This window comes from Streptomyces sp. NPDC086835 (assembly GCF_044745705.1).
In the GTDB taxonomy this organism is placed as follows: Bacteria; Actinomycetota; Actinomycetes; order Streptomycetales; family Streptomycetaceae; genus Streptomyces.
Map to the genome: position 1 here is coordinate 57,672 of NZ_JBIVAU010000001.1, position 113,136 is coordinate 170,807.

The 113,136-nt window shown below is 70.2% G+C and carries 104 protein-coding genes, 2 tRNA genes, 1 pseudogene and 1 riboswitch (2 of these 108 running past the window's edge); of the genes and pseudogenes, 64 read left to right on the forward strand and 43 right to left on the reverse strand.

From position 1 onward, the window contains the following. The 3 genes from ACIPJI_RS00235 to ACIPJI_RS00245 form a co-directional block, all read left to right on the forward strand. A protein-coding gene (locus ACIPJI_RS00235) for an acyltransferase (RefSeq protein WP_402243683.1) crosses the window boundary here: on the forward strand, positions 1-924 show its 3' portion. Its footprint begins 207 nt before the window's first position; 924 of the gene's 1,131 nt are visible here — the last part of the coding sequence; the start codon falls outside the window, past its left edge; it ends in the stop codon at positions 922-924. A gap of 105 nt (positions 925-1,029) precedes the next feature. Beyond that, the gene (locus tag ACIPJI_RS00240) at positions 1,030-2,394 is read left to right on the forward strand and encodes a nitrate/nitrite transporter (protein WP_356622027.1); all 1,365 of its coding nucleotides are present in this window, start codon (positions 1,030-1,032) and stop codon (positions 2,392-2,394) included. A 129-nt stretch (positions 2,395-2,523) separates the two neighbouring features. Beyond that, the gene (locus tag ACIPJI_RS00245) at positions 2,524-3,669 is read left to right on the forward strand and encodes a uroporphyrinogen-III synthase (RefSeq protein WP_307706685.1); all 1,146 of its coding nucleotides are present in this window, start codon (positions 2,524-2,526) and stop codon (positions 3,667-3,669) included. Here the strand turns inward: ACIPJI_RS00245 and ACIPJI_RS00250 are convergent. After that, the gene (locus ACIPJI_RS00250; protein ID WP_402243684.1) at positions 3,618-4,175 is read right to left on the reverse strand and encodes a DUF1772 domain-containing protein; all 558 of its coding nucleotides are present in this window, start codon (positions 4,173-4,175) and stop codon (positions 3,618-3,620) included. The two genes, ACIPJI_RS00245 and ACIPJI_RS00250, sit on opposite strands and share 52 nt — an antisense overlap. A gap of 157 nt (positions 4,176-4,332) precedes the next feature. Between ACIPJI_RS00250 and ACIPJI_RS00255 the strand changes: the two genes are divergently transcribed. The 6 genes from ACIPJI_RS00255 to ACIPJI_RS00280 all read left to right on the forward strand — a co-directional run bounded on the left by ACIPJI_RS00255 (position 4,333) and on the right by ACIPJI_RS00280 (position 11,583). Next, positions 4,333-4,944, forward strand: coding sequence for a CGNR zinc finger domain-containing protein (locus ACIPJI_RS00255; protein WP_402243686.1), 612 nt, complete (start codon positions 4,333-4,335; stop codon positions 4,942-4,944). A gap of 100 nt (positions 4,945-5,044) precedes the next feature. Further along, complete coding sequence (locus ACIPJI_RS00260) at positions 5,045-5,632, forward strand: sigma-70 family RNA polymerase sigma factor (RefSeq protein ID WP_005316925.1); 588 nt, start codon at positions 5,045-5,047, stop codon at positions 5,630-5,632. Further along, entirely contained in the window at positions 5,629-6,459 is an 831-nt protein-coding gene (locus tag ACIPJI_RS00265) for an anti-sigma factor (protein ID WP_307706682.1), read from the forward strand. The genes ACIPJI_RS00260 and ACIPJI_RS00265 overlap by 4 nt, the downstream gene beginning before the upstream one ends. A 233-nt stretch (positions 6,460-6,692) precedes the next feature. Next, complete coding sequence (locus ACIPJI_RS00270; protein WP_402243688.1) at positions 6,693-9,059, forward strand: HelD family protein; 2,367 nt, start codon at positions 6,693-6,695, stop codon at positions 9,057-9,059. A gap of 465 nt (positions 9,060-9,524) precedes the next feature. After that, a complete protein-coding gene (locus ACIPJI_RS00275) occupies positions 9,525-10,958 on the forward strand; it encodes an NAD-dependent malic enzyme (RefSeq protein WP_307706680.1) in 1,434 nt (477 codons plus the stop codon). A gap of 343 nt (positions 10,959-11,301) precedes the next feature. Continuing rightward, a complete protein-coding gene (locus ACIPJI_RS00280; protein ID WP_004571953.1) occupies positions 11,302-11,583 on the forward strand; it encodes an HU family DNA-binding protein in 282 nt (93 codons plus the stop codon). 783 nt (positions 11,584-12,366) lie between these two features. Here ACIPJI_RS00280 and murA read toward each other — a convergent pair. After that, complete coding sequence (murA, locus tag ACIPJI_RS00285; protein WP_053557247.1) at positions 12,367-13,707, reverse strand: UDP-N-acetylglucosamine 1-carboxyvinyltransferase; 1,341 nt, start codon at positions 13,705-13,707, stop codon at positions 12,367-12,369. 293 nt (positions 13,708-14,000) lie between these two features. Here murA and ACIPJI_RS00290 point away from each other — a divergent pair, with 293 nt between their 5' ends. From ACIPJI_RS00290 to mycP, 12 genes are all read left to right on the forward strand, one after another. After that, positions 14,001-14,561: a YqgE/AlgH family protein gene (locus ACIPJI_RS00290; protein ID WP_037774528.1), complete on the forward strand. Its 561-nt coding sequence runs from the start codon at positions 14,001-14,003 to the stop codon at positions 14,559-14,561. A 69-nt stretch (positions 14,562-14,630) separates the two neighbouring features. Next, entirely contained in the window at positions 14,631-14,930 is a 300-nt protein-coding gene (locus ACIPJI_RS00295; protein ID WP_189467381.1) for a DUF3039 domain-containing protein, read from the forward strand. Between the two features lie 229 nt (positions 14,931-15,159). Further along, a complete protein-coding gene (locus ACIPJI_RS00300) occupies positions 15,160-16,464 on the forward strand; it encodes an extracellular solute-binding protein (protein ID WP_356622022.1) in 1,305 nt (434 codons plus the stop codon). A gap of 5 nt (positions 16,465-16,469) precedes the next feature. Then, a complete protein-coding gene (locus ACIPJI_RS00305) occupies positions 16,470-17,441 on the forward strand; it encodes a carbohydrate ABC transporter permease (protein ID WP_402243691.1) in 972 nt (323 codons plus the stop codon). After that, positions 17,438-18,289: a carbohydrate ABC transporter permease gene (locus tag ACIPJI_RS00310; protein ID WP_356622020.1), complete on the forward strand. Its 852-nt coding sequence runs from the start codon at positions 17,438-17,440 to the stop codon at positions 18,287-18,289. The genes ACIPJI_RS00305 and ACIPJI_RS00310 overlap by 4 nt, the downstream gene beginning before the upstream one ends. 4 nt (positions 18,290-18,293) lie before the next feature. Beyond that, a complete protein-coding gene (locus tag ACIPJI_RS00315; protein ID WP_402243693.1) occupies positions 18,294-19,934 on the forward strand; it encodes a beta-N-acetylhexosaminidase in 1,641 nt (546 codons plus the stop codon). Positions 19,935-20,227: 293 nt separating this feature from the next. Then, positions 20,228-21,124, forward strand: coding sequence for an FAD binding domain-containing protein (locus ACIPJI_RS00320; protein WP_356622018.1), 897 nt, complete (start codon positions 20,228-20,230; stop codon positions 21,122-21,124). After that, positions 21,121-23,088 carry a 2Fe-2S iron-sulfur cluster-binding protein gene (locus ACIPJI_RS00325; protein WP_402243694.1) on the forward strand — a complete coding sequence of 656 codons (1,968 nt, stop codon included), beginning with the start codon at positions 21,121-21,123 and terminating at the stop codon, positions 23,086-23,088. The genes ACIPJI_RS00320 and ACIPJI_RS00325 overlap by 4 nt, the downstream gene beginning before the upstream one ends. Continuing rightward, positions 23,085-25,400 (forward strand): xanthine dehydrogenase family protein molybdopterin-binding subunit, encoded by a 2,316-nt coding sequence (locus ACIPJI_RS00330; RefSeq protein WP_373465288.1) that lies wholly within the window; start codon positions 23,085-23,087, stop codon positions 25,398-25,400. Before ACIPJI_RS00325 ends, ACIPJI_RS00330 begins: the two co-directional genes overlap by 4 nt. Before the next feature lie 142 nt (positions 25,401-25,542). After that, on the forward strand, positions 25,543-26,073 hold the full coding sequence (locus ACIPJI_RS00335; RefSeq protein ID WP_356622016.1) for a hypothetical protein: 531 nt from the start codon (positions 25,543-25,545) through the stop codon (positions 26,071-26,073). 58 nt (positions 26,074-26,131) lie between these two features. Next, positions 26,132-27,586: a hypothetical protein gene (locus ACIPJI_RS00340; RefSeq protein ID WP_356622015.1), complete on the forward strand. Its 1,455-nt coding sequence runs from the start codon at positions 26,132-26,134 to the stop codon at positions 27,584-27,586. A 27-nt stretch (positions 27,587-27,613) separates the two neighbouring features. Further along, the gene (gene mycP, locus ACIPJI_RS00345) at positions 27,614-28,849 is read left to right on the forward strand and encodes a type VII secretion-associated serine protease mycosin (protein WP_356622014.1); all 1,236 of its coding nucleotides are present in this window, start codon (positions 27,614-27,616) and stop codon (positions 28,847-28,849) included. 100 nt (positions 28,850-28,949) lie between these two features. Here mycP and ACIPJI_RS00350 read toward each other — a convergent pair whose 3' ends face one another. Both ACIPJI_RS00350 and ACIPJI_RS00355 read right to left on the reverse strand, forming a co-directional pair. Beyond that, the gene (locus ACIPJI_RS00350; RefSeq protein ID WP_402243696.1) at positions 28,950-29,441 is read right to left on the reverse strand and encodes a PQQ-binding-like beta-propeller repeat protein; all 492 of its coding nucleotides are present in this window, start codon (positions 29,439-29,441) and stop codon (positions 28,950-28,952) included. Then, the gene (locus ACIPJI_RS00355) at positions 29,438-29,800 is read right to left on the reverse strand and encodes a hypothetical protein (protein ID WP_402243697.1); all 363 of its coding nucleotides are present in this window, start codon (positions 29,798-29,800) and stop codon (positions 29,438-29,440) included. Before ACIPJI_RS00355 ends, ACIPJI_RS00350 begins: the two co-directional genes overlap by 4 nt. 584 nt (positions 29,801-30,384) lie before the next feature. On the opposite strand from ACIPJI_RS00355, the gene ACIPJI_RS00360 reads away from it, so the two are divergent. From ACIPJI_RS00360 to ACIPJI_RS00370, 3 genes are read left to right on the forward strand one after another with little or no spacing between them, the layout of a single operon-like run. After that, a complete protein-coding gene (locus ACIPJI_RS00360; protein WP_402243698.1) occupies positions 30,385-30,810 on the forward strand; it encodes a hypothetical protein in 426 nt (141 codons plus the stop codon). An 11-nt stretch (positions 30,811-30,821) separates the two neighbouring features. Further along, on the forward strand, positions 30,822-33,155 hold the full coding sequence (locus ACIPJI_RS00365) for a DUF6571 family protein (protein ID WP_356622011.1): 2,334 nt from the start codon (positions 30,822-30,824) through the stop codon (positions 33,153-33,155). A 56-nt stretch (positions 33,156-33,211) separates the two neighbouring features. Further along, the gene (locus ACIPJI_RS00370; RefSeq protein WP_402243699.1) at positions 33,212-33,826 is read left to right on the forward strand and encodes a hypothetical protein; all 615 of its coding nucleotides are present in this window, start codon (positions 33,212-33,214) and stop codon (positions 33,824-33,826) included. Positions 33,827-34,372: 546 nt separating this feature from the next. On the opposite strand, the gene ACIPJI_RS00375 is transcribed toward ACIPJI_RS00370, so the two are convergent. The 6 genes from ACIPJI_RS00375 to ACIPJI_RS00400 form a co-directional block, all read right to left on the reverse strand. Next, positions 34,373-34,921, reverse strand: coding sequence for a hypothetical protein (locus ACIPJI_RS00375; protein WP_402243700.1), 549 nt, complete (start codon positions 34,919-34,921; stop codon positions 34,373-34,375). Positions 34,922-34,923: 2 nt separating this feature from the next. Then, on the reverse strand, positions 34,924-37,224 hold the full coding sequence (locus tag ACIPJI_RS00380; protein ID WP_402243701.1) for a DUF6571 family protein: 2,301 nt from the start codon (positions 37,222-37,224) through the stop codon (positions 34,924-34,926). 19 nt (positions 37,225-37,243) lie between these two features. After that, positions 37,244-37,672, reverse strand: a complete 429-nt coding sequence (locus tag ACIPJI_RS00385) for a hypothetical protein (RefSeq protein ID WP_356622007.1) — start codon at positions 37,670-37,672, stop codon at positions 37,244-37,246. A 149-nt stretch (positions 37,673-37,821) separates the two neighbouring features. Then, on the reverse strand, positions 37,822-39,882 hold the full coding sequence (locus tag ACIPJI_RS00390) for a PQQ-binding-like beta-propeller repeat protein (protein ID WP_402243702.1): 2,061 nt from the start codon (positions 39,880-39,882) through the stop codon (positions 37,822-37,824). 31 nt (positions 39,883-39,913) lie between these two features. After that, positions 39,914-42,118, reverse strand: coding sequence for a protein kinase (locus ACIPJI_RS00395; protein WP_402243703.1), 2,205 nt, complete (start codon positions 42,116-42,118; stop codon positions 39,914-39,916). A 5-nt stretch (positions 42,119-42,123) separates the two neighbouring features. After that, the gene (locus ACIPJI_RS00400; protein ID WP_402243704.1) at positions 42,124-43,044 is read right to left on the reverse strand and encodes a serine/threonine protein kinase; all 921 of its coding nucleotides are present in this window, start codon (positions 43,042-43,044) and stop codon (positions 42,124-42,126) included. Positions 43,045-43,341: 297 nt separating this feature from the next. Here ACIPJI_RS00400 and ACIPJI_RS00405 point away from each other — a divergent pair, with 297 nt between their 5' ends. Next, complete coding sequence (locus ACIPJI_RS00405) at positions 43,342-43,530, forward strand: DUF1269 domain-containing protein (RefSeq protein WP_402244697.1); 189 nt, start codon at positions 43,342-43,344, stop codon at positions 43,528-43,530. A gap of 151 nt (positions 43,531-43,681) precedes the next feature. On the opposite strand, the gene ACIPJI_RS00410 is transcribed toward ACIPJI_RS00405, so the two are convergent. Further along, positions 43,682-43,753: transfer RNA gene (locus ACIPJI_RS00410), tRNA-Cys, on the reverse strand. A gap of 170 nt (positions 43,754-43,923) precedes the next feature. Here ACIPJI_RS00410 and ACIPJI_RS00415 point away from each other — a divergent pair. From ACIPJI_RS00415 to ACIPJI_RS00430, 4 genes are all read left to right on the forward strand, one after another. Beyond that, complete coding sequence (locus ACIPJI_RS00415) at positions 43,924-45,585, forward strand: MFS transporter (RefSeq protein ID WP_402243705.1); 1,662 nt, start codon at positions 43,924-43,926, stop codon at positions 45,583-45,585. A gap of 161 nt (positions 45,586-45,746) precedes the next feature. Next, positions 45,747-47,531, forward strand: a complete 1,785-nt coding sequence (locus tag ACIPJI_RS00420; protein WP_307706666.1) for a DEAD/DEAH box helicase — start codon at positions 45,747-45,749, stop codon at positions 47,529-47,531. 385 nt (positions 47,532-47,916) lie between these two features. Next, positions 47,917-48,558 (forward strand): IclR family transcriptional regulator, encoded by a 642-nt coding sequence (locus ACIPJI_RS00425; protein WP_307706665.1) that lies wholly within the window; start codon positions 47,917-47,919, stop codon positions 48,556-48,558. An 85-nt stretch (positions 48,559-48,643) separates the two neighbouring features. Then, positions 48,644-49,432: a S16 family serine protease gene (locus ACIPJI_RS00430; protein WP_356622002.1), complete on the forward strand. Its 789-nt coding sequence runs from the start codon at positions 48,644-48,646 to the stop codon at positions 49,430-49,432. Here the strand turns inward: ACIPJI_RS00430 and ACIPJI_RS00435 are convergent. The 4 genes from ACIPJI_RS00435 to ACIPJI_RS00450 form a co-directional block, all read right to left on the reverse strand. Further along, on the reverse strand, positions 49,371-50,744 hold the full coding sequence (locus tag ACIPJI_RS00435) for an MFS transporter (protein WP_402243707.1): 1,374 nt from the start codon (positions 50,742-50,744) through the stop codon (positions 49,371-49,373). The two genes, ACIPJI_RS00430 and ACIPJI_RS00435, sit on opposite strands and share 62 nt — an antisense overlap. Continuing rightward, positions 50,741-50,923 carry a hypothetical protein gene (locus tag ACIPJI_RS00440; RefSeq protein WP_356622000.1) on the reverse strand — a complete coding sequence of 61 codons (183 nt, stop codon included), beginning with the start codon at positions 50,921-50,923 and terminating at the stop codon, positions 50,741-50,743. Before ACIPJI_RS00440 ends, ACIPJI_RS00435 begins: the two co-directional genes overlap by 4 nt. A gap of 14 nt (positions 50,924-50,937) precedes the next feature. After that, a complete protein-coding gene (locus ACIPJI_RS00445) occupies positions 50,938-51,552 on the reverse strand; it encodes a transcriptional regulator (RefSeq protein ID WP_307706661.1) in 615 nt (204 codons plus the stop codon). 70 nt (positions 51,553-51,622) lie between these two features. After that, positions 51,623-52,102, reverse strand: a complete 480-nt coding sequence (locus tag ACIPJI_RS00450) for an Lrp/AsnC family transcriptional regulator (protein ID WP_307706660.1) — start codon at positions 52,100-52,102, stop codon at positions 51,623-51,625. Between the two features lie 121 nt (positions 52,103-52,223). Between ACIPJI_RS00450 and hppD the strand changes: the two genes are divergently transcribed. Continuing rightward, on the forward strand, positions 52,224-53,369 hold the full coding sequence (gene hppD / locus ACIPJI_RS00455) for a 4-hydroxyphenylpyruvate dioxygenase (RefSeq protein ID WP_307706659.1): 1,146 nt from the start codon (positions 52,224-52,226) through the stop codon (positions 53,367-53,369). Positions 53,370-53,466: 97 nt separating this feature from the next. Here the strand turns inward: hppD and ACIPJI_RS00460 are convergent, their stop codons facing one another. Next, positions 53,467-55,143, reverse strand: coding sequence for a tetratricopeptide repeat protein (locus ACIPJI_RS00460; protein WP_402243709.1), 1,677 nt, complete (start codon positions 55,141-55,143; stop codon positions 53,467-53,469). A 109-nt stretch (positions 55,144-55,252) separates the two neighbouring features. Here ACIPJI_RS00460 and ACIPJI_RS00465 point away from each other — a divergent pair, with 109 nt between their 5' ends. Further along, positions 55,253-56,620, forward strand: a complete 1,368-nt coding sequence (locus ACIPJI_RS00465) for an FAD-binding oxidoreductase (RefSeq protein ID WP_402243710.1) — start codon at positions 55,253-55,255, stop codon at positions 56,618-56,620. 10 nt (positions 56,621-56,630) lie between these two features. On the opposite strand, the gene ACIPJI_RS00470 is transcribed toward ACIPJI_RS00465, so the two are convergent. Beyond that, on the reverse strand, positions 56,631-57,101 hold the full coding sequence (locus tag ACIPJI_RS00470; protein ID WP_402243711.1) for an SsgA family sporulation/cell division regulator: 471 nt from the start codon (positions 57,099-57,101) through the stop codon (positions 56,631-56,633). Positions 57,102-57,325: 224 nt separating this feature from the next. Here ACIPJI_RS00470 and ACIPJI_RS00475 point away from each other — a divergent pair, with 224 nt between their 5' ends. Both ACIPJI_RS00475 and ACIPJI_RS00480 read left to right on the forward strand, forming a co-directional pair. After that, positions 57,326-58,891, forward strand: coding sequence for an RDD family protein (locus ACIPJI_RS00475; RefSeq protein WP_402243712.1), 1,566 nt, complete (start codon positions 57,326-57,328; stop codon positions 58,889-58,891). Between the two features lie 85 nt (positions 58,892-58,976). Beyond that, a complete protein-coding gene (locus ACIPJI_RS00480; protein ID WP_402243713.1) occupies positions 58,977-59,714 on the forward strand; it encodes an RDD family protein in 738 nt (245 codons plus the stop codon). On the opposite strand, the gene ACIPJI_RS00485 is transcribed toward ACIPJI_RS00480, so the two are convergent. Further along, positions 59,700-59,999: a hypothetical protein gene (locus ACIPJI_RS00485; protein WP_356621994.1), complete on the reverse strand. Its 300-nt coding sequence runs from the start codon at positions 59,997-59,999 to the stop codon at positions 59,700-59,702. The two genes, ACIPJI_RS00480 and ACIPJI_RS00485, sit on opposite strands and share 15 nt — an antisense overlap. Positions 60,000-60,380: 381 nt before the next feature. Here ACIPJI_RS00485 and ACIPJI_RS00490 point away from each other — a divergent pair, with 381 nt between their 5' ends. Next, the gene (locus ACIPJI_RS00490) at positions 60,381-62,798 is read left to right on the forward strand and encodes an immune inhibitor A domain-containing protein (protein ID WP_402243714.1); all 2,418 of its coding nucleotides are present in this window, start codon (positions 60,381-60,383) and stop codon (positions 62,796-62,798) included. A gap of 122 nt (positions 62,799-62,920) precedes the next feature. Then, the gene (locus ACIPJI_RS00495; RefSeq protein WP_307706650.1) at positions 62,921-63,235 is read left to right on the forward strand and encodes a hypothetical protein; all 315 of its coding nucleotides are present in this window, start codon (positions 62,921-62,923) and stop codon (positions 63,233-63,235) included. 100 nt (positions 63,236-63,335) lie between these two features. On the opposite strand, the gene ACIPJI_RS00500 is transcribed toward ACIPJI_RS00495, so the two are convergent. Together ACIPJI_RS00500 and ACIPJI_RS00505 are read right to left on the reverse strand one after the other, a co-directional pair. Then, positions 63,336-63,920 carry an isochorismatase family protein gene (locus ACIPJI_RS00500; RefSeq protein ID WP_356621993.1) on the reverse strand — a complete coding sequence of 195 codons (585 nt, stop codon included), beginning with the start codon at positions 63,918-63,920 and terminating at the stop codon, positions 63,336-63,338. Between the two features lie 199 nt (positions 63,921-64,119). Further along, positions 64,120-65,448, reverse strand: coding sequence for a nicotinate phosphoribosyltransferase (locus ACIPJI_RS00505; RefSeq protein ID WP_402243715.1), 1,329 nt, complete (start codon positions 65,446-65,448; stop codon positions 64,120-64,122). Positions 65,449-65,558: 110 nt separating this feature from the next. Here ACIPJI_RS00505 and clpS point away from each other — a divergent pair, with 110 nt between their 5' ends. The 8 genes from clpS to ACIPJI_RS00545 all read left to right on the forward strand — a co-directional run bounded on the left by clpS (position 65,559) and on the right by ACIPJI_RS00545 (position 71,310). Further along, on the forward strand, positions 65,559-65,855 hold the full coding sequence (gene clpS, locus ACIPJI_RS00510; protein WP_037774545.1) for an ATP-dependent Clp protease adapter ClpS: 297 nt from the start codon (positions 65,559-65,561) through the stop codon (positions 65,853-65,855). Continuing rightward, on the forward strand, positions 65,855-66,448 hold the full coding sequence (locus ACIPJI_RS00515; RefSeq protein ID WP_307706646.1) for a DUF2017 domain-containing protein: 594 nt from the start codon (positions 65,855-65,857) through the stop codon (positions 66,446-66,448). The genes clpS and ACIPJI_RS00515 overlap by 1 nt, the downstream gene beginning before the upstream one ends. A gap of 307 nt (positions 66,449-66,755) precedes the next feature. After that, a complete protein-coding gene (locus tag ACIPJI_RS00520) occupies positions 66,756-68,207 on the forward strand; it encodes an amino acid permease (protein WP_307706645.1) in 1,452 nt (483 codons plus the stop codon). A gap of 79 nt (positions 68,208-68,286) precedes the next feature. Then, a complete protein-coding gene (locus ACIPJI_RS00525) occupies positions 68,287-68,709 on the forward strand; it encodes a Mov34/MPN/PAD-1 family protein (RefSeq protein ID WP_005317009.1) in 423 nt (140 codons plus the stop codon). Positions 68,710-68,876: 167 nt separating this feature from the next. Continuing rightward, positions 68,877-69,008 (forward strand): putative leader peptide, encoded by a 132-nt coding sequence (locus ACIPJI_RS00530; RefSeq protein WP_307706644.1) that lies wholly within the window; start codon positions 68,877-68,879, stop codon positions 69,006-69,008. An 87-nt stretch (positions 69,009-69,095) separates the two neighbouring features. Next, entirely contained in the window at positions 69,096-69,374 is a 279-nt protein-coding gene (locus ACIPJI_RS00535) for a MoaD/ThiS family protein (protein WP_307706643.1), read from the forward strand. Positions 69,375-69,380: 6 nt separating this feature from the next. Next, positions 69,381-70,331, forward strand: coding sequence for a cysteine synthase (locus ACIPJI_RS00540; protein WP_356621991.1), 951 nt, complete (start codon positions 69,381-69,383; stop codon positions 70,329-70,331). A gap of 226 nt (positions 70,332-70,557) precedes the next feature. Beyond that, the gene (locus ACIPJI_RS00545; protein WP_189467475.1) at positions 70,558-71,310 is read left to right on the forward strand and encodes an MBL fold metallo-hydrolase; all 753 of its coding nucleotides are present in this window, start codon (positions 70,558-70,560) and stop codon (positions 71,308-71,310) included. A gap of 89 nt (positions 71,311-71,399) precedes the next feature. Here ACIPJI_RS00545 and ACIPJI_RS00550 read toward each other — a convergent pair whose 3' ends face one another. Both ACIPJI_RS00550 and ACIPJI_RS00555 read right to left on the reverse strand, forming a co-directional pair. Continuing rightward, positions 71,400-72,668 carry a PTS transporter subunit EIIC gene (locus ACIPJI_RS00550; RefSeq protein ID WP_307706641.1) on the reverse strand — a complete coding sequence of 423 codons (1,269 nt, stop codon included), beginning with the start codon at positions 72,666-72,668 and terminating at the stop codon, positions 71,400-71,402. Positions 72,669-72,922: 254 nt separating this feature from the next. Then, positions 72,923-74,182, reverse strand: a complete 1,260-nt coding sequence (locus tag ACIPJI_RS00555) for a PTS transporter subunit EIIC (RefSeq protein ID WP_356621990.1) — start codon at positions 74,180-74,182, stop codon at positions 72,923-72,925. 183 nt (positions 74,183-74,365) lie between these two features. Here ACIPJI_RS00555 and ACIPJI_RS00560 point away from each other — a divergent pair, with 183 nt between their 5' ends. The 4 genes from ACIPJI_RS00560 to rdgB all read left to right on the forward strand — a co-directional run bounded on the left by ACIPJI_RS00560 (position 74,366) and on the right by rdgB (position 76,638). Beyond that, the gene (locus ACIPJI_RS00560; protein ID WP_268247311.1) at positions 74,366-74,653 is read left to right on the forward strand and encodes a PTS glucose/sucrose transporter subunit IIB; all 288 of its coding nucleotides are present in this window, start codon (positions 74,366-74,368) and stop codon (positions 74,651-74,653) included. Positions 74,654-74,736: 83 nt separating this feature from the next. Continuing rightward, the gene (gene rph, locus ACIPJI_RS00565; RefSeq protein ID WP_307706639.1) at positions 74,737-75,471 is read left to right on the forward strand and encodes a ribonuclease PH; all 735 of its coding nucleotides are present in this window, start codon (positions 74,737-74,739) and stop codon (positions 75,469-75,471) included. Between the two features lie 161 nt (positions 75,472-75,632). Further along, positions 75,633-76,019: a hypothetical protein gene (locus ACIPJI_RS00570; RefSeq protein WP_307706638.1), complete on the forward strand. Its 387-nt coding sequence runs from the start codon at positions 75,633-75,635 to the stop codon at positions 76,017-76,019. A 16-nt stretch (positions 76,020-76,035) separates the two neighbouring features. Further along, positions 76,036-76,638 (forward strand): RdgB/HAM1 family non-canonical purine NTP pyrophosphatase, encoded by a 603-nt coding sequence (gene rdgB / locus ACIPJI_RS00575; RefSeq protein ID WP_356621989.1) that lies wholly within the window; start codon positions 76,036-76,038, stop codon positions 76,636-76,638. A 54-nt stretch (positions 76,639-76,692) separates the two neighbouring features. Here the strand turns inward: rdgB and ACIPJI_RS00580 are convergent. From ACIPJI_RS00580 to bcp, 5 genes and pseudogenes are all read right to left on the reverse strand, one after another. Beyond that, positions 76,693-76,768 (reverse strand) — tRNA-Leu (locus ACIPJI_RS00580). Positions 76,769-76,794: 26 nt separating this feature from the next. Beyond that, on the reverse strand, positions 76,795-77,628 hold the full coding sequence (locus ACIPJI_RS00585) for an HNH endonuclease (protein ID WP_402243716.1): 834 nt from the start codon (positions 77,626-77,628) through the stop codon (positions 76,795-76,797). Next, positions 77,625-78,125: an HNH endonuclease gene (locus tag ACIPJI_RS00590; protein ID WP_402243718.1), complete on the reverse strand. Its 501-nt coding sequence runs from the start codon at positions 78,123-78,125 to the stop codon at positions 77,625-77,627. The genes ACIPJI_RS00585 and ACIPJI_RS00590 overlap by 4 nt, the downstream gene beginning before the upstream one ends. A 257-nt stretch (positions 78,126-78,382) precedes the next feature. Continuing rightward, positions 78,383-79,079, reverse strand: a pseudogene (locus ACIPJI_RS00595) (hypothetical protein). 147 nt (positions 79,080-79,226) lie between these two features. After that, a complete protein-coding gene (gene bcp, locus ACIPJI_RS00600) occupies positions 79,227-79,694 on the reverse strand; it encodes a thioredoxin-dependent thiol peroxidase (protein WP_307706633.1) in 468 nt (155 codons plus the stop codon). Between the two features lie 126 nt (positions 79,695-79,820). Between bcp and ACIPJI_RS00605 the strand changes: the two genes are divergently transcribed. The 3 genes from ACIPJI_RS00605 to ACIPJI_RS00615 all read left to right on the forward strand — a co-directional run bounded on the left by ACIPJI_RS00605 (position 79,821) and on the right by ACIPJI_RS00615 (position 81,054). Then, entirely contained in the window at positions 79,821-80,141 is a 321-nt protein-coding gene (locus tag ACIPJI_RS00605; RefSeq protein ID WP_307706632.1) for a DUF3618 domain-containing protein, read from the forward strand. Positions 80,142-80,184: 43 nt separating this feature from the next. Further along, positions 80,185-80,541 (forward strand): co-chaperone GroES, encoded by a 357-nt coding sequence (locus tag ACIPJI_RS00610; protein WP_005317038.1) that lies wholly within the window; start codon positions 80,185-80,187, stop codon positions 80,539-80,541. Between the two features lie 81 nt (positions 80,542-80,622). Beyond that, positions 80,623-80,692: riboswitch (guanidine-III (ykkC-III) riboswitch) on the forward strand. Positions 80,693-80,733: 41 nt separating this feature from the next. Beyond that, a complete protein-coding gene (locus ACIPJI_RS00615; protein ID WP_159691667.1) occupies positions 80,734-81,054 on the forward strand; it encodes a multidrug efflux SMR transporter in 321 nt (106 codons plus the stop codon). A 55-nt stretch (positions 81,055-81,109) separates the two neighbouring features. Here the strand turns inward: ACIPJI_RS00615 and ACIPJI_RS00620 are convergent, their stop codons facing one another. Further along, entirely contained in the window at positions 81,110-83,788 is a 2,679-nt protein-coding gene (locus ACIPJI_RS00620) for a transglycosylase domain-containing protein (protein WP_402243719.1), read from the reverse strand. A 142-nt stretch (positions 83,789-83,930) separates the two neighbouring features. On the opposite strand from ACIPJI_RS00620, the gene ACIPJI_RS00625 reads away from it, so the two are divergent. From ACIPJI_RS00625 to ACIPJI_RS00640, 4 genes are read left to right on the forward strand one after another with little or no spacing between them, the layout of a single operon-like run. Then, the gene (locus ACIPJI_RS00625) at positions 83,931-84,731 is read left to right on the forward strand and encodes an ABC-2 family transporter protein (protein WP_307706629.1); all 801 of its coding nucleotides are present in this window, start codon (positions 83,931-83,933) and stop codon (positions 84,729-84,731) included. Beyond that, entirely contained in the window at positions 84,724-85,527 is an 804-nt protein-coding gene (locus tag ACIPJI_RS00630) for an ABC transporter permease (RefSeq protein WP_356621984.1), read from the forward strand. The genes ACIPJI_RS00625 and ACIPJI_RS00630 overlap by 8 nt, the downstream gene beginning before the upstream one ends. Positions 85,528-85,534: 7 nt before the next feature. Then, positions 85,535-86,503, forward strand: coding sequence for an ATP-binding cassette domain-containing protein (locus tag ACIPJI_RS00635; protein WP_402243720.1), 969 nt, complete (start codon positions 85,535-85,537; stop codon positions 86,501-86,503). A 13-nt stretch (positions 86,504-86,516) separates the two neighbouring features. Next, complete coding sequence (locus tag ACIPJI_RS00640) at positions 86,517-87,215, forward strand: DUF1707 domain-containing protein (protein WP_307706626.1); 699 nt, start codon at positions 86,517-86,519, stop codon at positions 87,213-87,215. A gap of 167 nt (positions 87,216-87,382) precedes the next feature. Here the strand turns inward: ACIPJI_RS00640 and ACIPJI_RS00645 are convergent, their stop codons facing one another. Further along, on the reverse strand, positions 87,383-88,627 hold the full coding sequence (locus ACIPJI_RS00645; RefSeq protein ID WP_402243721.1) for an SGNH/GDSL hydrolase family protein: 1,245 nt from the start codon (positions 88,625-88,627) through the stop codon (positions 87,383-87,385). Between the two features lie 112 nt (positions 88,628-88,739). Between ACIPJI_RS00645 and ACIPJI_RS00650 the strand changes: the two genes are divergently transcribed. Then, positions 88,740-90,158 (forward strand): DUF445 domain-containing protein, encoded by a 1,419-nt coding sequence (locus tag ACIPJI_RS00650; RefSeq protein ID WP_402243722.1) that lies wholly within the window; start codon positions 88,740-88,742, stop codon positions 90,156-90,158. Between the two features lie 181 nt (positions 90,159-90,339). Here ACIPJI_RS00650 and ACIPJI_RS00655 read toward each other — a convergent pair whose 3' ends face one another. After that, a complete protein-coding gene (locus ACIPJI_RS00655) occupies positions 90,340-90,642 on the reverse strand; it encodes a hypothetical protein (protein ID WP_307706623.1) in 303 nt (100 codons plus the stop codon). A 128-nt stretch (positions 90,643-90,770) separates the two neighbouring features. Beyond that, positions 90,771-91,709 carry a CHRD domain-containing protein gene (locus tag ACIPJI_RS00660; RefSeq protein WP_307706622.1) on the reverse strand — a complete coding sequence of 313 codons (939 nt, stop codon included), beginning with the start codon at positions 91,707-91,709 and terminating at the stop codon, positions 90,771-90,773. Between the two features lie 182 nt (positions 91,710-91,891). Here ACIPJI_RS00660 and ACIPJI_RS00665 point away from each other — a divergent pair, with 182 nt between their 5' ends. Further along, positions 91,892-92,506, forward strand: coding sequence for a hypothetical protein (locus ACIPJI_RS00665; RefSeq protein ID WP_307706621.1), 615 nt, complete (start codon positions 91,892-91,894; stop codon positions 92,504-92,506). Positions 92,507-92,547: 41 nt separating this feature from the next. Here ACIPJI_RS00665 and ACIPJI_RS00670 read toward each other — a convergent pair whose 3' ends face one another. The 3 genes from ACIPJI_RS00670 to ACIPJI_RS00680 all read right to left on the reverse strand — a co-directional run bounded on the left by ACIPJI_RS00670 (position 92,548) and on the right by ACIPJI_RS00680 (position 96,212). Then, on the reverse strand, positions 92,548-93,378 hold the full coding sequence (locus ACIPJI_RS00670; RefSeq protein WP_402243724.1) for a hypothetical protein: 831 nt from the start codon (positions 93,376-93,378) through the stop codon (positions 92,548-92,550). A 227-nt stretch (positions 93,379-93,605) separates the two neighbouring features. Then, positions 93,606-94,898: an alpha/beta fold hydrolase gene (locus ACIPJI_RS00675; protein ID WP_402243725.1), complete on the reverse strand. Its 1,293-nt coding sequence runs from the start codon at positions 94,896-94,898 to the stop codon at positions 93,606-93,608. A gap of 72 nt (positions 94,899-94,970) precedes the next feature. Continuing rightward, positions 94,971-96,212, reverse strand: a complete 1,242-nt coding sequence (locus ACIPJI_RS00680; protein WP_402244699.1) for a damage-control phosphatase ARMT1 family protein — start codon at positions 96,210-96,212, stop codon at positions 94,971-94,973. Positions 96,213-96,574: 362 nt separating this feature from the next. Between ACIPJI_RS00680 and ACIPJI_RS00685 the strand changes: the two genes are divergently transcribed. Further along, positions 96,575-97,042 (forward strand): GNAT family N-acetyltransferase, encoded by a 468-nt coding sequence (locus ACIPJI_RS00685; RefSeq protein ID WP_402243726.1) that lies wholly within the window; start codon positions 96,575-96,577, stop codon positions 97,040-97,042. 42 nt (positions 97,043-97,084) lie between these two features. On the opposite strand, the gene ACIPJI_RS00690 is transcribed toward ACIPJI_RS00685, so the two are convergent. From ACIPJI_RS00690 to ACIPJI_RS00705, 4 genes are all read right to left on the reverse strand, one after another. Beyond that, on the reverse strand, positions 97,085-97,468 hold the full coding sequence (locus ACIPJI_RS00690; RefSeq protein ID WP_356621978.1) for a DUF1304 domain-containing protein: 384 nt from the start codon (positions 97,466-97,468) through the stop codon (positions 97,085-97,087). A 218-nt stretch (positions 97,469-97,686) separates the two neighbouring features. Further along, positions 97,687-97,890 (reverse strand): GNAT family N-acetyltransferase, encoded by a 204-nt coding sequence (locus tag ACIPJI_RS00695; RefSeq protein ID WP_402243727.1) that lies wholly within the window; start codon positions 97,888-97,890, stop codon positions 97,687-97,689. Further along, positions 97,887-98,132 carry a hypothetical protein gene (locus ACIPJI_RS00700; RefSeq protein WP_402243728.1) on the reverse strand — a complete coding sequence of 82 codons (246 nt, stop codon included), beginning with the start codon at positions 98,130-98,132 and terminating at the stop codon, positions 97,887-97,889. Before ACIPJI_RS00700 ends, ACIPJI_RS00695 begins: the two co-directional genes overlap by 4 nt. A gap of 417 nt (positions 98,133-98,549) precedes the next feature. Next, entirely contained in the window at positions 98,550-101,693 is a 3,144-nt protein-coding gene (locus ACIPJI_RS00705) for a DUF3427 domain-containing protein (RefSeq protein WP_402243729.1), read from the reverse strand. Between the two features lie 165 nt (positions 101,694-101,858). Here ACIPJI_RS00705 and ACIPJI_RS00710 point away from each other — a divergent pair, with 165 nt between their 5' ends. The 3 genes from ACIPJI_RS00710 to ACIPJI_RS00720 all read left to right on the forward strand — a co-directional run bounded on the left by ACIPJI_RS00710 (position 101,859) and on the right by ACIPJI_RS00720 (position 105,654). Next, positions 101,859-102,806, forward strand: a complete 948-nt coding sequence (locus ACIPJI_RS00710; protein WP_402243730.1) for a GlxA family transcriptional regulator — start codon at positions 101,859-101,861, stop codon at positions 102,804-102,806. 235 nt (positions 102,807-103,041) lie between these two features. After that, a complete protein-coding gene (locus ACIPJI_RS00715) occupies positions 103,042-103,776 on the forward strand; it encodes a DJ-1/PfpI family protein (RefSeq protein WP_402244701.1) in 735 nt (244 codons plus the stop codon). A gap of 231 nt (positions 103,777-104,007) precedes the next feature. After that, the gene (locus tag ACIPJI_RS00720; protein ID WP_402243731.1) at positions 104,008-105,654 is read left to right on the forward strand and encodes a phosphodiester glycosidase family protein; all 1,647 of its coding nucleotides are present in this window, start codon (positions 104,008-104,010) and stop codon (positions 105,652-105,654) included. A gap of 245 nt (positions 105,655-105,899) precedes the next feature. Here ACIPJI_RS00720 and ACIPJI_RS00725 read toward each other — a convergent pair whose 3' ends face one another. Further along, the gene (locus ACIPJI_RS00725) at positions 105,900-106,919 is read right to left on the reverse strand and encodes an SEC-C domain-containing protein (protein ID WP_307706609.1); all 1,020 of its coding nucleotides are present in this window, start codon (positions 106,917-106,919) and stop codon (positions 105,900-105,902) included. 250 nt (positions 106,920-107,169) lie between these two features. Between ACIPJI_RS00725 and ACIPJI_RS00730 the strand changes: the two genes are divergently transcribed. Beyond that, on the forward strand, positions 107,170-107,895 hold the full coding sequence (locus ACIPJI_RS00730; RefSeq protein WP_402244703.1) for a class E sortase: 726 nt from the start codon (positions 107,170-107,172) through the stop codon (positions 107,893-107,895). 69 nt (positions 107,896-107,964) lie between these two features. On the opposite strand, the gene ACIPJI_RS00735 is transcribed toward ACIPJI_RS00730, so the two are convergent. Continuing rightward, positions 107,965-109,056 (reverse strand): sugar ABC transporter substrate-binding protein, encoded by a 1,092-nt coding sequence (locus tag ACIPJI_RS00735; protein ID WP_402243732.1) that lies wholly within the window; start codon positions 109,054-109,056, stop codon positions 107,965-107,967. A gap of 305 nt (positions 109,057-109,361) precedes the next feature. On the opposite strand from ACIPJI_RS00735, the gene ACIPJI_RS00740 reads away from it, so the two are divergent. Next, positions 109,362-109,679, forward strand: coding sequence for a DUF6412 domain-containing protein (locus ACIPJI_RS00740; RefSeq protein WP_307706607.1), 318 nt, complete (start codon positions 109,362-109,364; stop codon positions 109,677-109,679). 83 nt (positions 109,680-109,762) lie between these two features. Beyond that, entirely contained in the window at positions 109,763-110,500 is a 738-nt protein-coding gene (locus ACIPJI_RS00745; RefSeq protein WP_402243733.1) for a YidC/Oxa1 family membrane protein insertase, read from the forward strand. Between the two features lie 28 nt (positions 110,501-110,528). Here the strand turns inward: ACIPJI_RS00745 and ACIPJI_RS00750 are convergent, their stop codons facing one another. Next, positions 110,529-110,864 carry a YnfA family protein gene (locus ACIPJI_RS00750; protein ID WP_307706605.1) on the reverse strand — a complete coding sequence of 112 codons (336 nt, stop codon included), beginning with the start codon at positions 110,862-110,864 and terminating at the stop codon, positions 110,529-110,531. Positions 110,865-111,171: 307 nt separating this feature from the next. Here ACIPJI_RS00750 and ACIPJI_RS00755 point away from each other — a divergent pair, with 307 nt between their 5' ends. Beyond that, positions 111,172-112,029: a fumarylacetoacetate hydrolase family protein gene (locus ACIPJI_RS00755; RefSeq protein ID WP_402243734.1), complete on the forward strand. Its 858-nt coding sequence runs from the start codon at positions 111,172-111,174 to the stop codon at positions 112,027-112,029. Between the two features lie 86 nt (positions 112,030-112,115). On the opposite strand, the gene ACIPJI_RS00760 is transcribed toward ACIPJI_RS00755, so the two are convergent. Further along, complete coding sequence (locus tag ACIPJI_RS00760; protein ID WP_402243735.1) at positions 112,116-112,604, reverse strand: heme-degrading domain-containing protein; 489 nt, start codon at positions 112,602-112,604, stop codon at positions 112,116-112,118. Continuing rightward, positions 112,601-113,136, reverse strand: partial view of a Gfo/Idh/MocA family oxidoreductase gene (locus tag ACIPJI_RS00765; RefSeq protein WP_402243736.1) — the end only. The gene runs 556 nt beyond the window's last position; only the last 536 of its 1,092 coding nucleotides appear in the window; the start codon falls outside the window, past its right edge; its stop codon occupies positions 112,601-112,603. The genes ACIPJI_RS00760 and ACIPJI_RS00765 overlap by 4 nt, the downstream gene beginning before the upstream one ends.

Consider the following 113,136-nt stretch of genomic DNA (forward strand, 5'->3'; position numbering starts at 1 on the left):
GCGCGCTCCCTCGCCCGTCCGGCGCTCCAGGTGATCCGCAGCCGGGTACGGCGACTGCTGCCGCCGATGTGGGTACTGGGCGCCGTGGGCGTCACCGCGATGATCTTCGAGGGATGGCGCCCAGGCCCCTCCGCGGTCTTCTGGCTCCTGCCGTTGAGCGACCCGCCGTTCCTTGCCGCCGGCTGGGCCGGCGACCTGGCCGAGCCGCTCTGGTACCTGCGCGCCTATCTGTGGTTCGTGCTCCTGTCGCCGCTGCTGCTGCGCTGCCTGCGGAAGCTGCCGTGGGCCACCCTCGCCGCGCCGCTCGCCCTGTCCTTCGGGCTGGCCGCCGGTTATCTCTCCATGCCGGAGCGCATCGACTCGGCGCTCACCGACTTCAGCACCTTCGGGGCCTGCTGGATCCTGGGCATGGCCCGCCAGGAGGGCATCCTGGCCCGCCTGCCGCGCTACGTCGTGCCCTCCGTCGCGCCGTTCGTCATGCTGGCCGGTATCTGGTGGGCCCGCCGCAACGGCTTCGGCTCGGGCGCCGAGCTCGACGGCATCCCGCCGGCCGACGCCCTCTGGTCGCTCGGCGCGGTGATGCTGCTGCTGCACTTCAGCCCGTCGTGGGAGTCGTGGCCGCCGAAGCTGCGGCAATGGGAGAGCGTGATCACCCTCCTCAACGCGCGGGCGGTGACCGTCTACCTCTGGCACAACGTGTGCATTCTGGGCGCGGCGGCGCTGTGGGACGTCATGTGGGACGTCGACCTGCTCGCGGAGCAGGTCCCGTGGCTGCTGGACAGCTGGGTGCCGGTGCTGCTGCTCGCCTGGGCGCTGATCGCCGGGTGCGTCCTGGTCTTCGGCTGGGCCGAGGACCTCGCCGCCGGGCGCCGTCCGCGGCTGTGGCCCGACGGAGAGCCCCGGCGCCGCTCACACACCGCCTGACCGACGGGTGAGAGCAAGGTTTCGCGACGGTCACCTCCTGGCACGGGCCTGAAACCCGCCGTCCCTAACGTCGCTTCCACGATCGGAAACAGGTGGAGGCGCGTGATGGCAGGCCGATGGATCGAAGAGTGGGACCCCGAGGACGAGACCTTCTGGCGGACCAAGGGGGAGCGGGTCGCCCGGCGCAACCTCGCCTTTTCCGTGCTCAGTGAGCACATCGGGTTCTCCATCTGGAGCCTGTGGTCGGTGATGGTCCTCTTCATGGGGCCCGAGTACGGGATCGACCCCGCCGGCAAGTTCTTCCTGATCGCCACGGCGACCGTCGTCGGCGCCGTGATCCGGGTGCCGTACACGTTCGCCGTCGCCAAATTCGGCGGCCGGAACTGGACGATCTTCAGCGCTCTGCTGCTCCTGGTCCCCACAGCGGCGGCGTACCTGGTGATGGAGCCGGGCACCTCGTACACGACGTTCCTCGCCGTCGCCGCCCTCACGGGTGTCGGCGGGGGCAACTTCGCCTCGTCGATGACGAACATCAACGCGTTCTTCCCGCTGCGCAAGAAGGGCTGGGCACTCGGCCTCAACGCGGGCGGCGGCAACATCGGCGTACCGGTCATCCAGTTGGTCTCCCTGCTGATCATCGGTACGGCCGGCGCGGCCCACCCGCGGCTGGTGCTCGGCATCTACCTGCCGCTGATCGTCATCGCCGCGCTGTGCGCCGCGCTGTGGATGGACAACCTCGCCCCGGTGAAGAACGACACCGGCGCGGCGATCGATGCGGCCAAGGAGGGCCACACCTGGATCATGGCCTTCCTGTACGTCGGCACCTTCGGCTCTTTCATCGGTTACAGCTTCGCCTTCGGCCTCGTGCTGCAGACCCAGTTCGGCCGCACCCCGCTCCAGGCGGCCTCCCTCACCTTCATCGGCCCGCTGCTCGGCTCCCTGATCCGGCCTCTGGGCGGTGCGCTCGCCGACCGCTTCGGCGGAGCGCGCATCACCCTGTGGAACTTCGTGGGCATGGCCGCCGCGACCTCCGTGGTCATCGCCGCCTCGGTCCAGGAGTCCCTCGCCGTGTTCCTCGTCGGATTCATCGCCCTGTTCGTGCTCAGCGGCCTCGGCAACGGCTCGACGTACAAGATGATCCCCGGCATCTTCCAGAACAAGGCGCTCGCCAAGGGCATGACCGGGGAGACCGCGGCCGCCTACGGGCGCCGGCTCTCCGGCGCCTCGATGGGACTCATCGGCGCGATCGGCGCCGTCGGCGGGCTCGCCATCAACCTCGCCTTCCGGCAGTCGTTCCAGACCGCGGGCACCGGAACCGCCGCCTTCGTCTCCTTCCTCGCCTTCTACGCGGTCTGCTCGGTCGTCACCTGGGCGGTATACCTTCGCCGGCCCGTCGTGGTGCCGGTCCGTGGCGGACAGACGGGGACGGACGCCGAAACGGACGCGGAACCGGTCTACGCCCGGGTCTGAGCGAGCGGAGTACGTAACGACGGTGAAATATGAGCGAACCGGGCCTGTCACGCGCCTTTGACAGGCTCGGTCGTCCGTTCACCGTTCAATGGCACCGGCCATCAGGGCACTCCAGTGGGGACGACCGAGATGCACGACCAAGGCCAACCGCACGGCCCCCTCGCGGGCTTCACCGTCGGCGTGACCGCCGCCAGGCGGGCCGACGAGCTCGGCGCGCTGCTCCAGCGGCGGGGCGCGGCCGTCCTGCACGCCCCCGCGCTGCGCATCGTTCCGCTCGCCGACGACACGGAGCTCCTCGCCGCCACCAAGGAACTGATCGACCACACGCCCGACATCGTCGTCGCCACCACCGCCATCGGCTTCCGAGGCTGGGTGGAGGCGGCCGACGGCTGGGGTCTGGGGGAGCAGCTGCTGGGCCGGCTGCGCGGTGCCGAGCTGCTGGCCCGCGGCCCCAAGGTCAAGGGCGCCATCCGCGCGGCGGGCCTCACCGAGGAGTGGTCGCCGGTCTCCGAGTCCATGGCGGAGGTACTGGACCGGCTGCTCGGCGAAGGAGTGGCGGGCCGCCGTGTCGCGCTCCAGCTGCACGGCGAGCCGCTGCCCGGGTTCGTCGAATCACTGCGCGCGGCGGGCGCGGACGTCGTCCTCGTACCCGTCTACCGCTGGATGCCGCCGGAGGACCTGGCCCCGCTCGACCGGCTGCTGGACGCGGCCGTCTCCCGCGGCCTGGACGCCGTCACCTTCACCAGCGCCCCGGCCGCCGCGTCGCTCCTGAACCGTGCGGAGTCCCGCGGTCTGCTGACCGACCTCCTGGCCGCCCTGGACCACGACGTCCTCGCCGCCTGCGTCGGGCCTGTCACGGCGGTGCCGCTGCAGGCGGCCGGCGTCCCGACGGTGCAGCCGGAGCGGTTCAGGCTCGGCCCGCTGGTGCAGTTGCTCGGTGTCGAGCTGCCCGCCCGCGCCCGTACGTTCCCGGTCGCGGGCCGACGGGTCGAGATCCGCGGCCACGCCGTCCTCGTCGACGACGAACTGCGCCCGGTGCCGCCCGCCGGGATGGCCCTGCTGCGGGCCCTTTCGGAACGGCCCGGCTGGGTGGTCGCCCGCTCCGACCTGCTGCGTGCCCTGCCGGGCGCCGGCCGGGACGAGCACGCCGTGGAGACGGCCATGGCCCGGCTGCGCACGGCGCTGGGCGTCCCCAAGCTCATCCAGACCGTCGTCAAGCGCGGTTACCGGCTGGCCCTGGACCCGGCGTCCGACGCCAAGTACGCCGACGGCTGACCCGCCTGGTCCGGGCGTGCCGTGCGCAGCAGCGACGTGGCACGCCACAGGCACAGCAGGGCCGCCGTGGTGAGCACGGTGCGCACCGTGTTCCAGAGCACCCACGGGTCCTCGAAGTTCTCCCGTACGGCGGCGGGGTCGGCGATCCGGTCCGGCGCGCCCGCGGCGGCGAGTTCGTTGTTGAGCGGCACGTTCGCCGCGGACGTCACCACGAACACCAGGATGTAGAGGACCAGCGCGGCGGTCGCCCAGCGGCCTCTGGGCGTGCGGCGCTGCTGCCATGCCGAGACGGCCGTGAGGACGAGCGCGCCGAAGAGCGCGGCGAAGAAGGCCGGGTTCTCGATCACCTCGTTGATGTTCTGCATGACCTCGACGTAGGTCCGGTCGTCGCTGCGGCCGAGCGCCGGCATCACCGAGACCGTGAACGCGAACCAGACGCCCGCGATGAGCCCGGTCGTCACGGTCGCCGCCGCGAGGACCGCTCCTGCACCCCTGTTCTGTGTCATGAGACCCAGTCAACCGGCCTGTGCTCGTGCGGGACATGGGTGAGCGTCGCATTCGCATGTCCGTGCGTCCACGTCTCGATGAGGGCTTCCGGCCGCACCGTCGGGCAGGCACTCTGGTGGGGACACCCGACGGTGATCCCGAGGCGGTGACAGGCGCATGACAGCGGTGGGCGCGGGTCCGTACCCGTCCCAGTGGCGATTCGACTCCGGGCGCGTCTGCCTGGACCTGGTGGCGACGGCGCAGGAGGCGGACCGCCGGGCCGGCGGGACAGAACCGCTCGCGGACACCGGGAGACTGGCGCGCTGGCTCGTGGGGGCCGGTCTCGTCCCGGCCGGGACGCCGCTGCACGGGGTCGACAGCACCTGGGTGGCGGGTTTCGTCGAACTGCGCGAGTGCATAGACCATTTGGTGCGCACCGGGCCTGAGGAAGGCCGCGCGGACGACGCCCTCGAGATCCTCAACGCCCGCGCACAGGGCGCGCCTCCGGGCATCAGGGCCGTGAAGGACGGGAAAGGCACGCTGGTACGGGCGCTGTGCGCCGCTCCGGAGTGCGCGGCCCTGCTCGCCGTCGTCGCCCGGGACGCGGTGGAGCTCCTCACCGACCCTGTCGCCCGCTCGCGGCTGCGGCAGTGCGAGGGCGACAACTGCCGCCGCGTCTATCTGGACACCTCACGGGGCAGGCGCCGCCGCTGGTGCTCGAGCGAAGTGTGCGGAAACCGCGAGCGGGTGGCGAGACACCGCAGGAAGGCCTCCGTCAAAGAATCTTGAAATTTCTTCGGCCGGCGTTGAGTGATCCTCCGGCTGTCCCCGTAGTGAAGAGGGACAAGCAGCCAGCCGTGAAAAACAGGGTCTCGACCGGGAGGTTCAGGTGCGCAAGGATGCCGCCGTGGCCGATGACCGTCCGCAACGGGCCCGCCATCGCAGTGAGAAGCCACGTATCGACACCTCTGTGCCCGACGAGGAGTTGATGCGTGCCCTCTACCGTGAACACGCAGGACCGTTGCTCGCCTATGTACTGCGTCTCGTCGCCGGCGACCGCCAGCGCGCCGAGGACGTCGTACAGGAGACGCTCATCCGTGCCTGGAAGAACGCCGGCCAGCTCAACCGTGCGACCGGCTCTGTCCGACCCTGGCTGGTGACGGTCGCCCGGCGCATCGTCATCGACGGTCACCGCAGCCGGCAGGCCCGGCCGCAGGAGGTCGACCCGTCGCCGCTGGAGGTCATGCCCGCGGAGGACGAGATCGACAAGGCGTTGTGGCTGATGACGCTCTCGGATGCACTCGATGATTTGACGCCCGCCCACAGGGAAGTTCTTGTCGAGACGTATTTCAAGGGGCGTACGGTCAATGAAGCGGCCGAAACGCTCGGCATACCCAGCGGGACCGTGCGGTCCCGTGTGTTCTACGCGCTCCGTTCCATGAAGCTCGCTCTTGAGGAGAGGGGGGTCTCGGCATGACCATGTACGAGCAGGAGTCCGTACACGACGCGGTGGGCGCATATGTGCTCGGCGTGCTCGACGAAGCGGACGCCTCCGCCTTCGAGGCGCATCTGGCGGGATGCGACATCTGTGCCGCCCACCTCGAGGAGTTCTCGGGGATGGAGCCGATGCTCGCGATGCTGGCGGAGGCGCCCGCCCCCGCACCGCCGCAGAGCAACGTCTACAGCCTGCCCGGGATACCGGGCATGTCCGACTTCCCGCCGCCCCGCGCCGTCCCGGTGGTGCCCACATCCCCGAGCCCCAAGGTCCTCGACGGTCTGCTCAACGAGGTCGCCGTCAAGCGCGCCCACAAGCGCCGGCGCGGCATGTACCTGCTCGCGGCGGCCGCGGCGCTGATCATCGGCGGCCCCGCCGTCGCCGTGGTCGTCACCGCCGACGACACCGGCAGCAACGTGGCGGGCGCAGACCCGCACCCCACCAGCCCGGCCGAGGACGCCTTCTTCAACCACATGGAGGAGAAGGTCCAGGCCACGGACGCGACCACCAAGGTCAGCGCCGTCGTCGGCATGGAGAAGAAGGGCTGGGGCACCCACGCCGTCCTGGAGCTGAAGAACGTCAAGGGGCCCCTGAAGTGCAACCTCATCGCCGTCTCCAAGACCGGTGAGGAGGAGGTCGTCACGTCGTGGGCCGTGCCGAAGTGGGGCTACGGAATCCCCGACAGCCCCAACAAGGACGCCAAGAACCCGCTGTACGTCCACGGCGGCTCCGCGATGGACCCGGGCGACATCGACCACTTCGAGGTCCGCACGTTCGACGGGGAACGGCTGGTGGAGGTCGACGCCTAGCCGGCGGCCGTCCCACCTTCGGCCGGGGAGCTGTGCGGCCCCCGGCCGCATCCGCATGTCCACGGTCCTTCGGCGTGCCCGCTGCCCTTCGGCATGCCCGCGGCCCTTCCGCGGGCCGCCGCCTGCCGTGGGTCCTTCGCACCTGGCCCGGCCCACGGCCGGGCCAGGTGCAATAACCTGCCTCCTTGCCGTACGGTTGACGGCTGCCCAGTGCACGTCAGAAGGGGGCCTCGGTGGCCGCGCAGGATGCCGCTGTCGAATCCGTGGTCGGCTCCGCCGCCGACACGGTGAGAGACCGTGAGATCGGTGTCGAACAGGAACATCTCGACCAGGTGTACCGCCGCCTCGAGGAGAAGATCCACGAGGCCGAGTTCCTGATGAACGACGCCGCCAAGCGAGGGCAGGTCGGCACCCCCGGCGCCCTCGCCGAGCGGGACGCCCAGGTCTTCCGGGCCGGCGTCCACCTCAACCGCCTCAACAACGAATTCGAGGACTTCCTCTTCGGCCGGATCGACCTGCTCCACGGCAAGGACGGCAAGAAGGGCCCCGACGGCGCCTTCACCTCCGTCGAGCCCGCGGACGACGCCGTACGCCCCGACAACACGGCCGAGATCGGCGAGACCCTGCACATCGGCCGGATCGGCGTGCTCGACTCCGACTACGCCCCGCTCGTGATCGACTGGCGTGCCCCGGCCGCGGCCCCCTTCTACCGCTCCACCCCGGTCGACCCCGGCCGTGTGGTGCGCCGCCGGGTCATCCGGTCCAAGGGCCGCAAGGTCCTCGGCGTCGAGGACGACCTGATGCGCCCGGAACTGACCGCCACGCTGAACGGACGGACACTGCCCGTCGTCGGCGACGGCGCCCTGATGGCGGCGCTCGGCCAGGCCCGCAGCCACACCATGCGGGACATCGTCGCGTCCATCCAGGCCGAGCAGGACCTGGTCATCCGCGCACCCGCCGCGTCCGTCACGTACGTGGAGGGCGGCCCCGGCACCGGCAAGACGGCGGTGGCGCTGCACCGGGCCGCGTACCTGCTCTACCAGGACCGGCGCCGCTACGCGGGCGGCATCCTCATCGTCTCCCCGACGCCGCTCCTCGTCGCCTACACCGAGGGCGTGCTGCCGTCGCTGGGCGAGGAGGGCCAGGTCGCGATCCGCGCGGTCGGCTCCCTGGTCGACGGGGCCGAGGCGACGGTGTACGACGAACCGGCGGTGGCCCGCGTCAAGGGCTCCTCCCGGATGCTGAAGGTGCTGCGCAACGCCGCGCGGGGCGCGCTCGAGATGCCGGACGCCACGCCGCGCAACGGTCAGCTCGCCTTCGGCGAGGAGCCGGCGGCCGCGCCGGGCACCGCTTCGCGGCTGCGCGTCGTCGCCTTCGGCCGGCGGCTCGAGCTGGAGGCCGACGAGCTCCGCCGCATCCGCCACAACGTGCTCGGCGGAAGCGCTCCCGTCAACCTGCTGCGTCCACGGGCCAGACGGCTGCTGCTCGACGCCCTGTACGCCAAGTCCGGTGCCGCCGGCCGCCACCCCGGCGACCCGGAGCTGGCCGCCGAGCTGCGGTCCTCCTTCGACGAGGACGTGACCGGCGAGGACAGCTTCATCGCGTTCCTGGACGCCTGGTGGCCCGAACTGACCCCACGCGCCGTGCTCGCCGCGATGGGTGACGAGCGCCGCCTCGGCCGCTGGGCACGCCGGGTGCTCAACCCCGGCGAGGTGCGCAGGCTGGCCCGCTCACTGCGCCGCGACGCCCTCTCCGTGCACGACGTGGCACTCCTGGACGAACTGAGCACCCTGCTCGGCACGCCCGCCCGTCCCCGTAAGCGGCGCGAGCTCGACCCTCTGGACCAGCTCACCGGGCTGGAGGAGCTGATGCCGCAGCGCGAGGAGACACAGCGCGAGCGGGCGGAGCGGCTGGCGGCCGAGCGCACCGAGTACGCGCACGTCATCGTCGACGAGGCGCAGGACCTCACGCCCATGCAGTGGCGGATGGTCGGCCGCCGCGGCCGGCACGCCACCTGGACGGTCGTCGGCGACCCGGCCCAGTCGTCCTGGTCCTCGCCGGAAGAGGCGGCCGAGGCCCGTGACGAGGCGCTGGGCAGCCGCCCGCGCCGCCGCTTCGAGCTGACCGTCAACTACCGCAACCCGGCCGAGATCGCGGAGCTGGCCGCCACGGTGCTCCACCTGGCGATGCCGGGCATGCGCTCCCCGTCCGCCGTCCGCTCCACAGGAGTGCGGCCGCGCTTCGCGGTCGTACCGGACGGCGGCGACCTCGCCGAGTCCGTACGGGCGGAGGCGGAGCGGCTGCTGGAGCGGGTGGAGGGCACGGTCGGCGTCGTCGTCGCCATGAACCGGCGGGAACAGGCCGCACGCTGGCTGGCCGGGCTGGGCGAGCGGGTCGTGGCCCTCGGCTCGCTGGAGGCGAAGGGCCTGGAGTACGACGCGACGGTCGTCGTCTCCCCGGCGGAGATCGCCGACGAGAGCCCGGCGGGTCTGCGGGTGCTGTACGTGGCGCTCACCCGGGCCACGCAGCAGCTCACGGTGGTCTCCGGACGCCGTGACCAGCCGGACGCGCAGGGCGTACCGGAGCTGCTGCGGGACTGAGCGGGCGTTCGGCGGCCGCCGTCGCGGCCTCCCCCGGGCGGGCGCCGGGCCCTGTCCCTGGGGCTCCGGCGGGCCGCGCCGGGCACTGTCCCGGGCCGGTGTCCAAGTCGGCCCGCGATGGGGGGAATCACTTCCCGGGGCGGTGCGTTAGCCTGGATACGGCACCGGCTCGATCCAAGCCCCCGGGCCCAACCTTCGTCCCTTAGAGGGACCACTTGCCGCGAGGCGAGCATGGCGGGTCGGTGCCACCTCATGCATGCGGAAGAGGCCCGCGTCACCTGTCCAGGTGACGCGGGCCTCTTCAGTTTCCAGGCGCCTTCTCGTATGGTGGAAAACAGTTTCCGAAAACAATATGACCGCATTACCTGCTACCGGCGGGTAGGTGTCACCATCTTCACAGCGCTGCCGGGCCTCAGGTGCGGTATCGCACAGCAATGAAGCTAGGGAAAGCAGAGGAACCCGGTCATGGCAACGGCGCCCAGCGTCTCGTACTCGATGACGGTCCGACTGGAGGTGCCCGCGAGCGGAACCGCGGTCTCCCAGCTCACCACGGCCGTGGAGTCCTCCGGCGGTTCCGTAACCGGCCTCGACGTGACCGCGTCGGGCCACGAGAAGCTGCGGATCGACGTCACGATCGCCGCCAGCTCCACCGCGCACGCCGACGAGATCGTCGAGGGACTGCGCGGCATCGAGGGCGTCGTCCTCGGCAAGGTCTCCGACCGTACGTTCCTGATGCACCTCGGCGGCAAGATCGAGATGGCGTCCAAGCACCCCATCCGCAACCGTGACGACCTCTCGATGATCTACACCCCGGGTGTGGCGCGGGTCTGCATGGCGATCGCGGAGAACCCCGAGGACGCCCGCCGCCTGACCATCAAGCGCAACTCCGTTGCAGTGGTGACCGACGGCTCCGCCGTGCTGGGCCTCGGCAACATCGGCCCCAAGGCCGCGCTGCCGGTCATGGAGGGCAAGGCGGCCCTCTTCAAGCGCTTCGCCGGCATCGACGCCTGGCCGCTGTGCCTGGACACCCAGGACACCGACGCCATCGTCGAGATCGTCAAGGCGATCGCCCCCGGCTTCGCGGGCATCAACCTCGAGGACATCTCCGCGCCGCGCTGCTTCGAGATCGAGGCACGGCTGCGCGAGGCCCTCGACATCCCCGTCTTCCACGACGACCAGCACGGCACGGCGATCGTCGTCCTCGCCTCCCTGACCAACGCGCTGCGCGTGGTGGGCAAGGGGATCGGTGACGTACGGGTGGTGATGTCCGGCGCCGGCGCGGCTGGTACCGCCATCCTCAAACTCCTCATCGCGGCAGGCGTCAAGCACGCCGTCGTCGCCGACATCCACGGCGTCGTGCACGCGGGCCGCGCCGACCTGGTGGACGCCACCCCCGACTCGCCGCTGCGGTGGATCGCCGACAACACCAACCCCGAGGGTGTCACCGGCACGCTCAAGGAGTCGGTCGTCGGAGCGGACGTCTTCATCGGCGTCTCCGCGCCCAACGTGCTCGGCGGGGACGACGTCGCGGCCATGGCCGACGACGCGATCGTGTTCGCGCTCGCGAACCCCGACCCCGAGGTCGACCCGGCAATCGCCCGGCAGACGGCGGCAGTTGTGGCCACCGGCCGCTCGGACTTCCCCAACCAGATCAACAACGTGCTGGTCTTCCCCGGTGTGTTCCGCGGTCTGCTGGACGCCCAGTCCCGCACCGTCAACACCGAGATGATGCTCGCGGCCGCGGCCGCGCTCGCGGACGTCGTCACCGAGGACGAACTCAACCCGAACTACATCATCCCCTCGGTCTTCAACGACAAGGTCGCCGGAGCCGTCGCGGGTGCCGTCCGGGACGCCGCGAAGGCCGCCGGCCCGACTGTGACAGGCCCCACGTCCCACTGACATACGGCGCGTCGCGGGTCGCGGGGTTGCAAACCCCCCTTTAGGGTGGCGGATCAGGGAGCACGCGGCCCCGGCACGCCCACCCCGACGGGTCTCGAGGGAGTCGACGGAACGTCACCACGACGAGGCAGTGGTGGCCTTCGTGTGACTCCGGAGGGTGCCGGATTGGCTTTCCCGCCGCTGGTGGGGGCAGGATGCTTCCCCGAGGACCTGCGTCCTGGGGGAAGCCCCGCGGGCGCGGAGGGGTCTGACAGCAGACCCGGGTCCGGGGACTGTCCGAGGGCCCTGGCAGCATCGGCTTCGATCCACGCCTCACAGGCAAGAAGAACACGGGAGTAACAAAATGAACCGCAGTGAGCTGGTGGCCGCGCTGGCCGACCGTGCCGAGGTGACCCGCAAGGACGCCGACGCCGTTCTGGCCGCTCTCGCCGAGACCGTCGGCGAGGTCGTCGCCAAGGGCGACGAGAAGGTCACCATCCCCGGCTTCCTGACCTTCGAGCGCACCCACCGTGCCGCTCGCACCGCTCGGAACCCGCAGACCGGCGACCCGATCCAGATCCCCGCCGGCTACAGCGTGAAGGTCTCCGCGGGCTCGAAGCTCAAGGAAGCCGCCAAGGGTAAGTAAGGCCTTCGGCAGCGTCAGGGCGGCCACCCGGGTTCCGGGTGGCCGCCCTTCTGCGTGTGCGGCGCGTGGCGGGGGCGCGTGGCCCGTGGCAAGTTGGTCGCCTGCGGCGGGCTTTCTCCTCCCCGCCCCTTCCCGCTGTACCGATGTGCGGCTCCGCCGCGTGGCGGGCAGCCCCGGGCCCCGTACGGCCACCGGCCGTGCCCTCGAACTGGCGGCCGTGGGAGGTGCCCCCAGGCGGCTGAGAAGGCCGCTGCGCGGCACTCTGGCCTGTCGGTGGAGATACTTCGGCCTGCTGGCGGAGACGCTCCGGACTTGTCGGCGGGAGCCCCGCTGGGGCGGCGGCTCGAGGCTCCGCCGGGGGAGGCATTTCCAGCCTGGCGGGGGGCACCTCTCACCCCCGCCAGGGCGTAGGGCGGGCGTCAGTAGCCTCGACGTCGCGACATCGTCCCTCCTACGCCCGCCAGGCCGTAGGTGGCTCTTGAGGCGCAGGGGTCCGGTGGGGGGACCTCCACGCCGCCAGGCGTAGGGGGAGTAGCCCCCGTAACGGGTCCGGGCGGAGCCGGGTGCGGGAAGGGGCGGAGCCCGGTTCGGGTCCGGGCGGAGCCGGGTGCGGGAAGGGGCGGAGCCCGGTTCGGGTCCGGGCGGAGCCCCCACGTGGCGGACCGGCACATCGGTACAGGGGGGCGGGTGGGGGACACGCCCCCGCGCAGCGCGCAGGCGGCCGGAGACGGCGACGGCCCCCGCGGATGCGCTCCGTGGGGGCCGTCGGCGTCGTAGGGGCCGTCAGACGATCGGGCCGCCGGGGAGTTCCACCTTCGCGCCGAGCTTCTCCAGCTTCTCCATGAAGTTCTCGTAGCCGCGGTTGATCAGGTCGATCCCGTGCACCCGGCTCGTCCCCTGCGCGGCCAGTGCCGCGATCAGGTACGAGAAGCCGCCGCGCAGGTCGGGGATGACCAGGTCCGCGCCCTGGAGCTTCGTCGGGCCGGAGACGACCGCGGAGTGCAGGAAGTTGCGCTGGCCGAAGCGGCAGTGCGAGCCGCCGAGGCATTCGCGGTACAGCTGGATGTGCGCGCCCATCTGGTTCAGCGCGGACGTGAAGCCGAGCCGGGACTCGTACACCGTCTCGTGGACGATCGACAGCCCCGTCGCCTGCGTGAGGGCGACCACCAGCGGCTGCTGCCAGTCGGTCTGGAAGCCGGGGTGGACGTCCGTCTCGAGCGCGATGGACTTGAGCCGGCCGCCGGGGTGCCAGAAGCGGATGCCCTCGTCGTCGATCTCGAAGGCGCCACCGACCTTCCGGTACGTGTTGAGGAACGTCATCATCGAGCGCTGCTGGGCGCCGCGCACGTAGATGTCGCCCTCGGTGGCCAGCGCCGCCGACGCCCAGGACGCCGCCTCCAGGCGGTCCGGGAGGGCACGGTGGGTGTAGCCGCCGAGCTTGTCGACACCGGTGATCCGGATCGTCCGGTCGGTGTCCATGGAGATGATCGCGCCCATCTTCTGCAGTACGCAGATGAGGTCCTCGATCTCCGGTTCCACCGCGGCGTTGGTCAGCTCGGTGACGCCCTCGGCGAGCACGGCCGTGAGCAGCACCTGCTCGGTCGAGCCGACCGACGGGTACGGCAGTCGGATCTTCGTGCCGCGCAGCCGCTGCGGGGCCTCCAGGTACTGCCCGTCCGCGCGCTTCTCGATCGTCGCGCCGAACTGGCGCAGCACGTCGAAGTGGAAGTCGATGGGCCGGCCGCCGATGTCGCAGCCGCCGAGGCCGGGGATGAAGGCGTGGCCGAGGCGGTGCAGCAGCGGGCCGCAGAAGAGGATCGGAATGCGCGACGAGCCCGCGTGGGCATCGATGTCAGCGACGTTCGCGCTCTCGACGTACGTCGGGTCGAGGACGAGCTCGCCCGGCTCCTCACCGGGGCGGACCGTCACCCCGTGCAGCTGCAGCAGCCCGCGTACGACTCTGACGTCACGGATGTCCGGCACGTTGCGCAGCCGGCTCGGTTCGCTGCCGAGCAGGGCCGCGACCATCGCCTTGGGCACGAGGTTCTTCGCGCCGCGGACGCGGATCTCGCCCTCGAGCGGGGTTCCGCCGTGGACAAGCAGTACATCGTCAGTGCCGGTCATGAATCTCGCGTTCCGGAAGTGGTCCCCCAGGCAGGGCCAGGAGGAGGATCGGACGGGGGGCCAGAGGAAAGGGTAAGGGGGTAGAGCCCCTAAGTTGTAAGCCCGCGGACCGTTCTCGGCCGTAATGAATCGGGCACAATACGCTCTGTCCGCCGGGCCTCGCGCACGGTCACCGTCCCACCCTTCGGACACCTGTCGGGGGCTTTGCCCTCTGAGCTGCGCCCATCGCGTGGGCGGCGGCGAGTGAGCCGCCCGGGCTCCGCGAAGGGGAAAGATGCGGGATCATGTCTGGCATGACCGAGGTGTCCTCGCTCACAGGGCGGCTGCTCGTCGCCGCGCCCGCCCTGGCGGACCCGAACTTCGACCGGGCGGTGGTCCTGCTGCTCGATCACGACGACGAGGGTTCCCTCGGCGTGATTCTCAACAGGCCGACCCCGGTGGTCGTGGAGGACATCCTGGAGTCGTGGGCGGCTCTGGCCGGTGAGCCGGGTGTCGTCTTCCAGGGCGGCCCCGTCGCCCTGGACTCCGCGCTGGGTGTCGCCGTCATCCCCGGCGACGAGGGCCCCCTCGGCTGGCGTCGGGTGTACGGCGCGATCGGCCTCGTCGACCTGGAGGCTCCCCCCGAACTGCTCGGTGGCGCCCTCGGCTCCCTGCGCATCTTCGCCGGGTACGCGGGCTGGGGCCCGGGCCAGCTGGAGGACGAGCTGCAGGACGGCGCCTGGTACGTCGTGGAGTCGGAGCCGGGGGACGTGTCCTCGCCCCGGCCGGAGAGCCTGTGGCGCTCGGTGCTGCGGCGCCAGCGCAACGAGCTGGCCATGTTCGCCACGTATCCGGACGACCCGAGCATGAACTGACCCGCCCGGGGAAAGGGTGGGCAGGGCCTTGCTCCCGTAGAGACCGCGCGATGAGTACCCTTGGAGCCCATGAGCACTCTTGAGCCCGAGCGCGGGACAGGCGCGGGGACCCTCGTAGAGCCGACACCACAGGTGTCGCACGGCGACGGCGACCACGAGCGCTTCGCCCATTACGTCCAGAAGGACAAGATCATGGCGAGCGCCCTCGACGGCACTCCCGTGGTGGCACTGTGCGGGAAGGTCTGGGTGCCGGGGCGTGACCCCAAGAAGTACCCGGTCTGCCCCATGTGCAAGGAGATCTACGAGTCCATGGGCGCCGGTGGCGACAAGGACAAGGGCAAGAGCGGCAGCGGCAAGGACAAGAAGTAACTCCTCCGCCCCAGCCTGCACAACGGCCCCCGGGACGCGCTTCGGCGCGCCCGGGGGCCGTTTGCGTGCGGTGCGCCGTTGCACAGGGTGCTTCCGCCGGTCACAGAGTGGTTGAGACCTCTTGTGACCCTCTTGTACGGCCGTTCAGGCGGGCCTAGCCTCCTGCGTGTTGTGCATGGCGAAACACTCGTTGCGTATGTTGCAACGCTCACTTGGTAGGGGATCACGCATGAAGCTCGTCTCCCGAGCCGCCGCCACCGCCGCGGCCCTCGCACTGGCCGGTCTCACCGCCACCGCCTGTGCCCCGCAGACCTCCGGCAACAGCGCCGAGCGGGACGACAAGAGCGGCACGCTGCGGGTCTGGCTCTTCCAGGAGGTCAACAACAAGCCCAAGGAGCAGGTCGTCGACGCCGCGGTCGCCGCGTTCGAGAAGGCGCACAAGGGCGCCGAGGTCGAGATCGAGTACATACCGGTCGAGACCCGCGCCCAGAGGATCAAGGCGGCGTTCAACGACCCGAAGAGCGCCCCCGACCTGATCGAGTACGGCAACACCGACACCGCCGGCTACGTCAAGGACGGCGGACTCGCCGACGTCACCGCCGAGTTCGGCGCCTGGGACGAGGCCAAGGACACCGACCCCACCGCCAAGCAGTCCGTCACGGTCGACGGGAAGGTCTACGGAGCGCCTCTCTTCGTCGGCGTCCGCGCGCTCTACTACCGCACCGACGTCTTCAAGGACCTCGGCATCACGGTGCCCAGGACCCAGGACGAACTCATCGCCACCGCGAAGAAGATCCGCAAGGAGAAGCCGGACCTCTACGGCCTCGCCGTGGGCGGCGCCTACACCTACGGCGCGATGCCGTTCATCTGGGCCCACGGCGGCGAACTGGCACGGGAGAACGGCGGCTCCTACGAGTCCGCCATCGACAGCGCCGCCGCACAGAAGGGCATCAAGGCGTACACGTCCCTCTTCGGGGACCACAACTGCCCGGCCGCCAAGTGCGCCGCCATGAGCGGCAACGCCGTCATCACCGCCTTCGCCGCCGGCAACGCGGCCATGGCGATCGGCGGCGACTTCAGCCACCAGGCCGTCGAGGCCGGCGCGGTCAAGGGCAAGTACGCGGTCGTACCGCTGCCGGGACTGAAGGCCGGTGAGATCGCCCCGGCGTTCGCGGGCGGCAACAACGTCGGCGTCCTCAAGAGCAGCTCGCACCGCACCCTGGCGGTGGACCTGATGAAGCGGCTCGCGGGCAAGGAGTCGCAGGCCAAGCTTTTCGACGCGATGGGCTTCCTGCCCACGTACACCGATGTGCGCGCGGAGGCGGCGAAGAAGCAGCCGTTCGTCGCGCCCTTCATCGAGACGCTCGGCGCCGGCGCCAAGTTCGTCCCCGCCTCGCCCGCATGGGGCCGGATCGACGCCTCGCTCGTCCTGCCGACCATGTTCCAGGAGATCGTCAGCGGCAAGAAGGACGTGGCCGCGGCCTCGGGCGACGCCGCCGAGAAGATGGACGCCGCGTTCTCCGACGCGGGCTGAGCCCCATGGCCTACAAGACCGCGGCGGAGCCGGCGGTGGTCCCCGCGGGGACCACCGCCCGCCCGCCGGACACGACCGCGCCCCCGGTCAGGCCCGCACGGCGCAGCGGGGCCTGGACACCCTGGCTCTATCTCGCACCCGCCCTCGTGGTGCTCGCCGGACTGCTCGTCTACCCGATCTACCAACTCGGCCTGATCTCCTTCCTCGAATACACACAGGCACAGGTCAGCGGCGGTGAACCGACCACCTTCCAGGGCCTCGGCAACTACCGGACCCTCTTCGCCGACAGCCAGTTCTGGCAGGTGCTCCTCGCGACGGTGCTCTTCGCCACCGCGTGCGTGGTCTCCACGCTCGCCGTCGGCTGCGCGTTGGCCGTCCTGCTGACCCGCGTACGCGCCCTGCCGCGGCTCGCCCTGATGATGGCGGGGCTCGGCGCCTGGGCGACCCCGGCCATCACCGGCTCCACCGTGTGGGTCTTCCTCTTCGACCCCGACTACGGACCCGTCAACCGGATGCTGGGACTGGGCGACTTCTCCTGGACGTACGGGCGCCTCAGCGCCTTCGCCCTCGTCATGTTCGAAGTCGTGTGGTGCTCCTTCCCGTTCGTGATGGTCACCGTGTACGCGGGCATCAAGGCCATTCCGGGAGAGGTGCTCGAGGCGGCCTCGCTGGACGGCGCCTCACAATGGCGCATCTGGCGGTCCGTCACGGCGCCGATGCTCCGGCCCATTCTCGTGGTCGTCACCATCCAGTCGGTCATCTGGGACTTCAAGGTCTTCACCCAGATCTATGTGATGACGAACGGCGGAGGCATCGCCGGACAGAATCTCGTGCTCAACGTGTACGCCTATCAGAAGGCCTTCGCGTCCTCCCAGTACAGCCTGGGCTCCGCGATCGGCGTCGTCATGCTGCTGATTCTGCTGGCGGTCACGCTCGTGTATCTGCGGCTGCTGCGCCGTGAGGGAGAAGAGATATGAGCCTGATTCCCGCGCCGCTGAGGGTGCGGCGCCCCGGGCGGCTGCTGGCAGAGGCCGCGGCGCTGGTCATCGCGGTCGTCGTCGCCTTCCCGCTGTACTGGATGGTCCTCTCCGCCTTCAAACCCGCCGGGGAGATCCAGTCGACGGACGCGAAGCCGTGGACCCTTTCCCCGTCGCTCGACTCGTTCCGCCGGGTCTTCCAACAGGAGGAATTCGGCCGGTATTTCGTCAACAGCCTGATCGTCGCCGGCACGGTCGTCGTCGCCTCCGCGCTGATCGCCTTCCTGGCCGCCACCGCCGTCACCCGGTTCCGTTTCAGGTTCCGTACGACGCTGCTCATCATGTTCCTGGTGGCGCAGATGGTCCCGATCGAGGCGCTGACGATTCCGCTGTTCTTCCTGATGCGTGATTTCGGGCAGCTCAACACCCTCGGCTCGCTGATCCTGCCGCACATCGCCTTCTCGCTGCCGTTCGCGATCTGGATGCTGCGCGGCTTCGTCAAGGCCGTTCCGGAGGCGCTGGAGGAGGCGGCGTACATCGACGGAGCGAGCCGCGCGCGCTTCCTGTGGCAGATCCTCTTCCCGCTGGTCTTCCCCGGGCTGGTGGCGACGAGCGTGTTCTCGTTCATCTCGACGTGGAACGACTTCCTGTTCGCCAAGTCGTTCATCATCAGCGACACCTCGCAGTCGACGCTGCCGATGGCGCTGCTGGTCTTCTTCAAGCCGGACGAGAACGACTGGGGCGGGATCATGGCGGCCTCTACCGTGATGACCGTGCCGGTGCTCGTCTTCTTCGTACTCGTTCAGCGACGTCTGGTCTCCGGCCTGGGCGGCGCGGTGAAGGACTGACGCGATGACTTCCACAAACCTGATCCCGGCGCCGCGCGTGGCGCGCTCCATCCCGTCCGCAGGCGGCTTCGTCCTCGACGAGTCGACCGTCGTGGACGCGGGCCCTGGCACGGAGGCGGCCGCGCGATGGCTGCGCCGTACTGTAGGCGCGGCCACCGGGCTGCCGTTGGCACCCGGAGCCGGAGATGACGGAGAAGCGATCCGGCTGCGTGTCGACCTGCCTGACGCCGGGCATCTCGGTCCCGAGGGCTACAAGTTGTACGTCAACGGCGACGACATCGCGGTGCACGGCGGTGGCGCCGCCGGAGTGTTCTGGGGCGTGCAGACGCTCCGTCAGCTCCTGGGCCCCGAGGCGTACCGCAAGGCGCCCGTGGCGGCCGGCCGGTGCTGGGAGGTGCCGGGCGCCTTGATCGAGGACGCGCCCCGCTTCTCCTGGCGCGGTCTCATGCTCGACGTCGCACGGCACTTCATGCCCAAGGAGGGCGTGCTGCGCTACCTCGACCTGCTCGCCGCCCACAAGCTCAACGTCTTCCACTTCCATCTCACCGACGACCAGGGCTGGCGCGTCGAGATCAAGCGCCACCCGAGGCTGACCGAGGTGGGCGCCTGGCGGTCGCGGACCAAGTACGGGCACCGGGCCTCACCGCTCTGGGACGAGGCCCCCCACGGCGGTTACTACACCCAGGACGACATCCGGGAGATCGTCGCCTACGCCGCCGAACGGCACATCACCGTCGTCCCCGAGATCGACATCCCCGGGCACTCGCAGGCCGCCATCGCCGCGTACCCGGAACTGGGCAACACCGACGTCATCGACACGACCTCCCTGACCGTCTGGGACAACTGGGGCATCAGCCCCAACGTGCTCGCCCCCACCGACACCACCCTCCGCTTCTACGAGGGCGTGCTCGAGGAGGTCCTCGACCTCTTCCCGTCCGCCTTCGTGCACATCGGCGGCGACGAATGCCCCAAGGACCAGTGGAAGGCGTCGGCCGCCGCCCAGGCACGCATCAAGGAACTCGGCCTGGCCGACGAGGACGAGCTCCAGTCGTGGTTCGTCCGGCACTTCGACCGCTGGCTCACGGACCGCGGCCGCCGCCTCATCGGCTGGGACGAGATCCTCGAAGGAGGCCTGGCGCCCGGCGCTGCCGTCTCCTCCTGGCGCGGCTACCAGGGCGGCATCGCCGCCGCGGAGGCCGGCCACGACGTCGTCATGTGCCCGGAGCAGCAGGTCTACCTGGACCACCGGCAGGCCGCCGGCGACGACGAGCCGATGCCCATCGGCTACGTGCGCACCCTCGAGGACGTCTACCGCTTCGAGCCCGTACCGCCGGCGCTCGCCCCGGAAGCCGCCCGGCACGTACTGGGCACCCAGGCGAACGTCTGGACCGAGGTGATGCAGGACAGCGCCCGCGTCGACTACCAGGTCTTCCCGCGGCTCGCCGCGTTCGCCGAGGTCGCGTGGTCCACGCTGCCCCCGTCCGCGGAGCGCGACTTCGCGGACTTCGAACGCCGAATGACCGCCCACTGCGCGCGCCTTGACGCGCTCGGGGTCCACTACCGGCCCCCCGGCGGCCCGTTGCCGTGGCAGCGGCGCCCCGGCGTCGCCGGACGTCCGATCGACGGCGTGCCCCCGAACGTGTGAGCCCGGCCGGAGGCCGCCTCCCGGCGGCCCCGGCCCTGAGACGGTAGGAGGGTGGCACGGCAAGGAGAAAGGCGTACAAGCGCCGCTGAAGAACGGCAATCCGCCCGTGGTGGTACGGGAGTACGAAACCGGACGTTTGTCGCGGTCCCGTACTTGTGGGGCGGATGCGCCCTTCGCGGACCCTCCCGTCGGTCCGCCCGGAAGATGTGCCAGAGTTGCCACGTCCGGCCTGTGAGCACGTACGGTACGGCAACACAGGCGGGACAGCCGGGACACCGGGAAGGGGCAACTTGGTGACCACGCACGCACCGCGAACGGCACAGTCGGTGACGCTGCCGGCCTCGCTCGACGAGGCCGTGGCGGCGCTCAGCGCCATGCCCGCCGCCGTCCCCGTCGCCGGCGGCACCGACCTCATGGCCGCGGTCAACAAGGGCCAGCTCCGCCCCGCGGGCCTCGTCGGCCTCGGTCGCATCAGCGAGATCCGCGGCTGGCGCTACCAGGACGGGCACGCCCTGCTCGGCGCCGGCCTCACCCACGCCCGGATGGGCCGGCCCGACTTCGCCGCCCTCATCCCCGCCCTCGCCGCGTCCGCGCGTGCGGCCGGGCCGCCCCAGATCCGCAACGCGGGCACGCTCGGCGGCAACATCGCCAGCTCCGCGCCCACCGGCGACAGCCTGCCGGTGCTGGCCGCGCTCGAGGCCGACCTGGTGATCGCGGGCCCGGGCGGTGCCCGCCGTGAGATCCCCGTGTCGCACCTGCTGGCCGGACGGGAGATGCTCGGTCCGGCCGAGCTGATCGGCTTCGTACGCGTACCCCTCCTGCACGCCCCGCAGGTCTTCCTGAAGGCGACCGGCCGCACCGGCCCCGGTCGCGCCACGGCTTCCGTGGCCGTCGTCCTCGACCCGGCCCGGCGCGGTGTGCGCTGCGCGGTGGGCGCCATCGCGCCCATGCCGCTGCGGCCGCTCGAGGCCGAGCGGTGGATCGGCTCGCTCATCGACTGGGACGGCGAGCGGGGCCTCGAGGGCGAGGCGCTGACCGCGTTCGGCGAGTACGTCGCCGCGGCGTGCATCCCCGACCCGGCGCCGGCGCCCGACGGCGAGGAGCAACCGGTGCTGTCGCCGGCCGTACTGCATCTGCGGCGCACCGTCGCCGCGCTGGCCCGACGGGCACTGGGGAGGGCGCTGTCGTGAGCAACGAGAACAACCCGCACGGCCTTCCGCCGGAGTTCCAGGAGCTCCCGGAGGGCTTCGAGCCGGATCGCCGCGGCGACCGGTACGACGGTCAGGACCAGCGGGACCCCTACGGCCGTCAGCACGGCCAAGGAGGACCGTACGAGCAGCACGGTCACGGCGAGTCGTACGCGCAGCGCGGTGATGCGGAGTCGTACGAGCAGTACGAACAAGGCGAGTCGTACGGACAGTACGAGCAGGGACAGCCGTACGGGCAGTCCGAGCACGGGGAGGCCTACGGCCGGCACGAGCCGCCGCAGGGTTCCTACGGTGATTCGTACGGCTCGTACGGGGACCAGGGCGGCGGCTGGCAGCCCACGCCGCAGGGCGGCGAGTACGACGGCGAGGCCACGGCCTTCTTCCAGCTGCCCCCGGAGTTCACCACCTCCGACGCCGCCCCGCTCGAGGCGCCGGGGCACGGCTACGTACCGCCGATGATCAGGCCGCTGACGCCTGCCGCGGGGACGGACCCGACGGCGGCCGGCGGCTGGGCGACGCCGTGGCCGGAGCCTGCCGGGCAGGGGGCGGCCGGCGAGTCGGACGCGAACGCGAACACGAACGTGAATGTGAACGAGACGGGGCAGTGGGTCTTCCACGAGTCCCAGGACGTTCACGAGGCGACGCACAACGCCCATGACGCCCATGACGCTCAGGGCGCTCAGCGGTTCCGGGATGCGCACGATGCGCAGGATGTCCCCAATGCACATGACGCGCGCGAGGCCTATGAGGTCCGTGAGTCAGGGATGTTCGGGGAGTCCCAGGCGTTTCCGGGGGCCCGAGAGGCGCAAGGGCCGCAGGCGGCCCCGCAGTTCCCGCAGTTCTCGGAGTTCGCGGAAGCCCAGGAGTCGGAGCCTGCCGCGGCGTACGATTCCGACTCCGGCGAGTTCCCACTGCCGCCCGATGCCGACGCGCCCTGGGCCGGTACGACCCCGTCCGCGACGCTCCCCGGAGGTGCGCCGGCCCCCTGGGCGACGCTGCCGGGCGGCGCCTCCGCGCCCTGGGCGGCGGACGAGTCGCAGCGGGCGGAGGACCCGGCCGGGTCCGGCTCGGAGCCGGTGGCCGCCGAACCGGCCGCCGAAGAGGACGCGGCGGCGGCCGAACCGGTCGAGCCCGCCGAGCCCGCCGCCACGGTGCAGGTACCCGGCGGGACGTCTGCCGAGGCCGAGGCCGGGGTCGAGCCCGAGTCACCGTCCGAGGTGGAATCCCGGTCCGGCCCCGAGCCCGAGCCGGCGGCCGGATCCCAGGCCGATGCCGGAGCCGATGCCGGCGCCGATGCCGTGCCGGCCGACCCCGCCCCGGCCGCTGCGGCCGAGCCGCCCGCCGGGACCGAGGAGCACCCGCCCACCTCGTACGTCCTGCGCGTCAACGGCACCGACCGCCCGGTCAGCGACGCCTGGATAGGCGAGTCCCTGCTCTACGTCCTGCGCGAGCGCCTCGGCCTCGCCGGCGCCAAGGACGGCTGCTCCCAGGGCGAATGCGGCGCCTGCAACGTGCAGGTCGACGGCCGGCTCGTCGCCTCCTGCCTGGTCCCCGCCGCGACCGCCGCGGGCTCCGAGGTGCGTACGGTCGAAGGCCTCGCCACCGACGGCGAACCCTCCGACGTCCAGCGGGCGCTGGCGGCGTGCGGCGCCGTCCAGTGCGGCTTCTGCATCCCCGGTATGGCGATGACCGTCCACGACCTCCTCGAGGGCAACCACGCCCCCACGGAACTGGAGACCCGCCAGGCCCTGTGCGGCAACCTCTGCCGCTGCTCCGGCTACCGGGGTGTCCTCGACGCCGTACGCGAGGTGGTCGCCGAACGCGCGGCGAGCGCCACCGCCGCCGCCGAGGAGACGGAGGCCGGTGACGAAGCCCGCATCCCGCACCAGGCGGCACCCGGCGCAGGTAGTGTGCAGATTCACCCGCACGACGGAGGCATGGCGTGAGCAACGACGCGGCCACCACTGCGATGCCGCAGCCGGTCGACAGCCCCCAGCCGGAGGCTCCTGCCCACGGCCTCGGCGCGTCGCTTCCCGCCGCCGACACCCGCGCCAAGAGCGAGGGCACGTTCCCCTACGCCTCCGACCTGTGGGCGGAGGGCCTGCTGTGGGCCGCGCTGCTGCGCTCGCCGCACCCGCACGCCCGCATCGTGTCCGTGGACACGTCCGCGGCTCTCGAGATGCCGGGCGTACACGCGGTGATCACCCACGAGGACATCCCCGGCGACGGCGCGTACGGCAGGCGCATCGCCGACCGGCCCGTCTTCGCGTCGGAGATCGTCCGCCACCACGGCGAGGCGATCGCCGCGGTCGCCGCCGACCACCCCGACACGGCCCGTCTCGCGGCGGCGGCCATCGCGGTGGAGTACGAGGTCCTCGAGCCGGTCACCGACCCCGAGAAGGCCTTCGCCGCCGAACCGCTGCACCCCGACGGCAACCTCATCCGCCACATCCCGCTCCGCTACGGCGACCCGGACGCGACGGGCGAGGTGATCGTCGAGGGCCTGTACCGCATCGGCCGCCAGGACCCGGCCCCCATCGGCGCCGAGGCCGGCCTCGCCGTGCCCCGTCCCGACGGCGGCGTCGAGCTCTACGTGGCCTCCACCGACCCGCACACGGACCGCGACCTCGCCGCGGCCTGCTTCGGCCTCGAACCGGAGCGCGTCAAGGTCGTCGTCACCGGCGTACCGGGTGCGACGGGCGACCGCGAGGACCCAGGCTTCCAGCTGCCCCTCGGACTGCTCGCACTTCGTACCGGCTGCCCGGTCAAACTCGCCGCCACCCGCGAGGAGTCCTTCCTCGGCCACGCCCACCGCCACCCGACGCTGCTGCGCTACCGGCACCACGCGGACGCGGAGGGCCACCTCGTCAAGGTCGAGGCGCAGCTGCTGCTCGACGCGGGCGCGTACGCCGACGCCTCATCCGAGTCGCTGGCCGCCGCCGTCGCGTTCGCCTGCGGGCCGTACGTCGTCCCGCACGCCCACATCGAGGGCTGGGCGGTGCGCACGAACAACCCGCCCTCCGGCCATGTGCGGGGCGAGGGAGCGATGCAGGTCTGCGCCGCGTACGAGGCGCAGATGGACAAGCTCGCCGCGAAACTGGGCCTGGACCAGACCGAGATCCGCCTGCGCAACGTCCTCGCCACCGGCGACATCCTGCCCACGGGCCAGACCGTCACCTGCCCCGCCCCCGTCGCCGAACTGCTCCAGGCCGTACGGGACTTCCCGCTGCCGCCCCTCCCCAAGGATTCCCCGGAGGACGACTGGCTCCTCCCGGGCGGCCCCGAGGGAGCCGGCGAACCGGGCGCGGTACGCCGCGGCGTCGGCTACGCCCTCGGCATGGTCCACATGCTCGGCGCGGAAGGCACCGACGAGGTCTCCACGGCCACGGTCAAGGTCCACGACGGAGTCGCCACGGTCATCTGCGCGGCCGTCGAGACCGGCTCGGGGTTCACGACGCTCGCCCGCCAGATCGTCCAGGAGACCCTGGGCATCGACGACGTCCGCGTCGCCTCCGTGGACACCGACCAGCCACCGGCCGGCCCCGCCGCCCACGGCCGCCACACCTGGGTGTCGGGCGGCGCGGTCGAACGCGCCGCGAAGATGGTCCGCACACAGCTTCTCCAGCCGCTGGCCCACAAGTTCGGTATGTCCACCGAACTGCTCCAGATCACCGACGGCAAGATCACGTCGTACGACGGTGTCCTGTCGACGACGGTCACCGAGGCGATGGAAGGCAAGGAACTCTGGGCCACCGCCCAGTGCCGCCCCCATCCCACGGAGCCGCTCGACGAGTCGGGCCAGGGCGACGCCTTCGTCGGCCTGGCGTTCTGCGCGATCCGCGCGGTGGTGGACGTCGACATCGAACTGGGCTCGGTCCGCGTGGTCGAGATGGCGGTGGCCCAGGACGTCGGCCGGGTCCTCAACCCCGCCCAACTGGCCACCCGCATAGAGGCCGGCGTCACCCAGGGTGTCGGCGCGGCCCTCACGGAGAACCTCCGCACGGCCCGCGGCGTGATCCGCCACCCCGACCTCACCGGCTACGCCCTCCCGACAGCCCTGGACGCGCCGGACATTCGCATCGTGAAACTCGTCGAGGAACGCGACGTCGTGGCCCCCTTCGGCGCCAAGCCCGCGAGCGCCGCGCCGGTGGTCACCTCCCCGGCCGCGGTCGCTTCCGCGGTCCGCGCGGCGACGGGCCGCCCGATCAACCGCCTGCCGATCCGGCCGCAGGCGGCGGTGGCTGTTCCAAACTCGTGACGTAGTCGGCGGGTTGCTAGTGCAATCCAGGGGTGCGCTGTGTCATGCCCACTCGGTAGAGTGATCCCTGCAGACGTGTGTAAACGGGGAGGCATTCGTGGCGGAGGACGACGGGACGGGGCGGCCGGTGTACGGCCCGCCGATGCCGACAGACGGAATGTCGAGCGACGAGCGGCAGTTGCGCATGGTCAACCCTGGGCTGGCCGCAATGCTCTACGACCCCGAGTCGATGACGTCGTTCAAGAAGCGCGTCGACGACCTGATCATCAAACTGAACGGCTCCCCGGCGGGACCCGACAAGGTCGCACAAGAGGCGCTGAAGCGCGGCCAGTTCGGTGGGGGTGGTGCGTACTGGGTCGAGGCCAACGGCCTCGCGGCCGCGTACAGCACCGTCATCGACCAGCTGAAGCAGCTGTCGCAGCTCCTGAAGGACTGCATGGAAGGCATGGGCATCGCGGTCGTGGCGTCCAAGGACGGATACGAGACCATGGACGACGACGTACGTCGCCGGATGCTGGCCATCCATGAGCGGACGCAGCAGCATTACGACCCGAAGCGTGACCCGGTTGCCCAGGAGAAGGCCAAGGAAGAGCAGCAGGGGCAGACCGACCCCGGAGCGAACGGACAGCCGCCGGCAGGTGGCGACTCGGCCGGTGTCGGCGGGCTCCAGTAGCGGCACGACGCACGACGTCGAGGACGAAGAGGACCACGGGGACGAGTGAGGCGGAGAAGTGGCTGAGATTGCCGGCGGTGGCGGCGGGGGACGGACCAGCTTCGAGGGCCTGACCCATGAGCAGATGTTGGCGTGGCTCGACCAGGCCGACAAGGATTCGGTGAAGGCGGCGGCGGATCGGTTGTCGGAAGCTGCATTCGACATACGCGAGATCGCACAGCAGCTGAAGTTCCGTCCGGAGCGGGTGAAATGGGAAGGTGAAGGCTTCCAGGCCTTTGTCGACTGGGGAGCCAGTCTGTCGAGTGCCACCTTCCGCCTCGCTGACTACAGCGACGAGGCGTCCAAGGCGATGGCGCAGGCAGCGGTCGTGATCGCTGAGGTCAAGAGCGCGATTCCCCGGGACATCGCCGGTTCGAAGGCCAATCTGGAAGCGGCTCTGGAGCACCGGAACGACCCCGACTCGGCCGACATCGCGAGCAAGGCGCGCGCTGACCTGGACAAGAAGCGCCATGAGGCGATCGCGCAGATGAACAAGCTGGCCGGCGCGTATGCCGCGTCCAAGACGCGCATCGAGACGCAGGAACTGCCGACGTTCCAGCCGCCGCCGGACCGCTTCGTGCCGGAGGGAGGCGTGCGCGGCGGTAGCGACGATCTCTCCCGCTCCAGTGCGACTGGCTCCGTCCGGCAGTCCGACGTCGCTCCGTATGCGCAGCCTGTGAACCGCGACTCTGCGCGGGCCGAAACGGCTGAGCGGACAGAAGTTGTCAGTCCGCCTGCACCCCGGCAGGAGCGCCCTGTCGCCATGGAGATCGACAGTATCGAGACTCTCCCCCCGGTTACCCCCAATGTGCCTCCAGTCACTCCCGCGCCGGGGCCGGTGCGGCCCGAGACCGGAGGACTTCCTCCGGTCGGCCCGTTGGCGCCTGTCACGAATGCTGGAAAGCCGGTGTCTCCCGTGACGCCTACGGGTAAGCCGGGACCCGGTGGTCGCTCCCCCATCCTGCCCGGACAGGGCGGCGGGCCAGGGCCTGTGAGTCAGGCATCTCGGCTGCCTCGCGACAGTGGGATCACGGGCGGGCGACAGGTGCCATCAACTACAGGGAAGCCGACCGTCGGTATCCCGCGGAGTACGGTCGTCGGCAACGAGAGTGTCCATGGGCGACAGCCGATGGCTCCTGGTGGCGGGATGACAGGCAGCATGAATTCCGGGCAGGGTGCGACCGGCCGTCGTCTTGCCGGTGAGACCGGCGGGGTCATCGGCGGACGGCCGCAGCAGCCCGGTGCTGCCGGCGCCCGCCCCTTCACACCAGGCGGCTCTGGTCTGGTGCGGGGGGCAACCGGCGGATCCGCGGGACAGAGCTCCGGCCAACCGTTCATGCGGGGCGCTGCTCCCTCGAACCAGGGTGCCGGCGAGAGGCGTTCCGAGCCGAACGGTGAACGCCCTGATTACCTCGTCGAGGACGAGGAGACATGGCGGGCGAGCCGGCGCGTGGCGCCGCCTGTCATCGATTGATCGTCGAGCACAAGATTGAGGAAGTAGATGACGACCAGCAGTATCCATCCCCTGCGTGGGCGCGTTGTCGGAGTGGCCACTTTGGGGCTGTTGCTGCTGGGTGTCGCCAGCACGCCTGCTCATTCAGAGACCATCCGGTCCAAGCAGTGGCACCTGGATGCCATGGGGGCGGAGGAGATCTGGCAGATCAGTACGGGAAAGGGTGTTGAAGTCGCCGTCATTGACACTGGTGTGGACGCCACAAACGGCGACCTCCGAGGGCAGGTGCTCCAGGGCAAGGACTTGGCCCCCGAGGAGAAGGGCGATGAGCGGACCGACTACAACGGTCACGGCACGGGCATGGCGGGCATCATCGCAGGTACCGGCGAGAGCGGTAGCGGTGACGGTGCTTTCGGCCTCGCTCCGGATGCCACGATTGTCCCGATCCGGATCCCTGACGTCGGCTTTGACAACAATCGGCCGGAAGTGATCGCTCAGTCCAATAAGGCCACGGCCGCAGCGATCAAGTACGCAGCTGATCAGGACATCAAGATCATCAACATGTCCATCGGTTGGACCAAAGGTTCCTCAGAGCTGGACGACGCGGTGGAGTATGCGCTTGATCGCGGTTCGCTGCTTTTTGCCTCCGTCGGCAACAGCGGTGATGTGGACAACGATCCTGAGTATCCGGGAGCCACGCCTGGTGTCGTTGGTGTCAGCGCCATCGGAAAGGATCTCAAGAAGACCAAGGAATCGCAGTACGGCGTGCAGGTCGACTTGGCCGCTCCCGGCGATGACATCGTGCACGCGTGCGGCGGGAAGACCGGCCTCTGCACAGGCCACGGCACCAGTGCCGCCACCGCTCTCGCCTCCGCCACCGCCGCCCTCATCTGGTCCAAGCACCCCGAGTGGACCAACAACCAGGTTCTCCGGGTCATGCTCAACACGGTGAGCGCCCCGACGAGCGGTAACAAGCGCAACGACCACGTCGGTTACGGCGCAGTGCGCCCGCTGCGTGCCCTCAAGACACCGGGCGACCCGGGCCCGGCCGACGAGTATCCGCTGCCCGATCTGGCAGCCGCCGCTTCCAAGTCACCGTCGGCGGAGGCTGCGGAGCCCGCGGCCGGCAAGGACGCGGAGACGAAGCAACCTGCGGACGCCGCGTCCGAATCCCAAGGCGGCAGCAGCACCACGCTGTGGATCTCACTCGGGGTCGGTGCCGCGGTGATCATCGGTGCGGCAGTGACTCTGTCCGTGGTCCGTTCCCGACGTGTCAACGGCTAGTTCGGACCGACACGGCGCCAACCGCCTCCAGAGCCACTGTGCCGAGGCGGTCGGTGCTGCATCGCCGGATGCCTTCCGCTGACGGGACCGGCGAGGTTCTTCAGAACACCGGCAGCGCGGTCAGCGAGTGCGAGTCGTGGACGAAGACGCGGTTGCCACCGACCGCGATGCCCCAACGGTTGCCCTCGCCTGCCCCGTACTTCATGCGTAGTCGGCCGGACTCAAGTTCCAGGCCGCTGAACTGCGGTGACAACTCGTTCGTGTCGACGATCCAGACTCCCGCGCCCTGGGTCCGCATGGGGCCGTTGCCACCGCCCCTCCGCCACAGGGTCTTGCCCGTCCCGGGGTCGAGGCGATGAGGCCAGAGCTCCTTGCCGTCACCGATCCGCAGGGCTGCAAGCGTCCTTCCGCCGAGGTAGGCGACGCCGTCCTGGTGCGCCGGGAACAACGCCTGCTCGGCCTGGCGCCTGCGCTCACAGACCTTGCGGCCGTCCATGGTGTCGAAAGTGATGACCTCGCCCCCTGCCGCGGAGACCACGAGACGGCCGTCCATTGCCATGCCCACCGGCCGTACTTCGGTGCGCAGGTTCACGCCGGCCCCGACCGTCCAGCGGATCTTCGCGTCGGAGCGGCCGACGGATCGCAGGCGGGGTCCTTGAAAGTCTGCCGCAGCGTGGCCGGCTTTCCTGAGGATGCTTCTACGGAGTCGACGACCAGGGGTTTGACCTGGCCTTCGACGCCGAAGTGATCGATGCCCGGGATACGGAAGATCCGATGGCCGTCTGTGGTCACGCGCCATGCGTCCTCGAGCTTGACGGTCGTCCAGACCGAGTTCTCCGTCGTGGGGTCGACGGCGGTCAGCCCCTCCTCGGTCACCAGCATGACGTTGTCGCCCAGGACGACCGGCATCGGTTCGGCGGCAGGGAAGACCTCTACGGTCTCGTCATCCACAGGGGAGATCTGAACCTGCCAGAGGTAGTCACTCAGCGGCTCTTGCGACGGCGCGGGGGAGGTCGTGCTCTTGTCGGACGGTCTCGCCTTGGCTTCCGGATCTCGCGAGCCGAGCCAGGCCCAGACGCCTCCGCATGCCGCGGCGAGACCGAGTGCCGAACTACCGGCCACAAGGAGGCTGCGACGCGCCACACCGCCGGAGCCGGCGCTCCTTGCGTCCGCCGCCGGTGCCGGGAGTCGGTGCGGCTGGTGGGTCCAGACGTCGGTGGCGATGTCGGTCAGGACATCCGGCGGGCGGCATCCTGCGGGCTTCGGCCGGTGCGGGTCGGCACACGGTTCATCCTGTGCATTGGCGCACGTTCCATCTGTGAATCCCCCGAGGCATGGCTACGCCGAAAGAGCCTACCGGCGCACGCCGCAGCATCCTGCTCGAGGGCATGCCGCTACCCCTCACAGGCCAGACGGCACTTGGATGTAGAGATGCTGGGCGGACCATTTGGTCCGCCCGGATTCCGTCGTAGGGTGGTCCGGTCCGACTGTCCGTTGGCACGCCACCTTTCGTTTGCACAGGTTCCGGGGGATTCATGTCGTTCGACACCGAGTGGTCTTCGGTCCGTTCCGAGTCGACTGCGAATGTCAGCATGCGTTTGAACCAACTGCCTGCAGAGGGGGGTGGCGGCAGCAGTACCGCCGATCTTCAGGCCAATCAGGACAAGCTGGGTGCTATTGGAAATGCTGCATTCCTCCTGCACGGCCGATTGAACACGGTCGGGAAGAAAGCGAATGCGAGCACGTCGGAAGCGGCGACGATGATGACCGCCAACGGTTTCCGGACCGGTGCCGCGATGGCGACGGTGCACGAGACATGGGGCTCTCAGCTGCAGACGCTGCTCGATGCGTGCGCGAACATCTCGAACCATCTCGATTACAGCGCCGCGTCGCACGCGCAGGACGAGAAGGACATCGCGGCGTCTCTGAGCACGTCGAAGATCAACGAGTACCTGAAGTAGGCGGGGGAGCCATGCTGACGTTCGACAACGTGTACCACGCTCCACTCGACAAGCTGAAGGCGTCGGTGGACGACTGGTCCAAGATGACGACCGACCTCGAGACGCTCGCCACCGACGCGAGGTCCACCATGGCGGCCAAGGCGAAGGACGACTACTGGCGCGGGGTGAACGCCGAAGTCACCAAGCCGTTCGTCGACAAGACGGCCAAGGAGTTCGACGACGCTGCGAAGGCGGCCAAGGGGATCAAGCAGATCCTGTCGGACGGGTACGAGGCGTTCAAGAAGGCCAAGGACGACCTCAAGAAGCTCATGGACACCGAGGCGCCGGCGCAGCATCTCGTCATCACGGCCCAGGGCAAGGTCGAGGCGTCGTATCCGCTGGAGAAGGACCAGGGCGCGCGTCACGACCCGGACTATCCGGAGGCGCTGCGGGCCCAGCGGGCGAAGATCGAGGCCATGCAGAAGCGGGTCGACGCGATCGTCGAGACGTGCGACGACGCGGACATCGCCGTGTCCAACGCGCTCAAGGCGAACATCACCGGCGACAAGCACAACTTCAGCGCCCCCAAGTACAGCAGCATCGACGCGGAAGAGGCCCAGCGCGCGGTCGACCTCGCGAAGAAGGGCCGTGACCTCTCGCACAAGGAGCTCGAGCAGCTCAACGAGCTTCTCAAGGACAACCACGACTCGAAGGTGTTCTCCCGGACCTTCTACGACGGCCTCGGGCCGAAGGGTTCACTCGAGTTCTTCGGGCAGCTCTCCACGGACACGTACGACTACTCGAAGCAGGACAAGGAACGTCTGAAGGACGTCCAGGAGCTCCAGAAGAACCTCGGCCTCAACCTTGCCACGGCGACGGATCCCACCGGCAAGGACGACAAGTGGACCCAGCGGTGGGGCGACGAGATGCGCAAGCTCGGCACCGAGCGCATCCCGCTGGCCAAGCACGACTACAACGGCCCGTACGGGTACCAGCTGCTCGGCGGCATCATGCGGTACGGCAACTACGACCCGAAGTTCCTCAACCCGATCGCCGAACACGTGGTCCAGCTGCATGCCAAGGATCCGTACATGTTCGCCGACACGAAGAGCACGCTCGGCTACGACAAGCACCCCTTCAACCCGTCGGGCAAGAACGGGGCGGGCTACGACCCGGTCGTCAGCATGCTGGAGGCGCTCGGGCACAGCCCGGAGGCGTCAAAGGAATTCTTCTCGTCGGACCCGAAGGCGTACAACGAGGACGGCACGTACAAGGGTGGCGTTCCGAAGGACGCGGACGGCAAGGAGATAACCAGCTACCTGGACTACTTCACCAACAAGGACTACAAGTCGTTCCCCGACATCGTCGGACACGATCCGGACGACGCCAAGCAGTCGATGAACTACATGCCCGACGCTTTCGGGCACGCCCTGGAGTCGGCGACGCTCGGTCACGCCTACGACGACCCGAACCCCAAACTGGTCCGGGACGAGGCATCCGCCGACATCATGGAGAAGGTCGTCGACAAGTACGGCGGCGACCCGGAGTTCCTCAAGAAGAACCACTCGGCGCTGGCCGACAGCCTGGGCAACATGGGTGCCGGATACATCGACGACCTCAACTGGGCGATCGACAAGAACGATCCGGACAGCATCTACGCGCCGGGCAAGAATCCGGAGGCGCACGCCACCTTCGGGCGTTCGGGCGCTCGCGAGTTCCTCAGCGTGCTGGGCCAGCACCCGGACGCCTACGCCTCCATCAGCACCGCCGAGCGCATCTACACCACAAGTGTTCTAGAGACACAGGTGGGCCCCGACGGCAAGATAGACGAGGGTGGCGCACGGCACGCCGTGAACACAGGCGGCCAGATCCAGGGCATTCTCGATCAGTCTCGAGGCGACCAGGTCGAGGCCGAAGGCCTGAAGAAGCACGAAGAGTACGAAAAGGCGCACGAGAAGCGTTCCGCCTGGATCGAGTTCGGGGCGACAGCAGGCATCGCGGCCGGCGTGGCCTTCCTCCCGGCGACGGCAGCCGCCGCCGGCGCAGCGGCCATCCTGGTCCCGCTCGCGGTGGACACAGGCAGCGGTGCTCTGGAGCAGATGGCCGGCCAGGTCATCGGCGACTGGTCGGACAAGTCCGTGGAAGACCACAAGAAGGTGACGGAGGGCGACATCCGGGAGCAGAAGTCCGAGGTCTTCCGCGCTGGTGAGGTGAGCTCCGAGGCTCCGATGGAGCGGTTCATCGACCAGTACGGCGACCGGATGAGCAGTGAGTTCGAGCAGGACCTGCGTGAATCTGCGCAGGGCGGCTACAACACCGGCAACCTGAGGGAAGACCAGCAGGGACAGGACCCGGAAACCGGCTGACGAGGAATGGGCGCGAGATCGTGATGCGACGACGGGATGCGGTACTGGCCGCGACGGTGAGTATCGCTCTGTGCTTCGGTGCGACTGCGTGTGGCGGCAATGACGAGCCCGCGGCGAAGCGCACCGCGGCCAAGGACCAGTGCGGTGGTGTCCTGTCGCCTGCGGCGCTGACGGCACTGGAGCAGGTGATGGGTAAGCGGTTCTCCGACGCCGCCGACGCGACGGCGGACGAGACGGTCGAACAGCTGCGTAGCGACTACGGCAAACGTCTCAACTGGAGCCGGGGCAAGCAGTTCTGCGAGATCTCCAAGACGGATGGCGGTGTGAACTCCATGACCGTCAGCTTCTCGCTGTACGCCCCTGACGACCTGTCCGGAAGCAACCACGCCGCGAACCTTCATGCATACCCGATGGGGAAGGAAGCCCTGGCCGGGGCGGAGGACGCGTACCTGTACTTCGAGTGCGTCAGCCCCGAGCTGGAGGGCTCGAAGTCCCGCCCCGCGCGGGTCGCGGGCCACCTTTCGCAGTCGGAGCCGCCCTCGGACACGGAGGAAGTACACAAGGCGAACATGGCGGTGCTTCACTCGGCCGCAGTTGCCGTGGCCGGGGAATTGAAGTGCGAGGGGAATGCAGGGCTTCCTGCCGATCCGAAGCTGACGCCCGCGGACTAGCCGGGGCCCCCGTCTTCTGAGACACGGCGCCACCGTCAGGTCCGGCGGCGACCTGGCGAGGAGGTGGCCACGGTGCCCTCGAAGCAGTCATCGGCCCTGACGCCGGCCGGGAAGGCCGCCGGTACCTGTGAGGGAATCGCCTCGGCGACCTACGGGTCCGCGGCTGATGGGCGCGCACCGGTCGAAGACTGCGTACTCGCCGACAACTCGGGTGAAGAGCGCTTCAGGATCGCCGCCTATTACGGGCCTTATGCGAAGGCCGCCCGCCTCGAGACCGTGCGGGGTGACCAGTTCGACCGGGCGCCGGGGCCTACTGGGCCACTGCGGCATGTCCCTCCGGAGAAGCCCTCTACACGGTGGAGCCGCTGGACAACGGTGACGGTTTCGTGGACCCGGATCCCGGGCTGGAGCGGAAGGCTTTGAAGACCTTCGCTGCGGCGTCGGCGGCAAGGCACGGGTGTCCTGCGCCGACGTACCCGTGACGTTGCGTATGTGCGGTTGAAGGCGAAGGCGACGCTCGCGCGGGCTGGTCGGAGGGCGGCGTCGTCACTCGCAATTCAGCTCGCGCTGCGCGAAGGCCACGAACTGCTTCAGCAGGGCGGGGAGGGCTTTGCGGGGCTCTGGATTATCCGGTCTGTCGAAGGTGTGGAGGTTCACTTCGATGTACTTCCCGGGCGTGGAAGGGGACTTCGAAGGTTCGCAAGCGATGTAGGAGACAGCCCCGTTGTGCCAGATGATGCCCTTTCTTCCTAGGTTGATCGGATCGGGGTCGACTTTTTCGTAACTGGACCAGTCGATTCCCTGCTCGAAGGTTTCGTACCTGGCAGAAGCCTGGAACTGCGTACGGCCGTCGATATCGAGGGAACATGTTGTGGAATCGAGGTCTTCATCAAGCACGAAGGGCCTTGAGGAAAGCGTGACCTTCTCACCGGCGGGCAGGAAAGGAACGAGATCCTTGCTCGCGAATACATCCCAGCAGATCCGTTCCGGTAGCTCCGGGACGGCTTTGGTTTCACCGTTGGAACAACCGGTCACGACTAGGATCAGGACCGCGAGGTTCGCAGCGGTTGTGGCGATTTTCCGCAGTTGATGCAAGGCTACTTTCCCTTGGGATGCGAACTGGCCACTAGGTCGCGGCCGACGGAGTGAGCCGTTCCCGTCTGCGTTGAGGCCGAACCTTGATATTCCTCGATCTGCTCAGCCGAGAGGCCGGATCCTCGGGCGCCCGTCTCAACGGCGTTCTTGGCAGCTTCCTTGGCCACGCGCTCAGCCTCTGCGTAGCCGCCGGCAGACTCGCGGCGACCCTCGTCGGACTTATCAGCTTCCGCGCTCTTCACCGCCGACTCCGTGACGTCCTCCTTGATCCACATGATCACGTCACCACCCACCGGGACCATCTCGACATACTTGCCGCCCACCGCATCGATCACGCGGTTGGTCCACTTGGCGTTGTCCGCCACGCCCGCGTTGTATTCCGATGCCTCATGAGTCTTCGCGTCGTGGACGGCCTGCGCCCGCGCCTCGGTCATCATGCCCGCGATCTCGCCGCCCGGGTGGACGGCGTTACGCACCGCCTCGCCCGTGTCGCCGTGGCGCTCCGGGTTGTGGAACACGTCGGACACGAGCGTCGTCGTGTACGCCTGCTGGGCGTTGGTGATCGCGCCGTAGGCCTGTGGGTCCTGGCCCACCGCGCCGAGGAACGCGGCCATCTCGTCCTTGCGGAACTCGGCCGGTTCTCCGAGGTACTTGACCTGGTCCGCGCCGTTCTCCGCGGTGGCCTGGAGGTCCGGCATGTACTCGGCGGCCATGTTGCCGAACTGCGGTGCGAGAGAGCTCAGCGGGCCCGGCGGGTCGCCGGGTTTCGCCGCCACGAGGGACGGGTCCGCGCCGATCTTCGCGACGACCTGCTCCATCACGCTGCTCATGGCCTTCGTGTGGGACACGGGGGCTGCGTCCTCGTCGCCCGGTACGCGGCCGGTGACCGCCGCCTCCAGTGCGTTGCCGAGCGCCGTCTGCCCGGGGTGGATCTCGCCGCCGACCGTCGTGTCGTACCAGTCCGCCGTCGGCTTCTTGTCCAGCATGTGGTCGACGACGCCCTGGGCGTCCTTGCCCTTGATCGCCCCGTCCGACAGCGTGACGATGCCGTCCTTGTCGGTGTCCTCGCGGACCGGCTCGTTGAAGAACGCCGTTGATGCCTCGGGGTTCTTGCTCATCGCCTCCATGAGGCCGGTGAGCGGGTTGAATCCCTTGCCGCCCTCCCCGTCCAGGTTGATGGACACAGGGGAGTGGCTCAGCGGCATGTTCTCGTGCCAGATGTCCGGGTTCTGTTTGTCCATCGCCACCATGTCGCGGCCCACGGCGGTGAGGAAGTCCTTGTCGTACGTGCCCTCCCGCAGGAGCGCCCCCAGCGCCTGGTAGCCGTACACCTTGGTACCGGGAGCGGTGAAGCCCGACACGTCGATCTCTTTGCGGCCTGCCTTGAGGAGCTGCGTCGTCCATGTGGCGTCGAGGTGGTTCGGCGTCGACGTCTGTGTGGCGAGCCCGAGCATCGCGCCCATGTCGTTCTGGATGTTGCGCACCATGTTGACCCGGTCCAGGCCGGCGGGGCCGAGCGAGGTCGCGTCCAGCGACATCTTCGTGTACGCCTCGAGCGTGCCTTCCGCGCCCAGCTTCCGGTAGAAGGCGGCAGAGACGTCAGGATCTGTGCGGTTGTCGTCGAGGAGGTCTTCGAGTTCCTTCAGCGCCGCCACGTTACGCGCCGTGCCGCCCTCACCTGTGACTGTCTTCATGAGCGCCGCTGCCCGGTCGGCCTGTTCGGCGTCGAGGCTCTTGTACTTCGGGGCGGTGAATTCGTGGTCGTCCCTAACGTTTCCCGCAAGGGCCCGTTTCAGCGAGTCGTCCGCGTCGGAGCAGTCCTCGACGATGCGGTCGATCTTCTTCTGCCAGGAGCGGACGGCTTCCTCCTGCTTCCGCAGGGTTGCCGCGTACAGGGCATGGTCGGGCTCGTGGCGCGCCGCCATGTCGTCCTGGACCGGGTGCCGTGGTGTCACCTTGCCGCCCGCGCCCACATGGATCCCGGCGGCGGGTCCTTCCTCGTCCCTGATCCTGACCAGCGCGTCCTTGGCGGCCTTGAACGAGGTGTGCGCGTCCCGTAACAGCAGTTCGATGCCTTTGGCCTGGGCCGCCGCGTCGTGGAACTCCTTGACGCTCTTTGTGATGAACGGCCTGGTGATGCTCGCGTTGACGCCCTCCCAGTCGGCCTTGTCCGACTTGGCCTTCATGCCCCGCCGGGCGTCGTCGGCGAGCTTCTCCAGTCTGGTCACCGTCTCGGACCAGCGGTCGACGGCTTCCTTCAGCTTGCCGACAGGTGCGTTGACGACGTCGTCGAATTGCAGCACGGCGCTTCCCTCCGGCGGCTTACGTGAAGTATTCGTCGAGCTTGGAGACGGCGGTCAACTTGCCTGCGATGTCGGCGTCGTTGTCGGCGTGGTCGGCCCGTGTGTGGTCCAGATGGTTGGAGATCTGGCCGCATGCGTCCAGCAGCGTCCGCAACTGTGTGTGCCACCGGTCGTGGACCTTCAGCAGTTCCGATCCGCTGACGAAATTGCCGTTCGTCAGGGCGTTCGCGGCTTCGAAGGTCGACGGCCTGGCGTGGTCGCCGTCCCGCGACAGCCTGCCGTGGAGGAGGTACGCGTCGTGGCCGACGGCACCGAGGTCGTCCTGGTTGACGCTCAGATCGGTCGCGCTCCCGGGATTGCGGCCACCGCCGTCGGAATGGTTGAGCCGCATCCCGACCGTCCGTGAGGCCCCCGCCCGGGCCGCGGCCCACTCCTCGTCGAACCTCACGCTTCCTCCTGCCCCGTTGGACCCACCGCGTCCTGGTCGGTTCGACCGGCGGTATGTGGCGGAGCACGACCCTAGCGGAGATCTGTCCGTACCCGTACGCAGATGCAACTGAGGTATTGGTTTGGCCGAGTTCGGAAGCCGTACCGCGATCAGCCGAGAACGGGCAGGGCCGTCAGCTCCTCACCTGCCGTGACGATGAGCCGGTTGCCGCTGCCCGTGATCATGTGGGTGCCCACGTCCTTGGGAAGGCCGTGCGTCCAGGCTTGCTTGCGGGTGTCGAGAGCCATGGCCCACAGTTGGAGCTCGTCGCCTTCCACGGGACGCGAGTTGATGGCGCACACCGTATTGCCCTGCACGGCCACGGGGCTGTACATGAAGTACGACTTCGGAGACCTCCACGCCTCGGCCCCGTCGGCGATCCTGTAGCCGAGGACGTAGTGGCCCTGGGTGGCGTAGACGATTTCCCCGTCGACCAGCGGAGGACCTGCGGGACTCATCCTGCCGTCGACCAGTTCGCTCTTGGCCCACAGCTCCGAGCCGTCCGCCAGACTGCGAGCAGTGAGCGTGGCCCCGTTGAAGAGGACCACGTCGCCCGACGCCACCGGCCGGATCGGCGCGAGGTCGATGGACGCCTGATCGGCGAAGTCCCAAACGGGACGGCCGCTGCCGGCATCGACAGCGACGACATGGCCCATGCCCGAGGCCACGATCAAACGGCCCTGTGCCGCCACGCCCGAGGGCCGGCGCTTCTTGGTGAGGTCAGCCTTGGGCCGCACCGTCCACTGGATCTTGCCGTTCGCGCGACTGATGCTGCGCAGCCGGCCGTCCTTGGTGCTGACGTACACGGCAGAGTCGTCCGTGGCGATGACCTTGTGAGCGGCTGCCGGTGCCGTCCACCTCGGCTCGCCGGTGGAGGCTACATATGTCACCAGCCGGCCCTTTGTGTCGACGGCCGCAACGAGAGCGTCCGACAGGGAGACGAGCCCCGCCTCCTGGTCGATGTCCTGCGCCGTCCAGCGGCGCCTTCCGTCCACGACATCGTGCGCGGCCACGCCTCCGCCCAGGGCACCCGCGATGACCACATCACGCACCGTCAGTACCGTGGCCTGCCTCGCGAGCGCCCGTATCGGACCCCAGAGTGGGGCCGGCTTCCCTTTGACCGGCGCGGCAGGACGCGCTCGGGGTGTCTCGGCGGCGGGCGGGAGCGCGAAGGGATCGGGCTCCTTGCCGCCCAGGAGCCACCAGGCCAGGGAGCCGCCGCCGGCGGCGAGGGCGGTGCCGCCCACCGCGAGAGAGGTGATCAATCGGCGCCGTGAGACGCCCTTCGGTGCCTGGCCTCCCGGCGTCAGCGTGGCCCGCTGCTTGATCTCGTCGGCCAACGGGCCGTGGCGCCAGATGCGTTCCGCACCTCGCGGCGGCGCGGCCACTGCCGCGATCCGGGCCGGAGTGGGCCGGTGAGCGGGGTGCTTGTCGAGGCACTGGCCGATCAGAGGCGCGAGCTGTGCCGGTACGCGGTCGAGATGCGCGACACCGTGCACCACTTCGTACTGCACGGCCGCGACATGGGTGCCGCTGAATGCCTGCGATCCGGTCGACGCGTACACCAGGACGGAGCCCAGCGAGAACACGTCCGCCGCGGGGCCGACGCGGTGTCCCATGACCTGCTCGGGTGCGCCGTAGCCGGGAGTGGCCGGTACCTGGCCGGTGGTCGTCAGCGTGAGGCCGTGCTCGGGGCGGGCGATACCGAAGTCGATGATGCGGGGACCGGTCGACGTGAGGACGATGTTGGCGGGCTTGAGATCGCGGTGGATCAGGCCTGCGGCGTGGATGTCCGCGAGGGTCCTGGCGAGGTCGGCGGCCAGCACGCGCACCGCCTGTTCGTCGAGCGGGCCATGGGCGCGGACCGCCTGGTCGAGCGTCGGCCCCGTCAGGAACTCGGTCGCCAGCCAGGGCCGGCCGCCCTCCGTCTGCGCGCCCAGCACGCGTGCCACGCCCCGGCTCGTGACGGCCTGCGCCATCCGGGCTTCCCGAACGAAGCGCTGGGCGAGGCCCTGGTCGTAGGCGAGTTCGGGCCGCAGGACCTTCACGGCGGCGGTCGAGCCGGTGGCGTCCTGGCCGAAGTAGACCTTGCCCATGCCGCCTTCGCCGAGCACGCCGAGCAGACGGTACGGACCGAGCCGGAGCGGGTCACCGGTGCCGAGGGGTTTCATCGAGGAACAGCTCTTTCCGGACGTTCGGTCATCAACGGAGCTCGTAGCCGGCGAAGAAGTCCTTGCCCATGCCGATGATCCTTTCAGGGATGCCGTCATAGGCGAAGAAGCGTTCACCGAAGGCCTTGAAGCTCTTGCCCGGCGCGCCCGTCATCTCGTCCACGGCTCGCATCAGGCCGGTCTTGCTGCTGTAGCTGTAGACGTACGCGTATCCCGGGACGGGAGGGAGCGTGATGTCGGAGTCCGCGCCCGCGCCGCCCTTCTCGCGCCACTGAAGCTCTCCGGTGACGAAGTCCAGGGCCACGAGCCCCTGGCCTTCCTCCACCGCGTACACCCACTCTCCGACCGCCGGCGGCCCCGTGCGGCGCTGGGCGCGGCCGACGCCGAACGTCCACTTCTGCTTGCCGTCCGCCAGCGCCAGCGCTCTCAGCTGTCCGGTCGGGGGATAGACGTGGACGAGGTCGACCTCCAGCAGGCCCTGTATGTCGTCCGGATCGGAGACGGCGAGTGGCTGTTCCCATCGGAGCTTGCCCGTCCGGGCGTCCCGAACCGAGAGTTTGACCTTGCCCGCTGGTGTCTCCTGAGTCAGGACCAGGTGGTCCTCGCTCACGCGGGCGGCAAGGAAGTGGAGCCGCCGTGATGCGGCGGGCATGGCCGGCAGCGGCTGTTTCCACAGAGTCTTGCCCGTATGGACGTCGACGGCGAGCAGGAACCACTGCTGGCCCTCGCCGTATCCGATCTCCTGGCCGGAGTTGTCCCCCCGCCCCGCGGCGAGATAGACGACATCGGCCTTGGCGCAGAGCAGCTGAGTTGCGGCAAGTCCCCCGTTGAGGTCCTTCAACTCGACGGCATCAGGAGTCAGGGAGGGCCCGCCGCTCTTGACCGTCCGGATGACGAGGGGGCCGTTGCCGTCGACGCCGGGCTCGCTGCCGTACACCCTGTCCTCGTCGGAGGCGCACCTGTGCACGGGGGCCTTCAGCAGCGAGGCGATCTCGGTGCCGCCCGACGAGACGTTGATGGTGCGCATCCCGTTGTCGTCCGCGATGACAAGGGAGGCTCCGAAACGGAGGGGAGCGGGTGGCCGCAGTGCTGCCTCGGACGTGGACAGCGGCAATCGCCACAGCCAGTCCCCCTTGGGGGCGGGCGGAGTTGTCGGAGAAGGCTTGGCATCGGGCTTGCCGTCCTTGTCACCACTTCCGTTGTTGAACCAGGTCCAGGTTCCGGCGCCGAGTGCGGCTGCGGCGACGGCTGTTCCGCCCGCGAGTCGGAGGAGCCTGCGGCGAGGGAGGGGGGTGAGGGGTGCGGTGCCTGTGTCCTGGTCTGCGGGTTCTTGGGGGGCGGGGAGTCGGTGTGGGGGGTGGTGCCAGACGTGGGTGGCGCGTCGGGCGATGTCGGTCAGGAGGGTGGGGGGCAGGTGGTCGGCGAATTGGCCTTGGCCGTTGTGGAGTTGGGTGGTGAGTTCCTGTGTGGTGGGGCGGTGGGTGGGGTCTTTGGCGAGGCAGCGGGCCAGGATGGGCGCGAGGGCCGGTGGGAGGAGGGTGAGGTCGGGTTCGGTGTAGCGGACGCGGTAGAGGAGGTCTGCTGCTTGTCCGGTGCCGAAGGGTGGGTGGCCGGTGGCTGCGTACACGAGAACGCCGGCGAGGGCGAAGGTGTCGCCGGCAGGGGTGTGTTCCTGGCCGGTGGCTTGTTCGGGGGACATGTAGGCGGGGGTGCCTGCGGCGGTGCCGGTGCGGGTGAGGCGGTCGTCCCCTGCGGCGCGGGCGATGCCGAAGTCGATGATCTTGGGGCCGTAGGCGGTGATCATGACGTTGGAGGGCTTGAGGTCGCGGTGGACGACGTCCGATGCGTGGAGTTGGGTCAGGGCTCCGGCGAGGGCGGCGCCGATGGCGCGGACGGAGGTTTCGGGGAGGGGGCCGCAGAGGTCGACGGCGTCGTCGAGGGGTGGGCCGAGGACGTATTCGGTGGCGAGCCAGGGTGTTTCTGCGGTGGGGTCGGCGTCGACCACGGTGGCGCCGTGGTGGCCGCCGATGACGCGGGCGGCATCGGTCTCGAGATGGAACCGGGTGCGGGCGGCGGGGTCGGCGGCAATTGTCGCGTGCATGGTTTTGAGGGCGACGGTGCGGCCGCCTGCTGTTCGTGCCAGGTAGACGGTGCCCATGCCACCGTGACCGAGCCGAGCCAGCAGGGTGAACGAGCCGATCGTGACGGGATCGGTGTGGGTCAGGGGAGCAAGCATCGGCGTCAGATCCTGGAAGCGGTCTGGGGGGCACGGACTTCGGCGGCCAGCACTTCCGACGACTGACGGGCTATGGCCGCCACCACCCGCCCGGGCAGCCAGCCGGGTGTCAGGAGAGCGGCGGAGTCCAGGACCGTGGCCGCGGGCGCGGCGGACGAGGGGGACAGCGCGTGCAGCAGTTCGGGCGCGGTCGGCCGGGCCGCCGCGTCGCGGGTCAGGCATCGCGCGATCAACGGGCGAAGGGATTCCGGGAGTTCGTCGCTGTCCGGGACCGTGTGGCCGGTGGCCGCGTAGGCCAGGACAGCGCCCAGGCCGTGGATGTCGCCCGGCGGGCGGGGGCGCCCGCCCGCCGCCGCCTCGGGCGCGAGGCTTCCGGGCTCGAGGCCGGCGAGGCCGGTGCGGCGTTCGCCGTCCGGTGCCGCCGCGCGTGCCGCGCCGAAGCAGGTGAGGCGAGGCCCGTCCCAGGCCAGCAGTACGGAGGCGGGGGAGACGCCCGCGTGGGTGAAGCCGGCCGCGTGTGCGCCCGCGAGGGTCTCGGCAAGGGCCGTGCCCAGGGCTCGGACGGTGAGTTCGGGCAGCGGACCGCCGTGTACGGCCAGGGCCACGGGCAACGGCAGCACCGGGAGATAGGGGCAGGCGTACCAGGGGGCTTCGGGCGTCGGTGAGAGCTCGGCGACCGGGAGGGTCCATGGGCCTTGGAGGCGGCGGGCCGCGTCCGCCTCGACGAGGAAGCGGCCGGGATCGGCGCTTTCGTGCGGCGTGCTGATCAGGACCGTGCGCTCTCCGTTCGCGCTGCGCGCGATGAAGCGCTGCTCGGCGACGGCGGGGAAGCCGGGTCCGGTCGGGTCGAGGCGGGTGAGGAGATGGTACGGGCCGAACCGGTGCGGCCCGCCCTGCCGTGGCCGTTCCGTCTGTGCGCGTTCCATCTGCGAATCCCCCTAGACATGACAACGGCACAGGAGCCTATCGGCGGTCCCGCGACCCCGGAGCGGGCGGCCCCTGGTGTTCTGTATGCCCTCTTTGAGGCTGATTCGGATAGTTGTTGCGGTATGCCGTCGGCGAGGCGCCGCGAGCCCGAGGAGTCAGCGGCATGAGCAATCTCTTCGTCGTCGCCTACGCGCGATCTCGCCACTGCCAATCATGTGCGGGACAGGCTCATTTCTTATGTCCCGTGAGCACCTGGTCGAGCTCGAGGGCATCGTCGTCGAGTGCTCGGCGCCGCCATGGGTGCGGCGGCGGAAGCGCTCAGCGACACCGGGGTCAACGACGACTTCATGCGGGAGGTGAACGCCGATCTCCGGCCGGGCGCCGCCGCGGTGTTCGCATTGGCCAAGCCAGGCGCCCGCGGACAAGGTCGTCCTCGAGATCGCGCAGTACCGTGGCCGGCTGGTGCAGACCTCGCTCAGTCCTGAGGAAGAGGAGCACCTCAGGGAAATGGTGCGGGCTGCTCGCGGTGGCGCGGCGGGAGTCGGCGCCGCGGGCTGAGCGACCCGCCACTTGCGCACGGCGACTGCCGCGCCCTCACGGGGAGGGGGCGGCAGTCGCCGTGTCGTACGTCCACCGAGGCCGTGACCGGATTCGAACCGGTGTAACTCGAGTTGCAGTCGAGCCCCTGAGCCACTCGGGCACACGGCCGTGTGTTCCAACTCCTCGACCGTACGGGGCCGGTGCGGCGGGTCTCAACGATCCGGTCCGTGCCGCAACACGACTGCCATACGCCGTTCATGGTCGTACGACGAAGGGACCAGTCCGACCCCGCCGAACGACAGGGCCCAATGGCGCTCTTGCCCCTTACTCTTGTGCCCATGACCGTCCCCCTCGAGCCGAGTGACGCCGATGTCGCTCCCCGCCCCGCCGCAGCAGCCGGAGCCTTTGCCGACGACAACCGTGACCACGGGCGTGACGACGACGAGCGTGACGACGGGCATGGCGGACGGCACGACGACCCGCAGGCCGCCGAGGAGGTCGCCGCGCAGGTCGCGGAGCAGGTCACCGCGCTGGGCACCGATCAGGACGGCAAGCACCCCGGCTCGCCCGCCGGCCGGCCGGACCGCACGGACCACGGCAGGCAGAGCGGTGTTCTCGGTCGTGAGCACCGGGCGCTCAGCATCGGGATCGTCGCCGTCGTCTTCCTGATCGCCTTCGAGGCCACCGCCGTCGGTACGGCCATGCCGGTCGCCGCCCGCGAGCTGCACGGCATCCCGCTGTACGCCTTCGCCTTCTCCGCGTACTTCACCACCAGCCTCTTCGGCATGGTCGTCAGCGGGCAGTGGGCGGACCGCAGGGGCCCGCTCGGCGCGCTGGCGGGCGGGATGAGCGCCTTCGCCGCGGGGCTGATGCTGTCGGGCACCGCGGGTGTCATGTGGGTGTTCGTGCTCGGGCGCGCCGTGCAGGGCCTGGGCGGCGGACTGGTCATCGTCGCGCTGTACGTCGTCGTCAGCCGCGCTTATCCACGGCGGCTCCAGCCCGCGATCATGGCGGCGTTCGCGGCGAGCTGGGTGATCCCGTCGGTCGTCGGGCCGCTCGCCGCCGGCACGGTCACCGAGCAGCTCGGCTGGCGCTGGGTCTTCATCGGCATCCCTGCCCTGGTCCTCCTGCCGCTCACGCTCGCGCTGCCCGCGATCCGGCGCACCGCCGCCGGACCCGCGGACGCCTCCGCGCCCGTGCCGCCCTTCGACCGGCGGCGGATCCGGCTGGCCCTCGGCATCTCGATCGGCGCCGGATTCCTCCAGTACGCCGGCCAGGACCTGCGCTGGCTCTCCCTGCTGCCCGCTGCCCTCGGCGCGGCGCTGCTCGTACCGTCCGCGCTCGGCCTGCTGCCCGCCGGGACGTATCGGGCGGCGCGCGGACTGCCGTCCGTGGTGCTGCTGCGGGGCGTCGCGGCCGGGTCGTTCATCGCGGCCGAGTCCTTCGTCCCGCTGATGTTGGTCACACAGCGGGGGCTGTCCCCGACCATGGCCGGCCTGTCTCTGGCGGTCGGCGGCGCGACATGGGCGCTGGGCTCGTACGTGCAGTCACGGCCGCGGACCGAGCCGTACCGGGAGCGCCTGGTGGTGCTCGGCATGCTGCTGGTCGCGGCGGCCATCGCGACCGCGCCGAGCGTGCTGATCGAAGCGGTCCCGGTGTGGACCGTCGGGGTCGCCTGGGGCTTCGGGTGCTTCGGCATGGGACTGGTGATCGGCTCGACCAGTGTGCTGCTGCTGAAGCTGTCCGCTCCCGAGGAGGCCGGTGCCAACTCGGCCGCGCTCCAGATCTCCGACGCCCTGTCGAACGTGCTGCTCCTCGCGGCGGGCGGCGCGGCGTTCGCCGCCCTCGGCGGCGGCGCCGTGGGCGCGGCCCACGCCGTGTCCGACGGCGTCTCCGGCGCCCACCCGGCGGCCTTCGCGGCAGTGTTCCTGCCGATGGCGGGAGTGGCACTGGCGGGGGCGTGGGTGGCAACGCGGCTGCGCGTACCGGATCCGGCGTGATCCCGAGCCGTGATCCCGATGTGAGGCACCTCCCACTCCTGGCCGCGCGCCCCGTCCTGCCCTGACGGCGACCGGGCCACCGGTAGGGTGGCCCGGTTGTCGTACGTAACGACGCCGACGCCGACGCCCGCGCCCCGCACCGAGAGCACGAACCGGAGCCCGTGACTACTACCGCCTCCCACCACCTCTCACCCGCCTTCCCCGGCCGTGCCCCCTGGGGCACGGCGAACAAACTGCGTGCCTGGCAGCAGGGCGCCATGGAGAAGTACCTCCAGGAGCAGCCGCGTGACTTCCTCGCCGTCGCCACGCCCGGCGCCGGCAAGACGACGTTCGCGCTGACCCTCGCGTCCTGGCTGCTGCACCACCATGTCGTGCAGCAGGTGACCGTCGTCGCGCCGACCGAGCACCTGAAGAAGCAGTGGGCGGCCGCGGCGGCGCGGATAGGGATCAAGCTGGACCCGGAGTACAGCGCGGGACCGCTGAGCAAGGAGTACCACGGGGTCGCCGTCACCTACGCCGGTGTCGGGGTGCGCCCCATGCTGCACCGCAACCGCTGCGAGCAGCGCAAGACGCTCGTCATCCTCGACGAGATCCACCACGCCGGTGACTCCAAGTCATGGGGCGAGGCGTGTCTCGAGGCGTTCGAGCCGGCGACCCGCCGCCTCGCCCTCACCGGCACGCCCTTCCGCTCGGACACCAATCCGATCCCGTTCGTCACGTACGAGGAGGGCAACGACGGCATCCGCCGTTCCGCCGCCGACTACACCTACGGTTACGGGAACGCCCTCGGCGACGGCGTCGTCCGGCCCGTCATCTTCCTCTCCTACAGCGGCAACATGCGCTGGCGCACCAAGGCCGGTGACGAGGTCGCCGCGCGGCTCGGCGAGCCGATGACCAAGGACGCGATCTCGCAGGCCTGGCGCACCGCGCTCGACCCGCGCGGCGACTGGATGCCGAACGTTTTGCGCGCCGCCGACCAGCGGCTGACCGAGGTCAGGAAGGGCATCCCGGACGCGGGCGGCCTCGTCATCGCCTCCGACCAGGACTCGGCCCGCTCGTACGCCAAGCTGATCCGCGAGATCACGGGGACCAAGGCCACCGTCGTGCTCTCCGACGAGGCGGCGGCGTCCAAGCGGATCGAGGAGTTCAGCGAGGACGGGTCTCGCTGGATGGTCGCCGTCCGCATGGTGTCGGAGGGCGTCGACGTACCGCGCCTCGCGGTCGGCGTGTACGCGACGACGATCTCGACGCCACTGTTCTTCGCGCAGGCCGTGGGCCGTTTCGTACGGTCGCGCCGGCGCGGCGAGACGGCGTCCGTCTTCCTCCCCACCATCCCGAACCTCCTCGGCTTCGCCTCCGAGATGGAGGTCGAGCGCGACCACGCCCTCGACAAGCCGAAGAAGGACGGCGACGAGGACCCGTACGCCGAGTCCGAGAAGGAGATGGCGGAGGCCGAGAAGCAGCAGGACGAGGACACCGGTGAGCAGGACATGCTGCCCTTCGAGGCGCTGGAGTCCGACGCCGTCTTCGACCGTGTGCTGTACGACGGGGCCGAGTTCGGCATGCAGGCGCACCCCGGCAGCGAGGAGGAGCAGGACTACCTGGGCATCCCGGGGCTCCTCGAACCGGACCAGGTGCAGCTGCTGCTCCAGAAGCGCCAGGCACGGCAGATCGCGCACAGCCGCAAGAAGCCCGACGAGGAGGCCGACCTCCTCGAGCTGCCGGCCGAGCGCCGCCCGGTCGTCTCCCACAAGGAACTGCTGGAACTGCGCAAGCAGCTGAACACGATGGTCGGCGCGTACGTACACCAGAGCGGCAAGCCGCACGGGGTGATCCACACCGAGCTGCGCCGGGTGTGCGGCGGTCCGCCGAGCGCGGAGGCGACGGCCGGTCAGATCCGGGAGCGGATCAAGAAGGTCCAGGAGTGGGCCACGCGGATGCGCTGACGCGGCGCCGCCCACGCCGCAGCCGTCGGACGGCGGTCGTCCGGTGGCGCCGACGCGCGCACCGCACCGGACTTGGGTCCGACGTCGGTCCGCCCGCACCGCATCGCAGCCGACGACGGTCCTCCCCGCGCCCGCCCACATGGCCCGTACGGGGATCAATAACCCGTCGTCGAAGGAAGATCGCCCGGATTCTGGACGAGGGCTTCCGCTGAGCGGTGCCGGTCGCTACTGTCCCCGCAATGCAAACGCCCCGTGGCAGCGCCGCCGCGGAGCGCAGTCGGTGTGCCATGGCCTGCCGGCGGCCTCTGGGTGCGTCGCCGATGGGACCGGTGCCGCGACATCCCTTGTGAGGATCGCCGTCACTCACTCCGAAGGAGAGGGCGTCGTGACCGCGGAGACCTCCCAGACGCTCGACAGGGGACTACGTGTCCTCAAGCTGCTCGCCGATACCGACCACGGGCTGACCGTCACCGAGTTGTCCACCAAACTCGGCGTCAACCGCACCGTCGTCTACCGGCTGCTCGCCACCCTCGAGCAGCACGCCCTCGTCCGACGCGACCTCGGCGGCCGCGCCAGGGTCGGCCTGGGCGTGCTGCGCCTCGGCCGCCAGGTCCATCCGCTGGTGCGGGAGGCCGCGATGCCGGCCCTGCGCTCGCTCGCGGAGGACATAGGCGCGACGGCCCATCTGACCCTCGTCGACGGGGCGGAGGCCCTCGCGGTCGCCGTCGTCGAGCCGACGTGGACCGACTACCACGTGGCCTACCGGGCCGGCTTCCGCCACCCGTTGGACCGCGGTGCGGCCGGCAAAGCGATCCTCGCCGCCCGCCAGACAAAGAGCACCGAGCCCGGATACACGCTCACCCACGGGGAACTGGAGGCCGGCGCGAGCGGCGCCGCCGCGGCCCTGGTGGGGGTGACGGGCATAGAGGGCAGCGTCGGTGTGGTGATGCTGGCCGACTCCGTACCGGAGCGGGTGGGTCCCCGCGTGGTGGACGCGGCACGCGAGGTCGCGGACGCGCTCCGGTAGCGCCGGCGGCCCGCGGACGGCGGGCCCCGGCTCCGGACCCGCCGCCCGCCGACCGCGCCGGGTCCGCGCCGGATAGATTGACGCCGTGCTCTCCAGTCTCACGCGCCCCCGCGCCCTCGCCCTCTGCGCCCTGCCCGTCGTCGCGCTGTTCGCCGTCGCCGGACTGGCGCCCCTGCCGTTCGTCGTCGCGAAGCCAGGGATGACCGCGGACGTGCTCGGCGAGGACCAGGGGACGCCCGTGATCACGATCTCCGGTGCGCCGACCCGCAAGACCGAGGGGTCGCTGCGGATGACGACGATCGTCGCGACAGGCCCGGCCATCGAGGTCGACCTCGGTGACGTGGCCGACGGCTGGTTCCGCGCCGACCGTGCCGTGCTGCCGCGCGACGCCGTCTACCCGGCGGGCAAGTCGGACAAGGAGATCGAGCGGCGCAACGTCGCGGACATGGAGAAGTCGCAGGACGTCGCCGCCCGCGCCGCCCTCGCCTACCTCGGTGAGGACCCCGCCAAGGTGAAGGTGTCGCTGCACCTCGCCGACGTGGGCGGGCCGAGCGCCGGACTGCTGTTCTCCCTCGGCATCATCGACAAGCTCGCCGGCGACGGTGCGGGCGGTGACCTCACCGGCGGCCGCAGCATCGCGGGTACGGGGACGATCAGCGCCGACGGCAAGGTCGGCGCGGTCGGCGGGGTGTCGCTGAAGACCCAGGCGGCGCGGCGTGACGGGGCGACCGTCTTCCTGGTGCCCAAGGAAGAGTGCTCCGACGCGCAGGCCGAACTGCCCGAGGGGATGCGCCTGATCCCCGTCACGACGCTCAAGGGCGCGGTGGAGTCGCTGCGTTCGCTGGAGAAGGGCGGGAAGGTCCCGAGCTGCTGAGGTCCGGACCGTCGGCCTTCGGCCTCGTGCCCTCGACGACGCCGCCGTCCGCCGGCGCCGCGTCCATCTCGCGCCAGCGCGGGAAAACCGCCGGGGCCAGGGTCGTCAGGAAGTACAGCCCGCCGAGGGTGAACAACGCCGCTGCCAGGCCCGCCTGTTCGATGAGGTAGCCGGCCGCCAGGCCGCCGAGCGGCGTGGTCATCAGCACCCCGGCGGTGGTGGCGCTCGCGACCCGGCTGCGCAGCCGCTCGGGCACGCGCTCGTACATCACCGTGGTCAGGATCGGGTTGAGCATCCCGGCCGCCAGCCCGCTCGCGGCCATGGTCACGGCGAGCGGCACCGTGCCGTCCACCAGCGCCGCCACGACGAACCGCGGCAGTCCGCAGATCAGGAACGCGCAGGTGAAGAGCGTCCGCCGGCGGAAGCGGTGCCCGACCGCCGCGTACAGCAGGGCGCCGAGCAGTGCGCAGCCGCCGAAGGCGGCGACCAGGAGGCCCAGGTCACGGGCGCCGTCCAGGTTCTCCTTGGCGTGCACGGGCAGCAGGACCGAACTCCAGCCCTGGTCCAGGCCGTTGGTGACCATCACCATCAGTACGACGCCCAGCAGCAGCCGGGCGCGCAGCAGGAAGGCGTAGCCCTCGCGCAGCTCCGCCCGGTACGCCGTGAAGGACACCTTGGGCGCGTCCCGCCGTGGCTCGGCGGCGGCGACCCGCCGCAGCCCCAGGCGGATCAGCAGCGCGGAGCCGCAGAACGTGGCCGCGTCGATCAGCAGGACGGCCTCCGCGCCGATGAAGGCGATGAGGACGCCGGCGAGTGCCGCGCCGGACATCCGCGCGCCGCGCGAGACGGCGTCGAAGAGGCTCGCGGCCCGCGACAGGCTGGTCCCCGCGGCCCGGGCCAGGTCGGGGACGAGCACATAGCGGGCGGTCTCGCCGGGTGCGTGGAAGAGGCCGGTGACGGCCATCAGCGCGCACAGCATCCAGAACCGGAGCGCTCCCGCGTAGTGCAGCAGGGGGATCGCGGCGAGGGTGAGGGCGCAGACGAGGTCGGTGACGATGCTGACGCGGCGCCGGCCGACGCGGTCGATGACCGGGCCGCCGGCGATCGCGGAGACGACGACCGGCAGGGTCGCGCAGAAGGCGACCAGGCCGGCCTTGCCGGGGCTGCCCGTGGTCTGGAGGGCGAACCACGGGACGCCGATGAGAGTGAGCGAATTGCCGGTGATGGAGACGGCGTTGGCGGCCAGCACGGCGGCCAGCGGTCCGCGTCCACCGGTACGGGCGGCTGCCTCCGTTCCCCCCTGCCCGCTCATGCGGGACGGGTCGTGCGCCGGACGGGTCCGCAGGGCTGGTCGAGCAGCCGCAGGCCCAGCTCGACGAGTGTCCGGCCCAGTTGGACGCGCAGCCGCTCGCGCGGCACGTGGCCGGCGGCGGCCGCGCGCAGTTCCCCGGCGCGCAGCTCGTGCAGCGTCAGATGTATGTCGGTGTGCATGGCCCTGTGTCCCCTCAGCCGGTGGAGCGCGGGAAGGCGTGCGTGTGCAGCCGGACCTGGGCGGCGCCTTCGGTCCCGGGCGCGGGCTCGAGGTCGCGGTAGCTCTCGATCAGCTCGTGGATCTTCTCGTTGAGCTCATGTGCCTGCGCGGCGGTCAGGCGCAGCGTGAAGTCGCTGAGGTCGGCGCTGCGCCGCCACTCCTCGGGCCAGTCCCGCTGGCTGCCGAGCCAGGTGGCGACCTCCTGGGTGTGCATGGTCGCGTGCTCGTGGAGGTACAGGTCGGCCGCTCCGCGCACCGCCGGGTCGGGGTCGTTGTAAAGGGATTCGTCGAAGAGCATGCCGTCCATGGATGCCTTCCACCACCGCTCCCGGCCCTTGCCGCGCTCCGGGTCGTCCTCGACGAAGCCGTGCGCCGCGAGCTGGCGCAGGTGGTAGCTGGTGGCGCCGCTGGATTCGCCGAGCTTCTCCGCGAGCCGGGAGGCGGTCGCGGGGCCGTCCTGCCGCAGCACCGTCAGCAGGCGCATCCGCAGCGGGTGGGCGATGCCGCGCAGTGATCGAGGGTCCAGTCTGTGGATCTTGCGCGTGCCGGACCCGGCCTCGGCCGCGTTTTCTTCCTTGTCCTCGCTCATGCATGCAAAGGTAGCGTTGCAAAGAAACCCTTGCAACGCGTTTTGTGCAATCACTTCTTTGCAAGTGGGCTCAGGAGCCTCGGGAGTCCTCCGCCGCCTGCTCCACCAGCGGGATGATCCGCAGCGGTACCGGGTTCTCCATCACGATCGCCGTCGACGCGCGCACGATGCCCTCGAAGCCGACGACCCGGTCGATCACCCGCTGGAGATCCGCGTTGGAGCGGGCGACCAGCCGGCAGAGCATGTCCCCGTGGCCGGTGGTGGTGTGCAGTTCGAGCACCTCCGGAACGGTCGTGAGATGCGCCCGCACGTCCGCACCCTGCCCCTGTTTGATCTCCAGCGTCGCGAACGCCGTCACCGGATAGCCGAGCGCCGCCGGGTCGACGTCAGGTCCGAAACCCCGGACCACCCCCTGCGACTGGAGCCGGTCCATCCGTGCCTGCACCGTCCCGCGCGCCACCCCGAGCCGCCGTGACGCCTCCAGCACGCCGATCCTCGGCTCCCGGGCCAGCAGCACGATGAGCCGCCCGTCCAGATGATCGATCGCCACGACGCCCTCCAGATGGTCATCCTGTACACAACGTCCGGAGAATCCGGACCTCGACTGGGCAGATTGCCCAGTCGGCACGCAAACTATTGCGCACCTTGTGGATCGGCGGGAGCCTTCTTCCATGACTGAGACCATCGATCACACCCCCGACACCGCGCGGCAGGCCGACCCCTTCCCGGTGAAGGGAATGGACGCGGTCGTCTTCGCCGTCGGCAACGCCAAGCAGGCCGCGCACTACTACTCCACGGCCTTCGGCATGAAGCTCGTCGCCTACTCCGGACCGGAGAACGGCAGCCGCGAGACCGCGAGTTACGTCCTCACCAACGGCGCCGCCCGCTTCGTCTTCACCTCCGTGATCAAGGCGTCCACCGACTGGGGCCGCTTCCTCGCCGAGCACGTCGCCGCCCACGGCGACGGCGTCGTCGACCTGGCCATCGAGGTGCCGGACGCCCGCAAGGCGTACGCGTACGCCGTCGAGCACGGCGCCACCGGCATCACCGAGCCGTACGAGGTCAAGGACGAGCACGGCACCGTCGTGATGGCCGCCATCGCCACCTACGGCAAGACCCGCCACACCCTCGTCGAGCGCGGTGGCTACGACGGCCCGTACCTGCCCGGCTTCGTCGCCGCCGACCCGATCGTCGAACCGCCGGCCAAGCGCACCTTCCAGGCCATCGACCACTGCGTCGGCAACGTCGAGCTCGGCCGGATGAACGAGTGGGTGGGCTTCTACAACAAGGTCATGGGCTTCACCAACATGAAGGAGTTCGTGGGCGACGACATCGCCACCGAGTACTCCGCGCTCATGTCGAAGGTCGTCGCCGACGGCACCCTCAAGGTGAAGTTCCCGATCAACGAGCCGGCGATCGCGAAGAAGAAGTCGCAGATCGACGAGTATCTCGAGTTCTACGGCGGCGCCGGCGTCCAGCACATCGCGCTGGCCACCAACGACATCGTCGCCACCGTCCGCTCGATGCGCGCCGCGGGTGTCCAGTTCCTCGACACCCCCGACTCGTACTACGACACCCTCGGCGAGTGGGCCGGTGAGACCCGGGTGCCCGTGGAGACGCTGCGCGAGCTGAAGATCCTCGTCGACCGCGACGAGGACGGTTACCTGCTGCAGATCTTCACCAAGCCGGTCCAGGACCGCCCCACGGTCTTCTTCGAGATGATCGAGCGACACGGTTCGATGGGCTTCGGCAAGGGCAACTTCAAGGCGCTCTTCGAGGCGATCGAGCGCGAGCAGGAGAAGCGCGGCAACCTGTAGGGCTTGCCCCTGCCCACGACTGCGGCCCCACGGTCCTGACCCGTGGGGCCGCATCGTCGTTCTGCCGGCCGGTTGTTCCGGCCGTCAGGCCCGCGGTTCAGCCGTTCCCGGGCGCCACCGTCGTCGGCGCCGGGGTCGTGGAGCGCTGCACCGGCCGCAACTGCGGAGCGGGCCGGGCGGCGGGCGGCGCCGGCGCCGGCGAGACGGCCGCGCCTCCAAAAGCCCCCGGAACCGAAGCGTCCGATGGGGACGCGGGGAGCGGAGCGGACGAAGAGGCCGCCGGCTCGGGAGAGGCCACGGCGGACGACGAAGGCGCCGACGCCGACGCCGACGGCGAGGGCGACGGCGTGCCGGACGGCGCGTCGGCCGGCGGATCCAGCGGCCAGTACCCGTCACCCTCCACGTCCGCGGGCCCGCCCATCGCGGGCTCGCCGAGCGCGTCCTGCGCCTCACGCGCCTTCGGCGCGAGGAGCGGCGAGAAGTGCGGGTTCGTCCGCAGCGCCTCGTCGATGTGGCGCCGTGCGGGGCCGAAGTCGCCGAGAGCACGCTCGATCTCGCCGAGGTGGTAGGAGAACAGCGCGCTGCGCAGCCCCTGGCCGGTGGCCAGCTTCGCGAACGGCAGCGCGTCCTCCGGCCGGCCCGCCCGGTACAGCGCCCACCCCATCGTGTCGGCCACGTGCACACTGCGGTGGCCGCGCCGCCACTCGCCCTGGAGCCGGCGCACCGCGGCGGCCGGGTCCCCGTGGTCGGCCTCGTAGCGCGCCAGCACCAGGTCCCCGTCGACGCCGTGCTCGCCGGCGCGGGTGACCTGCTTGTGCAGGAGCTCGTAGAGGGTCGCGGCGTCCCCGTTCAGCCCCAGCGACTCGTACAACTCCCCGGCCTCCAAGGCGTACTCGGGCAGCGGCAGCTTCGCCAGCGCCGACCGGTAGTCGTCCAGCGCCTCGTCCGTGCGGCCCAGCGCCGCCAGGGCACGCGCACGGCCCGCCAGCGAACGGTGGTGCTCGGGGGCGGTCTTCAGCGCGTCGGTGTAGAGCTCCACGGCCTCCTCCGCCTCGCCCCGCTCCCAGGCCAGCTCAGCCTCACGGTGCAGGGAGACGGCCTTCTCCGTGGGGGTCCGTGAGTTCGCGGTCGCGCCGTACGCCAGTGCCGCGGCGTCCTCGCGCCAGCCCTTGTTCCAGTAGACCCGCGCCTCCCGCCCCTGCACCTGCGGTCCGGTCTGCAGCTCCAGGAGCTTGTCCATGGCCTTGCCGGCGGCCGTGTACCTGCCGAGCCCGTTGTAGGCGTCGATCAGCGCCGGGTACACCGCCCAGCGTTCCGGCTTCTGCTTCCTGGCGCTCTCGGCGTAACCGCGCGCCCCGGCGAAGTCGTGCCGGGCGTTCGCCAGCTCGGCCATCCCCACCAGCGCGTCGACGTTGCCCTTGGCGGCCGGTACCGCCTTCAGCGACCGCTTCAGCGCCCGCTCGGCCTTCGGGTAGTACGCCGTGTCCCCGAGCCGCGTGCCCCGCTCCACGTACGCGGAGCCCAGCACCGCCCAGGACTCCTCGTCACCCGGATGGTCGCGGACGAAGCGCTCACGGTCGCGGATCAGCGCGTCCAGGTCGGAGAGCGAGGCCGGTGCGCCCGAGCCTGCCGCGGTCATCGCCCTGGCCACCGGCCCGGGCGCGGGCGGCGGCGCGTCCTTCCCCCAACCGGGCGCGAGCACGATCACCCCGGTGACCAGTGTCGCGCCGACCAGCGTGCTGACAGCGGCGTTCTTCAGGGTTTCGCTCTTCATGGCGCTCACTGTGCGGCAGCACACAGCCAATACGAAGAACACACTCTGACCCGCGGAGCGGAACGCAGACGGGTTCACACCGATGGCCCCCGGTGCGAGGCTTGGGATCATGGACGATCTCCTCGAGCGGCTGCGCGCCGGTCTTCCCGCGGAAGCCCTCATCACCGATCCGGACGTCACCGCGTCGTACGGCAACGACATGGCGAGCTTCTGCGCGGCGGGCACCCCCGCCGTCGTGGTCCTGCCCCGCTCCGTGGAACAGGTCCAGCACGTCATGCGCACCGCCACGGAGCTGCGGGTGCCGGTCGTGCCCCAGGGCGCCCGTACGGGCCTGTCGGGCGCGGCCAACGCCTCCGACGGCTGCATCGTGCTGTCCCTGACGAAGATGGACCGGATCCTCGAGATCAGCCCGGTCGACCGGATCGCCGTCGTCGAACCGGGTGTCGTCAACGCCGTGCTGTCGCGCGCCGTCGGCGAGCACGGCCTGTACTACCCGCCGGACCCGTCCAGCTGGGAGATGTGCACCATCGGCGGCAACATCGGCACCGCGTCCGGCGGCCTGTGCTGCGTCAAGTACGGGGTGACGGCCGAGTACGTCCTCGGCCTGACGGTGGTCCTCGCCGACGGGCGGCTGCTGAAGACCGGCCGGCGCACCGCCAAGGGCGTCGCCGGATACGACCTCACCCGGCTGTTCGTCGGCTCCGAGGGCAGCCTCGGCATCGTCGTCGAAGCGGTCCTGGCGCTACGGCCCCGGCCGCCCGCGCAGCTCGTCCTGGCCGCCGAGTTCCCCTCCGCGGCCACCGCCTGCGACGCCGTCTGCGCGATCATGGAGCGCGGCCACACCCCCTCGCTCCTCGAGATCATGGACCGCACCACCGTCAGGGCGGTCAACAAACTGGCCAACATGGGCCTCCCGGAGACGACGGAGGCCCTGCTCCTCGCCGCCTTCGACACCCCGGACCCCGCGGCCGACCTGGCCGCCGTCGGGGCGCTGTGCGAGGCCGCAGGCGCGAGCGAGGTGGTGCCCGCGGACACCGTCGCCGAGTCCGAACTGCTGCTCCAGGCCCGCCGGATGTCGCTGACCGCGCTGGAGACGGTCAAGTCGGCCACGATGATCGACGACGTCTGCGTACCGCGCTCCAAGCTCGGGGCGATGATCGAGGGCACGGCCGCAGTCGCGGAGAAGTACGACCTCACCATCGGCGTCTGCGCACACGCCGGCGACGGCAACACCCACCCCGTCGTCTGCTTCGACCATCTCGACCCCGACGAGTCGCGACGGGCCCGGGAGTCCTTCGACGAGATCATGGCGCTCGGTCTGGAACTGGGCGGCACGATCACCGGCGAACACGGCGTCGGCGTGCTCAAGAAGGAATGGCTGGCGCGGGAACTGGGTCCGGTCAGCCTCGAGTTGCAGCGCGGCATCAAGCAGACCTTCGACCCGCTCGGCATCCTCAACCCGGGCAAGCTCTTCTGAACCGCGCCGCTCAGGCATCGCCGTCCTGCACATCGCCGGAGGAGCCGTGTGCCCGCAGCTCGTCGGTCCTGGTCGGGGCGAGGAGCGCGGCCAGGGCCTCGTCGATGCCGAGCGCCGCCGTCTCGGTCCCGGGCGGCACGATCCGCAGCGTCTGCTCCAGCCAGGCCGACACCACCGGGGACGACGCCTCCAGCAGCGCTTCACCGTCGGGTGAACTCAACGCCATGAGGATGACGCTGCGGCCGTCGCCCTTCGACGGCCAGATCCGCACGTCACCGGTGCCGCACGGCCGGAACACCCCTTCCACGAGCAGCTCACGGGCGAACGTCCAGCTGACGGGACGGCTCGAGCCGACGTGGAAGACGATGTGCACGGCGTACGGGTCGTCCGCGCGGTAGGACAGCCGGGCGGGGACGGGGATGCTGCGCTCGGGCGACAGCACCAGGTTCAACTCGAGTTCGCGTTCCACCACCGTGTGCATGATCTCTTCCTTCCTGTACGCCTTCTGGGGCGGCCCGGTGAGCGGGCCTCACGGGAAGAGAGCAGCTACCCCCGCCGGCATGACGCGACTTCCGCACCTAACTTTCCGTGACGCTCCTGTGACCTGAAAGTGGTCGTTACGGCAGGACCGGCCCAGGGGTGCGCGAGGGTCTGATAGATGTGGTCCCTCGAATTGAGGCATCGAAGAGATACGGGACCACGGTGATGAGCGCCCCAACCCCGGCAACCGGCGACGGCAGCCCCACACCCGGCTACTACCCGGACCCGTCCATTCCCGGATATGTCCGGTACTGGAACGGCGCGGCATGGGTGCCCGGCACGAGCAGGCCCGCCCCGAAGTCGGACGAGGCGATGCCCGGCCCGCCCGCGTCTGCCGCCGCTTCCGGACCCGCCGCGCCGGCACCTTCCGTGGAAGAGACCGGCCCGGTCTTCCTCGACGAGGAGCCGTCGGACGAGCCGGCCCGCCCGGAGCCCGCCACTGCCTGGCAGGCCGACACTTCACGCCAGGCCGGCTTCGGCGGCGACCTCGACAACCGCGTCTCATGGGGCGGCGACCCCCGTACGGCCGACCGGCCCGCCACCGGTGACGCGACGTCCGATCCCCGCCGTCCCGCTGCGGCCGCCCGGACGTCCGAGCCGCCCGCCGACCCGACCGGCGGCAAGCTGCCCGGCATGCGTTCCGCGGCGCCCCAGGCGGCCCCCGCCGCAGACGAGGTCCCCGGTGGTGTCCGCCCTCTCGGCCCGTCCGCCTCGGGCCGACCGCAGGCGGACGGCACGGTCGCGATCCGCGCGCTGCGCCCCGGCGGGTCGGCGGGCTCCGCCGACCCGGCCCGGCCGGCCGCGGAGGAGACACCGGTCCGCCGCACCCCGAGCCCCCAGCAGCCCGCGGAGAACACCGTCACCATCCGGGCCCAGCGGCCGGGGCAGGCCGACGGCACGATGACGATGCGGGCGGTCGGCAGGCCCGCGGAGGCGGACCCGACCCGACAGGACCCGTCCCGCCCCGCCCCGCAGTCCGCCGCCACCGCCCCGCAGGCACCCGCACAGCCCCGGCCGCAGGCACCCGCACAGCCCCAGCCCCAGCCGCAGGTGCCGGCACAGCCTCAGCCGCAGGTGCCCGTGCAGTCCCAGCCACCGGTCACCAGCAGTGCCGGCGGCGGCGCCGCCTCCTGGCCGCAGCAGGTGCACCAGCTGGCGCAGACGTCGGCCTCCGCCGAGGGCGAGCCTGTCCTTCCGTGGAAGCCCCCCGTCAACGACCCGTTCCTCGCCGCCGCACAGGCCCAGGCCGCCGCCCGGCCCGCCGGACTCGGCAAGCGCCTGGCCGCCCGCCTGATCGACACGGTGCTGCTCGGCGCGCTCGTCGGCGCCGTGGCCGTGCCCGTCGCCGCGCAGACACGCGCCCACATCGACGAGAAGATCGAGGCGGCGAAGCTGTCCGGGGAGACGGTGACGGTCTGGCTGCTCGACGGCACCACGGCGGGCCACCTCGGCATCGTCCTCGGCGCCCTGCTCGTCCTCGGCGTGCTGTACGAGTCGCTGCCGACCGCCAAGTGGGGCCGGACGCTCGGCAAGAAGCTCTGCGGCCTCCAGGTCCTGGACATCGAGACCCATGAGCCGCCGACGTTCGGCGCCGCGCTGCGCCGCTGGCTCCTCTACAGCGTCCTCGGCGTCCTCGTCGTCGGGGTTCTCAATGTGCTGTGGTGCCTGTTCGACCGCCCGTGGCGGCAGTGCTGGCACGACAAGACGGCGCACACGTTCGTGACCGGCTGACCCGTCCGGCCGTACGGCTCCCAGGAGGTCCCTCGAACGCCTGTGAGCCGTTGCGGGCCTCATGGGCCCGGGGTGCACTGCCCCCATGAGCAACGACCAGCCGCCGCCCGGACAGTCGCCCGACGACGATCCGTTCCGCAAGAAGCCGCAGGAGCCGCAGGGGCCCCAGGAACCGGGCGGGCCGACCCCGCCGCCCGGGGGCGCCCCCGGCTCCGGCGGTAGTTCTCCCTACGACTCTCCCCTCGGAGGGGCGGGCGGGGCGGCAGGTCCTTACGGCGGTGAGCGGCCGCCTCCGTACGACGCGGGAGCCTACGGCGGCCCGTACGGAGGCGCGGATCCCCTTGCGGGCATGCCGCCGCTGGCGAGTTTCGGCAAACGGGTGCTTGCCCGGCTCATCGACATGATCATTGTTTTTGTGCCGCTGTTCCTCATCTCGCTGGCCTTCGGCGGCGTCGAGGTGGCCACCGGCGGCGAGGACTGGGACGAGGTCACCGACCGGATGAACTCGGGGGAGCAGTGGCTGTGGTCGCTGATCTCCCTTGTGGCGTACGTCGGTTACGACACCCTCATGACGGCGAAGTACAACGGGCGGACCGTAGGCAAGAAGATCATGAAGCTGCGGGTCGCGATGCTCAACGACGGCCGGGTGCCGGACGTCGGCTCCTCACTTCTGCGCGCCCTCGTGCTGTGGGTGCCCGCGCTGGTGTGCTGCTACTGCATCTGGTGGCTCGTCATCGTCATCACGGTGCTCGCCGACAAGCCCTACCGGCAGGGTCTGCACGACAAGGCGGGCAAGACGGTCGTGGTGTCAGCGGCGCAGTGAGTGCTGGCCGACCCTGGTCTCCGCCCCTGCATGCGCGCGGGCCGCTGACCTGCGGGCCGTGAGCGCGTCGGAGGCGGTGGCCGTGGGCGGCGCGGCGGCCGCCCGGGTGGCCCGGTGGCGCAGAGCCGGCGTGAGCGCGACCAGAAGTCCCAGTGCCAGCGAGGCGATACCGATCGCGGCGACCGCGACGCCGTCGGTGGCGCGGGTCAGCAGCAGGAGGGCGACGGTCGAGAAGACGACGGTGGCCGAACCGTAGGCGAGCTGTGCGGCAGTCGGACGCGGCATGACGGTATCCGTCCTATGGACAGGGGCAGGGCCGGAGCCTTGGGGACAGTTCGCACTGACAGCAGACTCTACGTCGGTGGATGCCCCTGTGGAACCGGCAGTAAGCGTGACCTAACCCACGGTGCCGGTGCATGGGGGGCGCACAGGGTCATTCGACCCGCCAAGTGGCGGAAAATGTGCGCCTCTTGTCCTGATTTCCCATCGTCCGGATACCGGGGCCCTGCACCCGCATAGTGTAGTTGGCCTGTCCAAGTCAAGGACTGTCTTTTCTTCCTCAACTCCGGTCGAATGTCGTCACTTGAGACGCGTATACCGCGCACGCGGACGAACCCCACAACCCTGTCCGCAGCAGCGACGGAACGCGGGGGAGGACACCATCAAGTGACCAGCAAGCGACGGACGTTCAGAGCGTCCGCGGTGCTCGTGGCCCTTGCCGCGACGACCGCGACCGCATCGGCGTTCACCAGTGCGCAGGCCGACGGCCAGAAGCCGGCGGACCCTGCGGGCATCGAGCGGCACGACCCGGCACCGCACAAGGGCCATGTCGAGCACGACCTCGAGGGTCCCTTCAGCAAGCAGCAGGAGGAGCAGCGCCAGGCCGCCCTCGAGCAGGTCATATCCGGCGACGCCACCGTGCAGCAGCGCGGCGGCTCCAAGGTCGTCAAGCTCGACGACAAGAAGTACGTCGAGCTCGCCCGGGAGAAGACCGAGAAGATCTTCACCATCCTCGTCGAGTTCGGCGACAAGGTCGACGACACGACGATGTTCGACCCGGACGGCGCCGACGGCCCCAAGCCGCCGGTGAAGAAGTACGGCGGCACCCCCGGTCCGCTGCACAACCAGATCGCGAAGCCGGACCGGTCGAAGGACAACTCGACCGCATGGCAGGCCGATTACAACCAGGAGCACTTCCAGGACCTGTACTTCGGTACCGGCAAGGACGAGAACGGGCAGCCGAAGCAGTCGCTGAAGACCTACTACGAGAAGACCTCGTCCGGCCGTTACTCGGTCGACGGCGCCGTCTCCGACTGGGTCAAGGTCGACTACAACGAGGCCCGCTACGGCTCCAACTACTGCGGCCAGAGCAACTGCGCCAACGTCTGGGACACGGTCAAGGACGGCGTGACCGCCTGGGCCGCCGACCAGAAGGCCAAGGGCAAGACCGACGCGGAGATCAAGGCGCAGCTGGCCGAGTACGACCAGTGGGACCGCTACGACTTCGACACCGACGGCAACTTCAACGAGGCCGACGGCTACATCGACCACTTCCAGATCGTCCACGCGGGCGAGGACGAGTCGGCCGGCGGCGGTGCCGAGGGCACCAACGCCCTGTGGGCCCACCGCTGGTACGCCTACGGCACCGACGCCGGCAAGACCGGCCCGGAGAACAACAAGTCCGGCGGCACCCAGATCGGCAACACCGGCATCTGGGTCGGCGACTACACCATGCAGCCCGAGAACGGCGGCCTCGGTGTCTTCGCCCACGAGTACGGTCACGACCTCGGTCTGCCGGACCACTACGACACCTCCGGCGGCGGCGAGAACTCGACCGGCTACTGGACCCTGATGTCGGCCGGCTCCTGGCTCGGCACCGGCAAGGACTCCATCGGCGACCTCCCCGGCGACATGACCGCCTGGGACAAGCTCCAGCTGGGCTGGCTCAACTACGAGACGGCCAAGGCCGCCACGAAGTCGACCCACACCCTCGGCGTGTCGGCGTACAACACCGACAAGCCGCAGGCGCTCGTCGTCGAGCTGCCGAAGAAGCCCGTCACCACGACTGTCGTGAAGCCCTCCGAGGGCTCCAAGCAGTGGTGGAGCGACATGGGTGACGACCTCAAGAACACGCTGTCCCGCTCGGTGGACCTCACCGGCAAGTCGTCCGCCTCGCTGGAGCTCGACGGCTGGTGGGACATCGAGGCCGACTACGACTACCTCTACACGGAGGTCTCGACGGACGGCGGCGCCAACTGGACGCCGGTGGACGGTACGGCCGACGGCAAGGCGATCACCCGTGACGCGGGCGACAAGCCGGCGCTGACCGGCCCCTCCGAGGGCCACAAGAAGCTCGTCTACTCGCTGGACGCCTACGCGGGCCAGAAGGTCGACGTCCGCTTCCGCTACCAGACGGACGGCGGCGTGGCGGGCAAGGGCTTCACGGCCGACGCCATCACGATCAAGGCCGACGGCGCGCCCGTCTTCTCGGACAACGCCGAGGGCGAGGTCGCCGGCTGGACCGCGAAGGGCTTCAACCGCATCGGTGAGTCCTTCACGCTCGAGTACGAGCAGTACTACATCGCCGAGAACCGCCAGTACGTGTCGTACGACAAGACCCTCGAGGTCGGCCCGTACAACTTCGGCTTCAAGGCGCCGCGCGACAACTGGGTCGAGCACTACCCCTACCAGAACGGTCTGATGATCTGGCAGTGGGACACCTCCCAGAAGGACAACAACACCAGCGCCCACCACGGCCAGGGTCTGATCCTTCCGGTGGACGCGCACGCCAAGCCGCTGAAGTGGTCCGACGGCACGGTGCTGCGCAACAAGATCCAGACGTTCGACTCGACGTTCAGCCGGTACCGCACGGACAGCTTCTGGCTGCACAACGCGGACAAGCCGCACTGGATCGCGTCCCAGCGGGGCAACCCGGTCTTCGACGACCGCAAGGGCGTCTACTGGTACCCGGAGAACCCGACGGGCAGCGTCAAGGTAACTGACACCAACACCAAGATCTCGATCGTCAAGGAGCCGCTGAGCGGTCGGACGATCACCATCAACGTTGGTCCGTCGACCAAGTAATCCGTAACACCCCAGGTCAAAGCATGATCGGCCGTCGCCCTCTAGCGGGCGGCGGCCGATCGTGTTTAGGTGCGTCTGACCGAGGTTCTTATTGACAGTGACTCACGGGGGAGTGGTTCCGCATGCCCGGCGGAGGTTTCTGCAAGTTGCCAGGCGGCAGCGTCGTCGTCGCGATCAGCCTGCCCAGCCCGGCCGGGGGCGGCGCCACGGTCCGCTTCCTGGTGCACGCCGCGAACCGCGCGAGGGCACTGACGCGGCTGCGGAACCTCGGGTTCAGGGCGGTGTACCTGCGGGGGAACGCGGAGCCGCCGACGCCGGACGAGATCACGGCGGTGCTGCACCATCCGGACGGCCTGCTGTGGCGTCCCGACCACACCGCGGGCGCGGAACTCTGGCACCCGGCCCGAGCCCTCCTCCGCCCGGCCGGCCCGGCGTAGCGGTCGCCGCGCTTCCCGTGGTCCGGGGCTCTGCCCCCGACCCCCCGCACCTCGATCGCCGGGTAAGGGAACGGCCCCGCGCAGCGGGCCGCACCCGGCGTCACACCACCGGCTTGCCCGACAGTTCGACGCCCGCCTCGCGCATCTCCTCCACCGCACGCGCCGTCGAGTCCGCCGACACGCCCGCCGTCAGCCCGAGCAGCACATTCGTGCGGAAGCCTTCCCGCGCGGCGTCCAGCGCGGTCGCCCGCACGCAGTGGTCGGTCGCGATGCCGACGACGTCCACCTCGCTGACGTCGCGGGCACGCAGCCATTCCGCCAGGGTCGTGCCGTTCTCGTCCGTCCCCTCGAAGCCGCTGTACGCCGCCGCGTACGCGCCCTTGTCGAAGACCGCGGCGATCGCGCCGGAGGCGACGACCGGTGCGAAGTTCGGGTGGAAGCCGACGCCTTCCGTGCCGGCCACGCAGTGCGGCGGCCAGGAGCGGGCGAAGTCCGGGTGTTCGGAGAAGTGGTCGCCCGGTTCGACGTGGTGGTCGCGGGTGGCGACCACATGGCGGTAGCCGGGCTGGGCGTGGCCGATCAGGTCGGTGATGGCGGCCGCGACATCGGCACCTCCCGCCACCGCGAGGCTGCCGCCCTCGCAGAAGTCGTTCTGAACGTCGACGACGATCAAGGCGCGGTGCATGGCGGGTGTCCTTCGGTGGGATGGCGGACGGCGGATGGAAGGGGGCGGACGAGCCGCCCACGACCGCCGGCGCTCAGAACCGGCGGCGAACAGAACTACTGAGCGTAGACACTCGCCACGCCGTACGGGAGGGGGTTGCGGCCCGCGCGGCGGGTCGTCGTGCTCCCTGCCCCTCTACGGGTGGTTCATTCCGGTCGGCTCACACGTACTCGGTCGGGATGACCGCCTCGCCGCGCGACAGCTGGGTCGCCGACAGCGGCAGGCCCTCCCGCGCCGCGGTGTGCCGGGCGCGGGCCGCGTCCAGCGGTTCGCGGGCGACGACGTCGCCGCCCTTGACCAGCTCCACCAGCAGCTGCCGATCGGCGAGCTCCGCGGGCACCTCGCCGACGCCGACGACCTCCGCCTCCGCGATCCCGTCGGCGTCGAGACGGCGCGCGGCCCACTTGCGGCCGCCGACCGACATCTTGCCGCCCAGGGACTTCTTGGCGACCGGCTCGAGCGGGGCCCCCGGATCCGTGGACCGGGCGCGGGCGACGAGCTTGTAGACCATCGAGCAGGTGGGGTGGCCGCTGCCGGTGACCAGCTGGGTACCGACGCCGTAGGCGTCGACCGGCGCGGCGGCCAGGGAGGCGATCGCGTACTCGTCGAGGTCGGAGGTGACCACGATCTTGGTGTCGACGGCCCCGAGCTCGTCCAGCTGCTGGCGCACCCGGTGTGCGACGAGCAGCAGGTCGCCGGAGTCGATTCGGACGGCGCCGAGTTCGGGACCGGCGATGTCGACGGCCGTACGGACGGCCTCGGCCACGTCGTAGGTGTCGACGAGCAGCGTCGTACCCCGTCCGAGTGAGTCGACCTGGGCCTGGAACGCGCCGCGCTCGCTGTCGTGGAGCAGCGTGAAGGCGTGCGCACTGGTGCCGACGGTGGGGATGGCGTAGCGGAAGCCGGCCGCGAGGTCGGACGTGGAGTCGAAGCCGCCGACGTACGCGGCGCGTGCCGCGGCGACCGCCGACAGCTCGTGGGTGCGGCGCGCGCCCATCTCGATGAGCCGGCGTCCGCCCGCGGCGGCGGACATCCGGGAGGCGGCGGCCGCGATCGCGGAGTCGTGGTTGAGGATCGAGAGGATCACCGTCTCCAGCAGCACGCACTCGGCGAAGGTGCCCTCGACCCGGACGATCGGCGAACCGGGGAAGTACACCTCGCCCTCGGGGTAGCCCCAGATGTCGCCGCTGAAGCGGTAGCGGGCGAGCCACTCGAGCGTGGGCTCGTCGACGATGCGCTGTTCGCGCAGGAAGCCGAGGACGCCCGCGTCGAAGCGGAAGTTCTCCACGGCGTCCAGGACGCGGCCGGTCCCGGCAACGACGCCGTAGCGGCGGCCCTCGGGCAGGCGCCGGGTGAAGACCTCGAAGACGGATCGCCGCTCGGCCGTGCCGGCCTTCAGCGCCGCCTGCAGCATCGTGAACTCGTACTGATCGGTGAAGAGCGCGGTCGACGGCACGTCCACCGGCAGCCCAAGGTCTGCTGTGTTCATGACGGTGATGCTAGCGCACATCTCGTCAATCTGACGAGATGTGCTTCCGGCGGGGCCGGGGGGCGTTTGTGCGATACGGCCTCCCGGGTGGCAGCATGGGTTGAGTGACGATGCCCGTAGAGATCGAACGACCCGAGTCGGCGGAGGAGGCGCACGCCGTCCCCGAGCCCGATGTGCCCTGGGTGACGCTGGTGCACAACGACCCGGTCAATCTGATGAGCTACGTCACCTACGTCTTCCAGGCCTATTTCGGCTACTCGAAGGACAAGGCGCACAAGCTGATGCTCGACGTCCATCACAAGGGGCGCGCCGTCGTCTCCAGCGGTACCCGCGAGGAGATGGAGCGTGACGTGCAGGCGATGCACGGATACGGACTGTGGGCCACGCTCACCCAGGACCGCGGCTGATGAGCTCTCACTTCGAGCCGCTCGACGGCGGCGGTGCCGCGGTCGCCCTGGACGAGGTCGAGATCGCGATCCTGCGCTCCCTCGCCGTCCAGCTCCTCGAGCTCATCGGTCCTGGCGACGAACCGGCCGAAGGGGCGGACCCGCTGGCGGCCCTCTTCGCGGAGGGGCCGAGCGAGCCCCCGTCCGATCCCGCGCTCGCGCGCCTGTTCCCGGAGGCGTACGCCGATCCGGAGGCGGGGACGCCCGACGAGGAGCTGAGGGCCGCCTCCTCCGAGTTCAGGCGGTTCACCGAGAACGACCTGCGCACCCGTAAACGGGAGGACGCCCTCGCCGTCGTGCGCAACCTCGACGCCCTCACCCCGGCGGGTGACGGCGGTGCCGTCATGGAGCTGGCGGCCGACGACTGCCTGCACTGGCTCGGCGCCCTCAACGACCTGCGGCTGACCATCGGCACCCGTCTCGACGTCGGCGACGAGGACGAGAACGAGGACCTCTACCGTCTCCCGGACTCCGACCCGCGCAAGCCGATGGTCATGGCGTACCTGTGGCTCGGCGCGTTGCAGGAGACGCTCGTCGAGACCCTGATGCCCTGAGCTTCCGTTCGCTCAACGGAGTCTCAAATCCGGATAACGATCCCGTCAACGCCTCGTCACCGTTCCTCACGCCGCGCGCCGTTTGTCCGTATTTTCTTGTGGCGTGCGCCACTCTCCAGTAAGTGGATCACTGTTGCCGTCGTGATAGATCTTCACGACCGCTCGGGGAACGCCACCCCTGTCTCCCGAGTGCGCCCCGTCCGGCCGACCGCCGGAGGCACTCCATCCACATCCGGGGGGATCAGGACCTGATCCGCAGCCGCTCGACGCAGCGGGAGCGGATCGGCATGGAGAAAGGCGCATCACCATGACCTCGGTGCAGGTCGACAATCACACCGGCGACGAGGCCGGGGGTAACACTTCGCAAGAGGGCTACGAGCGCGGACTCGGTAGCCGGCAGGTCCAGATGATCGCCATCGGCGGTGCCATCGGCGTGGGCCTGTTCATGGGAGCCGGCGCGAACATCGCCAAGGCCGGACCCAGCATCATCCTGATGTACGCCCTCGCGGGCGTCGTCATCTTCTTCATCATGCGAGCGCTCGGCGAGCTGCTCCTGTACCGGCCCGTCTCCGGCTCCTTCGCCGAGTACGCCCGGGAGTTCCTCGGCCCGTTCTTCGGCTATGTCACCGGCTGGACGTACTGGCTGATGTGGATCGTCACCGGCATGGCCGAGCTCACCGCGGCGGCCATCTACATCCACTTCTGGTTCCCGGAGATCCCGCAATGGGTCAGCGCACTGGTCTTCCTGGTGGTGCTCTTCGGCGTCAACCTGATCTCGGTGAAGATCTTCGGCGAGGTCGAGTTCTGGTTCTCGATGGTCAAGGTCACCGCGATCATCGGCATGATCGTGATCGGTCTCGGTGTCCTCACCCTCGGCTTCTCCGACGCCGGTGACACCGCCTCCGTCTCCAACCTCTGGTCCTACGACGGGATCTTCCCCAACGGCATCGGCTCCAGCCTGATGACCCTGCAGGGCGTCATGTTCGCCTACCTCGCCGTCGAGCTCGTCGGCGTGACGGCGGGCGAGTCGGAGGACCCGGAGAAGACCCTCCCCAAGGCGATCAACACGCTGCCCTGGCGCATCATCATCTTCTACGTCGGCGCCCTGATCGTGATCCTCTCCGTGGTCAAGTGGACCGAGTTCTCCGCGGGCCAGAGCCCCTTCGTGCACGCCTTCGAGAAGATCGGTATCCCGCTCGCCGCGGGCATCGTCAACTTCGTGGTGCTCACCGCGGCCCTGTCGTCCTGCAACTCCGGCATGTACTCCACCGGCCGGATGCTGCGCGACCTCGCCTCCAACGGCGAAGCCCCCAAGGCGCTCGGCAAGCTCAACCGCCGCCGCACCCCGGCGGTCGGCATCGCGGTCTCCGTCGCCCTCATGGGTATCGGTGTGGTCCTCAACTACATCGTCCCGGAGAAGGCCTTCGGGTACGTGGTGTCCGTCGCCACCGCGGCCGGCATCTGGACCTGGATGATGATCCTCGTCAGCCACATCCGCTACCGCTCGGCGGTGGACGCGGGACGGTTGCGCGCCTCGTCCTTCCCGGCTCCGGGCGGCGCCCTCTTCAGCTGGGTCGCCCTGCTCTTCCTGATCGGAGTGACCGGCATGGTCGCCCTGGACGAGGCGGGCCGCATCTCCCTGTACGTCGCCGCCGTCTGGGCCCTGGGCCTCGCCGTCGGCTGGCAGGTGCTCAAGCGGAACAACCCGCAGATCGCCGAGCGGGCGGCGCAGCGGGAGTACGCGGCGAAGTCCGACTGACGACGGCGTGTCCACCGCTCGTCTCATCTGATGGCCTCCGGATCTCGGATCCGGAGGCCGTCTGCCTATCCTGTGGCCCATGCTGACCATCACCCAGGCCCTCTTCGACCAGATCGTCGCCCACGCCCGCGAGGACCACCCGGACGAGGCCTGCGGCGTCGTCGCCGGCCCGGAGGGCTCCGGCCGTCCCGAGCGCTTCATCCCGATGCTGAACGCGGCCCGTTCGCCCACGTTCTACGAATTCGACTCGGGCGACCTGCTCAAGCTCTACCGCGAGCTGGACGACCGGGACGAGGAGCCCGTGATCATCTACCACTCGCACACCGCGACCGAGGCGTACCCCTCCCGCACCGACGTCAGCTACGCCAACGAGCCCGGCGCCCACTACGTCCTGGTCTCCACGGCGGACACCGACGACGCGGGGCCCTTCCAGTTCCGCTCGTTCCGCATCGTGGACGGCGAGATCACCGAAGAGGACGTGAAGGTCGTGGAGGCGTACTGAGCCTCCGCCGCGGGCGCCCGACGAGCAGGTCCCGCCACCCCGCGCACACCCGGCGCAGAGCGGGACCAACCCCCTCCGGGCGCCCCCGGTCCGCATCCTGAGCGGGTAAAGTCCACCATGCGAGATCACATTCCGGGGAGCGGACCGGGAATCGATACGATGAGCGCATGGTTCCCCATGACGTGAGCGACAAGACGCCGAGCACTCTGCTGCTCGTGGCGCGGCTGCACGTCGACCTGTGCCGCCTCGCCAGCGCGATGTGTACGGCCGCGCCCTGTCGTTCCCACGGCACAGCCTGACGGAACAGCGCACTCCAGCCACACCCCCTCGCGCGGGGGCCACAGCCGCGCGCCCCTACGCCACCTTCCACAACAGGAGCCCACGTCATGGCCATCGAGGTCCGCATCCCGACCATCCTCCGCACCTACACCGGCGGCGCCAAGGCCGTCGAGGGCAACGGGGACACCCTCGCCGAGCTCTTCGCCGACCTCGAGTCCCGCCACAACGGCATCCAGGAGCGCATCGTCGAGGGCGACCAGCTGCGCCGTTTCGTGAACGTCTACCTGAACGACGAGGACGTCCGCTTCCTCGACGGCATCTCCACCAAGCTCGCCGACGGCGACAGCGTCACGATCCTGCCGGCCGTCGCCGGCGGCATGGTCTGATCGCTGATGCGATACGACTCCCCGCTCGCGGCCGTGGGCAACACGCCGCTGGTCCGGCTCCCGCGGCTGTCGCCCTCCGACGACGTCCGCATCTGGGCCAAGCTCGAGGACCGCAACCCCACCGGCTCGATCAAGGACCGCCCCGCGCTCCACATGGTCGAGCAGGCGGAGAAGGACGGCCGCCTCACCCCGGGCTGCACCATCCTCGAGCCCACCAGCGGCAACACCGGCATCTCGCTGGCGATGGCGGCCAAGCTCAAGGGCTACCGCATCGTCTGCGTCATGCCGGAGAACACCTCGCAGGAACGGCGTGACCTGCTGAAGATGTGGGGCGCCGAGATCATCCCGTCCCCCGCGGCCGGTGGCTCCAACACCGCCGTACGCGTCGCCAAGGAACTCGCAGAGCAGAACCCGTCCTGGGTGATGCTCTACCAGTACGGAAACCCGGACAACGCCGGCGCCCACTACGCCACCACCGGCCCGGAGATCCTCGCCGACCTGCCGTCCGTCACGCACTTCGTCGCGGGCCTCGGCACCACCGGCACCCTCATGGGCGTCGGGCGCTACCTGCGCGAGAACAAGCCCGATGTGAAGATCGTGGCCGCGGAACCGCGCTACGACGACCTCGTGTACGGCCTGCGCAACCTCGACGAGGGCTTCGTCCCCGAGCTGTACGACGCGTCCGTGCTGACCACCCGCTTCTCGGTCGGCTCGGCGGACGCGGTCACCCGCACCCGCGAACTCCTCCAGCAGGAGGGCATCTTCGCGGGCGTCTCCACGGGCGCGGCACTGCACGCCGCGATCGGCGTCGGGAAGAAGGCCGTCAAGGCCGGAGAGAGCGCGGACATCGTGTTCGTGGTGGCCGACGGCGGCTGGAAGTACCTGTCGACGGGCGTCTACACCGCGGACACGACGGAAGCGGCGATCGAGACCCTGCAGGGCCAGCTCTGGGCATGACCCAGGTCGTGGGCGGCAGGCGCGGAGCGCTGAACCCCCGAAGACCGTGAGCGGTCACAACTTCATACGAACCAGGCGATGTCACCCCTCGTTCCCGACCCGGGACGGGGGGTGACGTTACCCACAACACGGGGCGGCTGAGGAGCGACCGGCCGTTTCGCGCCTTACGCTCGACGCACCGCACGACCTTCCCCCAGCCCTCCCCGTCCACGGAGGTTCCAGCTCCATGAAGCTCACCGTCGTCGGCTGCTCCGGGTCGTTCCCGTCCGCGGAATCGGCCTGCTCGAGCTACCTCGTAGAGGCCGACGGCTTCCGGCTGCTCCTCGACATGGGCAACGGCGCCCTCGGAGAGTTGCAGCGCCACTGTGGTCTCTACGATCTCGACGCCATCTTCCTCAGCCACCTTCACGCGGACCACTGCATCGACATGTGCGGGTACTTCGTGGCCCGCTACTACCGCCACGACGGCGGCCGCTGCGCCCCCATCCCGGTCCACGGCCCCGAGGGCACCGAACAGCGTCTGACCACGGCCTACGCCGACACGCCTTCCGCCTCCTCCATGAGTGAGGTGTTCGACTTCCACACCCTGAAGCCGGGGCACTTCGAGATCGGCCCCTTCTCCGTCTTCACGGAGAGGCTGGCGCATCCCGTCGAGGCGTACGGCATCCGGCTGGAGCACGGCGGCAGGACGCTGACGTACTCGGGCGACACCGGTGTGTGCGACGCGCTCGACGACCTCGCCGCAGGCGCGGACCTCTTCCTGTGCGAGGCGTCCTTCACGCACGGCAAGGAGGACATCCCGGACCTCCACCTCAACGGCCGGGAGGCCGGGGCCTACGCCCGGCGCGCGAACGCGGGCCGACTGGTCCTGACCCACATCCCGCCGTGGACGGACCCCGGGCAGACGCTGCGCGACGCCCGGGCCGTGTACGACGGCCCCACGGAGGTCGCGCGGCCGGGCGCGGTCTACGAGATCTGACGCAGACCGGCCCGACCGGCCCACAGGCAACGGCGAAGGCCCCTGCCCTCCCGACGGAGGACAGGGGCCTTTGCCGTGGTGACGCGAGGCTACTTCGCCTCGGCCTTCTGCAGTTCGGCGAGCTCCTCGTCGGACTCGCGGCCCGGCGTGGGGAGGTTGAACTTGGTGATCGCGAAGCGGAACACCACGTAGTAGACCGCCGCGAAGCAGAGGCCGACCAGGGCAAGGCCCCACGGGTTGGACGCGATGCCCAGGTTGAGGAAGAAGTCGATCGCGCCGGCGGAGAAGCCGAAGCCGTCCTTCATCCCGAGCGCCCAGGTCAGCGCCATGGAGACACCGGTCAGCACGGCGTGGATCGCGTACAGCACCGGCGCGATGAACATGAAGGTGAACTCGATCGGCTCGGTCACACCGGTGACGAACGAGGTCAGCGCGAGGGAGAACATCATGCCGCCGACGACCTTGCGGCGCTCGGGGCGGGCACAGTGCACGATCGCGAGGCAGGCCGCCGGGAGGGCGAACATCATGATCGGGAAGAAGCCGGTCATGAACTGTCCGGCGGTCGGGTCGCCGGCGAGGAAGCGGGCGATGTCACCGCTCTTGCCCTCGTAGGAACCGGCCTGGAGCCACGGGAACGAGTTCAGCAGGTGGTGCATGCCGACGGGGATCAGGGCCCGGTTGGCGACACCGAAGATGCCCGCGCCGACCGCGCCGGAACCGACCAGCCACTCACCGAGGTTGTGCAGACCGGCGCCGAGCCAGGGCCAGATCAGGCCGAAGACGATACCGATGACCAGACCCGCGAAGGCGGAGAGGATCGGGACCAGACGCCGGCCACCGAAGAAGCCCGCCCAGTCGGGCAGCTTGGTGCGGTAGAAGCGCTGGTACAGCAGGGCGACGACGATGCCCATGACCACACCGCCGAGGACACCGGCGTTGACCGGCGCCTCGTTCATGACGATCTTGCCGTCGGCGACGGCGGCGACCTTCGGCAGGTTGCTGTCCGTGAACTGGGCCAGCACGCTCTTGAAGACCAGGTAACCGGTCACCGCCGCCAGCGCGGTCGAACCGTCGGACTTCTTCGCGAAGCCGATGGCGATGCCGACGGCGAACAGCAGCGGCATGTTGTCGAGCAGAGCGCCACCACCGGCCGCCATGTAACCGGCGATCTTGGTGATGAACTCGGGGAACGACTCCTTGCCGAGCATGTCCGCCTGGCCGAAGCGCACCAGGAGCGCGGCGGCGGGCAGCACGGCGACGGGCAGCATCAGGCTGCGGCCGATGCGCTGCATGACAGCCATCACGCCTGCGCCCGTCTTCTTCTTGTCCGCCTCTGGGGCGGCGCTGGCCGTGGACATCAACTTCCTCCAGTTGGCAAGGCGCCGCCAGAGGACAGAGAAACGGGGGAGGGCGGCGTCTCAAAAAGGGGAATGCGGCCTATGGTCTGGACCGCATGGTCTACACCATTGAGTGGTGTAGACCTGTTGTAGCACGGTGAGGGTTAGATAAGGAACCTGCGAATTTTCCGGACCCGATAACGATCCGGTCAATGCGTGCAAAAGGCCTCCGGGACCCGAGGTCCCGGAGGCCTTCCCTGCCTGGTCGGGGGTCTCTACTTGGTCACTTCCCGGTCCATCTCCTCCTGGACCTCCTCCGGCTCACGCCCAGGTGTAGGAATGTTGAACAAAGTGATCGCCAGCCGGAAGACGACGTAGTAGATCACCGCGAACCCCGCGCCGATCGGCAGGATCAGCCACGGCTTCGTATCCAGGTGCCAGTTGACGACGTAGTCGATGAGACCCGCGGAGAAACTGAAGCCCGCGTGCACCCCCAGCGCCCAGGTGATCGCCATCGACGCCCCGGTCAGCAGGGCGTGCAGCCCGTAGAGCAGCGGCGCCACGAACATGAAGGAGAACTCGATCGGCTCCGTCACGCCCGTCACGAACGACGTCAGACCGACCGAGAACATCAGACCGCCCACCCGTTTGCGGTGCTCGGGCCGGGCGCAGTGGGTGATCGCCAGAGCGGCCGCCGGAAGGCCGAACATCATGATCGGGAAGAAGCCCGACATGAACAGACCCGCGTCCGGGTCCCCGGCGAAGAAGCGGGTCAGGTCGCCCTGCACCACCGCTCCGTCCTCGCTCTGGTACTCGCCCGCCTGGAACCAGAAGAACGTGTTCAGGAACTGGTGCATGCCGATCGGGATCAGAAGCCGGTTCGCGACGCCGAAGATGCCCGCGCCCCAGGCCCCGAGGTCGATCAGCCGCTTCGAGAAGGCCGTCAGCGCGTCACCGACCGGGTCCCACAGCAGACCGAACAGCACCCCCAGCACACAGCAGACGAACGCCATGATGATCGGGACGAGCCGGCGCCCGTTGAAGAAGCCCAGCCAGTCCACCAGCCGGGTGCGGTGGTAGCGCTGCCAGATGACGGCCGTCAGGAGGCCGATCAGGATGCCGCCGAGCACCCCCGGGTTCTGCGGGGTGCCTTCCGGCATCGCCTCCGTCACCGTGCCGTCGACCGGGAAGGCCTTCAGGACGTTGTAGTACACGAGAAAGCCCGCCACGGCCGCGAGTGCGGTCGAACCGTCGGCCTTTTTCGCGAAGCCGATCGCGACGCCGATGCAGAACAGCAGGGGCAGGCCCAGGCTGCCGTCGAGGATGCCGCCCCCGCCCTTGATCAGGACCTCCGAGGTCCGATCCCAGAACGGGCCGTCCAACGATGCGCCGAACAGGTTGCCGAGGCTGACCAGCAGACCGGCCGCGGGCAGCACGGCGACCGGCAGCTGCAGGCTGCGGCCGATCTTCTGCAGCCCTTGGAAGAGTCCGTTCCACCACTTCGGCCGCGGCGCGGCCGCGCTCTCGGTGCTCATCGGCGTCCTCCCGGAACAGGCCTGGTTTGGCAGCTGTTGCAGACTGGTGTAGACCAGTCGCGATACGGTCCTGGGGCCCGGTCGCGAGACAGGGCACCGGTGATCGTCATCTTTCGATACAAGACGGTTACTCGCCCGTGAAGATGGGCCAACCGTGCGTTACCGTGACAACCCGGACCTACGGTGGGCCGAGGCGGTGGGCCGGACGCTCAACGCTCCGAACGCAGGGAGAAAGACATGGCCAGCAAGGCTGAGAAGATCGTCGCCGGGCTCGGCGGAATCGACAACATCGAGGAGATCGAAGGCTGCATCACCCGCCTCCGTACCGAGGTCGCGGACCCCAGCCTCGTCGACGAAGCCGCCCTCAAGGCCGCCGGCGCCCACGGCGTCGTCAAGATGGGCACCGCCGTCCAGGTCGTCATCGGCACCGACGCCGACCCGATCGCCGCCGACATCGAAGACATGATGTGACCTGAGCGGACACCGACGCACGAGGGGTCTGATCCGGCCGAGCGGGAACAGGCCCCTCACCCATCTGCCGATAGGCTCGGCGCATGTCTCGAATCGACGGCCGCACCCCCGAACAGCTCCGCCCCGTCACCATCGAACGAGGATGGAGCAAGCACGCCGAGGGCTCCGTCCTCATCTCCTTCGGAGACACCAAGGTCTTCTGCACCGCCTCCTTCACCGAAGGCGTCCCCCGCTGGCGCAAGGGCAGCGGCGAAGGCTGGGTCACCTCCGAGTACTCGATGCTCCCCCGCTCCACCAACACCCGCGGCGACCGCGAATCCGTACGCGGCAAGATCGGCGGCCGCACCCACGAGATCAGCCGCCTCATCGGCCGCTCCCTGCGCGCCGTCATCGACTACAAGGCACTCGGCGAGAACACCGTCGTCCTCGACTGCGACGTCCTCCAGGCCGACGGCGGCACCCGCACCGCCGCCATCACCGGCGCCTACGTGGCCCTCGCCGACGCCATCGCCTGGGCCCAGGCCAAAAAGATCGTCAAGCCCGGCCGCAAGCCCCTCACCGGCACCGTCGCCGCCGTCAGCGTCGGCATCGTCGACGGCACCCCCCTCCTCGACCTCTGCTACGAGGAGGACGTCCGCGCCGAGACCGACATGAACGTGGTCTGCACCGGCGACGGCCGCTTCGTCGAGGTCCAGGGCACCGCGGAGGCCGAGCCCTTCGACCGCAAGGAACTCAACGCCCTCCTCGACCTCGCCACCGGAGGCTGCGCCGACCTCGCCGCCCTCCAGGCCGAGACCCTCGGGCAGAACGCCCAGTAGCCGCCGGCGGCAGACGCCGGCTTCCGCCCGCCGCCAGGCGAACCCACCAGGCGAACCCGCCAGGTAAAGAAGCAACCAAGAAGCCCCCACGGGGCGTCGTAGTCGATACGGGCGCACGGGCCGAACCGTGCGCCCGTCCGTATCCGGGGAGGACCCTCAGAATGTCTGCGCGCCGCCGCATCGCACTCACCATCGCCGCCGCTGCCCTCGTCGTGCCCGCAGCCGCCGGCTGCAGCGCCCTCGACAAGGCACTCGACTGCGTCGAGACGGCCGACGCCATCGCCACCAGCGTCAACAAGCTCCAAGAGGCCGTCTCCAGCGCCACCGAGGACCCCACCAAGGCCCGCGAGGCACTCGACGACATAGACCGCGAACTCGACAGCCTCGGAGACAAGACCGACAACGCCGACCTCACCAAGGCCGTCGAAGACCTCGGCACCGGCGTCGACAACGTCCGCAAGTCCATCGAGAACGGCGACGCCACCCCCGACATCACCCCCGTCACCGACGCGGCCACCGAGATCGGCAAGGTCTGCACCCCCGGGTGACCCCGATAATCGGGACATGACCCGACTGATCCTCGCCACACGCAACGCCGGAAAGATCACCGAACTCAGGGCCATCCTCGCCGACGCGGGCGTCACCCACGAACTCGTCGGCGCGGACGCCTACCCGGAGATCCCGGACGTCAAGGAGACCGGCGTCACCTTCGCCGAGAACGCCCTCCTCAAGGCGCACGCCCTCGCCAAGGCCACCGGCCTGCCCGCCGTCGCCGACGACTCCGGCCTCTGCGTCGACGTCCTCGGCGGCGCGCCCGGCATCTTCTCCGCGAGGTGGTCCGGCCGCCACGGCGACGATCAGGCGAACCTCGAACTGCTCCTCGCGCAACTCCTCGACATCGACACGCCCCACCGCGGCGCCCACTTCGCCTGCGCGGCCGCCCTCGCCCTCCCCGACGGCACGGAACGCGTCGTGGAAGGCCGCCTCCGGGGCACCCTCCGCCGCTCCCCGCACGGCACGAACGGCTTCGGCTACGACCCGATCCTCCAGCCGGAGGGCGAAAGCCGCACCTGCGCGGAACTGACCCCGGACGAGAAGAACGCGATCAGCCACCGGGGCAAGGCGTTCCGGGCGCTGGTGCCGGTGGTGAAGGACCTGCTGGGCTGAGCCCGGCGCAGACGCGAAGGGCGCGGCACCGATCCGGTACCGCGCCCCTTTGCGTGGGCCCGGTGGGACTCGAACCCACGACACACCGGACCTAAACCGGCGCCCTCTTGGCCAGCTGGGGTACGGACCCGCGGCTGACACTGTACTGTGCCGCCTTCAACGCCGTGCAGGAGTGCCCCGAGAGAAGGTACCTGTCTGGCTGTGGCACGACGGGCACAAGTACCTGAGGTTCTCGAGCCGGTTGTCCAGACGGTCGCCGTTGATGTGATCTATCTCCAGTACCAACGGCCGCCCCCGCCAGACATCCCCGGTTCCGCACTCCGCGCAGACACGGGGCACATCCAGATCGTCCAGCGCCCGCCGAAGCAGTGCCGTCCTCGTGCGGTGCGAACCGGATTCATCGCGTCGCAGAACGTCGACGGCGGCCTTTCGGTACGGCGAGGGTACGCCCCGGCAGTGAGCCTGGCCGGTGAAGTGCTCGACCGACAAGCCGTGGGCTTCGATGCTTCGCCGAACCGTCCTCCGCGAGGAGCCGTTGTTCGGTCTTCCCAACAGCCTGAGCACTCCGGCCAGGGTCGTGGACGCCTGTACGGCGGATGCGAGTTCGGCGCGAGGGAGGGTCTCTGTGCCGTATCCCCAGCCGCGGGTGAAATGCGAGGTGTCGATGCCGAACTGGTCGAGCTTCTTGCGGATGTGGCTGTAAGGGCTGTCGTCCGGTGCGTGACCCAGGTACTCCAGCATTTCCCGGATGCTGTGCGAGTTGGCCGCGGCCTTCGAGAGCCGCTCTTGCGAGTACGAGCGGCGTTCGCGTGGTGGCAACGGCTCATCGAGGAAATGGGAGGTGTCGATCGCGTAGGTCTCGAGCCGGTGGCGAAGATACCGCTGCGCGATGCTGCCCATGGGGGCACCGACCCGGCGCATGAGGTCGACCAGACTCGTCGAGACCGCCGCAGTCCTCATCAGGAGGTCACGGGGGTACTTGGTGTTCATCCGGTGGTCGTCCTCTTCCGGCCTCGGTAGGTGTCCGTCACCGCATGGCAGTTGGGGCACAGGAGCCGCAGATTGTCGGGCCGGTTGTCCCACCAGTCCCCGTTTCGGTGGTCCACTTCGAGGCGCAGGGGCTTGTTGTTCCATCGTGTGCCGACGCCGCACTCGGCACAGATGTCGGGCCACCCCATCTGCAAGAGGTTCCGGCGGAGTCGACTGCCGGGAACCCGCCCCTCGCTGGGATCCCGCAGTGTCAGTACGTCACCGCGGGACCCTTTCGGCGCCCGCTGACGTGGACCGGCGAAGTGTGAGGTGTCGATGCCAAGGGCGGCGATCCGGCGGCTGATGTGCGCGTGGTTGCCTCCCACGGGGTTGATGCCCAGGCCCAGCACGACTTCCCGGATGCTGGTCGACCGAGCCACCAGCTCACGCAACCGCTCCTCTGTGTGCCGTGCCTGCCCGGACCGCAGATGTGAGGCGTCGATGCCGAAGGCCTCCATCCGACGGCGCAGGTACCGCCTTGTCCCCGGCGTAGGCGTGCCTCCGGATCTGCGCACGGCTTCGTCCCAGGTCGTTGAATCTCGAGCCGCTTCAGCGAGTAGCTCTCGCGTGTACTTCACCGGCATCGTCCCCTCCGTCCCGGCCCCCTGTTCGCGGCCTCGTACGGAGTAACGAACCGACTATCGGACGGTCACGTCCGAAAAGCGGAACAACCCGTCCCGTTCGGCGGCGGGGCGGGTCGTTCAGGGTGCCGGGGTCAGAACTTCGGGTCGGGGGCCTGCGCGAGCACCATGTCGGCGGCCTCCTCCTTCGTGCTCACCGACGGGGGCGAGCCCTCCAGGGGCCTTTGGGCCGTCTCCTTCATGCATGCCACCGCGATCACGCCCACCAGGGCCGCCGCCATGGCGTAGTACGCCGGCATCAGGTTGCTGCCCGTGAGGCTGATCAGGGCCGTGATCGCCAGGGGGGTGGTGCCGCCGAAGAGGGAGGCGGAGAGGTTGTAGCCGACGGAGAGGGAGCCGTACCGGACGTGGGTGGGGAACAGCGCCGGCAGGGCGGCGGACATCGTGCCGAGCAGGCAGACCAGGGACAGGCCCAGCATCAGCATGCCCACGGAGATTGCCTTGCGGCCGATCTTGTCACCCAGAGGGCCGAAGACCATGCCGCCGAGCGGGCGTACGAGGAAGGCGACGGCGAAGGTCGCGAAGGAGGAGAGCAGCTGGACCGTGTCGTTCCGTGACGGCCAGGTAGCTGTAGATCCCGAAGTCGAACCACTCCATGGCGTTGCCGAGCGAGGCGGCTTTCACCGCGCGCCTTACCGTCGCTTCGTCGGTGACCGTGATGTCGGTCCGCCGCAGTTCGGGGTTCCTCCGCTGTTCGATCGTGCGGAAGAGTACGGGGTGGCGTTTGATCGCTGCGGGATCGGCCGTCGGTTCCTGGCCGCTTTCCGCCATGACCTGTTCCTTTCCTGGACTCCTCTGCAAAGGGAATCGTCTGCTCCCTCGCGCCGACCGCAAACCGAAGTCCCACGCGAATGGGACTTCGGTCACAAAGTGTGCGAGCGGTCAGGAAGGGTGCGGAAAGGGGGATGGGCCCGCGGTTCAGATGCCGAGGTCCTTGATGATCTTCGCGACGTGGCCGGTGGCCTTGACGTTGTACAGGGCGCGCTCGACCTTGCCCTCCTCGTCGACGACGACGGTGGAGCGGATCACGCCGGTCACCGTCTTGCCGTAGAGCTTCTTCTCGCCGAACGCGCCGTATGCCTCGAGGACCTCCTTGGAGGGGTCGCCGACGAGCGTGACCTTGAGGTCCTCCTTCTCGCGGAACTTGGCCAGCTTCTCGGGCTTGTCCGGCGACACGCCGATGACCTCGTAACCGGCGCCGGCCAGCAGTTCGAGGTTGTCGGTGAAGTCGCAGGCCTGCTTGGTGCAGCCTGGGGTGAGCGCGGCGGGGTAGAAGTACACGATCACCTTGCGGCCCTTGTGGTCCGCGAGCGAGACCTCGTTGCCGTCGGCGTCGGGAAGGGTGAAGGCGGGGGCGGTGTCGCCGGGCTGGAGTCGCTCGCTCATGGTTCTCCTCGGTGTGCTTCGGGGCGTACGGCCTCGAGCGTAATGGGGGTGCCGTCGGGTGCGGTGGCGGGTGAGCTGACAGACTGTCGACGAAGGATTACCGGACACGACCACGGAGGCAGCGCGGTGTCGGATGCCAGGACCCCTGCGCAGATCGAGGCGGACATCGTCCGCAGGCGCGAGCGGCTCGCCGAGACGCTCGACGAGATCGGTATGCGTGTGCACCCGAAGACGGTCATCGGTGACGCGAAGGCCAAGGTCGCCTCGACGGTGGACCGGACGGCGGGGCGGGCTTTCGTCGCGGTGAACCGGTCCGTCTCGGACGTGAAGGCGCAGTTCGTGTCCGACGACGGGTCGCCGAGGCTGGAGCGGCTGGTGCCGGTGGCGCTGGTGGCGGTCGGTCTGGTGGGTCTGCTCGCCGTGTCGGCGCGCAGGCGCCGTTTGTGACCCTGAGGCCCATGGGGGTGTCCGTGGCAGGTAGGTTCGTCGTGTGAGCGCCAAGAGCCATGAGCACAGTCCCCAGCACGACAAGCTGCCCATCCGGATGCTGCACGACCGTGTGCTGGTGAGGACCGACATTCCGGAGGGTGAGCGGCGTTCCACCGGCGGCATCGTCATTCCGGCGACGGCCGCGGTGGGCCGGCGTCTGTCGTGGGCCGAGGTGGTCGCGGTCGGGCAGAGCGTGCGGACGGTGGAGCCCGGGGACCGGGTGCTGTACGACCCGGAGGACCGGGCGGAGGTCGAGGTGCGGGGCGTTGCGTACGCGTTGATGCGGGAGCGGGATCTGCACGCGGTGGCGGCCGACCGTTTCCAGGGCTCGGAGGACTCGACGGGGCTGTATCTGTAGCGCGTGTACGGGGGCTTCTCCCGAGGCGTGACAGCAGGCAGGGCCGGTGGCGGAGGTCACCGGCCCTTTCGTCTGCCCTGGGGGCGCCTTTTGCTACGTTGGAGGGACCCCGACGAGACGCGCCGTACCGGGCAGGAAAAGACGACGCACCCCGTTGTTGTTCGCGTTGTTCCGCGTCTCGGAGGTGCCGTCATGGCCTGGGTCCTGCTTGTTGTCGCCGGTCTGCTCGAGGTGGGCTGGTCGATCGGTATGAAGTTCACCGAGGGTTTCACCAGGCTGTGGCCGAGCGTGTTCACCGGTGCGGGGATCGTCGCGAGCATGCTGCTGCTGTCGTATGCGGCGAAGTCCCTGCCCATCGGTACGGCCTACGGGGTGTGGGTCGGGATCGGTGCGGCCGGCGCGGCCGTGGTCGGCATGCTGGTGCTGGACGAGCCGGTGACCGCCGCCCGGATCTTCTTCGTGTGTCTGCTGCTGGTCGCGGTGGTCGGTCTCAAGGCGACCTCGGGTCACTGAGCCGCTCGGGCTGCCGTGGGCCCCGAGGTGGCCGGGTTCCGCCGGGCCGGCGGGGTCAGTGGGGCCGGGCGGCCGGTCCGGTGGAGCCGGTCGCGGGGGGCGCCGGAGCGGGTGCGAGGGGTGCGGTGGGGCTGCCGGCCCCGGTCGGTGTGCGGGGGATCTGCCCCGACGGCTCTCCCGGGCCGGTGCCGGTTCCTTCGCCGGCGCCGGGGCGGCTGCCCGTGCCGCCGTCGCCCCAGGAGCCGCCGTCGCGCCCGTTGCCGGCCTGCTCGCCGAGGTCCCGCGGCCGGAAGGGGTCCTCGGGGTTGCCGGACTCCGGGTTCTCGGGGTCCCGCTGGCCCGGCGGCGGCTCGTTGGAGCCGGGCGCGAGACGCAGGTCGAAGCCCTGGACGGGGGTGCCTTCGAGGGCGGCGGCCGTGTACTGGCCCCAGATCTGGGCGGGGGCGCCGCCGCCGTTGATGCGTGACATGCCCAGCGCCCCGTACAGCGGTGTCTGGGCGCCGGTCTTCGGGTTCTGGCCCATGACGGCGACGACGGTGGCCAGTTCGGGGGTGTAGCCGGCGAACCAGGCGGCCCGGTCCTCCTCCGCGGTGCCGGTCTTGCCGGCGGCGGGGCGGCCGGCCGACTGGGCGGCGGAGCCGGTGCCGCCGTCGACGACGCCGCGCAGGACGGCGGTGGTGGTGTCGGCGGCCTCGCGGCTGACGGCCTGTTCGGTGCTCGGTTCGGGGAGCGGCACCTCGGTGCCGTTCTTGGTGATGTTCTCGACGAGTGTGTACTGGGTGTGTTTGCCGTGGTTGGCGAGGGTGGCGTAGGCGCCTGCCATGTCGAGGACGCTGGCGGTGGCGGGGCCGAGGGCGATGGAGGGGGAGGGGCTGAGGTCGGGGGTGGTTTTCGGGATGCCGAGGGCGATGGCGGTGTTCATGACGCGGGAGGGGCCGACGTCGACCGCCATCTGTGCGAAGACGGCGTTGACGGATTCGTCGGCGGCCCTGCGGACGGGGATGGGGCCGTAGGAGACGTCGTCCTCGTTCTCGGGGGCGTAGCGTGCGCCGCTCCAGCCCTGGACGGGGCGTTTGCTGTCGCCGACGTAGACGGTGTTGGGGTTGATGGGGTGGCCGTCCTGGGTGGTGGAGCGGTTCTCCACGGCGGCGGCGATGACGAACGGTTTGAAGGTGGAGCCGACCTGGTAGTCGCGGCGGGTGGCGTTGTTGACGAACTGTTTGGTGTAGTCGATGCCGCCGTACATGGCGACGACCTTGCCGGTGGCCGGTTCGACGGAGACGCCGCCGACGCGGACGTTGCGGTCGGCCTCGCGTGCGCTGTCGAGTTGCGAGTTCACCTGCTCGTCGACGGCGGCGGAGAGTGCGTCCTGCTTGCCGCGCTGGAGTGTGGTGGTGATCCGGTGGCCGCCGGTGGCGAGCGTCTTCTCGTCGAGGATGCCGCGTGCCGCGAGATACTCCTTCACGGCCTGGACGATGTAGCCGCCCTGGCCGGAGAGTCCGCTGACGGGCTTCGCCCGTTCCGGCATCGGGAAGGTCAGGTCCGCCCGGTTCTCGGCGCTGAGCCACTTCTCCTTCACCATGCCGCCGAGGACGTACTTCCAACGGGCGAGCGCCGCCTGCTTGTTCTCGGGGTAGGTGGCGACGTCGTAGGCGTTGGGCGCGTTGAGGAGGGAGGCGAGGTAGGCGCCCTGTGCGGTGTCGAGGTCCTGGACGTCCTTGCCGTAGTAGGCGTGGGCGGCGGCCTGGATGCCGTAGGCGTTGCGGCCGAAGTAGCTGGTGTTGAGGTAGCCCTCGAGGATCTCGTTCTTGCTCTGGTTGCGGCCGAGTTTGATCGCGATGAAGAACTCCTTCACCTTGCGGGTGATGGTCTGTTCCTGGCCGAGGTAGTAGTTCTTGACGTACTGCTGGGTGATGGTGGAGCCGGACTGTTTGCCCTTGCCGGTGACGGTGTTCCAGGCGGCGCGCACCATGGCCATCGGGTCGATGGCGGGCGCGCTGTAGAAGTCGCGGTCCTCGGCGGCGAGTACGGCGCGCCGGACGGGGAGGGGGATGTCGTCCAGGGAGACGTTCTCGCGGTTGACGTCGCCGTCGCGGGCGATGTGGGTGCCGTCCTCGTAGAGGAAGACGTTGGTCTGGGCGGTGGCCGCGGCGTTGGCGGGCGGGATGTCGACGAGCAGGTAGCCGGTGACGAGGCCGCCGATGACGAGCAGTGAGGCGAAGAGCAGGGCGCCGAGTGTGACGCGCCAGGTGGGGACGGCGCGCCGCCAGCCGGTGCGCTTGGGGCGGGATGCGCGGCCCTTCTTCTTGCGGGTCTTGCGGGTCTTGCGGGCGTTCACCGCGGCGGTCGCCGTGGCCCCGGCGTGTGACGTGTGCGTGGAGGGGGCAGGCTCGTCGGGTTCCTCGTCGTCGCCCTCTTCCTCGTCGGCGCGTGCCCCGTCGTCGCTGTCTTCCTCGTCGGCGCGTGCCCCGTCGTCGCTGTCTTCCTCGTCGGCGCGTGCCTCGTCGTCGCTGTCTTCCTCGTCGGCGCGTGCCTCGTCGTCGCTGTCTTCCTCGTCGCCGCGCGCCTCGTCGTCGGCGCGTGCCTCGTCCGCCTCGGGGGTTTCGTCCTCCCCGGGGGCCTGGTCCGTGTCGTCGGGGCCGGTCTTCGCACCGGGCCGCTTGTCGGTGTCGGGCGGGTCGGCTGCCGTCGCGTCCCGGGGTGTCCAGCCCTGCTGCTGCGGCTCGTCGCTCATGGCACACATACTGCACTTTTTGGATCGATAACCCCCGTATCCGGGCGCTTCCGGGGCCGTAAATCCCCTCGCGATGGCCAGTCGCCCTGGGCTAGGGTCGTGCGCTTTGGTGCCTGGACGGACGCGTGGAGGGGGATCGGCTGTGCGGCTTTACGCGGTCGTCGCAGCGGGTGGGTTCCGGCGCTATGCGACGTATCGGGTGGCGACGGCGGCAGGGGTGTTCACCAACACCGTTTTCGGCTTCATCCTGGCGTACACCTATATCGCCCTGTGGGACGAGCGTCCGCAGCTCGGCGGGTACGACCAGTCGGAAGCGCTCACGTATGTGTGGCTGGGACAGGCGCTGCTGATGACCTGCGCCATGATGGGCGGCGGTTTCGAGGACGAGCTGATCGAGCGGATACGTACGGGCGACATCGCCATCGACCTCTACCGCCCCGCCGACCTCCAGCTCTGGTGGCTGGCGGGCGACCTGGGGCGGGCCGCCTTCCATCTGCTCGGACGGGGCATCGTGCCGATGGTGCTCGGCGCCCTGGCGTTCGACCTGGCACTGCCCGGATCGCCGTGGACCTGGCTGGCGTTCCTGTTGTCCGTGGCGCTCGGCGTGGTGGTGAGCTTCGCGGTGCGGTTCCTGGTTTCGCTGTCGGCGTTCTGGCTGATGGACGGCGCCGGGGTGATGCAGATGTGCTGGTTGGCGGGACTCTTCTTCTCGGGGATGCTGCTGCCGCTGAGCCTGTTCCCCGGTCTGCTGGGCGAGGTGGCGCGGGCACTGCCCTGGTCGTCGCTGCTCCAGGTGCCCGCGGACGTGTTCCTCGGCAAGCACACCGGCTGGGGCCTGCTCCAGGTGTACGCCTTCCAGGGCGGCTGGGCGCTCGCGCTGCTCGCGGCCGGCCGGATGCTGCAGACCGTGGCGACCCGCAGGGTGGTGGTCCAGGGTGGCTGACGCGCTCAGGGCCTACGGGCTGATCGTGGCGATGTGGGTGCGCTCGACGATGGCCTACCGTGCGTCGTTCGCGATGACGACGTTCGGGAACTTCGCGGCCACCGCGTTCGACTTCGTCGCGATCCTGCTCATGTTCTCGCACGTCGACGCGCTGGGCGGCTACTCGCTGCCCGAGATCGCGTTCCTGTACGGGACCACCAGCACCGCCTTCGGTCTCGCCGACCTGGTGATGGGCTCGATGGACCGGCTCGGGCGGCGGGTGCGCGACGGCACCCTGGACACGCTGCTGGTGCGACCCGTGCCGGTCCTCGCGCAGGTCGCCGCCGACCGGTTCGCGCTGCGCCGGCTCGGCCGGGTGACGCAGGGGCTGATGGTGCTCGCGTACGCGCTGTGGACGCTCGACGTCGAGTGGACGGCGGCCAAGGCCGCGATGGTGCCGCTGATGCTGCTGTGCGGCGGGGCGATCTTCGCGTCGGTGTTCGTGGCGGGCGGTGCGTTCCAGTTCTTCGCGCAGGACGCGGCCGAGGTGCAGAGCTCCTTCACGTACGGCGGGAACACGCTGCTTCAGTACCCGCCGTCGATCTTCGCGAAGGACCTGGTGCGCGGAGTGACGTTCGTCGTGCCGCTGGCCTTCGTCAACTGGATGCCGTCGCTGTACGTGCTGGGCCGTGAGGACCCGCTCGGCCTGCCCGACTGGTTCGCCCTGCTGCCGCCCGTCGTCGCCGCGGGCTGCCTCGGGCTCGCCGGACTGGCCTGGCGGGTCGGACTCCGTTCGTACCGCAGTACCGGAAGCTGAGGACACAGTGGATTTCATCGAACTCGACGGCGTGGAGAAGGTCTTCGACGTACGCCGCAAGGTCGGGCGGCTGCGCCGGGAGAAGTACCAGGTGCGGGCGGTGGACGGGATCAGCTTCACCGTCCCGCGCGGCGAGATGGTCGGCTACATCGGCCCGAACGGCGCCGGCAAGTCCACCACGATCAAGATGCTCACCGGCATCCTCACGCCCAGCGGCGGCCGGCTCCGGGTCGCGGGCATCGACCCGTCGCGGGAGCGGACACGGCTGGCGCAGCGGATCGGGGTGGTCTTCGGTCAGCGCACCACGCTGTGGTGGGACCTGCCGCTGCGCGACTCGTACCGCCTCATGCACCGCATGTACCGCATCCCCGACGCCACCTTCCGGCAGAACCTGGACCGCTGCGTCGAACTGCTGGACCTGGCGGAGCTGTTGGACGTGCCGGTGCGTCAGCTCTCGCTGGGGCAGCGGATGCGCGGTGACATCGCCGCGGCGCTGCTGCACGACCCGGAAGTGCTGTACCTGGACGAGCCGACCATCGGCCTCGACGTGATCTCCAAGGCCAAGGTGCGGGGGTTCCTGCGGGACCTGAACGCGGAACGCGGCACGACGGTCCTGCTCACCACACACGATCTGACCGACATCGAGCAACTGTGCAAGCGGGTCATGGTCATCGACCACGGGCGGCTCATGTACGACGGGCCCCTGGCCGGGCTGCACGAGGTGGGCGAGAGCGAGCGCACCCTGGTCGTGGACCTGGAGCGGGAACTGCCGCCGATCGAGATCGGGTCGGCGCGGACGCTGAAGGTCGAGGGGCCGCGGCAGTGGCTGGCCTTCCCGGCCTCCGTCTCCGCGGCGCCGCTGGTCGCGGCGCTGGCCGCACGGTACCCGCTGGTGGACCTGTCGGTGCGGGAGCCGGACATCGAAGCGGTGATCGCGAAGATGTACGCGGAGCGTTCTGCCGGGCCGCTTGCTTGACTAGGCTGGCGGTATGACGAGCGAACTCCCTGAGATGCGTGCCTCCGATGCCGAGAGGGAGCGGGTCGCCGAGCGGTTGCGGGACGCCGTGGCCGAGGGCCGCCTCGACATGGAGGAGTTCGACCAGCGCCTCGACGCGGCCTACCGTGCGCGTACGCACGGCGACTTGGAGCCGCTGGTACGGGACCTGCCGGCGCCGGGCACGACGTCCGGCGCGGCGTCCACCACGGCACCGGCACGTGCCTCCTGGGCAGGACGGGTCGGTGGTCCCGCGACCTCGAGCGGCGCTTTCTCGTTCTGGGGCGGCTTCTCACGCCGGGGGACATGGACGGTGGGCCGCAAATTCACGGCGTTCACGCTGATGGGCGGCGGTGAGCTGGATCTGCGGGAGGCCCGGTTCGAGGACCGCGAGACCGTGATCGACTGCGTCGCGATCATGGGCGGCATCCAGGTCGTCGTCCCGCCCGGCCTGAACGTGGAGGTCAGGGGCATCGGCCTGATGGGCGGCTTCGACGAGCACGGCAGCGTGGAGGCGGACCCGGACCCGGGCGCACCGCGCGTGATCATCAGGGGACTGGCGCTGATGGGCGGCGTGGGCGTGGAACGCAAGCTCACGAGGGCGGAGAAGCAGCGGCTCAAGGCGGAGCGGGAGCGCGAGCGGAAGCTCGGCAAGGGGGGCGACGGGCGGAAGGAACTGGGCGGCGGGGTGTGACGCCGCGCGTCCGTGGCCGCCTGCGGCGGGGCCGTTCCCCCATCCCGCCCCTTCGAAGTCGGCCCGCCCGGCGATCGAGGGCACGGCCGAAGGCCGTACGGGGGCCGGGGCTTGCCCCGGTTATGGGAAGGGGCGGGCAGGGGAAACGCCCTCGACCCGGAGCGCCGCTACAGCGTCGCGAGATCCACCGCGCGCCCCATCCGGGCAAAGCCCGCATCGCTCGGATGCAGATGGTCCCCCGAGTCGTACATCGGCCTCAGCCTCCGCGGCGCGTACGGATCCCGTAGCGCCCGGTCGAAGTCGACGACCGCGTCGAAGATGCCGCCCGTACGGATCGCCGTGTTGATCTTCAGACGTTCGGCGTCCGCCGCGGCCGTGCAGCGCGGGTGGCCCCCGCAGGGCGCCAGCGTGGAGCCGATCACGCGCCATCCGCGGGCGTGGGCGCGGTCGGCCAGCTCGGTCAGGCCCGCGGTCACGTCGACGGCGGTCGGGGCGTGGGGGGCGCGCAGTACGTCGTTGATGCCGATCGCGACGATCACGGTACGGGCGCCGGACCGGCCCAGTACGTCGCGGTCGAAGCGTTCCAGGGTACTGGGGCCGCGTCCGTACTCGAGGAGACGGTTGCCGCTGATGCCCTGATTGAGGACGCCGTAGCGGCCGCCGAGCCGGTCGGCGAGCACGTCGGGCCAGCGGTTGTCGTGGTCGGGGGTCGCGCTGACGCCGTCGGTGATCGAGTCGCCGACGGCGACGACCGCGCCGCGCGCCTGTGCGGTCAGCACATCGACGGCGGTGATGTGGTGCCAGGAGCGGATCCGCGTCGTGAACGCCCCGCCGCTCTCGTCCTGCGCGAGGTCGCCGTCCGCCAGGTAGGACGTCTGGACGGCGCGCGGGTGGGTGGTGACCGGACCGCCGGGCGCCGGGGTGTGGACGGAGATCAGCAGGTCGCCGTCGTAGGGGATCCGCAGCACGACGGGGTCGCTGACGATCTGCCCGCCCGGGCCGACGCTCGCCTCCCGCGCCCCGCCGAAGGTGATCCGGCGCAGGGTGCCGGCCACGGCGGCGGCCCCGTCGCCGGCGCGCACCGCGAGGGACGCGCCGGTGATCAGCAGCGGCTGTGTGCCGTAGAGGTTGGAGAAGGTGACGCGGGCGGCTGTGCCGCCGATGCTGGTGTGCACGACGTTCCGTACGGAACGGCCCGCGCGGCCACTGGGCCCGCCGACGGCGGAGGTGGCCGGCGCGGCGGAGACGGGGCTCGCGGACCAGGTGCCGATCCACACCGGCGTCGCGGACGGGGGCGTGCGGACCTCAGGCCCCTTCTTGACCGTGCCGACACCGAGGTAGATACCGCCGCATAGGAGGGCGATCGTGGCCATGAGGGCAGCGAGGTTCACATACCCCTGACGCTTGTTCATGAACACATCATCCGGCATGGCGCGGGAACTCGATGTGCCGCCCGGGAGTACCTGATGTAGGGACGAGTGGTAGGGACATTGCGTGCGGAAGCAGCGCGGACGGGTGGAGCGGATGGAACGTACAGAACCGGATGAGCCGGGCGGCCCCGACCGGGCCGTGCGGGGCGGAGCCGTGGCAGGCGGCGGAAGGCCCGGCGGTGGTCCGGACGGCGGCGCCGGAGGGCCCGGCCGGCCGAAGGCCGGGGTCGCGGCGTCGACGGCGCTGCCCGCCTTCGCGTACACCGAGGCCGACGAGGAGAAGCGGCGCGGTGTGCGGCGGATGAAGACGACCGCGACCGGTCTGCTGCTGGGCGTCGCGCTCGTCTTCGTCCTCGCCACCTGGGCGAAGAACGCGGGCCTCGGCGGCTGGGCCGGTTACGTCGCTGCCGCCGCGGAGGCCGGCATGGTCGGCGCGCTCGCCGACTGGTTCGCCGTCACGGCCCTCTTCCGCCACCCCCTCGGCATCCCGATCCCGCACACCGCGATCATCCCGAACAAGAAGGACCAGCTCGGCGCCTCGCTCGGCTCGTTCGTCGGCGAGAACTTCCTCTCCTCCGACGTCGTGCGCGTCCGGCTCAAGGCCGTCGGCATCGGCAGCCGGCTCGGCGCGTGGCTCGCCCAGCCCGCCCACGCCGACCGGGTCACCGCCGAGCTGTCCACCGCCCTGCGCGGCGCGCTGACCGTGCTGCGCGACTCCGACGTGCAGGCGGTCGTCGGCGAGGCGATCACCCGCCGCGCGGAGGCGGTCGAGATCGCGCCCGGCATAGGGAAAACCCTCCAGAAGGTCGTCGCCGACGGCGCGCACCACCGTGCCGTCGACCTGATCTGCACCCGGGCGCACGACTGGCTGGTCTTCCACTCCGACTCGGTCATGGACGCGGTCGAGGGCGGGGCCCCGGGCTGGACCCCGCGCTTCGTGGACAAGAAGATCGGCGAACGCGTCTACAAGGAGCTGCTGCGCTTCGTCACCGAGATGCGCGACATGCCCGGGCACCCCGCGCGCGGGGCGATCGACCGGTTCCTCGGGGACTTCGCCGTCGACCTCCAGTCGGACACGGACACCCGGGCGCGGGTCGAGCGTATGAAGTCCGAGCTGCTGGCGCGCTCGGAGGTCCAGGACGTGATCGCGTCGGTCTGGGCCTCCGTACGCGCGATGATCATCTCGGCGGCCGAGGACGACCGCAGCGAGCTGCGCCTGCGGGCGCGTGCGTCGCTGCTGTCGCTGGGTACGCGTCTGGCGACGGACAGCCGGCTCCAGGCGAAGGTGGACGGCTGGGTGGAGGACGCCGCGGTGTACGTGGTGACCACGTACCGCGGCGAGATCACGTCGCTCATCTCGGACACCGTCGCCAGCTGGGACGCGGAGCACACCTCCCGGAAGATCGAGGCGCACATCGGCCGCGACCTGCAGTTCATCCGCATCAACGGCACGGTGGTCGGCGCGCTGGCCGGCCTGCTCATCTACACCGTGGCGCATGCGCTGGGCGCGTGACCGGTCCCTGCCCGACGGTCACGCGCCCAACGCCTCTTGGGGAGGTATGGATGAATACGTGCGGGGTGCGGCCGGCGTTCAGTCCGGGTCGCACCTTGTCGCGAACCCGCCCCGTCACCCGTGCGGGAGCCAGTGCGGGGGGCCGGTGCGGGACGCCGTCCGGGCTCGTCCCCGTACCCGGTCAGGCGCTGCGCCGGGTGACCGTCCACGAGGCCAGCGCCACCCCGGCGGCCACCGTGAACACGGCGGGCCAGGCGCCGACCTTCTTGGCGAGCGGGTGCGACCCGGCGAACGCGGCGACGTACGCGGCGCTCAGCCCGGCCGCCGCCTTAGGCCCGGCGTCCTGATGCCACTGCCGGGCGGCCACGGCCCCCGCCGCGGCGAGCGCGACGCCGCCGAGGGGGCGCTTCCTGGTCCAGCGGGCGACTCCGTACCCGCCGACGAGTCCGCCTGCCGCCACCGCCGCTGCGGGAACCCTGGCCATTGCTGCCGCCTCTCGCGCTTTCGCTGTCGTCGTGCCGACTGCGGCCCGTGCCGACGGGTGTCGTCGGAAAGCCGTGCCGTCGTTCAGGTCGTTCGGTCGTGCCGTTCCGAGCCTAGAACGTCCTCGTCCTAGTGGAAGAGCTGGCCCCGGACCGCGCCGTCGGGGAACTCCTCCGTGTGGATGTTGGAGTAGAAGCCCCACGGATTGTCACGGATCTCCTTGACCACCCCGGCGTGCTGGTCGTGCAGCCGGCCGGAGACGGCGAACAGGCCCTCCGGTACCGGCTTGTCGAAGAAGCCCAGCACCACGTCGCCGTTCTTGCCGAAGTCGCCCTTGTGGATGTGGGCGGCGGCGGGCGCCTTGATGTCCGCCCAGGCGAGCGAGAAGTCGACGGTCGTTCCCTTGGGGTGCAGGAACGTCACCGCTTTCCCGTCCCGGTCGTTGACCTTCGTCGCGTCGTTGTTGGCGACCTCCTGGGCGCCGTTGGCCAGGGCACGCAGCTTGCCGCCCTTGATGATGTGGAGCGGGTTGATGTTCTCGTGGAGCTGCTTCAGCTGGCCGCGCACTGCCCCGCCGGGGAACTCCTCGCTGTGCAGGTTCATGTAGAACCCGGAGGGATGCTCGATCAGACTCTTGGCGAGCGCGGCGTCGGTGAGGGTCGTGTGGCCCGCCGCGGAGTGCAGCGACTCGGGCATCGCGGTGCCGAACAGCGGCACCTTCACATCGCCGTTCTGCCCGGCGGCACCCTCGTGGATGTGGCCCTGGCTCGGTACGAAGCCCTTCCACTGCATCGCGAAGACCACCCGGTCGCCCTTCACCTGCATCAGTGCGACCGCCTTCCCGTCGGGGTCGTTCACGGCCGCCCCGCTCGCGTCGGGCACCTCGTGCGCGCCGGTCATGACGACGGCGAAGGTGACGGCCTTGCCGTGGCTGGGTTTGGTGAACGTGGCAGCGGTGTGCGTGCTGCTTCGCCCCGCTCCATGGCTGTCGTGCGCGACGGCTGGGACGACACCGGCCACGGCCAGCACGAGGGCGGCGGCCGGCACGGCGAGAGTGCGCTTGTGCATTGCGGATGAACCTCTCATTCTGGGCCGACCGGTCGTGGTCGGTCGGGGTCTTGTACGCGTCGCCCGGGCGGCCCGTTCAAATGGGGAATCCGTTGAATCCGATTGAACAGCAGGTCAGTTGAGGCCGTACCACCCGCCGTACGCACAGCTGTTCACACACTCGGAAGCCGAGGGACACCACCATGCGCAGCACCCGGAACCCTGGCCGTACCAAGGCCCTGATCGCAGCCCCGCTGATGGCGTTGGCGCTGCTCACCGCGACCGCGTGCGAGGACTCCGGCGGCTCGGGCTCGTCGTACGGAGCAGGTGCGGCCGGGCAGCCGGCGGACCAGCCGCAGGCCGAGTCCCCGGCGGGATCCCCGGCAAAGACGCCGGCGGGGGAGCAGCCCGCCGCCGACGGGTCCGCGGACACGGCACCGCCGAAGCAGCCGCCTCCCCCCTCCATCTCGATCAGGACCGCGGAGTCGGACCTCGGCACGATCCTCGTCGACGACCAGGGCCGCACGCTGTACGGATTCACCAAGGACAAGCCGGGCCAGGCCAACTGCGACGCCGACTGCATCGCGGTCTGGCCGGCGCTGATCTCCGCCAAGGACGTGACGGCCGGCGAGGGCACGGACGCGTCGCTGCTGAAGGAGATCAAGCTCGGCGCGGGCGCGGAGCAGGCGGTCTACGGCGACTGGCCGCTGTACTACTACGTGGGCGACGTGACGGCCGGCGATGTGAACGGCCAGGGCCTGGACGGCGAGTGGTTCGTGGTCGCGGCGGACGGCAAGCTCATCAAGTCGCAGGCGTGACAGGCAGGTTCCCGCAGTCCTCTCCGCTTCCCGCGGTCCGGTCAGGCTCCGCCCTGTGTGAAGCGTGACAGCAGGGCGCGGCCGCGGCCCCCGGTCGCACCCGCGGGTGCCGACGCGCGGAGCTGTCGCCATGTGTCACGAGGACAGCGGCCCTGAGGGCGGGACTTGAGGAAGTCGGTGTAGGGGACCGGCCGCGGGGGGACACCGATCTCCACCCAGTGGTCACGACCGGAGACATGGTCCCAGCCGGCGTTGGGGATGCGGATGTGGTCCGCGCGGCCGTCCTTGTTCTTCGAGGTGATCTGGAGGACCTCGGCGTGGCCGGCACGCGTCCGGAGGACCACGCAGTAGTGCTGCGCCGCCTGGTCCGACTCCCGGTACGGGACCATCGCGAGCCACACCTCGCCGCGGGCCGGCCGGCGGCCCAGCCGGCTGCCGGGGGCCCGGTTCGCGCGGGTCGCGTCCCACCAGCGGATCCCGCGGTGGACGACGAACGCGGCGACACCCGTCGCTGCGCTCACGGCGAGGCCGCGGACGTTCCAGTACGGCGAGTCGACCTGTGCCTCGGCCCAGAGCATCGCCGACCAGCCGACGCCCAGATAGAGGGCGGTGCGGCCGACGACCACCCACCACACGAACCGCCGGCTACGGCCGGAGAACACGGCGAGGACGGCGGCCGTCACCACGGAGACGCCGTACACGGCGAGGTACTGGCCCGCCCCCCTCAGCTTCTGGGGTGGCGTCTGGACCGACAGCAGATCGGGCATGAGCACCGGCTGCGCCAGCAGACTGCCGACGACGACGCACACCACCAATATCAAGAACCCCGCGCAGCCGATCCCCGCGCAGGACATGTCGTCACGTCGGGCCACGAGCCCTCCCCCTGATCCCCGCGTTCCCCCGCGTCGGCCGCATTCCCCATTCCCGCATTCCCCGATCGGAAGGTTAGGGCAAGAGGGGGCCCGGCGAAGGAGTTCTCGGCAGCCGGACCAGGCCCGGTACCGGCGCCTTGGCGGCTGGGCCGTCCGTTCCGGAGCCTTCGATGCCCGGGGCGTTGGGTGACGGGAGCCTTCAGGGCCCCGGTCGTGCTGCCCGGCGACTACGGCAGCTCCGCCAGGAACTCCCGTACGGCCGTGGCGAAGTCCGCCGGAGCCGTGTCGTGGACCGTGTGACCGGTGGGCAGTGACACGAGCCGGGTGTCCTTGCGGCGGGCGGTCATGGCCGCCGCGTGCTCCGCGCTGAGCACATCGCTGTGCGTGCCGTGGACGAGCAGCGCGGGGCAGTCGCTCGCCAGCCAGTCGTCCCAGTGGTCGCCCCGGAGGCGTCCTTGCGAGGTGACCATGTCCTGCGGATCGAAGGCGAGGCCCCAGCCGTCCGGGTGCTCCCGTACGGCGTCCGCCAGGTAACGGACGGAGTCCCCCAGGCCCTCGATCAGGGCGGCGCGTGTCGGCGCCCGGCGCGGCCACGACAGGCAGAACGACAGGTCGTCCTCCGCGACCGCGCCTATGTCCTCGATGACGAGCGCGCGCACCAGATGCGGGTGGCGGGCCGCGAGCTGGTACGCGTTGACGCCGCCGAGCGAGTGCCCGAGCACCACGACCCCGTCCAGCCCGAGGTGGTCGAGGAGTGCCGCCGCGTCCCGTACGTAGCCGTCCCGGTCGTACTCGGGTGTCCGGTCCGACCGGCCGTGACCGCGCTGGTCCAGGGCGATGACCCGCCAGTCGGGGGCGAGCGCGGCGGCGAGAGCGGTGAACGTACGGCCTTCGCAGAAGTGGCCGTGCAGGGCGAGCAGCGGCCGGCCCCGGCCCCCGAAGTCCAGGTACGACAGCCGGTGCCCGCCCGCGTCGAACGCCCGGCGCTCCGGCTCACAGGCGTCGAACGCCCGGCGTTCCGGCTCACTCGTCTCGGGTGCTGCGCGCTCCGGCTCGCCCGCGACGACTGCTTGGGGCGTGTCCGGCTCACCTGTCTCGGGTGCCACGCGCTCCGGCTTGTCCGCCGAGGAGTCCGGGAAGAGACCGGGCAGCCGCGCGGCGACCCGGCCGCGCAGCAGCTCGTACTCCTCCCACCGCCGCCGTGTCCGGCCCGCGGGCCGCTGGACGGTCCGCGCGGCCGTGACCGCCTGGCCCAGGCGGAACTGCTCGCGTGTGAGATCCACCTCGAAGCCGCCGGGCAGCCGGTTCCACCAGTGGAAGCCCTGCGGTTCACCCGCCAGATGAACCTCGCCGACCACGAGCTCCCCTCCGAGCAGGTCGTGCACGACGAGGGCCGTTATGTCGCAGTGCCCCCACGCCGGGTTGTCGGCGCTCCACCTGGCGCGCGCCTGGTCGTCGGGGGAGCAGGTGTCGGCCGCCCAGGAGGCGCGCAGAGCGTTCTCGATGCCCGTCAGTGCCATGCGATGCAGGATGCCGCAGGGCACTGACAATGCCCGGGGCAGGTGGTCGACTGCTGAGCCACCGTCGAACCCTCAGCGGGACCGGGTGTCGACCTGCACCAACGCATGGGTGCCGCTGGTGCGCCACGCCTTCCCGCTCGCCTCGAGCGCGGCCAGGACGTCACGGTCCAGGCCGGTGATCACGTCCGACTTCAGGGTGCGCAGCGCCGCGACCGGGCCCGGGAAGTATGCGGTCCGCTCCGCGAAAGGCGTTGTCGGGGGCCACAGTCGGTCGCCGACGAGGCGCCGGTAGTTCAGGTCGCCCTTGAGGACGGTCACCGTGGCGGCCGCGAACTGCTCCCGCAGATCGTCGGGCATCGCGCTGTACGGGAACGGGGCGCAGAAGAACTCGTGCGCGCGGACCGTCAGCCGTCCGGCGGCTGTCGCGGCCCACAGGCGCCGGCCGATCTCCGCGGCGTAACCGGCCTCGGGCGCGTGGGCGAGCCGGCGCAGGCTGTCGATGACGTCCGACATGGTCGCGTCGGAGATGTAGTACGGGTGCGGCTTCACATGAAGGACCACCTCGGCGGCCCGCTCCGAGTGCAGCAGGTGGTCGATGAGGACGAGGTCGGGAATGAGCTCCCGGCCCGCGTTGTCCGCGACGAGGTGGACGGTCGCCGCGCCACCGGTCGGCAGCAGGGCCCACAGCCGCGCACTCTCGTCGGCGACGAGCCCCGAGTCCGGGCCGGCGGCCGTCGACTCGTGGGCGCCGCCGGAGTCGATACGGAAGCCGAGATCGGCGCGGTTGCCCCACAGGGATCCCAGGAGGAGGGCGGACGCCTGGACGTCGGCGGGCCGCCCGGACAGTTCGTCGAGGGCGGCGAGCTCCTCGTCCACCAGCTTGCCGGCCAGTTCAGCGGCCTTGAAGGGACCGAAGGGATCGATGCCCTGCCAGGGGCCGGGCGTGAAGTAGCCGAGGGCGCCGAGGAGTTTGCGGTAGAAGAAGCTCTCGGCCCACAGGAACGGCACGTCGAACCAGGAACGGCCGAAGTACCCCTGCCCCCACGCCGCCCACCGCTCGCGGTCGTGCGCGTCCGCGTCGAGCGGCTCGATCACACCTTCGGTGGCCTCGGCGAGCAGAGCGTCGAGGGCGGCGTGCTGAACGGGCCCGAGAGGGAACGCGTCGCGGACCTGCTGAATGAGCACCGGGTGGCGTTCGGCCAGGACGGCCCAGGGGAACGAGCCGGGTTCGCTGCTCACGATCACGGGGCTGAGGGGCGACGTGGAGGTGCCAGGTGCTTCAGGTGTGTGGGGCACGTCAGGTGTGTCGGGCACGTCAGGTGTGATGGGCGCGTCGGCTGCGTCGGGCGCGTCCTCTTCGGGGGCGGGCATCAGGTCTCACGTACTCCTCGGTCGTCTCGGGCCCGGCCGGGACCGGTGCGGGCGGGCCGCCGTGGCCCTTCCGGAAGGCAGGCCCGTGACGCCCGGCGGCCGGCACCTCGCCGTGTCGCGTCCCGGCACGGGCCGACCGTACCCGCCGGGAACGCGGACACATCGCGCAGCGCACGGCCCCGTGGCCGGAGTGTCGGCCACGGCCGGCAGTCCTGCTGATCGACGGATCCGCGTCCGTCGTCTGCGGGCCCCGCCGGTCAGCCAAGCAGACGGGGGATCGGCGTGCGCCGTGCCAGACTTCCCTGATGGAGATCAGAGCGGCGCAGAAGGACGACTTCGAGGGTTACTTGGGCCTCGCGGCGCAGGTGGAGGACTGGTTCGGCCCGATGGTCGACGACCCCGGCTTCCACCAGGCGGTGACCGAGCACATCGGCCGGTCGACCGCGCTCGTCGCCACCGCCGGCGGGCCTGACCTGCTCGGCGGTCTCCTGTTCGGCCCGAGCCACCCGACGCACCACGTCCACTGGCTCGTGGTCTCGTCACAGGCTCGGGGCCGGGGCGTCGGCAAGGCGCTGATGGCGGATGCCATGAGCCGGTTCGTACGGAGCGGCCCGGCCACGATCGAGGTCGTCAGCTTCGGCCCCGATCACCCCGGGGCCGTCACCAGCGGCGCCCGCGTCTTCTACGAACGCCTGGGATTCACCCCGGCGGAGGCCACGGAACCGGGCCCGGAGGGCGGCTCACGGCAGATCTACCGTATGACCGTCGCCTGACTCGCCGGCGCCGACCTGCTCTCGTCGCCCCGTGCCGGCCGCCTAGAGGACGTCGGCCAGCAGGACGACGGCCGGGGGCAGCGCCTGCCCGAGCGAGCCGCGCCACAGTTTGGGGTCGGAGATGAAGAGCATGATCCCGCCACCGATCATGAAGAACGACAGGTAGATGATCAGCGTGCGGCCGACCGTCTCGTGCCCTAGGTGCAGCGCGACGAACCCGGCGATCAGGCCGAGGGCGAGGAAGAGGTTGTAGAAGCCGACGTTGAACCGCCACAGTCGCACCTCGGGCGCGTCCGCAGTGCTGCCGGTGAGCAGGACCCGCACCTGCGGGCGCCCGTAGAGGAAACTCTCCAGCGGCCACACGGCGACATGGACGGCCGCGGCGACGAGCACGAAAACCTGGCTGACGACGTTCATACGGCTCATGGTCAGCCGTGCCCCTGCCGCCGGGAAGCCGACACTCTGCCGAGTCACCCGGCGACCCGGCGACCCGGCGACGCGGCTGCCGGCGTTGCTCGGCGTCCGTGTGCGGTGGGGATCGCCTGTCCCGGCGGCCGGGACCGTGGTGCGGCGCCGACCTGTGGCACTAGGACAGCCCGCCCCGGGGCACGTCGCTCCCCGGGTCCCGCTTCCCAGGTCTCGCTTCAAAGCGGCAGCTTGAACCCGTCGTGGCTCCGGACGAACCCCAGCGATCCGTAGAACCGATGGGCCTCGACACGGCTTTTGTTGCTGGTCAGCTGCACCAAGGTGCAGCCACGGCCGCGCGCCCGGTCGATGGCCCGGACGAGCAGCTCACGGCCGAGCCCGGCACCGCGCCGATCGGCCCGTATCCGGACCGCCTCGATCAACGCACGCTCTGCGCCATGGCGTCCCAGGCCCGGATGTACGTGAGTTGGAGGCAGCCGAGGACCGTACCGTCCCCCTCGTCCAGGACCATCATCTCGTTGCGCCCGTCGGCGTCGATGGCCTCGAAGGCCTTGGCGTATGCCTCGTCCACGTCGATCGCGGAGGGGTCGAGCACAGTCTCCTCGTCGGCCAGGAGAGCGATGATCGCGGCAAGGTCGGAGCGCGTCGCGGTACGGAAGATCACGCCGGGGAGCATGGCAGGCGGGACAGTGGCTCGAACAGCCGGCCCCGGTTGCCGGCCGAGGCTGTCGCTTCGCCCGACGCAATTCTCCGAACGGGGCGGTTCGCCTTTGCACGGGAACGTACTTTGATAACCGGTCGGAGATCGGCGGGGACCGTTTCTGGACCAGCCCGGCGTCATCTCGCTACTTCTACTACCGTGAGCTTGGCCGGTCCGATCCCTACCTGCTTGCCCTTTTCACGAGCGACACCGGTGTCTACTCCCAGTACCTCGAGGACCACGGCATCGCCTCCCTGTGGCGAACAGAGAGTGGTTGGCAGGGATCGCCATTGTCCGTCGAGTGGGCCGTGGACAGCGCGCCGTAAGTGACGGAGTGGGGCACCGTCGAGCCGGTCGGACCCAACGGTGTCCTACCCACGCCTAACTCGCAGCGATTGCTGAATACGTCCACACGTCTGCGGGGATCTCGTGCCGCAGGTCCCAGGTGATGCCCATGGGCTTGCTGCCCCTGTGCTCGACGTACTCGGCTGGCCCAAGGAGCATCCAAGGCTGGGGGCCGCCGATGTCCGTCTTCTTGTAGCGGCGAACGAAGAGGAGGACGTGTGAACCCTGGTCCTTGTGGTGTTGGTAGCGCAGGCCCGTGGGGGAGCTCTCGGAGGTCTGGTTCTGGGACTCCCAGTGGAAGAGTCGACTACTCATCGCGTAGTCCCGATACCGCGTTTGGGGCGAGAAGTCCTTCTCGTCCTTCTCAAGGGTGATCAGGAGTGCGTCCGTCTTGACGTTCTCGCACCACTTCACGCCTTCACGGAAGTGTCCCGGCAGGAAACCATCGATGGACGATTGGCCCAGGGCGGGGAGAATTTCCTCCCGGCTGTATGAGGCGTGGATGGTCAGGGGAAGGTCAGCTAGTGCGCCGAGGAGCGGAATCGGGACGTGGTCCGTGTGATCGAGGTTGTGAGCCAGAACCTGCCGCAGTTCGTCGCGGAATGCGGCGTGCTGCTGGAGGAAGCTCAGCCCCGATTGGTATGTACGGAATCCGCCTAGCGGCCACAGCGAGAAATAAAGCATTCGTGCGAACGCCTGCTCGCGTTCGTTGAGGTGGGCGTAGTCGGGTGCGTCATCCTCTAGGAGTGCGGAGTAGGCCGCGACGCGTTGCGGGTCATCGACGTGCAGGAACGCAGAGGCTCGCCTGAGTAGAGCGGCTTCTCCCTCTGGAGCCGGGGCTGTGAGTAGCCGCGCGCGACGCAAGAGACCCGTCCAGGAGTTGCCGTTGCCGCGGTACAGCTCTTTGAGTTCTCTGCCGCTCTCTCTCAAGTACGCTGACAGTCGCGGCTCCGCATATCGGCTTACCTCTTGTGCCAATTGGGTTACGTTGACGCCGATCTGGCTGCGGATGTTGGCAAGGATCAGCTCCTTGGCTTTGGACTCAAGGATGATCTGGCAGCCAGAGGGCAACTGCGGAAAGTCATGCTCAATGCTGTCGAGCAGTCGATTGCGCGTGAGGTTCGTCAGGGACCGGAACTGCTCCTCGAAGCGGAACTCCTTGCGATGCTGGCCGATGAAGTCCAGTACGGTGAGCACGGCCTTGCCTTCGCTGCGCCGTAGCCCGCGGCCGAGCTGCTGGAGGAACACCGTGGCGCTCGACGTCGGGCGAAGCAGGATCAGAGTGTCGACGTCCGGTACGTCCAGGCCTTCATTGAAGAGGTCGACGGAGAAGATGACTTGCAGTTCGCCGGACCGGAGGTCATCTAGCGCTGCCTTGCGCAGGTTGCGTGACGTCTCACCCGAGAGAGCCACCGCGTTGAGCCCAGCGCGCTGGAAGAAGTCGGCCATGAATTCGGCGTGAGCTACGGAAACACAGAAGCCGAGCGCACGCATGGACGTGGGATCAGTCACCTTGTCACGTACAGCCCGTACGACGAGGCGCGCCCGGGCTTCATTGCCGGTGAACAAGGTGCTGAGGGCGGCTGAGTCGTATGATCCTCGCTTCCACGCAATGGCGCTCATGTCAGTGTTGTCGGTGACCCCGAAGTAGTGGAAGGGGCTCAGAAGTTCGTTCTCCAGCGCTTCCCACAGTCGCATTTCCGCTGCAATCCGTCCATCGAAGAACTCGTCCTGGACGTTGCGGCCATCCATGCGCTCAGGAGTCGCCGTGAGGCCGAGGAGCTCCAACGGATTGAAATGATCAATGATGCGGCGATATGTCGGCGACACGCCGTGGTGAAACTCGTCGATGACGATCACGTCGAAGTGGTCCGGGGGGAAGCGTTCCAAGGATCGAGCGTTGAGAGACTGCACGCTAGCGAAGACATGCGTCCAGTCATCCGGAACGATGCCGCTGTGAAACTCTTGACCGAAATTAGCATCGATGAGTACGTCCTGATACGTACGCAACGATTGGCGAAGAATCTCTTGTCGGTGGGCCACGAAAAGGAGCCGCAGTTTTCGGCCGTACTGGTGCAGGAGCCGCTTGTAGTCAAGGGCTGCCATGACGGTCTTTCCTGTGCCAGTGGCGGCCACGAGTAGGTTGCGGTGGCGACCGTGGACAGTGCGCTCAACCTCCAGCCGCTCCAGCATGTCGCGCTGGTGCGGGTACGGGCGCACTTCTAGACCGGAGAGTGTGATGCCTCGGCTGCCGTCAGAGCCGCCACTCGTGCCACGGCCTGCCTGCTGAAGAGCGTCGTCAAGGCGAGAGCCGTCACGGTCCGGGTCGTACAGTTCGAAGGCTGACTCGCTCCAGTAAGAGTCGAAGGTGGCCTCAAACTTGCGCACGACCTCAGGCGTGGCGATGGACGACAGCCGAACGTTCCACTCCAGGCCATCGAGGAGGGCGGCCTTCGAAAGATTGGAGCTGCCGACGTAGGCCGTGTCATAGCCGCTGTTACGCCGGAAGAGCCACGCCTTGGCGTGCAAGCGTGTTGAACGCAGCTCATAATTGACCTTCACCTCAGCGTCGTACTTCTGGACGAGCTTGTCCAAAGCTCGGCGCTCGGTCGCGCCGATATATGTCGTGGTGATGACCCTTATAGGTACGCCTCGGGCGTGTGCTGATTCGAGGGATTGCTCTATGACACGCAGCCCGTGCCACTTCACGAATGCGCAGAGCAGGTCGACTCTGTCTGCCGTGGCCAGCTCCGCGCGCAGCTCAAAGCCAAAGCTAGGGTCTCCAGGCGAGTTGGTAATCAGCGCCGTGTCGGACAGCGGCGTCGCTGGACGAATCGCGTACACTCCCTTGGCTTGCTGTTCCGCGATGGCAAGGAGTTGACGGGGACCTTCCGCTACGAGATCCACCCACTCTTTGGCCCCCTCGAGGGTGCTCATCGATTCGAGCATGTGGTTCGCGGCATGTACTCGCTCCTTCGCCGGCAGGCGCTCCAACACCAGTTTCGCTGTCTCCGCCACATGTCGAGCGATGACGTGCGCAGACGATTCAGGTCCCACCGTGTCGTCGATGGCGCGCCATCGGTCGCTACGGAGCTCCTTGAGCTGGTTCTCGAGCCGCAAAGTGATGAGTTGCTCGTACAGACCAGCGACGGGCTGGCTGGCGTTGACGGGACCCGGCATCGCGTTCCCTCCCCACTTCAGTTGACGTCAGTGATAGCAGGCGTCACTGACACGGGTGAGGTGGCTAGTGCTCAGCCGGACGCAGTGCCATGGTGGTGCGCTTGCGGGCGGGGGAGATGGGCGGGCGCCAGCGCCCCCTCACGCGTCGACGTAGGCTCCGGACGCATGCACGTAGTTGCGGTGCTCGCGCTCGACGGAGTGTCGGCCTTCGATCTCGCCATTCCCTGCCAGGTGTTCACGCTCGCCACCCACCCTGACGGTTCTCCCGCCTACGACGTGCGGGTCTGCGCCGATCGGGCCGTCACGGCGAGTGCCGGGCCCGCGCAGCCGTTCCGGCTCTCGTCCCCGTACCGCTGGGACGACGTCCGTGACGCGGACACCGTCATCGTGCCCGGTGTCGCCGCCGAGGAGGCGCCTCACCCGCGGGCGCTGCGGTTGTTGCAGGACGCGGAGGCCGCGGGGAAGCGGATCGCCTCCATCTGTACGGGGGCCTTCGTGCTCGCCCGGGCCGGGTTGCTGGACGGGCGGCGGGTGACGACGCACTGGCGGTTCGCCGACGCGCTGGCCGACCGGTTCCCCGGCACCCAGGTCGACCCCTCGGTGCTGTTCGTCGACGACGGGCAGGTGCTGACGTCCGCGGGGATCGCCGCGGGTCTGGACCTGTGTCTGCACATGGTGCGCCGCGACCACGGCGCGGCGGTGGCCGCGGACGTCGCCCGCATGATGGTCATGGCGCCGCAGCGGACGGGCGGGCAGGCGCAGTTCATCGAGTACCGGGCGCCGGAGTGCGACTCCGCCGACCTCGGCGCGACACTGCAGTGGATGCGGGACAAGCTGGGCGAGCCGCTGACCGTCGCCGACATCGCCGCCCACGCGATGATGAGCAAGCGCAGCCTGGCGCGGCACTTCCGCGCGCAGACCGGCACCACGCCGTTGCGCTGGCTGCTCGACCATCGCCTCCAGCGTGCGCGGGAGCTCCTGGAGAGCACCGAACTCCCCATGCGGCGGGTCGCGGAGGCCACCGGCTTCGGGTCGGTCGAGACCTTCCGGCACCACTTCGCGCGTCAGGTCGGGACCACACCGTCCGCGTACCGCACGGCCTTTCGTATGTAGTCAGCGCCCGGCCGCCGCCGGCCTGGCCGCATCTTGCGCATCATGGGCACTCGAGCCGCTGTCACGGGGCACTTCTCGCCGGAAGACTGAGCGCGTCTTCGGCCCCCGGAGCGCCCGGCAACAGGCACTCGGGGGCACGGTTCACGCGTCTTCACGGAGGACTCCCTTGCCCCCCTTGCACAGGCGAAATCTGCTCCGGTCCGGTGCCGCCGCGGCGATCGGCGGTGCCGGCCTCATGGGTGCCGCCGCCACTCCGGCGAGTGCCGCAGTGTCCGCAGGCTCCCCACCGGCGCCCTCGTCAGCACCCGCAACCGCAACCGCAACCGCAACCGCAGCCGCGACCGCTCCCGAACCCGTGGACGCCCGTCCGCGCCGTGAGCCGTTACGCGTCCACACGGTGCTGTACGACGGCGTCGAGGAGCAGGACTTCGCGGGCCACATCGAAGTCTTCGGGATCGTCGGGGAAGAGCGCATCGCGCAGACCTTCGTCACCGCCGACGGACCCCGCACGGTGAAGACGTCCGCCGGTATGGAGGTGGTCTGCCGTGCTCCCTGGTCGCCCCGCTCCGCCGACCTGATCGTCGTGCCGGGCGCCGGATACGGCGAGGGTTCCGGCCTCCAGCGAGAGGTGCGGCGCGGTGTTCTGCCCCGCGCCCTGAAGGCGGCCCGGCGCCCCGGCCTGATCCTCGGCGGGGTGTGCACCGGCACCATGCTCCTCTCCGCCGCGGGGATCACCACCGGACGCCCCTGCACCACGCACCACATCGCCACGGAGGACCTCCAGGCGCAGGGCGGCCGCGTCGTCGGGGGCCGGGTCGTCGACGACGGCGACCTGGTGACGTGCGGCGGGGTCACATCGGGCATCGACCTCGGCATTTGGCTGCTCGAACGGTTCTACGGCCCTGAGGTGGCGTTGTTCGCCGAGGAGGTGCTCGAGTACGAGCGCCGCGGGACCGTGTGGCGCACGTAACCACTGAGCCCTGGCCGCCTCTTGGGCCCGCCGGCCGCATCGGCCCCACCGTACGGTGCGGACGGCGGGCCGGCGCGCGGTGAACGCGGGCGGCCCGCCCGCTCCGTATCCGTCCGCATTCATCTGCAGGAACAAGTGCCTTCAACCGAGCAGCTGCGGGAGTTGTGCCCCGGGACATCTGGCGGTAATTGACTGTCCCCGCCGTACAGTTCCGACGATTGAAGGACGATCATGCAGCGAAAGTCCCTCTCCATCCTGGCAGCGGCTGCGGCAGTTGTGGGCGCGGCCGTGGTCGTGCCCGGCGCGGAGGCATCGCCGCCGCCGGGCTCCGTCTCCGCCGGGGCAGCCGCCGCGGCACCGGCGTCCCCGGCGGCGCCGACCGCAGTCTCCGGCGCCCGTTCCGCGACGCCGTCACTGCTCCTCGGTGCCGCGTCCGAGACCACCACCGTGAGACCGGGTGTGACGCTGACCTCGATGTCGTTGGGGAGGCGTGACGCCGACGACCACTGGACCGTGCACGTGTACCTGCCGGCGACCGTCGACGGGCCGCTCAAGAGCGCGGGTACGGCGCTGGGTTCGAGGGCGATCGCCGATCGCGTCGCCGACGCGGTCCGGGACAAGGGCTTCGCCCCGCGAGTGGAGCGGGTCGTGATCCCCGCCTACGCCGACCGGCCCGCCGGGACGCTGGGATGGACCGTGCGGGTCGGACGGTACGCGGCCGAGGCGGACGCGGCGGCCGTGCTGAACCAGGTCAGGGCGGCCGGGTTCGCGGGCGGCACCCGTTACACCGCGCAGGACGGCAACGACATCGGCGCACCGCAGAAGGTGCACGTCATGCGCGTGGACTTCCGCACGTTCGACGGCACTGTGGGCACCGACTTCGGACCGGCGCTGAACGGTACGGAGAAGCTGACCGACCTCATGGCCGCGACCGGCGCGATAGCCGGAGTCAACGGCCAGTGGTTCTACAACAACGCCCCCGGCGGTCTGTACGTCAAGGACGGCAAGCTGCTCGGCTCCGCGACGCAGGGCCGGGGCGGCGTGAAGATCACCCGCGGGGGCCGGTCGGTCGACGTGGACACCTTCACGGCGCATGTGACGCTGCGGGCCGGTGGTGAGACGGTCGAGATCGACGGGGTCAACCGGGTGCCCGGCGACGTCTGGAACTGCGGTGGTGTGGGTGGCGACCTGCCCACCGAAAAGCCGCAGCACGACCTGCGGTGCACCGACAGCAGCGAACTCGTACGCTTCACACCGGAGTTCGGCAGGACGCCGACCGGCGCCGGGGCCGAGGTGGTCCTCGACGCGACGGGCAGGGTGACCGCGGTGAACACCTCGCGCGGTGCGGCGGTGCCCGCGGACGGGTCGATTGTTCAGGCCATCGGGGACCGTGCCGGCTGGCTGCTCGAGCACGCCCGGGTCGGCACGAGGCTGACGGTCACCGAACGGGTGGAGGACGGCCGGGGCCGCAGGGTCGCGCTCACCCCGGACACGACCATCCTCCAGGTCGGCCCGACCCTGGTGCGGGACGGGAGGGTCTCGGTCAACGCCGCGGCGGACGGGCTGATCCGCGAGGGCACGGACCAGACCTTCACCTACAACTGGACCGTGCGCAGCAACCCGCGTTCGATGATCGGCGTCGACGGGCAGGGCCGGATGATGCTCGTGGTCGTCGACGGCCGGCAGGCCGGCTACAGCGAGGGCCTCGGCATCGCGTGGACCGCTGAGCTCATGAAGGCCCTCGGCGCGCGTGAGGCGATGAACCTCGACGGCGGGGGATCCAGCGTCATGGCGACCGCGGGCTCCGGAGTCGTCAACCGGCCGTCGGACGCCGCCGGTCAGCGTTCGCTCGGCAACGTGCTGCTCGTCCGCCCCTGACCCACCGGCCACCCGGGTCCGGACCCGGATCGAAACCGTACCCGGACCTGGACCTGGACCGGGACGGGCCCGGACCGAACCGGAACGGACCGGTTCGACGGACCCGGCCCCGTCACCGCACCACGAGCGGGCCGTGGCACCGACCACCCCGGTCGGTGCCACGGCCCGCTCGTCGCCGTTCGTCGCTGTGCGTACGCGGTGGCACGACGCCGACGAGGCGGCGCGCCACGCATCCCGACCGCGGGCTACAGCTCCGGCACCCCGTGGCACTGTCCGTACGTCCGTCCCGATCCGCACCAGCAGGCCGTGCCCTTCGGCGGCGGCCAGGCCACCGCGCGGCCGCGGGCGGCCAGCGTGGTCGCGTATTGGGGCAGGAGGTCCGCGTTCGCGGGGGAGGACTGCTCGGAGGCGGCGAAGGCCTCGTACGAGGGGACCGTCGCCGTCACGATCCCCAGGTTCTGCGTGCCCGTCGCAGACAGGTCACGCAGGGAGGCCTCGATGTCCGTGAGGTGGGCCCGGTGGGTCGGGTACTCGGACTCGAGCTGCGGATACGCCTCGAGGAGTTCGTCGAGCTCCGCCTCCGGCCAGTGGAGGACCGCGACCGGGAAGGGGCGGGACAGGGCCGAGCGGTAGGAGCCCAGTTCGGAGCGGAGCCGGGCGATCTCGGCCTTCAGCTCTGCGGGGTTGTCGGAGCCGAGCGCCCACAGGCGCTTCGGGTCGTGGAGTTCGTCGAGGGAGACGTCGGGGGTGTGGCCGGAGTGGACCCGGTCGGCCAGGGAGTCCCACTCGTCGTGGGGGCGGCCCAGCAGGCGGCGGACGCGGTGCCGGCCGGAGAGGAGGGACCGCGTCGCATAAGGGACGTCGTCCTCGCCCTCGGTGAGGAGGATCGACAGCGCCGTCGAGAAGCACTCGTGGGAGGCCTCGAGCTCGTCGTGGTTCTCCAGCGTCTCGGCGACGATCTCCCACGGCGCGGCCTCCGTCGGCGCGGCGGAGCGGATGCCGTCGATCAGGGCGCGGGCCTCGGCCTCGTGACCGTACTCCCAGAGGTTGGCGGCCTGGAGGGCCTTGACCAGCAGCGGGTGCTCGGGGTGCTCGGACGCCAGCAGGCGGTCGTAGAGGGTGGAGGCACGGCCGCGTTCACCGGCGAGTTCCAGGTGGGCTGCGGCCTGGAGGAGCAGCGGTTCCGCGTCCTCCGGATACTGCTCGGCGGTACGCAGCAGGCGCTCGGCTTCGGCAATGTGGTCAGCAGGCGTGTCGGGGCGCATGCAGCACACCGTACTGCTGTACGGGCCACGGCAGGGGGCCGACCCGATTCCGCCCCCGGGCACGGCCAGGGCCGGACCCGGTGCCGGGTGCACCCGGTCCGAGCGGGCCGGAACGCTGGTGAGTTGAAGACGTCCGCCCTACCCTGCGCCCGTGCGGAGGCGGTGGGAGCGGCAGCGGTCACGGCCCCGGGCTGCGCGCCGGACGGGGACACGGCAACTCTCGCCGGTACGGGGACGGCGGCAGCGGCGCCTGCGGCTCGCCCGGCTGCTGTGGACCGCCGCGGAGGTGGCCGTCACGTTCGGCGTCGTCGTGCTGCTCCTCGTGGTCCACCAGTTGTGGTGGAGCAACCGGCAGGCCGGACAGGGCGCGGCGCGGCAGGTCCAGGCACTGGAGCGGCGCTGGGAGCGCGAGGCTCCGGATCCCGTGCCGGTGCCGGTGCCGGTGCCGGACGAGACGGGACAGGAGCCCGGCGCAGCGGACGGGGCCGGCCCGGAGCCGGAGCCCCGGTCGGCCCGCCCCCGCCGGGACCAGGCGTACGCCGTCCTGCGGATACCCAGCCTCGGTGTCGTCGCGCCCGTCGCCGAGGGCGTCGCCAAGCGGGGCGTCCTCGACAAGGGGTACGTCGGGCACTACCCGCGGACCGCCCAGCCCGGCCGGGCCGGGAACTTCGCCGTCGCCGGGCACCGCAACACCCACGGGGAGCCCTTCCGCCGCATCGACCGGCTCCGTCCCGGCGACACCGTGGAGATCGAGACGCGCGACGCGGTCTACGTGTACGCGGTGGACAAGGTGCTCACGAAGACCCTGCCCGGTGACACCGGGGTGATCGAGCCCGTCCCGCGGAGCGTGGTGCGCCCCGCCGCCGGGTACGGCGCGGCGGGGCACTACCTGACGATGACGACGTGCACGCCCGAGTTCAGCTCGAGGTACCGGCTGGTGGTGTGGGGCCGGCTGGCCTCGATGCGGCCGCGCTGACCACCGGTCCCGGTGCACGGCGTGATGGCCACGGGCGCGTGACGTACCGACACCCGGGGCGGGGTTCCGCTACAAGAGGCCGAGCTCCTCGCAGGCGTCCGCGAACTCCGGGACGCAGATCTGCTCCACCGTGTAGAGGCCGTCGGCGACGACGGTCTCCTTGATGTTCTCCTTGGTCAGCGCGATGACCGGGATGCGCACGGTGGGGACGGCCTTCTCCGTCGGGGTGTCGATGTCGGTGTGCGCGGCGGCTCCGAGGGACATGTTCCTGGCCAGCAGGATGGCCATCTCGGCGGCGGCGGCGGCCTCCGGCGCGTACTGCTTGTAGACCGTCATGTACTGATCACCGGCGACGATGCGCTGGACCGCCGCGAGTTCCGCGTCCTGACCGGTGACCGGCGGGAGGTCGGACAGGCCGGCGGCCTTGAGCGCGGAGATGATGCCGCCCGCCATGCCGTCGTTGGCGGAGTACACGCCGACGATGGCGTCCTTGCCGAGGGTGGCGATCGCCGCGTCCATGTTGGCCTTGGCGTTCTCCGGCTTCCAGTCCTTGGTGTCGTACTCCAGGCCGACCTCCACCTTGCCGTCGAGCTCGGTGTGGGCGCCCTTCTTGAACATGGCGGCGTTCGGGTCCGTGAGGGCGCCGTTCATCATCACGACCTTGCCGGACCCGGCGTCGTCGCCGAGGGCCTTCAGCAGGGCCTTGCCCTGGATGTGGCCGACCTGTTCGTTGTCGAAGGAGACGTACCCGTCGATCGGTCCCTCGGCGAGGCGGTCGAAGGCGACGACGGGGATGTCGGCCTCGTCGGCCTTCTCGATCGCGCCGGCGATGGCCTTGGCGTCCACCGCGTCGACGATCAGCACGTCGACCTGTTCCTCGATCATCGATTCGAGCTGCTGCGTCTGCAGATCGGCGTCGTGCTTGGCGTTGGCGTAGAGGACCTTGCCCTTGCTGTTGGTGAGCCGGGCTATGCGTTCCTCGATGACCGGCTTGTCGAACTGCTCGTAGCGAGCGGCCTGGTTCTCCGGAAGCAGCAGACCAACAACGATGTCATCGCTCAGCCTCACACCCGGTTCCTCGGTGGTCCCACAGCCAAAGAGCGGTACGACCATCGCGGCCGTGGCGGCTGCGACGGCGGCACGACGCAGAAGTGCGTTCATTGGTTGAATCCAACCTCCCTGACAGGCCGCATCATTTGCAGCCAAGGTGGCCGAAAGCCAACTCTGTGGGTCGAGAAGCGTCAAGACCTGCACAGTTAACGTGACCGCAACGTGATTCTCTGTAATCAACCGTTCAAATAGCTGAGACCGACGCCCATGGCGGGCCGTCCGTCCGGATGCGCACCCCCGGAGACGCCCAACTGGCGCACGGGGGACGGGAACTCGGGAAGGGAGTCGTTCGTCTTCCCGTGTGCGCGAGGCCGGCGCGAGCACGCCCCGGCCGTCACAGACAGAGGGAGGGGCGCATGGCCGGTCGTACGGCTCGGTTGCTGCGGCCCGCCGCGCTGCTGCTCCTGCTGCTGATCGAGATCCTGCTCGTCGACGGCGGCAGCATCTCCGCCGCGCTCGCGCTCGCCGCGACCGCCACCGCCGCCGTGGGATCCGCCCTCCTCGTCTGTGCCGTCATCAGTGCGCGCTGCGCGCCCGTCGTGCCACGCACCCGCGTCCGGACCGCCCTGCGCGACCGCGAGCAGCGCACCGCGTTCCTGCCGCAGCGAGATCCCGATGCCCGGGGGCGTACGCGTCCCCGAGCGCCCGGTCGTCCCCTCCTGACGGCCCTGTAGGCACCACCACGCAGTCCCCGCGCGGGCCGTCATGCCGTCATGTCCTCGTTCCCGGCACGACGAGACCCCCGGAGGGCTCACCCATGTCCGTTTTCGCCACCCTGGTCGAGCAGCTCGCGGAGCTGCTCCGGCCGCTGTTCGCCGCGTCCGCCACCGCCGCCGCGATCATCGTCTTCACCGCGCTCGTGCGTCTCGCCGTCCACCCCCTCTCCCGCGCGGCCGCCCGTGGCCAGAAGGCCCGTACCCGCCTCGCGCCGCAGCTCGCCGAACTGCGCACCAAGTACGGCAGGCACGCCAAGGATGCGGAGCGGCTGCAGAAGGCCACGATGGAGCTGTACGCGCGGGAGAAGGTGTCGCCGCTCTCCGGCTGCCTGCCGAGCCTGCTGCAGCTGCCGGCGTTCTTCCTGATGTACCACCTGTTCTCGAGCACCGAGATCGGCGGAGAACCGAACGGTCTCCTCGGCCACGCGCTGTTCGACGCGCCTCTCGGCGACCGCTGGACGGACGCCCTCGCGCACGGCGGGATGTTCGGCGGGGCCGGTCTCGTCTACGTCGCTCTCTTCGTGATCGTCGCCGTCGTCGCGACCTTCACCTACCGGCGTACCAAGCGGCAGATGGCCGCCGCCCCCATGACCGGCGAACTGATGCCGGGCATGGGGGCGATGACCAAGATCATGCCGCTGCTGTCGTTCGCCACGCTCGCGACCGTCGCCGTCGTACCGCTGGCCGCGGCGCTCTACGTCGTCACCTCCACCACCTGGACGGCCGTGGAACGGGTGTTCCTCTACCGGGACACACCGGTGCCGGTGACACAGCTCTGAACGCTCGGCCCGGGCGGCCGCCGGGGTGTCAGTGGCCGCGCGGCGCGTACATGATGACGGCCATCCCGGCGAGGCAGATCAGCGCGCCGACGATGTCGTAACGGTCGGGCCGGTAGCCGTCCGCGACCATGCCCCAGGCGAGGGAACCGGCGACGAAGACGCCGCCGTACGCGGCGAGGATACGGCCGAAGTTCGCGTCGCTCTGGAACGTGGCGACCACGCCGTACAGGCCGAGCGCGACCACGCCGCCGCCGATCCAGAGCAGGCCCCGGTGCTCGCGCAGGCCCTGCCAGACGAGCCAGGCCCCGCCGATCTCGAGGAAGGCCGCGGCGAGGAAAAGGGCGACCGAGCGTGCGACGGACATGGCACCGACCCTAGCCGGGCGGGGCGGCGACCCTCGCCGGGGGCGGGGCGGGGCGGGACGGGGCGCTTGGCCGGGGCGGGGCGGCGGCCTCGTGCGTCGCGCCGCACGCGCGGCAGCGGGGCCCCCACCGGTCCGGGATCCGGGTCAGGTCCTCCAGGGGCGCGGACCGCTACCCATCGGTAAGGGTCCAGGTTGTGAACAGGGTCTTGCAGGGTGGTCGGACGTCTTGGAGGATCAGCCAATCCTCCGATCCTCCGATGGCCGCACCTATCGGGCCGGGTCCGTACTCGACCAGGGGAGACAGACCATGAAGTTGCTGCGTGTCGGCACGGCAGGCGCCGAGCGTCCCGCGCTGCTCGACCAGGACGGGACGCTGCGCGACCTGTCCGGTCTCGTCACGGACATCGACGGGGCGCTGCTCGCCGACGCCGCCGCCCTCTACCGGATCAGGACCGCGGCCGAGGCCGGTGACCTGCCCGTACTCGACGCGGCCGGGCTCCGCATCGGGCCGCCGGTGGGCCGGATCGGAAAGGTCGTGTGCATCGGGCTGAACTACCACGACCACGCCGCGGAGACCGGGGCCGAGCCTCCGGCGGAGCCGGTCGTCTTCTTCAAGGCCGCCGACACCGTCGTCGGACCGGACGACACCGTGCTCGTCCCGCGCGGCAGCCGCAAGACCGACTGGGAGGTCGAGCTCGCGGTGGTCATCGGACGTACGGCCCGCTACATCGAGCCGGACGAGGACCCGCTGTCGTACGTCGCCGGTTACACCGTGGCCCATGACGTCTCCGAACGCGAGTTCCAGATCGAACGCGGCGGCACCTGGGACAAGGGCAAGAACTGCGAGACGTTCAACCCGCTGGGCCCGTGGCTCGTGACCTCGGACGAGGTGCCGGACCCGCAGGCCCTGGGGCTGCGGCTGTGGGTCAACGGCGAGCTCAAGCAGGACGGCACGACCGCCGACCAGATCTTCCCGGTCGCCGACGTCGTCCGGTACGTCAGCCGGTTCATGGTCCTGTACCCGGGCGACGTCATCAACACCGGTACGCCGGCGGGTGTCGCGCTCGGACAGCCCGAGCCCAAGCCGTTCCTGCGCGCCGGTGACGTGGTCGAGCTCGAGATCGACGGCCTCGGCCGCCAGCGCCAGGAGCTCAAGGACGCCTGAGTCCGCGCGCCCAGGACGGGGGCGCGCGGTGCGGCGGGCGCGGCAGCAGACCGCGCCCGCCGCACCGCGCGGACCGGAGGACGGTGTCACTTGGCGATGAAGCGCTCCAGCGCCTCGACCACCATCGCGTGGTCCTCCGCCTGCGGCAGACCCGACACGGTCACCGAGCCGACGACACCGGCCCCGACGACCGTGATCGGGAACGAGCCGCCGTGCGCAGCGTAGAGGTCCGGATCCAGTCGCGAGGACTCCTCGAACGTGGTGCCCTTGGCGCGGTGGCGTGCCCCGACCAGGTACGAACTCTCGCCGTACCGCTCCACGACCCGCCTCTTGCGGTCGATCCACGCGTCGTTGTCGGCGCTGGAGCCCGGCAGCGCGGCGTGGAACAGCTGCTGCGCCCCGCGGCGGATGTCGATGGCCACCGGAGCCTCGCGCAGGTGCGCCATCTCGACCAGCATGCTGCCGAGCGCCCACGCGTCGGAGTGCGTGAACCGGCGCAGCGTGAGCCGCCGTTCCTGTTGGACGATCTCGTCGACGGTGAGGTGGGGGACCGGCTTCGTCGTGTCCGTGTTCATGCGGTGACCTCCACGGTGACGGTGATCCCTTCACGGGCGGAACGGCGGGCGGCCTCCAGTACGTCCAGGGCGGCCGCGGCCTCCTCCGCGGTGACCGGCGGAGCGGCCTTGTCGCGCACCGCGGCGGCGACCGCCGCGTAGTACGCGGGGTAGTCGCCCGGCACGGTCTCCACGGGAGTGCCCCCGCCCGTCAGCGGCGACTCTCCCGCACCGACCCGGCCCCACATCGACTCCGGCTCCACGCCCCACGGCTCGCCGTCGTCCGGGCGGCGGCCGGCGCGCAGAGCGTCCTCCTGCGGGTCCAGGCCGTACTTCACGTACCCGCCTGCGGAGCCCAGAACCCGGAATCGAGGGCCGAGCTGCGCGGTCGTGGCGCTGGCGTACAGATGCGAGCGGACGCCGTTCGCGTGCGTGATCGCGATGAACGTGTCGTCGTCGGCCTGCGCGCCGGGGCGGCGCACGTCGGACTCCGCGTACACCCGCACCGCCGGGCCGAAGAGGGTCAGCGCCTGGTCCACGACATGGCTGCCCA

Bases quoted from the DNA above. Each gene is read 5' to 3' on its own strand.
- ACIPJI_RS00275 (WP_307706680.1), top strand. From the start codon at position 9,525: ATGGCAACGGCGCCCAGCGTCTCGTACTCGATGACGGTCCGACTGGAG.
- ACIPJI_RS00435 (WP_402243707.1), bottom strand. From the start codon at position 50,744: ATGAGCGGGCAGGGGGGAACGGAGGCAGCCGCCCGTACCGGTGGACGC.
- ACIPJI_RS00705 (WP_402243729.1), bottom strand. From the start codon at position 101,693: ATGCCGGGTCCCGTCAACGCCAGCCAGCCCGTCGCTGGTCTGTACGAG.
- ACIPJI_RS00645 (WP_402243721.1), bottom strand. From the start codon at position 88,627: ATGAACAAGCGTCAGGGGTATGTGAACCTCGCTGCCCTCATGGCCACG.
- ACIPJI_RS00720 (WP_402243731.1), top strand. From the start codon at position 104,008: ATGCAGCGAAAGTCCCTCTCCATCCTGGCAGCGGCTGCGGCAGTTGTG.
- ACIPJI_RS00585 (WP_402243716.1), bottom strand. From the start codon at position 77,628: ATGAACACCAAGTACCCCCGTGACCTCCTGATGAGGACTGCGGCGGTC.
- ACIPJI_RS00715 (WP_402244701.1), top strand. From the start codon at position 103,042: ATGGGTGCCGCCGCCACTCCGGCGAGTGCCGCAGTGTCCGCAGGCTCC.
- ACIPJI_RS00760 (WP_402243735.1), bottom strand. From the start codon at position 112,604: ATGAACACGGACACGACGAAGCCGGTCCCCCACCTCACCGTCGACGAG.
- ACIPJI_RS00555 (WP_356621990.1), bottom strand. From the start codon at position 74,182: ATGAGCACCGAGAGCGCGGCCGCGCCGCGGCCGAAGTGGTGGAACGGA.
- ACIPJI_RS00620 (WP_402243719.1), bottom strand. From the start codon at position 83,788: ATGAGCGACGAGCCGCAGCAGCAGGGCTGGACACCCCGGGACGCGACG.
- mycP (WP_356622014.1), top strand. From the start codon at position 27,614: ATGACGACCAGCAGTATCCATCCCCTGCGTGGGCGCGTTGTCGGAGTG.
- ACIPJI_RS00525 (WP_005317009.1), top strand. From the start codon at position 68,287: ATGCTGACCATCACCCAGGCCCTCTTCGACCAGATCGTCGCCCACGCC.
- ACIPJI_RS00665 (WP_307706621.1), top strand. From the start codon at position 91,892: ATGCGCAGCACCCGGAACCCTGGCCGTACCAAGGCCCTGATCGCAGCC.
- ACIPJI_RS00735 (WP_402243732.1), bottom strand. From the start codon at position 109,056: ATGAACGCACTTCTGCGTCGTGCCGCCGTCGCAGCCGCCACGGCCGCG.
- rph (WP_307706639.1), top strand. From the start codon at position 74,737: ATGTCTCGAATCGACGGCCGCACCCCCGAACAGCTCCGCCCCGTCACC.
- ACIPJI_RS00360 (WP_402243698.1), top strand. From the start codon at position 30,385: ATGTCGTTCGACACCGAGTGGTCTTCGGTCCGTTCCGAGTCGACTGCG.
- ACIPJI_RS00640 (WP_307706626.1), top strand. From the start codon at position 86,517: ATGACGAGCGAACTCCCTGAGATGCGTGCCTCCGATGCCGAGAGGGAG.
- ACIPJI_RS00265 (WP_307706682.1), top strand. From the start codon at position 5,629: ATGACCATGTACGAGCAGGAGTCCGTACACGACGCGGTGGGCGCATAT.
- ACIPJI_RS00550 (WP_307706641.1), bottom strand. From the start codon at position 72,668: ATGTCCACGGCCAGCGCCGCCCCAGAGGCGGACAAGAAGAAGACGGGC.
- ACIPJI_RS00725 (WP_307706609.1), bottom strand. From the start codon at position 106,919: ATGCGCCCCGACACGCCTGCTGACCACATTGCCGAAGCCGAGCGCCTG.
- ACIPJI_RS00570 (WP_307706638.1), top strand. From the start codon at position 75,633: ATGTCTGCGCGCCGCCGCATCGCACTCACCATCGCCGCCGCTGCCCTC.
- ACIPJI_RS00530 (WP_307706644.1), top strand. From the start codon at position 68,877: ATGGTTCCCCATGACGTGAGCGACAAGACGCCGAGCACTCTGCTGCTC.
- ACIPJI_RS00505 (WP_402243715.1), bottom strand. From the start codon at position 65,448: ATGAACACAGCAGACCTTGGGCTGCCGGTGGACGTGCCGTCGACCGCG.
- ACIPJI_RS00475 (WP_402243712.1), top strand. From the start codon at position 57,326: ATGAGCGCCCCAACCCCGGCAACCGGCGACGGCAGCCCCACACCCGGC.
- ACIPJI_RS00255 (WP_402243686.1), top strand. From the start codon at position 4,333: ATGACAGCGGTGGGCGCGGGTCCGTACCCGTCCCAGTGGCGATTCGAC.
- ACIPJI_RS00745 (WP_402243733.1), top strand. From the start codon at position 109,763: ATGTCCGTTTTCGCCACCCTGGTCGAGCAGCTCGCGGAGCTGCTCCGG.
- ACIPJI_RS00740 (WP_307706607.1), top strand. From the start codon at position 109,362: ATGGCCGGTCGTACGGCTCGGTTGCTGCGGCCCGCCGCGCTGCTGCTC.
- clpS (WP_037774545.1), top strand. From the start codon at position 65,559: ATGCCCGTAGAGATCGAACGACCCGAGTCGGCGGAGGAGGCGCACGCC.
- ACIPJI_RS00440 (WP_356622000.1), bottom strand. From the start codon at position 50,923: ATGCACACCGACATACATCTGACGCTGCACGAGCTGCGCGCCGGGGAA.
- ACIPJI_RS00315 (WP_402243693.1), top strand. From the start codon at position 18,294: ATGACTTCCACAAACCTGATCCCGGCGCCGCGCGTGGCGCGCTCCATC.
- ACIPJI_RS00515 (WP_307706646.1), top strand. From the start codon at position 65,855: ATGAGCTCTCACTTCGAGCCGCTCGACGGCGGCGGTGCCGCGGTCGCC.
- ACIPJI_RS00755 (WP_402243734.1), top strand. From the start codon at position 111,172: ATGAAGTTGCTGCGTGTCGGCACGGCAGGCGCCGAGCGTCCCGCGCTG.
- ACIPJI_RS00495 (WP_307706650.1), top strand. From the start codon at position 62,921: ATGCCCGGCGGAGGTTTCTGCAAGTTGCCAGGCGGCAGCGTCGTCGTC.
- ACIPJI_RS00750 (WP_307706605.1), bottom strand. From the start codon at position 110,864: ATGTCCGTCGCACGCTCGGTCGCCCTTTTCCTCGCCGCGGCCTTCCTC.
- ACIPJI_RS00445 (WP_307706661.1), bottom strand. From the start codon at position 51,552: ATGAGCGAGGACAAGGAAGAAAACGCGGCCGAGGCCGGGTCCGGCACG.
- ACIPJI_RS00660 (WP_307706622.1), bottom strand. From the start codon at position 91,709: ATGCACAAGCGCACTCTCGCCGTGCCGGCCGCCGCCCTCGTGCTGGCC.
- rdgB (WP_356621989.1), top strand. From the start codon at position 76,036: ATGACCCGACTGATCCTCGCCACACGCAACGCCGGAAAGATCACCGAA.
- ACIPJI_RS00365 (WP_356622011.1), top strand. From the start codon at position 30,822: ATGCTGACGTTCGACAACGTGTACCACGCTCCACTCGACAAGCTGAAG.
- ACIPJI_RS00400 (WP_402243704.1), bottom strand. From the start codon at position 43,044: ATGGAACGCGCACAGACGGAACGGCCACGGCAGGGCGGGCCGCACCGG.
- murA (WP_053557247.1), bottom strand. From the start codon at position 13,707: ATGACCGGCACTGACGATGTACTGCTTGTCCACGGCGGAACCCCGCTC.
- ACIPJI_RS00295 (WP_189467381.1), top strand. From the start codon at position 14,631: ATGAGCACTCTTGAGCCCGAGCGCGGGACAGGCGCGGGGACCCTCGTA.
- ACIPJI_RS00335 (WP_356622016.1), top strand. From the start codon at position 25,543: ATGCCGACAGACGGAATGTCGAGCGACGAGCGGCAGTTGCGCATGGTC.
- ACIPJI_RS00675 (WP_402243725.1), bottom strand. From the start codon at position 94,898: ATGGCACTGACGGGCATCGAGAACGCTCTGCGCGCCTCCTGGGCGGCC.
- ACIPJI_RS00480 (WP_402243713.1), top strand. From the start codon at position 58,977: ATGAGCAACGACCAGCCGCCGCCCGGACAGTCGCCCGACGACGATCCG.
- ACIPJI_RS00250 (WP_402243684.1), bottom strand. From the start codon at position 4,175: ATGACACAGAACAGGGGTGCAGGAGCGGTCCTCGCGGCGGCGACCGTG.
- ACIPJI_RS00300 (WP_356622022.1), top strand. From the start codon at position 15,160: ATGAAGCTCGTCTCCCGAGCCGCCGCCACCGCCGCGGCCCTCGCACTG.
- ACIPJI_RS00615 (WP_159691667.1), top strand. From the start codon at position 80,734: ATGGCCTGGGTCCTGCTTGTTGTCGCCGGTCTGCTCGAGGTGGGCTGG.
- ACIPJI_RS00310 (WP_356622020.1), top strand. From the start codon at position 17,438: ATGAGCCTGATTCCCGCGCCGCTGAGGGTGCGGCGCCCCGGGCGGCTG.
- ACIPJI_RS00650 (WP_402243722.1), top strand. From the start codon at position 88,740: ATGGAACGTACAGAACCGGATGAGCCGGGCGGCCCCGACCGGGCCGTG.
- ACIPJI_RS00280 (WP_004571953.1), top strand. From the start codon at position 11,302: ATGAACCGCAGTGAGCTGGTGGCCGCGCTGGCCGACCGTGCCGAGGTG.
- ACIPJI_RS00690 (WP_356621978.1), bottom strand. From the start codon at position 97,468: ATGAGCCGTATGAACGTCGTCAGCCAGGTTTTCGTGCTCGTCGCCGCG.
- ACIPJI_RS00290 (WP_037774528.1), top strand. From the start codon at position 14,001: ATGACCGAGGTGTCCTCGCTCACAGGGCGGCTGCTCGTCGCCGCGCCC.
- ACIPJI_RS00655 (WP_307706623.1), bottom strand. From the start codon at position 90,642: ATGGCCAGGGTTCCCGCAGCGGCGGTGGCGGCAGGCGGACTCGTCGGC.
- ACIPJI_RS00460 (WP_402243709.1), bottom strand. From the start codon at position 55,143: ATGAAGAGCGAAACCCTGAAGAACGCCGCTGTCAGCACGCTGGTCGGC.
- ACIPJI_RS00240 (WP_356622027.1), top strand. From the start codon at position 1,030: ATGGCAGGCCGATGGATCGAAGAGTGGGACCCCGAGGACGAGACCTTC.
- ACIPJI_RS00415 (WP_402243705.1), top strand. From the start codon at position 43,924: ATGACCGTCCCCCTCGAGCCGAGTGACGCCGATGTCGCTCCCCGCCCC.
- ACIPJI_RS00485 (WP_356621994.1), bottom strand. From the start codon at position 59,999: ATGCCGCGTCCGACTGCCGCACAGCTCGCCTACGGTTCGGCCACCGTC.
- ACIPJI_RS00390 (WP_402243702.1), bottom strand. From the start codon at position 39,882: ATGAAACCCCTCGGCACCGGTGACCCGCTCCGGCTCGGTCCGTACCGT.
- ACIPJI_RS00395 (WP_402243703.1), bottom strand. From the start codon at position 42,118: ATGCTTGCTCCCCTGACCCACACCGATCCCGTCACGATCGGCTCGTTC.
- ACIPJI_RS00470 (WP_402243711.1), bottom strand. From the start codon at position 57,101: ATGCACACGGTGGTGGAACGCGAACTCGAGTTGAACCTGGTGCTGTCG.
- ACIPJI_RS00590 (WP_402243718.1), bottom strand. From the start codon at position 78,125: ATGGAGGCCTTCGGCATCGACGCCTCACATCTGCGGTCCGGGCAGGCA.
- bcp (WP_307706633.1), bottom strand. From the start codon at position 79,694: ATGAGCGAGCGACTCCAGCCCGGCGACACCGCCCCCGCCTTCACCCTT.
- ACIPJI_RS00405 (WP_402244697.1), top strand. From the start codon at position 43,342: ATGGGTGCGGCGGCGGAAGCGCTCAGCGACACCGGGGTCAACGACGAC.
- ACIPJI_RS00520 (WP_307706645.1), top strand. From the start codon at position 66,756: ATGACCTCGGTGCAGGTCGACAATCACACCGGCGACGAGGCCGGGGGT.
- ACIPJI_RS00685 (WP_402243726.1), top strand. From the start codon at position 96,575: ATGGAGATCAGAGCGGCGCAGAAGGACGACTTCGAGGGTTACTTGGGC.
- ACIPJI_RS00245 (WP_307706685.1), top strand. From the start codon at position 2,524: ATGCACGACCAAGGCCAACCGCACGGCCCCCTCGCGGGCTTCACCGTC.
- ACIPJI_RS00535 (WP_307706643.1), top strand. From the start codon at position 69,096: ATGGCCATCGAGGTCCGCATCCCGACCATCCTCCGCACCTACACCGGC.
- ACIPJI_RS00710 (WP_402243730.1), top strand. From the start codon at position 101,859: ATGCACGTAGTTGCGGTGCTCGCGCTCGACGGAGTGTCGGCCTTCGAT.
- ACIPJI_RS00540 (WP_356621991.1), top strand. From the start codon at position 69,381: ATGCGATACGACTCCCCGCTCGCGGCCGTGGGCAACACGCCGCTGGTC.
- ACIPJI_RS00545 (WP_189467475.1), top strand. From the start codon at position 70,558: ATGAAGCTCACCGTCGTCGGCTGCTCCGGGTCGTTCCCGTCCGCGGAA.
- ACIPJI_RS00465 (WP_402243710.1), top strand. From the start codon at position 55,253: ATGGACGATCTCCTCGAGCGGCTGCGCGCCGGTCTTCCCGCGGAAGCC.
- ACIPJI_RS00500 (WP_356621993.1), bottom strand. From the start codon at position 63,920: ATGCACCGCGCCTTGATCGTCGTCGACGTTCAGAACGACTTCTGCGAG.
- ACIPJI_RS00305 (WP_402243691.1), top strand. From the start codon at position 16,470: ATGGCCTACAAGACCGCGGCGGAGCCGGCGGTGGTCCCCGCGGGGACC.
- hppD (WP_307706659.1), top strand. From the start codon at position 52,224: ATGACTGAGACCATCGATCACACCCCCGACACCGCGCGGCAGGCCGAC.